Origin of the sequence: Streptomyces sp. NPDC058274, assembly GCF_042881375.1 — a bacterium.
Taxonomy (GTDB): Bacteria; Actinomycetota; Actinomycetes; order Streptomycetales; family Streptomycetaceae; genus Streptomyces.
Genome location: NZ_JBHVXW010000004.1, coordinates 113,435 through 228,777, shown reverse-complemented (window position 1 = coordinate 228,777; position 115,343 = coordinate 113,435). Strand labels below are relative to the sequence as shown.

The window sequence follows — 115,343 nt, the reverse complement described above, 5'->3', positions numbered from 1 at the left end:
GGTGTGGGTCGACGAGTTCACCACGCCGTACGCAACCGATCCGTCCGGCAAGGACTCGCGACCGACCGAACCTTCCGCGACCTCCCACCTCTTTCTCTTCGAGCCGGCCGGAGACAGCTGGCGGCTCGCCAAGGACCTGACCAAGTCCGAAGCACAACAAGGCTGACCTGCAGCCTGCGCAGCAATTGCTGGATCACCTCAGCTTCCCAAGCTGAGGTCCGGCGAAGCTGCTGGTCGGCACGCCCGGATGTCACGGCTTGCCCTGGTCAACGGCACCGGCCGGTACTGGGGACGGCCGGGGCGTACGCGGGTCATCGACCGGAGCCCTCGTGGCTGACTGTCGTCTGCTGAGGTTCGTGACACAACCGTGCCCGAGCCTTACCAGGTGGAGAAACACCAGGTCAGGAGCGTGATGCGGTTGTTACCGTCCGGATTCTGTGCCGACAGCCACACCGAGCGGGTCACACGTAGGCTCATACTGAGCTATGACAAAGCCTGCACCGAAGCGTCATTTGCCCACCAGCCCCTTCAAGGCCCCCGTCGCAGCGGCTTCCAAGCGCTTCGCCTTGGGCGAGCAGGTCACACATGACGTGTACGGCCTCGGCCGGGTGGTGAGCATCGAGGACGGAATCGCGGCGCTCGTGGATTTCGGCTCCGTGCAAATGCGGGTCCTGAGCCCGTACGCCAAGATGACCAAGCTCTAGGACCGCTGTGCCCGGTCACGCCGGGCACAGCCCCATCAGGGACCTGCAGGGACCCGCAGTACCTGGGGCCTGTCCCGCAGTACCTGGGACCTGTAGGGACCTGGGACCTGTAGGGACCTGTAGGGACCTGTAACGAAAGGCAGACCTCTCATCGAATCGACGTCGCTGTTCTCCGCCCCGGAAGGGCTACCTCGCCGTTCCACCGCAGTATCGCCGCCTCCCACGACAAAACCCTTCCAGGCCCCGGACTTCGGAGAAGACGCGGTCTTCGAGTACGAGTACGAGCCCGAGGACGCACAGGAGCCCGCCCCGGGCACGCGTGCGGCGCGGTCCAGGGCTGCCTAGCGGTGGTTTCGGCAGCTACCCGCGGGCCGGCTGCGGTGCTGTGGTGAGGAGTGCGGCCGTCTCGGTCTCCGTCTCGTTCAGCCCCGTTCACGGTCGTTGAGGCGAGACCCGAAGCCGTCCCGGCACCGGCGGCCGGCCGACCGACCGCATATGAACGCGGGTGTTCTGGTCGCGGTGAGCTCGTGGATCCGGTCCTCGTCGGTGCAACTGCGGTTGTGTACGCAGCAGTTGCGAGGTACGAGGTGGACCGGACGTCCGGATCTGCCGGGATCCGGCCGCCTATGACCGACGGGTCCAACAGGTCCAACAGGCCCAACAGGCCCAACAGGCCCAACAGGCCCAACAGGTCCAACAGGTCCAACAGGCCCAACAGGTCCAAGTCAGCGGATACCGGCCTTGGCCTGGACGTGGGCCACGTAGCGCACGGTGAAGATCATCGGGACGGCGAAGCCGGCGATCTGGATGAGCGTGGCGGTGGTCGAGTGGGCGTTTCCGGCGTGCGCCACGAAGGCGAGTACGACAGCTGTCAGGGCGAAGGCCGCGGTCCAGACGGCGGTGATGATGACGTTGGTCTGGATGAACGGCTTGAGCCCCCAGACCTCGCGCGGGGTGGTCCGCTTGGCGATGCCCAGCGTGAACGGCTTGCCGATGGCCAGCGAAACCCCCGCGATGACCGCCAGGGTGCCCGCCGACAGCGCCGCCGAATAGTCGTGCACGCCCGAGTCCGGGTCGGCGAAGGCGATGACGGCCAGCACGGCGAAGAAGGCCGCGGAGCCGAGCTCGATGATCAGCGCGTCGAATCCGGTCCCTGCCCGTATCTGCTGGACGATCACAGCCACTGCGACCACCAGGGCGGCCAGCGCCGCCCACTGCCAGCTCCCCGAGGGCAGCACAGCGAAGACGATCCAGGGGAGGAAGGTGCGCAGGTACGACATTGCAGGTCTCCGCTTCAGCGTTTCCGTTCTGACATGTGAAAACTAGAAGGTCTACTCTCGACATGTCAATAGTGGAATGTAGACTGCGGAGCATGAGTCTTCGACACGCGCTGCTCGGGCTCCTCTCCGAGCGTCCCGCCAGCGGCTACGACCTGCTGAAACTGTTCGAGACGTCACTGGCCACCGCCTGGCCGGCGACCCAGAGCCAGATCTACACCGAGCTGACCAAGCTGGCGGGCACCGGGCTGATCAAGGTGGCGGCCGAGGGACCGCGGGGCCGCAAGGAGTACGCCCTCACCGACGAGGGACTGGCCGAACTGCGGCACTGGCTGACCGAGACCACCCCGCAGCGGAACACCCGCAGCGACATTCTCCTGCGCGTGTTCTTTCTCGGAGTGCTGACGCCTGAGCAGGCACGCGGCTACCTCACCGAGCTCATCGAGCTGTCCGACGAGGGGTACCAGAGTCTGCGCCGGCTGGAGGAGTCCGTCGACTGGGACGACAACGGCCTTTCGGTCTACGGCCGGATCTCCCTGGAGTACGGCCTGCGGTTCAACGCCATGCGCCGCGAGTGGGCCGAGTGGGCGGCGGGCCAGATCTCCTGACGGCCGGCCGGCCGGCCAACCGACCGACGGACCGACGGACCGACGGACCGACGGACCGACCGACCGACCGACCGACGGGAGCGTCGCGGACCGGACTGTGGTTCTGGGCCGTGCCCTTGCCTGTGGGTGCCCCCGCCGCCCTCAGCTCTCGCGCCTGCGGGCGACATAGACAGTGTTGGCCGCGGTCCCGCCCTGGAGCGGATTGTCGAAATCGACCACGTGCGCAGCGGTCTCCGTGAAGACCTCCGCGAGCACCGAGCCGAACTCCTCGTCCGGCGGGTCGTTCGACCACAGCGCGAACACGCCCCCGGGATACAGCAGTTCGGCCAGAGCGGTCAGGCCGGCATGGCGGTAGAGCGCGGCATGGCCGGGGTGCAGCACATGCCGCGGCGAGTGGTCGACGTCCAGCAGGATCGCGTGGAAACGGCGGCCGGGAGTCTCGGGGTCCAGACCGTGCGGGGCGGCAACGGCGCCGGGGGTTGGGTCCCCGGCAGACACCGGATCGCCCGCCACCGCACCATCCGCAGACACAGGATCGCCCGCCGCCGCACCATCCGCCTTCGCACCGTCCGCAGGGACCGGCCCGCCCACCATCGCACCGTCCACAGACACCGGTCCGCCCACCATCGCACCGTCCACAGACACCGGTCCGCCCACCATCGCACCGTCCGCCGGCACCGGTCCGCCCGCCGCCGCGGTCCCCGCTGCCATCGCGAAGAAGTCTCCGCGCACCAGCCGGCACCGGGGGTCCGACGCCAGTCCCGTGCCCAGCGGTACGAGCCCGCGCCGATGCCAGTCGATCACCTCGGCCAGGGCGTCGACGACGATCAGCGAGCGCACCCGCGGATCGTCCAGCGCCGTACGGGCCGTGTAGCCGAGGCCGAGGCCGCCGACGGCGACATCGATGGGGGCGTCGGGCAGTGCCGCCAGGCCGAGTCGGGCCAGCTCGACCTCCCCCGCGGTGAAGAGACTGGACATCAGGTACTCGTCGTCGAGCTTCACCTCGTACACGTCCTCCCCCGACGCGGGATCCCGCCGACGCCGCAGGCTGATCTCGCCCATGGGGGTCGGACGCCAGTCGATCTCCTCGAAACGTGCGCTCATCCGGTGTCCTTCTCCGCGTCCTCGTCCGCTGCCGCGGGCGGGTTGGGGTGCGCCGCAGGAAGGTTCCGTACGGGCCGGGGCGGGGCCCGATGCCCTGCAGGGTCCCACACGGGACACTTCCGCCGGGGCGATGGCACGGCCGCACGCCGCCGCGTCCAGCACCAACACCGTGTCCACGGGTCAGCGACCGTGCTTCAGTCGATCGATCCAGCGGCCGGGGCCCCGTCGTGACCGGCGGGAACGCGGCCGAAGCGGTCGGCGATCCTCGGCTCCCGCAGGACCGGCTTCGCCAGGGCTTCGCCCCCAGTGATCGTCAGGCGACAGGATCGGCGCCGTGCGCTCCGCTTGGGCTCGGATCTCAACGTGAGATTCGTGAGCCGTGATACGGAACGCCTCCTCATATGAGGCCAAGGCGGCACTCATGGCCCCGCCTGCGAGGCCCCGGCGACGAATACGTGATGCCAGCCACGCGAAGAAGCCCAGGACCGCTGCGAGGATCGCAATCAAGACCAGGAACGGTAAGAACGCACCCATGGGCAGGGAGCCTACTTCGCTGATCCTTGACACCCTCCGATGCCAGCCACCGTGACGGCACCGAGGACGTGAGCACCTGACCGGCGTCAGTTCTCACCGACATTTTCCGGCCTGTGAGCATCAACTCCCGTACAGGATCAGGACAGCGGTGCGCCGGCTCAGACTGACGGGCGTTCGTCCTCGTGGGCGACCGGGGCGACCGGGGCGAGCGCGGCGACCGTAATGTGGCGCTCGCGGCCCGGGGTCTCGAGTTCGTCGAGCACGGCGACGGCCAGGTCCTCGGCGCTGATCCACGAGTCGCCGTCGGCGTTGGTGAGCAGGGTGTCGGTGCCGCGCCGGTAGTCGCCGGTTCGTTTGCCGGGCTGGAGCAGGGCCGGGGGGCTCAGGTAGACCCAGGCGGCATCGGGGTGGGCCTGGCAGGCGCGCAGTTGGGCGATCCCGGCGGCGGCGACCGCCTTGAATTCGGCGGGCACGTACGTGCGGTTGTCGGCGACCAGCAGATCCCGGTCGCCCGGGCTGCGCAGCGCACCGGCACCGCCGACCACCAGGACTCGTATCCCCAGCTCCGCGGCGACGTCCAGCACCGTACGGGTGGCACCGGTCAAGAACTCCTGGTCGACCGGGGTGGTCCGCACGGCCAGTACTACGGCGTCCGGGGCGGCGTACGAGGCCGAGCCTGCAAGCGCCTCGCGTACGGCGCGTGAGTCGTTCGCGTCGACCGCGACCAGCCTGACCTTCGGGTCCTCGCTCGCCGGCTTCCGGGACAGGGCGAGCACCTCGTGTCCGCGTGCACTGGCCTCGGTGATCACCCGGCTGCCGACCATCCCGCCTGCGCCCAGCACCGCGATCGTCCTGTCCGCCCTGTCCACCCTGCCCGCACGCGAACCAACCGTCTTCATCGAACTCGCCCTCGTCGTCACTGTTTTCGTCCACCCTGTCCCGGTCGCACCCGTCGCCATTGCGCCTGTCTTCATCGGACCTGTCCCGGTCGCACCCGTCGCCATTGCGCCTGTCCTCGTCCACCCTGTCCCGGTCGCACCCGTCGCCGTTGCGCCTGTCTTCATCGGGCCTGGCCCCCTCATCGGCTCCGCCCTCCCGCAATCCGGCCTTCGCCAATTCGGTCTTCGCGTATCCGGTCTTGGCGTGTCTGGACTTCGCGTGTCTGGTCTTGACGTACCTGAACTTCGCGTATCTGGGCCTCCGATGGCCCGCCGCGCGCCGCCACGCGGCCGAACACCCTCGGCGCGTTGAGCTGTGCGGCGAGCAGCGCAGCCAGGGCGAGGACGAAGCCCGAGGTCTGGAGCAAGCTCAGTGACTCGCCCAGCGCGATGCCGACGACGGTCGCGACCATCGGGGACAGCAGCACCAGCGGTGCGGACGCGCCGACCGACAGCTTTCCGATCCCGCGGAACCACAGCGTGGAGGCGATCAGTCCGCCCACGCTGCCGAGCCACACGTAGCCGGCGACAGCTCCGGCGTCGATGTGCGGTGGCGCCCCCTCGATCGCAACGGTGAGCGGGAGCAACAGCAGCCCGCCGGCGGCCAGTTGCCAACCGGCCAGGGTCAGCGGGCCGACCCCCGCGGGACGGCCCCACCGCTTGGTGAGGACGATTCCGCCGGCCATGCCCGCCGTACCGACGAGACCGGCGAGCACGCCGACGCCGTCCAGCCGGGCCCCCGGTCCGAGCACGACGAGTCCGACGCCGACGACGCCGATCACTCCCCAGGCCAGTCGCCAGACCGTCGGCCGGTCGTGGACCACCGCGACGGCCAACCCGGCGACCATCAGCGGCTGGGTGGCGCTCAGGGTGGCGGCGACGCCGCCGGGGAGTCGTTCGGCGGCCACGAACAACAGGGGGAACAGGGCGCCGATGTTGAGCGCGCCGAGGACGGCGGCCTTCCACCACCAGTTCCCGCGCGGGAGCACGGGGGTGAGCGCCAGCGCGATCAGTCCGGCGGGCAGGGCGCGCATCAGCCCGGCGAACAGCGGATGCCCGGGCGGCAGCAGTTCCGTGGTCACGGCGTACGTGGTGCCCCAGGCCGCGGGAGCGAGTGCGGTCAGCGCGACGGTTGCCGCCTGGCGCGCGTGCGCGGTCCGCGGCGGGCCCGGTGATCGCTCGGTCGAGGTAGGCATGCGAGGAAGTCTCGGCGCACCGCATCATGATTCCAACGCATGCTTGTCATGCCAGCCATGAACCAGAACGATGGCCGGGTGGATCTCCAGCAGATGCGATACGTCGTCGCCGTCGCCGAGACGCGCAACTTCACCCGGGCCGCGGAGCGTTGCTCCGTGGTGCAGTCGTCGCTGAGTCACCGGATCGCCGGGCTGGAACGGGAGCTCGGGGTCAAGCTGTTCGCCCGGTCCAGCCGCCGCGTCGAGTTGACCAGCGCCGGGGTGGCGTTTCTCGGCGGTGCGCGCGAGTGCCTGGCCGCTGCCGACCGCGCGGTCGCCGACGCCGCCGCCGCGACCGGTGTGGTACGTGGTCGGCTCGCCGTCGGCGTGATCGTGACCACGGCTGCCGTCGACGTACCGGAGTTGTTGCAGCGGTACCGGGCTCAGCATCCGGACGTCCGCGTCGCCCTCCGTTCCGGGCGCAGCGACGAACTGGTGGCGGCGATCCGGAACGGCGACCTGGACATCGCCTTCCTCGGCCTGCCGGAGGGCGGAGCGCCCTCCGGGGTGGAGACCGTCGTGCTCGATCACGACGAGCACGTACTCGTGGTGCCGGCCGGGCACCGGCTGGCGGGCGCATCCCGGGTCACGCTGCCGGAGATCGCCGACGAGACCTTCGTGGACTTCGTGGACGGGACGCCTGCCCGGGCCCAGTCCGATCAGGCGTTCGCCGCGGTGGGCCTCGTCCGCGAGGTCGCGTACGAGGCCGGTGTCGTCGAGCTGATCACGCGGCTGATCGCGCGCGGGCTCGGTGTCGCGCTGCTGCCGTCCGCCTTCATCCGGCCACTGGCCGCCGGCGATCCCCAACTGGCGCTGGTCCCCGTGGTCGAGGGGCCGCATCGCGTCGAGTATCTGGCGTGGAGCCGGTTCAACCCCAGCCCGGCGACCCGGGCGATGCTCGATGTCCTCGGCGTCAGGCCCCGGTCCACGGGGGCCTGACCTTCGCCGCGACACAGCCCCAGGCGTACTCGCTGCCGCCCTGGACAGCCGCCCCGCTCCAGATCTGGACGATCGGTACTGGCTACGGCGGCCGGTCCGGCAGAATGCGGGCGTGTCCCATGCCGTCATCGAGGCCGTGAACTGGTCGGCGATACCCAACCCGACCTCGCACGTGTGCGACGATCCTGAACGGGTCGCTCATGCGTTGCGGCTACTGACGGCGTCCACCACCGCCAACCAGACAGGCGACGCGGCGTCCCTCCTCGCCGGTGGCGGCTTCATCTGCCGCCACGCCGCCATGGTGTTCCCAGCGGCCTACGCGGCCACCCCGATCCTGCTGGACCTCGTCGAACACGGACAGCGGCCGCGCATCAAGGACGCGGCGCTCGGGCTCCTGTCGGATGCACTGGGCTGCTTCCCGTCCGCCGGCTTCAACCGCGTTGACACTCGGTACGGCAGCGACGTACCGCTCTGCTGTGCCATGGCGCGGCACATACGCGGCCGTCACGGCACCCTTCTTGCTCACGGCCGCAACGGCAAGAGCCTTTTGGCGGACGCGGCGCTCCATTGGCGACTGACCATCGAAGAGACCGAGCCCCGGGCCGGAGCCGACGGCACCCTGACCGCCATCGCCGTCCTCGAAGGCGCGCCCTTCGAGACACCGGTCGAAGCCGAAGTGCACACCCTTCCGTTCGTCGGTCCCGGTCCCACAGTCCGTATCGATGACTTCACGTCCGATGCCGCCGGTACCGCGTGCATCCAACTCAGGCAACCGCCACCCGGCTCCCTGACCACGGGTTCCACCCTCTATCCAGCTGACTGCGGCCGCAGCGAACACTGAACGTGTAACGCCGACCTCCCGTGGTCACACCACGGGCTCAGCCCACATACCCCGCCAAGTGCTCGCCCGTGAGCGTCGAGCGGGCGGTGACGAGGTCGGCCGGGGTGCCCTCGAAGACGATGCGGCCGCCGTCGTGGCCGGCGCCGGGGCCGAGGTCGATGATCCAGTCGGCGTGGGCCATGACCGCCTGGTGGTGCTCGACGACGATGACGGACTTCCCGGAGTCGACGAGCCGGTCCAGCAGGGCGAGCAGCTGCTCGACGTCGGCGAGGTGCAGGCCGTTGGTCGGCTCGTCGAGGACGTAGACGCCGCCCTTCTCGGACATGTGCGTGGCCAGCTTGAGCCGCTGGCGCTCGCCGCCGGACAGGGTGGTGAGCGGCTGGCCGAGGCTGAGGTAGCCGAGCCCGACGTCGACGAGCCGGCCGAGGATGCGCTGCGCGGCCGGCGTGTGCGCCTCCCCGGAGCCGAAGAACTCCTCGGCCTCGGTCACCGACATCGCGAGCACCTCGCTGATGTCGCGGCCGCCGAGGTGGTAGTCGAGGACCGCTGCCTGGAACCGCTTCCCCTCGCACTCCTCGCAGGGCGTGGCGACGCCGGCCATCATCGCCAGGTCGGTGTAGACGACCCCGGCGCCGTTGCACGTGGGGCAGGCGCCCTCGGAGTTGGCGCTGAACAGGGCCGGCTTCACACCGTTGGTCTTCGCGAACGCCTTGCGGATCGGGTCGAGCAGTCCGGTGTACGTCGCCGGGTTGCTGCGCCGGGAGCCCTTGATCGCTCCCTGGTCGACCGACACCACGCCCGCGCCGGCGGGGATCGAACCGTGCACGAGCGAACTCTTGCCGGAGCCGGCGACGCCGGTGACGACGGCGAGCACACCGAGGGGGATGTCGACGTCGACGCCCCGCAGGTTGTTCGCCGTCGCGCCGCGGATCTCCAGGGTGCCGGTGGGCTTGCGAACCGTCTCCTTGACGGCGGACCGGTCGTCGAAATGGCGGCCGGTGACGGTGCCGGCGGTGCGCAGGCCCTCGACCGTGCCCTCGAAGCAGACCGTGCCGCCTCCCGTACCCGCCCCGGGGCCGAGGTCGACGACGTGGTCGGCGATCGCGATGACCTCCGGCTTGTGCTCCACGACCAGCACGGTGTTGCCCTTGTCCCGCAGCCGCAGCAGCAGGCCGTTCATCCGCTGGATGTCGTGGGGGTGCAGGCCCGCGGTCGGCTCGTCGAAAACGTACGTGACGTCGGTGAGCGAGGAGCCGAGGTGGCGGATCATCTTGACGCGCTGCGCCTCACCGCCGGACAGCGTGCCCGCCGGCCGGTCGAGCGAGAGATAGCCGAGGCCGATCTCCACGAACGAGTCGAGGGTCTGCTGGAGCGCGGAGAGCAGCGGCGCCACCGACGGTTCGTCGAGACCGCGGACCCATTCGGCCAGATCGCGGATCTCCATCGCGCAGGCGTCGGCGATGGAGATCTTCTTGATCTTCGACGACCGGGCCCCCTCGCTGAGCCGGGTGCCCTCGCACTCGGGGCAGACGGTGAAGGTGACCGCCCGCTCCACGAACGCCCGGATGTGCGGCTGCAGCGCCTCCTTGTCCTTGGACAGGAACGACTTCTGGATCTTGGGGATGAGGCCTTCGTAGGTCAGGTTGACGCCGTTGACCTTGACCTTGACCGGCTCCCCGTAGAGGAAGTCCTGCAATTCCTTCTTGGTGTACTCGCGGATCGGCTTGTCCGGGTCGACGAAGCCGGACTGCGCGTAGACCTGCACGGTCCACTGACTGTCCGACTTCCAGCCGGGGATGGTGAACGCGCCCTCGGCGAGCGACTTGGAGTCGTCGTAGAGCTGGGTGAGGTCGATGTCGGAGACCGCGCCGCGGCCCTCGCAGCGCGTACACATGCCGCCGGTGCGGTTGTAGGTCGCCTTCACCGTCTTCTTGTCACCGCGCTCCACGGTGATCGCGCCGCTCGCCCGGACCGAGGCGGTGTTGAAGGAGTACGCGCTGGGCGGTCCGATGTGCGGCTCGCCGAGCCGGCTGAACAGGATCCGCAGCATCGCGTTGGCGTCGGTGGCGGTGCCGACCGTGGAGCGGGGGTCGGCGCCCATCCGCTGCTGGTCCACGGTGATCGCGGTGGTCACGCCTTCGAGTACGTCGACCTCGGGCCGCGCGAGCGTGGGCATGAAGCCCTGGACGAAGGCGCTGTAGGTCTCGTTGATCAGCCGCTGCGACTCCGCGGCGATCGTGTTGAACACCAGCGAGCTCTTGCCCGAGCCGGAGACACCGGTGAACACCGTCAGACGGCGCTTCGGGATCTCGATGCTGACGTCTTTGAGGTTGTTCTCCCGCGCCCCGTGCACACGGATCATGTCGTGCGTGTCGGCGACGTGCGGCTCTGCCGACCGCGCGTCGGCGGCATGCGGCGCAGCCGACTGCGTATCGGCGGCGTGCGGCTCAGCCGGCCCCGTGTCGGCGGCGTGCGGCGCAGGCGACTGCGGGTGCGTGTCCGTCCTCGTGGCCCTGCTCATCGTGTCTCCATCTGTCGGACGGGGCCGCCCTCGCGGTCTCCGTCGGCATCGCCTGGCTCGATCCGCCCAGCCTCGCACAGCACGTACGGTTCGCCCTTCGCTCCACCCGAGGAAGCCCCCGGCCCTGGCCCGCACGTGCTCACGTCCACGGCACTCACGCTAGCCGGGGCCCGGGCTACGGCGCTTCTCGAATACTGACCGGTCCGGGCACGGGGGCCGCCGGGGCCGCCGGGGCCGCCGGGCAGGTGTCTCCGCTCGGATCTCGCGCGGATGTCGCAGCCAACGCCTGCGTTGAAGCCAAAGGCGCACGCAGGGCGCCCCGGCGGCGTCACACATCTCTGGGATCTCGTCCAAGGGTGGCCGGATCTTCGCTGCGCAGTCGGAACGCCGCGTTCACGCCCAGGCTCTTGCGTGCCGCAACGTAGTACTCGTCGCGCTTCTGCTGGAACTGCAGGAACGCGCGCGTCCAGTCCTCCGCCGTACCGGCTCTCATGTCACGGACGAACTGCTCCAGCGCCCACGCATGGCGTTGCAACGCCCTGGCGGCGGAGATGGTGTCGGCGTCTCCCATGAGGAGGACGGCCTCGAACGCGTACCCGCGCTCCAGTTCGGCCTCGGCCAACCGCTCCAGACCGGCTTGCGGTTCCAGGGGCTGGGGAAGGTCGAAGAGGCCTTTGCCGGCTGCCAGACGGCCTGCCAGCGAAGTGAATTTCTTGATGGCGTCGGCGTACCGGAGATACGCCTCCAGGCGGCGCTCGTCCCAACGTGTCGAGAGCTGCCGGCGCCACCGCGATCGCTCCATCGCGGCTCCGCCCACGTAGGAGGCGGCCGCGCCCACGAGCACGCCGATCAAGGTGAACAACTCGCCTGACATGTCCCCCGCCGATCAGGTAGGCACCGCAGGGACACTACGACTGGTCGACGCGCCGCGCCACAAGCCGGAAGCTCCGCACAGTCATTCCGCAGGCGGCGCCCCCACCGTGACCGACGCCGACGCCCCGCAGCCCTCGATCACCGCCCGTGTCACCTCGGGGCGGTGTTGCTGGAGGTAGAAGTGGCCGCCGGGGTAGAGGTGGAGGCCCTGCCAGTGGCGGGTCGTGGGGTGCCAGGCGGTGAGGTGGGCGGGGGGTGTTGTGGGGTCGGCGGTGCCGCCGAAGGCGGTGAGGGGGGTGCGGAGGGGCGGGCGGGGCGGGTTCGGGGCCGGGTTTGCTCGCCAGGTGTCGACCAGGTGGAGGTCGCTGCGGAGGAGGCCGGCGAACATCCGCCATACCGTGGGGTGTTCGAGGATCTCCGGCGGAGTTCCGCCGGCCCGGCGGGCCCAGGTGCGCAGGGCGTCGTCGTCGAGCAGGTGCCGGTCGCCGGGCTGGGCCGCGGTCCGGGTGGGGGCGGCGCAGGCCGAGACGCCGAGCCAGCGGGGTCCGGGCTCGCCGTGTTCGGCGAGGCGGTGGGCCGTCTCGTACGCGGCCAGGGCTCCCATGCTGTGGCCGAAGAACGCGTACGGACGGTCGAGCCACGGCAGCAGCCCCTGCCGGCAGAAGTCGGCGAGTTCGCCGAGGGTCCGCGCGGGCGGGGCGTCGGCCGCCTGCCCCCTGCCCGGTGCGTCCAGCAGGCAGATCTCCCAGTCGTCCGGGAAATCGTCCGACGTCGCCCAGTCCGCGTAGAACCGGGCGGATCCGCCCGCGTGGTGGAACAGGAACAGCCGCATCGCCGGACGCGCCACCGGGCGCGGGCGCGTGATCACGCGCCCGCCCGCAGCCGCCGTACCGGCGACGGCGCCTTCGCGGCGGAGGCGGCCACCCCGCCCTTGCCGGAAGGCGCCGGTCCCCCGCGGGACAGCAGCGCATAGCCGGCCAGCGCCCAGCAGGGTGCGGCGATGAGGAGGGCGGACGGTACGGCGCCGGGGTGGTGGACCAGGGAGGCGAGTTGGCCGTAGAGCGCGCCGGAGGCCATCTGCGTGGCGAAGAACAGGCCCGAGGCGAGTCCCGCGTGCGCGCCGACCGCCTCCAGGGAGCTGGCCTGCGCCGTGGGGAAGACGGCGCCCACGCCCACCATCACCGCGGCCATCCCGGCCGTGAACGCCACCGGGCTGGCCGGCAGCGCGGCCGCCAGCGCGACCAGTCCCGCCGCCGCCACGCCCGCCCAGACGGCGGCGGTCCGCATGGTCCGTACGGTCGTCCAGCGGCCCACCGCCCGCCGGGCCGCGGTGCTGCCGGCCACGTAACCGAGCACCACGCACCCGTACGCCGTCGCGAACCCGACCGGGCCCATGCCCATCCGGCCCTGGAGCAGCAGGGAGGACAGCAGGGTGAAGACGAAGTAGCCGCACCAGGCGAGGCTGATGGTGATCGCGGCGGCCCGGAACGGGCGGTTGCGCAGGATCTCGCGGCAGCCACGCAGGACATGGCCCGGGGAGAGCGGCACGATGGTCTCGCGCCGCAGGGTCTCCGGCACGGCGCGGGCCACGGCGGCGAACATCAGCACCCCGGCCACCAGCATGACCGCGAAGCAGGCGCGCCACGAAAGCGACGCCACGAGCACCCCGCCGAGCAGCGGCGACACGGCCGGCGTGATCGCGAGCCCGGTGGAGAGGTACGTCAGCGCGGTGACCCGGCGGCGCGGCTCCATGACGTCCTTGACGATCAGACGGGCCACGACGGTGCCCGCGCAGCCGCCCAGCGCCTGCAGAAAGCGCAGCACGTCGAGCTGCCAGACCTGGTCGGCGACCAGCGAACCGCAGGTGACGACGGTGAACAGGGTCAGCCCGCCAAGCAGCACCGGTCGCCGCCCGTAGCGGTCGGCGAGCAGTCCCGCGCAGAGCATGCTGAGCGCGTACCCGGCCATGTACGCGACCAGGGTCTGCTGGATCGCCGCCTCCGTGGAACCGAGGTCGGTGGCCATCCGGGGCAGCGCGGGGACGTACATGCCCACGGCGAGCTGGGGCAGACACACCAGCGCGACGAGTACGGCGATCGGCGCGACCGAGGCGGTCCGGGCGCCGGGGCTCACGCCGCCACCTCCAGCGGGGCGCGTGCCGGGCGGGCCGCGGGCAGCAGCAGCCGGGCCATGCGCTCGGCCTGGCGGGCGACCATCTCCATGGAGCTGGTGTAGTAGAAGCTGCCGGCCGTGAGGTTGCCGAGGGCGTGGATGCGCGGGTCGGGGGTGCCGGCGGCGCTGATGAGCTCGTGGTCGTCGGTGACGGCGACGCCGCCGAAGCGGTGCGGGGTGGCCAGACCCTGGTTGATCAGGGCAGCGGTGAGCGGCATGGCCCGCAGTCCGTCCACTCCCGGGTCGGGCCCGATGGCGCTGATGACGACGTCGAACTCCTGTATGTACGGGTCCGGTTCGGCGCGGTTCCCCTCGCTCAGTACGGCGTAGTGGGTGCCGTCCGAGTAGGCGCCGACGTGACGCAGGCCGCCGCTCACCCGCAGCGCGCCGCTGTCCAGGAGGGCGCTCAGCTTGTGCGCGTTGACGCGTGGCATGGGGTTGCGCAGGTTCATCAACGGCCGGTGGTAGCGCTCGTGCAGGAGTCGGCGTGCGGCCGGGTTCAGCAGCCGCCAGGCCGTCTCGACGGCCGGGTTGGTCGCCGCGAGCACCTGCTGCCAGGCGGCGATGTCCGCGTCCGCGCCCGCCAGTTGGCGGCGCAGGGCGCCGGCCGGGTCGTCGCAGCGCCGGGCCCGCTCCAGTACGTCGGCGAGCGGCGGCAGTCCCTCCGCGTCGCGCTGCAACAGCTCGGCCAGGTCGTGCAGTTCGAGTCCGCCGCGGGCCGCGGCGAGCCGGGCCAGGTGCTCCGCGGTGAAGTGGACGGGCCGGACCGCGGGCAGCTCGGCGCGTACCCGGGGCAGCATGCCGGTGCGGGAGAGCAGGTGCAGGGGCCGGCGCAGGCCCGCGTCGGTCAGCGCCACCGCGATGTCGACGGCGGTGAGGCCCGTGCCGAGCACGGCCACCGACGCGTCGGCGGGCACGGACCGGACCAGCCGGTTCAGCGGGAACGGGTCGCGGTGGTAACCGGGGGTGCCCTCCAGGTTGTACAGGTCGGGCTGCGGGGGTGCCCCCATGGCCAGCACCAGGCGGCCGACGGCCCACGTCTGCCGGTCCCGGGTCAGCAGCTGGATCGGCTCGTCGGGGGCCGCGAGCAGGTTGACGACCTCGTCGTGGACGACCTCCACCCGGGTGCCGAGGGCGCGCAGCCGGCGCACGGCCGTGGTGAACTGCGTCCCCAGATACGTGCCGAAGGTGCTGCGCGCCGGGAACGTCCCGGACGCCTCGTCCAGGGCCGCCCCGGGGCCCGGCCCCTCTGCCGCCCGCCACCGGGCGAAGTGCCCCGGGTCGGTGGCCGACACCGACATGGCGGCGGCCTCGCGGTTGATACGCGCCGACGGCAGGTCGTCACGGTAGACGGAGCCGGGGCCCGTCGTCCGCGACCGTTCGAAGACCAGCACGCTGTCCGGCAGTTCGCGCCGTATCGCCGGCGACCCCTCCGCCCGCTCGGCCAGCGACCACAGAAGCGCCGTCGCCGCCCCGCCGCCACCGACGACGCCGAGCGTCCGGGACGGCGACGCGGCCACGGCTGCGGGTTTTTCGAGAACCTGGTGGTCGGGCTGGATCGGCGTCGGGTGCGGCACGGCGGGTCTCCTGTCGGTCCTCGGTCTGTCCGGGCTGGTCGGGGCGGTCGGGGCGGTCGGGGCGGTCTTCGTCGTACGGATGGGGCGTGCTGCGTACGTGGGCGTGCGGGCGGGCACACCACGGGCCCGTGCCGGTCGTACATACGGAGCGGCACGGGCCCAGGTGCGTCGGGCTACGCGTCGGAGCGCTGCTTGCCGACGGCCGCCGCGATGAGCGCGGCCACGGCGAACCCGCCGGCGATCCAGGTGACGCTGGCCAGGCCGATGTGGTCGACGACCAGACCGCCCAGCAGGGAGCCGAGCGCGATCGAGCCGTTGAACGAGGTGATGTAGAGCGAGGAGGCGGAGTCGGTCTGCCCCTTGGCGGACTGCATCACCCAGGTCTGCAGGCAGACCGGCAGGGCAGCGTAGGCCAGACCCCACACGATGAGCACGGGGTAGGCGACGTACGAGACGTCCTTCAGGGCGGCGAAGACGAGCAGGGCCGCTGCCATCGCGCCGACCGCGCCGAGCAGGGACTTGCGCAGCGAGCGGGCGACGGTGGCGCCGGCCACGAAGTTGCCGAGCACGCCGGCGATGCCGAAGACCAGCAGCAGGACGCTGATCAGGCCGGAGTCGAGGCCGGTCTCGTCCTCGAGGTACGGGGCGACGAACGTGAAGGCCAGGTAGTGGCCGATCATGGTCAGCGTGGTGACGAGCAGGGCCGTGACCAGCGGACGGTGGCGCAGCAGGGCGGGCAGGGCGCGGACGTCGGCGCGTCCCTGGGAGGGCAGCATCGGCAGCAGGGTCAGTGCACCCAGCATGACGAGGGCGCCGAGTCCGGCCATGGCGTAGAACGCGACCTGCCAGTGCGTCTGCTGGCCCAGGAAGGTGCCGAGCGGGACGCCGAGCACCGAGGCGATGGAGATGCCGGACAGCACGATCGCCGTGGCCTTCACGGTGTGCCGCTCGGGGACGAGACGGACGGTGGTACCGGGCACCGTCGACCAGAACACGCCGTGGGCGAAGCCCATCAGGATGCGGGCGGCGATGAGCACGGTGTAGTTCGGGGCGATGGCGGTGACGATGTTGCCGGCCACGACGACCGACATCAGGCCGGTGATCAGCCAGCGGCGGTCGATGCGGCCGAACAGCACGGTCAGCGGCACGGCGGTGAGCGCGGCGACGGCTCCGTACAGGGTCACGGTCAGGCCCGCGACACCGTTCGAGACGCCGACGTCCTTGGCGATGGGTGGCAGCAGGCCGACCGGCAGCAGTTCGGAGGTCACGATGGCGAACACACCGAGGCCGAGGGTCAGGACGGACAGCCAGCGGACGAGCGCGCTGCGGGCCGAGGGGTCCTGCCCGGCGGCGGGTGCGACACCGGCGGACGGGCGGGCGGGCGCTTCGTCGAGCGTCGCCCGGATTTCCGTGGGTGAGGTGGTCACTGGGTTCTCCAAGACTTCGAGGAGGCGGAAGGGAGGCACAAGGGAGCGGAAGGAAGAGGGGACGGAGGAGACACGGGAAGAAGGCGGAACGGCTAGGCGGCTTCGGCAGGCGGCAGGACCCGCTTGGCCACGTTCAGCGCGTTCATCACGCGGGGGATGCCGGCGTAGGCGGTGACGTGGGTGAGCAGCGCGACGATCTCGGCCCGGGTGGCACCCGCGCGCAGCGTGGCGCGCAGATGCGTCTCCAGCTGGGGCTCACAGCCGCCGAGCGTGGTGAGGATGGCCAAGGTCGCCAACTGGCGGGTGCGCAGGTCGAGTTCGGGGCGTCCGACGATGTCGCCGAAGATGTACTCGACGACGGTGTGCCCGAAGCGCTCGTCCAGGGGGGCGACACCGGCGATGACGGCGTCGGGGTCGATCCCCAGCGTGCGCATCACCTCCGCGCCGTGCGCTTCTCGCTCGCTGACGACCGGTGCGGCCTCGGTGGACATGGGATTCCCTTCGTGGGGTGACTGGACGGAACAGAACGGAACGGCGCGGGGCCGTACGGGCGGGGGTCTAGGGGGCGGACGCGCCCGGAGCGCCATACGGGCAGGGGGTCTACGAGACGGACGCGCCCGGAGCGCCATACGGGCAGGGGTGTACGGGACCGATGCGCCGGGGCGCCATACGGGCAGGGATGTACGGGACGGACGCGCCGGGGGGCGGATACGGGCAGGGGTGTACGAGGCTGACGGGCCCCGCGGGACGGGAAGTGAGTTACCTGGTGGCCGGCATGATCGCGGCCGGGTACCGCTCGCCCACCACGTGCTCGGCACGGAACGCCTCGTCGAGCGCGGCGAGTTCGTCGGCCTTGAGCTCGACGGCCGCGGCGGCGGTGTTCTGCGCGAGGTAGGTCAGGCGCTTGGTGCCGGGGATCGGCACGATGTCCTCGCCCTGGGCGAGCACCCAGGCCAGGGCGACCTGTCCGGGCGTGGCACCGTGCGCGTCGGCGATCGCGCCGACCTGGTCCAGCAGGGGCAGGTTCCCCTCCAGGCCGCCGTCGGCGAAGCGCGGGTTGCCGCGCCGGAAGTCGTCCGCGGGCAGGGTGTCCAGGGTGCGTACGGCACCGGTGAGGAAGCCGCGGCCGAGCGGCGAGTAGGCGACCAGGCCGACGCCCAGCTCGCGGGCGGCGCCCAGCACCCCGTCGTCGATCACGTTGCGGGTCCACAGCGAGAACTCGCTCTGTACGGCCGCGACGGGGTGCACGGCGTGCGCCCGGCGCAGGTTGGCAGCGCTCACCTCGCTCAGCCCGATGTGGCGGATCTTGCCCTCGGCGACGAACTCGGCGAGGGCGCCGACGGTGTCCTCGATGGGGGTCGTGCCGTCGAGCCGGTGGACGTAGTACAGGTCGATGGTGTCGACGCCGAGGCGGCGCAGCGAGGCCTCGACGGCCTGCCGGGCGTAGGCCGGGCCGCTGTCGTTCCAGCGCTTGCCGTCGGCCAGCCGGATGCCGAACTTCGTCGCGAGGGTCACCTCGTCGCGGCGGCCGCGGATGGCCTTGCCGACGAGCTCCTCGTTGTGGCCGACGCCGTACATGTCGGCGGTGTCGATGAGCGTCGTGCCGGCGTCGAGGGCGGCCTGGATCACCTCGATGGAGCGGGTGTCGTCGGCGGGGCCGTAGTACCCGCCGCTCATCCCCATGCATCCCAGGCCGATCGCTCCGACGAGCGGCCCCTGGGCACCGATCCGGCGCTGCGGTCCGGCGAGCGCGGGAACCTCGGCGACTGTGTCTGTCATGGTCTTCATTCCTCTTTCGTGGGGGGAGCGAGCGGGTGGGCCGGGCGGGTCAGCGCCGCCTGCTGAGTTCCGCGAAGTCCGGGTCGGAGCCGAGTGCGCCGGCCTCGCCCCAGCGGTTCGCGGGTACTTCGGTCAGATAGACGGTGATCTTGTCGAGCGGCAGCCCCAGGACCTTCTGGGTGGTCGCCGTGATCTCCTCGATCAGCTGCTTCGCGGCTTCGTCGCTCTGCTTCCAGACAGTGACGTGAATGACAGGCATGGCAGTACCTCCGAGTGTTCTCGGTTTGATGAGAAAGTTGCTGGAAATTCCGCGCCACCTGTCGGCCATTTCAGGGTAGTTGGGCCGCGGGTGGCGTACAACGCCGAATTCAAGTACCCCGGGCGGGCAGCCCGGAAAGGCTGCCCGAATGGTGCGACTGATTGGTGTGGCCGAATGGCCTGCCCGGGTGGGGTGGCCGGTCGGCTACCCCACCCGGTGCGGCCACCTCACCCGGTCCGGCGACGTCAGCCGGCGGTCGTGACGAACTCGTGGAAACTCGGCGTCTGCAGCTTGAGCTGGGCATGGATGTCCCCGCCGAGCCCGTAGAAGCCGATCGCACCGCCGTAGTTCTGCTGGTAACTCATCCACAGCAGCACCACATTGACAATGCGCTTGGGGCCGGGCGCGCCTTTTGCCGGAAAGGGGTTGGGCAGCGTCGCACGGTAATTCCCCTTGCCGCCGGCGTCCGCCATGAAGACATTCGGTACGCCGAGCGGGCCGGGGCGGGAAGGGCCGACCGGAGCCGGTGCGAGGTCGTTCTCACGCAGCGACATCACGGTGTACATGCTGTCGGGTACGAGACCGGAGAATTCGAAACGGAATTCCGCGGCGCGGCCGTTGTCGGTCAGCGCCACCTCCAGCCAGCCCTGCGCCTGGACCCACTGTCCGAGCGTCACCGGCTCCGTGACCCGCCGGCCGTCCTCAGGACGGAAGTCGGGGATCGGCACCTCGTGGAAGGGGTAGCTGGGCCGGCGTACGGAGTTGGCCTGCGGGGACTGCTCGGGGGCGAACAGCATCGGGTAGTTGTTGATGGGCAGCGGCAGCGGCAGGGTGTGCAGCACCATGTCGCGGTCAGCGGGAGTGAGTTGCTCCGGCAGTTCGCGCACGATGCGGTACGGGGTGTTCTCGCCGTGCGGGGGCATCGGGCTGTCGGGGGACACGATGGCGCGTCCCCACTCGGAGGTGACGGACCCGTCCGGGCCAGGCCGGTTCACGCGCCCGATGACCACGAAGTTGCCGTCGGGGTCCATCACTTCACTGGGCGGGTAGGTCGGTCCCTGGGTGGTCAGGCTGAGTTCATACGTGTTCGAGCGCATCCCGCATCAGTCCTCGACGCGCGCGTACGTCTTGGTGAACAGACCGCCCTGGCCGCCCACGGGCACGATGTACTTCTCGCGGACCTCATCGAGGATCGACTCGTACGCGGGGGTCTTGAACACGCCGTTGTGCTGGGCGGGTTCGCAGCTGAAGCCGGCCACGAAGAGCACGCCGGGCTCGGTGCTGAGCAGCGAGTGGTAGGCGAGGAATATCTCCGACTCGGGGGCCGAGCGCACCGTCTCGAAGATCGTCCGGTCGCGCCACTCGCGGTAGTCGGCGAGCACCGGCGGCTTGACCTCGACGCGGCGCAGCTGGACATAGGGGGTGGCGGGCAGGTCGTCGTCGGTGTCCTTGGGCGCCTCGACGAACTCCTGGACCTGGCGCCGGAAGTCACCAGCCGCGTACGGGGCGACGGCGTCCCACAGCTCGCGCCACTCCTCGCGCAGCGCGATCAGCTCCTCCATGCCGGCGAGCGGGCGCAGTTCGAGGAGGGTGTCGGTGCCCTCGGCGGACCGGTAGAGCCGGGCGCCGGACGGGCGGGCCGTGTGGTGCCCGAGCCAGGCCTTGGCGGCCTGGTCCGTGTCGGCGGGCCGTACGGGCACTTCGGTGACGAGCAGAAGACGTGCGGACATGGTTCGTAAACCCTTCTGTGGACTCTGGGGAAGCCAGGGGAAGTTGGGGGAAGCCAGGGGAAGTTGGGGATGCTCGGAAGCTGGGATAGCCGGGGACTCGGGGGTGTCAGCGGGCCGGATCCATCACCGGCGAAGGCGACGACGAGGACGAGGACGAGGACGACAGTGACGGCTCCTCCGGGATGCGGACGGGTGAACGGTCCGACAGCCGCAGCACATTGATGCGTACGTCCTGCCAGACACCGCCCGACAGGAAGGGATCGGCGTCGACCCACGCCTGGACGGTCGCCCGGTCCGGCGCGTGCAGGACGAACAGGCTGCCGACCTGGCGCTCACCGTCGTCGGCGAGCAGCGGCCCGTACAGCAGCGGCCGCAGGGCGGCGGCGCCGAGCCGCGCGGAGTGTTCGGCGCGCAGGGCCCGGCGACGCTCGGCGGCGCCGGGCCCGTCGGTGCAGTGGACGCTCCACAGCACGGCGGTCACCGCCCCGCGGCGGCGCCGGCCAGGACCGGTTCCGCGGCGACGGCCTCGGCGGCTGCCAGCCCCTGGCGGACCGCCGTACGCGCGGCCATGACCTCCTGCTTCTCGGCGAACCGCTGCGGGATGACGCGGATCTCCACGGTGAACTCCGCGGCGGTCTCGCCGCCCTGGCGGACCGAGACGGTGAACGCGATGGACTGTCCGACCGGGGTGCGTTCCCGTCCGCGCAGCCGGTACTCGAGGGTCGCCGGCAGCGGGAAGACGAACCGGTGGAAGGCCGAGGCGATGGAGCTGATCACGAACCGGGTCGGCGGTCCGTCGTCGAGCAGGAACTGCTCGGTCACCACCGTCCAGGTCTGGCGGGCGGCCTCCAGCAGCGTGACGGCCGGAATGTGCAGTCCGGTGAGATGGTCCGCGAGCACCTCGACCCGCTGGTCGAGCAGGAGAGCGGCGCGGTATCCGCCGTCGCCCGTCTCCTCGACCGGTCCGATCAGGACGTTCTTCGCGTCGTGCTTGTGGGTGAGCCGCTGCTCGACATGAGCCGGCACCTCACCCTGGCGTATGAAGACGCTGCCGCGGTTCATCGCGGCGAGCACGGACAGCTCGCTCAACTGGTCGGCGCTGAGCCCCTGTCCGACCGAGACGGCGAGCTCCCGGGGGATGTCCCCGGTGCGCAGCCGGGCCAGCAGATCGCTCGCGGCGATGGTGCCGCGCAGGGCCAGGAACTCCGTGAAGCGGTCCCCGACCACCACCACGGACGCGCGCTCCACGCCTCGTTCCACGGTCGTGTCCGACATCGCTTGCACTCCTTTCGTCGGTGTGGGGACGGCCGTCAGACCGCGATGGAGGCGCTCAGCGCCCTGGCGTAGGCCTCGACGAGCTCGTCGACGGTACGGATGTCGGAGATCACCAGGTCCTCCTCGGCGAACGGGTCCACGTCGAGGTCGATCTCCAGCTGGATGATGAGGCGGGCGAGCAGCAGCGAGCTGAGACCGATCGCGTTGAGCGCCTCGGCGCCGGTGAATTCACCGTGCTCGACGTCCGCCTCCTTGAGGAGTTCGGAAATGTGCTCCAGCACAATGGCCTTGATGGCGGTGGTGTCTAGCATGTGATGCCTCCGTCGACGACGAGCGTTTGTCCGGTGATGAAAGAGGACTGGGGAGAAGCGAGGAACAGGACGGCGTTGGCGATCTCCTCGACGTCCGCGAGCCGGCCGAGCGGTGTACGGCGCGCGATGCGCTCCCGGTTCTGCTCGGTCACTTCGGTCGTCATGTCGCTGTCGAAGAAGCCCGGCACAAGGGAATTGACCCGGATGTTCAGCGGGCCGAGTTCCCGGGCCAGACTTCTGCTGAATCCGTCGAGTCCCGCCTTGGTCGCGGAATAGACGGCGACTCCGCGGTAACCACGTACGGCGTTGATGGACGACACATTGATGATCTGACCGCCGCCCGAGCCGCTCATGACCCGGGCGCAGGCCTGAGCGAGGGCGATCGGGGCGGCCAGGTTGCTGGCGAGCAGGGTGTCGACCTGACGGGACGAGGTGGTCAGGAACAGTTCCTGCCGGTTCAGCACGGCCGCGTTGTTGACCAGCAGGTCGATCCCGCCGAACCTGCGGGCCACCGAGTTCACGAAGGTGCGCAGCGCCTTGCGGTCGACGAGGTCGACGGACTCCCAGATGAAGTGGTCGGGCCGCTCGGCCACCGTGTCCTTGACGAAGTCGTTCGCGGACCGGCTGAAGGTGGCGACCTGCCAGCCGTCGGCCAGCAGCCGCTCCACGAGCAGCCGGCCGAGGCCGCGGCTGCCGCCACTGATGACGGCGGTGCGGGCGGTCTCCCTCTCGCCGGCGACCGCAGCGGGGGCGCTCTCCCTCTCGTCGGCGACCGCAGCGGGGGCGGTCTCCCTCTCGTCGGCGACCGCAGCGGGGGCGGCCCCCTGCTCGCCGGCAACCGCGGTGGTCTCCTGCTCGCCGGCGACCGCGGTGGGAGCGGTCTCCTCCGTCGGGCCGCTGACGACGGCGGCGTGGGCGGTCTCCTCCTGCGGGCCGCTCATGCCAGCGCCCGGGTCTTCTTGAAGCGGTCCGAGTGGTGTTGCTCGGTGGACACCTCGACCAGCGCGGGGACCTTGAAGCCCTCCAGCTTGGTACGGCAGTGCTCGCGCACCCGCCGGGACACCGAGCGCGCGTCCTCCTCGATCCCGTCGGCGAGCTGCACGGTCGCCTTCACCACCATGCCCGTGACATGGCTCGGACGGCCGCTGACGGTGACCTCGGCGATGCCGGGAACCTCCAGGACGACGCTCTCGACCTCGCTCGGGTAGACCTTCTCGCCGCCCACGTTGATGATCTCCGAGCGGCGGCCGAGGATCCGGATCCAGTCGCCGTCGGTCTCCACCACGTCCTGGGTGTTGAAGAACCCCTCGTCGTCGAAGGGCGCGGGCGCGTTCAGATAGCCGAGCATCGCCATGTCCGAGCGGATCCACAGCACATCGTCGATGATCTTGTGCTCGAAGCCGGAGTTGCCGAGCTTGACCCACAGGGTGGCGTCGCCGCGGGACTTGGTGGGCAGAATGCCGAGTTCGGACAGGCCGTACGTCTGCTTCAGCCGTACGTCCGGCAGTTGCCCGGCGAGCCGGCGCAGGGTCCGCTCGGGCATCGGCTCGGTGCCGTACGTGACGAGCCGCAGCGCCGAGGTGTCGTAGCGCTCCAGGACGCCGGAGATCAGCACCATGTTCAGGAACGTCGGCGTGGTCGGCAGGATCTGCACGCCGTGCCGGGCGATCGCGGCGAACACCGAGTCGGGGGTGCGCTCCCCGACGGTGACCACGGTGCCGCCCTGGGTCAGCGTGTGCAGCAGGGTGTTGATGCCGCCGATGTGGTCCAGGCTGAGGAACGACAGGATGCGACTGGCCTTCTCGCCCTCGCCGTACCGGGCCAGCACCTTGCTGAAGTCCAGCACCGACGCCTTGCTGCGCCCGGTGGTGCCGGAGCTGAACAGGACGAGTCCGGGGCGGCCGGCCGCGCGCAGCTGCTCGTAGAGCGCGTGGTCCGCCGTGCGGCCGGTGCGCCGGACGGCGTCCGCGCCGTCGGGGTCGACCGTGATGGTGACCTCGACCTCGGCGACGTCGAGGAACTCCGCGCGCTTGGCGTCGGGGAGCGTGGTCAGCGGAACGACCACGACACCGCGTTCGATCAGCGCGATCATGCCGGCGCAGGCCTTCGGCGAGTAGGCCCCTTCCAGGGTCACCACCTCGCCGGCCCGCACGTTGTTCGCGTCCAGCAGGTCATGCCATTCGGCGACCATGCCGAGCAATTGCTCATAGGTGTAGGTGCGGTCGTCGAATACAACGGCATCGGCGGTGCCGAAGCCGGACAATCGATTGGTCAGGGAATTTGCCACTCTGATCTCCATATCCCCCGGGCGATCCATGGACCGCCGTATGAGAAAGGGCATGACACCAAACGGGAGAATCGCCATTCCGTTTGAAACGCCATTCCGTTTGAATCGAGATCCAGCCTAGGAGTACGCACCACCGCCCACAACGGGCCTTTGGAGCACCGCGTTCGACATCGCCGGGCGGCTACACCGGACGGTCACCCGGTCACCCCGTGCGGTGACTCCGGGCGATTACTCCGGGAGGCCGCTCCGGACGACTCCCCCATTCCGCGATCCCGTCCCGACTCCCAATCCGGGCAGGCCATTTCGGCACCCCGTTCAGGCACCCCGTTCAGGCACCCCATTCAGGCACTCAATTCAGCTATCCATTGCAGGCACCCAACCTGACACCCCGACCGGGCACCCCATCCCAACCCCCCGACCCGACACCCCCTTTCACCTCCTCAACCGAGCTCCCCCATTCGGGGACCCGACCGGGCACCCCAACCGGGCACCCCGTCCGGGCACCTCAACCAGCCATCCCCTCCCGGCACTTCGCACCGGCACCTCCTCGGACGGCAGGGACAGCCGGGCCCGGCGGGCCCGGACGCACAAAAGCGGAAAGCGGCTGTCCGCACAGGCGGACAGCCGCTTTCCGTTCGAGGCCCGGGTGGGCCGGTTGGCTCAGGCGGCCGAGAGCACCGGCCAGCCCCCGCGCTCGGCGTGCTCGGAGAGCACCGGATCGGCCCCGATCACCCGGGGGTTGCCGACGAGCAGCAGCATCTCGAGATCGCTGGAGTGGTCGCCGTACGCGAAGCAGTCGGCGGGGTCGACGCCCAGCTCTGTCATGACCTCCGCGGTACCGAGGGCCTTGTTGTCCCCGATCATCGGGCGGACCACCTCGCCGGTCAGGACGCCGGACGCGTCCGCGACCGGTTCCGTGCACAGCACCCGGTGGGCGCCGATGTCCTGGGCGAGGGGGCGGAGGACACCGGGGAACGAGCCGGAGACGAGGACCACGGTGTCGCCCGCCGCGCGATGGCCGGCCACGGCCCGCAGCGAGGACTCCACGAACGCGCCGGGGCGTTCCCGGTACTCCTCGTACCAGGCGCGGCCGCCGGCGAGCAGGGCCTCCTCGCGGACTCCGGCGAAGCGCCGGTAGAAGTCGCGGTTGATCTCGGCCCGGTCGACACCGGCCGCGGCCCGGGCCCGGACCTGGGCGTACTCCGCTTCGAACTCGCTCCCGTCGTCACCGTGCCGGGCCATCCAGTGGCGCAGGAAGTCGAACATGCTCTTGACCCGGATCAGGGTCTCGTCGACGTCGAAGAACGCCGCGCGCGGCGCCTGGCCGGCGCCCGAGGTGCTCACCATGGTCTGTCTCGCTCCTTGTCTCGGGTGGTGGTGCGCTGAACGGGTCTTCCGCGGCGGCATGTCAGCCCGCCGGGGCCATGCGGTCGGCGACGACGGCGGTGGCGCGCTCCGCGGTCCCGGGCCCGGCCGTCCTCCGCGCGGCCGCGCCCTGCTCGTAGAGGCCCTCGCGCAGTGCGATGGCGACCGCCATCGTGCGGTTCGGGCAGTCGAGCTTCGCCAGGATGTTGGCCACCAGCCGCTTCGCTCCGTGTTCGGAGATCGCGAGCCGGCGGCCGATCATGCGGTTGCTCATGCCGTCCACCAGCAGGCCGAGGGCCTGGTGTTCCCTGGGGGTCAGCCGGGGCAGCGGCCGGGCGGCGGCTGCCGTGCGGGCGGGCTCCAGCAGCCGGCGGGCGAGCCGCGGCGGGATGGGCACCTCCCCGCGGGCGACGCGGGCGAACGCGTCGTACAGCGTCTCGGCGGTCAGCCCGCCCACGGCCAGGATCCCGGCACTGGGCACGCTGGTGACGCGGGCCAGGTCGACGTCCTCCTCGTCGTCGACGAGGAGGAGCACCTTCGGGCCGTCGGCGCCGAGCGCGCCGAGGCCGGCGACGGCCTCCGCGTCGATCTCGTCGACCGAGAGCAGCAGGATGTCCGCGGCGGCTGCCGCGGTGTCCCGCACGGCTCCGAGCGAGTCGGTGTGGGACCTCAATTTCCGGACGGCCGGGACGGTTTCGAGCATCCGCTCGATGCCGTAGCGCTGCAGATCGTTTCGCAGGCCCAGCATGACGTCGACGGCCGGAGCGGGTTCTGGTCGGCTTGCCTCAATGCTCCACACGAGGCGGACCCCCCTTGATCAATGGCGTGCGGTCAGGTGCCCAGCTCCTGGACAGGCCCCTATCATGACACAGAAGAAAACCTTCGAGAAGGTTTTCTAGTTAATCACCTCCCCTCGCAGGTCAATGTGGGTGCAACCACTGCAGCGAGTCTCAAGATTGGCAAAATCCAAGTCAAATACCTTCACGAACGAATGTATTTCCCGCATCATGATTCCACGCTCACCGCCGACCTTCCAAGGCAGGCCCGCACATGACCGTCATCGAAGAGCGCGCCGCCGCTCAACTGCCGCAGCGCGGCGCCACGTCGTGGCGGCGCTGACCCGGGCGGGCCCGCCCGTACGAACGGGCGGGCCGCAGGGCCGCCGTCATGCCCTCGCACCGGTCCCGGCGAGGGACTTACGCTTCGGCGCCCTCATCCGGTCCGACCGGATCCGGTGGACCGACTACCGCACGGCGGCGGCCGGTTCGGCTGCCCTGGCCCCGGTTTCGGCGAGCGCGGCGGCGGCGTAGGCGGTGGCCACCGGCTCCAGGCGCAGGACGCCGTGGGAGGCGACGGTGTGCACATCCCGCCACAGGCGCTGGAGTTCACCTCCGGCGTCGCGGATGTGCGCGCCGCCGGTGCGGAACAGGCGGTCCACCGCACCGGCGAGCAGCTCGGCGGCGACGGCGGCGTCCCGCTGGTTGCCGGCGACCAGGAGATCGGTGACCGGTTCGGTGTCCGCGCGGTGGGCGGCTCGCGTCAGCAGCAGCCCGGCCGCGTCGATGCGCGCCGAGGCGCAGGCGAGCGCCTCCCGGACCGCCGGGCTGTCGTGCTGGGGGCGTCCGCTGCCGGTCGACTTCGCGGCGGCCCACTCGGACCACACCCCGAGAGCACGGCGCGCGGCCCCCAGGGCGGGGGCGCAGAACAGCAGCCCGCCGGCCAGCTGAGCGGGCGCGGTGTGGCAGCGGGCCCCCGCCGGGTCCTCGCTGCCGCGTATCAGGTCGGCCTGGAGGAAGGAGCGGTGATGCGGGACGAAGACGTCCCCGATCACCACCGTGTGACTGCCGGTGCCGCGCAGCCCGGTGCTGTCCCAGGTGTCCTCGACGGTGACCTCACGGGCCGGGACGGCGAAGACCCGGATGCGTCTGCCGTCCTCGTACGGTTCCGGGGCGGACACCAGGACCCACTCGGCGAAGTCGATCCCGCTGACGCACGCCCACGTGCCGTGCACGCGCCAGCCTCCCTTGACCGGCTGCGCGCCGCCCGCGGGCGGCATGAGCGCGGCAGCGATCCGTACGTGCGGGGACGCGCCCCACACCTCCCGCTGTCCCCGCTCGGGGAGTTGGGCGGCGTACCGGCCGTGCGCGGCCCAGAGCATGCCGCACCAGGCGGCCGAGGTGCAGCCCTCGGCGAGGGCGGAGACGTCGGCGAGCAGGGCGCCGAACGTGCCCTCCGCTCCGCCCCAGCGGCGCGGTACGAAGTGCCCGGCCGCCCCGGACGCGGTGATCGCGGCGACCACCTCATCGGCCAACCTCCTGTTCAGGTCGGCGAGTCGGGCGTTCGCTGCGGCGGTGCGGAGGACGCGGCTGGTCATACGACTGCTCCTGTTTGTCGGAAAACGAAGGGGTCCCATGGACAGAAAAAGTGCGTTCAAGAAGGTATTCTTTTCAGAACCGCCGACCACCCACCGAAGGGATACGCGATGACGAAACAGGCGCGCTCCCGCCGTACCCATGAACTGGTCCTCGACGCGGCCGCGGCCGAGTTCGCCCGGCACGGCTACCCGCGCGCCAACCTCCAGCACGTGGCCGACCGCACCGGGCTGACCAAAGGCGCCCTGTACGGCCACTTCGCCTCGAAGGAAGAGCTCGCCCGGGCGCTGACCGGCCAGCTGGACGAGGTGCTGGAGAAGCTCGTCGCGCAGGACACGGTCGACGAGTTGCCGGCCCGCGAGCGGCTGCGCGCGCTGTCCTGCGCGCTGGCGGAGCGGATCGAGTCGGATGTGCGGATCAACGCGGCACTCCGGCTGGAGATGGACGAGGTGCACTCGGCGCCCGAGCCGCCCCGGCTGCTCGCCGATCTGCGCCGGCTCGCCACGGAGGTGGCGGAGAGCGCGAAGACCGAGGGCACGCTGGGCGAGCGGCCTTCCACCGCGCCGCTCGCCGATCTGGCCACGGTCATTCTGGTGGGGGCCTACTACACCGCCCCCGATCTGGAGCGGCGGGGGCTGGCGGACCGGGTGCGCGATCTGTGGGACGCGCACCCGGCCTGCGGTCAGGCCGTGCTGGGAATCACGACCCGGTGACCGAGCGCGCCCGCGTCCCGGTGGGTCACGGCGTCGGCGGCGGCGTCGGTCCGCTCGCCGGCGAGACCCCAGGTCGCCCGGCAGGTCGTCAGAACCTTGCCGCCCTGTACGGCGTCGGTCGTCAGGTGCACCGTGCCGGGCGCGGCACCCGGGCGCCGTTCCCGCACGACGAGGTCGATCGGTTCGTCGAGTTCACCGAAGGCCACGCAGTCGACCGCCATGCCCAGCAGGACGTGCGCGTCGCCGCGGCCGGCCTCCGAGGGGTGCAGCAGCAGGTGGCCGAGCTGGCGGAAGCCCTCCAGCGTGACCATCAGCGGCACATGGTCGCTGGGGTGGTCGAAGAAGATCGGGTGCTCCACGTCCACCAGCAACTGCCAGGGCCCTTCGGCCCGTTCGCGGACGAGGACGCTGTCCTTGGAGCGCAGCCGGCCCACCGCGGCGGGGTGCACGCGCTCGACGGCGCGCGGAGCCGGTCCGGTCACCGCGGCGCCGGTGGGCCTGGCGCCCCGGCCGCGCAGCATCGTGTACCGCTTGTCGTCCACCGCGACGACGTGCAGGGCCCCCCGGCCGCACGTACGCCCCCCGACGGTGAGCACGACCTCGAGCCGCATGCCGAAGCGGCTCGGCGGGCGGTTGCCCTCCCACCGCCACCGCGCCTCCAGCACCACCGGGAGCGGCTCGCCGCCGATGCGCAGCGCGGCCGGGTCGGTGATCTCGAACTCCGCGCCGGTGCCGATGAAGCGGTGGGTGAGCGGGACGCCGTAGAAGGAGTGCGCCAGATAGACGAGCGACTGGCGGATGGTCTCCATGAACAGCAGCGGGTCACACGTGCCACCACTGCCCGGCGAGTAGAGCGCGTGGTCGCGCGGCCACTGGGCGGCGACCAGGAAGCTGTGCTCGCCGGTGCGGACGGCGTCGGTCAGGAACACCTCGGCTATCGCGGCGCGGTGGACCATATGGCGCGGTACGGGCTGCAGATAAGTGAGCCCCGGGTCGGCCGGTCTGACGGACGGACCCCGTCCGACCAGTCGCTCGGCGGTCTGTTGAACAGGCGAAATGGCAGGCTGATGCATGGTCTGAACCCCCGGTGAATGCATTCACGCAGACAGCAACATCGGCACGACGGCTTGTGCTCATCGAGCCACGACTTACAATACATTCCCGAAGGTATATTTCAAGGAAACTCATCGAGGATGGACACCATGGCCGCGGAAAGCACGACCCGGACGTCCCGGCCCACGCGGGACTCCGCACCCCGTCACAAGGACACGGGGCTCAAGCAGGAGCGGGCCGTGCGCACCCGGGGGCAGGTGCTCGACGCCGCGGCCGAGGCGTTCGCGACCAAGGGTTTTCCCGCCGTCACCGTCATGGACGTGGCCGAGCTCGCGGGGGTGACCAAGGGTGCCGTCTACTTCCACTTCGCCAACAAGGAGGCCCTCGCCAAGGCCGTGGCCGAGGAGTTCTACCACGTGCTCGGGGTGATCGGGCAGGAGGTGCAGGACGAGGAGCTGTCACCGCTGGACGCGGTCGCCGAACTGCTGGACCGTACGGCGGTCGCCTTCCGGGACGACACGATGGTGCAGGCCGGCGCCCGGCTGCAGATCGAGCGCTCCCTGATCGGCGCCGACCTGCCGATGCCGTACCTGGGCTACACCGAGTCGCTGGTCTCCTGGTTCCGGCAGGCGCAGGACGAGGGACAGCTGGCCACCGAGACCTCCCCGGAGGTCACCGCCCGGATCCTGGTCTCGGCCTTCTTCGGCGCCCAGCACATCTCCTGGGTGCTCAACGACCGCGCCGACCTCACCGAGCGCGTCCGGGAGATCCTGGACACGGTGGTCCCGCGACCCGCGAAGCGGAGGCGCACCCGGCGCGGGTGACGAGCCGGCGGCGACCGCGGAGTGCGGGCCCGTCAGGGACGCGACCCCTCCCCCGGGTCGGCGTGCGCCGCCGGCGCGCCCTCCAGGCGTTCGGCCAGCGCGGCCGGGGTGGGCCACTCGTACAGGTCCCGGATGGACAGCTCCACACCGAGCACCGTCCGCACGAGCGCCGACAGACGTGCCGCGGCCAGTGAATGCCCGCCCAGCGCAAGGAAGTTGTCGTGCGGCCCGACCCGGTCCAGGCCGAGGACCCGCGCGAACAGCGCGCACAGCGCCCGCTCCCGGACGGCTCCCGGCTCCTGGTCGCCCTCGCCGGCGGACAGCTCGCCGGACATCGGCACCGGTCGGCCGGCGCGGTCCCGCGGAGCGTTCCTCGCGTCGTCCACGCCGGGCGTCCTTCCAGTGCGGGGTGTTTCGATCGGTGCCGAAATGAAACAAACCTTCATGCGGGTATATTATGCTCCACGGTCTCATCACGTGAAGAGGGCGGGGGGCGGGGGCGGCACACCTGGGGCGTGTCCACACCGTCCCGGCCGCTCGCGACGCCTGGTACCGGAGCCCTGGCCGGACGGAGCCGGGGCCTCGGACGCGGGCAGCGCGGATCAACCCGCACCTGCGATCGCGCCGGCAGCTTCGGTCACTGCGCGGCGGCGCGGTCCGGTCACCACATGACGGGCAGCCGTTCGGGGATGCGCTTCATGAAGCCGGTGCGCCAGACGAGTTGGGCGACGGGAACCGCGAGCTGGAGGTCGGGCATGCGGTCGAGCAGGACCTCCAGGGCGATCTCCGCGTGCTTCTTGCCGAGGGCCGTGGCGGGGCAGTAGTGCCGGCCCCCGCCGAAGGAGAGATGGGCGGTGCTGTTCTCGCGGGTGAGGTCGACCTTGTGCGGGTCGGGAAACTCCTCGGCGTCGAAGTTGGCCCCCTCGACGAGGACCAGCACCAGTTCGCCCTTGCGCACGTCCACGTCACCGAGTCGGACGTCCTCCAGGGCGAGCCGAGGCAGCCCGTCGCCGATGGAGAGGTTGACCCGCAGGAGTTCGTCCACGGCCGCCGGGATCCGGTCCGGATGCGCGAGCAGCTCGTCCTGCAGTTCGGGGTGCTGGACGAGTGAGACCAGCGCCATGGTCAGGAAGCCCGCGGTGGAGATGACGCCGGCGCCGAACATGGTCACGCCGACCGTGGCGAGCATCTCGTCGGTCAGATGGGCGTACTCCGGATCCTTGCGGAGGGCCGCCAGCTCGGCCATCAGACCGGTGGTGGCGGGGTCGTCCAGCCGCTGGGTCATATAGGCGATGTCGCGGTCCCAGTTGAGCTTCGCACCGGAGACCGGGCACGCGGAGTTCATGAACGCGATGTCCAGGCTGCGCATCAGCCGGGGCGCGTCCGTCTGCGGGATGCCGAGGATGTGGCAGTGCATGGCCGCCGAGTACGGGTCGGCGAAACCGCCGCGCAGGTCGGCCGGGGCTCCCTCGGCCACGAGTCCGTCGACCAGTTCGGCGGCGTAGGACCGCATCCAGTCCGTCAGGCCCTCGGCCTTGGGATTGAGCGCCTTGAGGACGGCCTTGCGCAGTCCGGCCCCGGTGATGTTGCCCATGTTGTTGACGACCTCGGGCGGGATCGTCAGCGCGTACTGGCGTGGCACGCCCGGAGCCGAGGTGTCCTTGAGACTGAACCGGTCGTCCTCCAGGACCTGTTTGCACAGCTCGTAGGAGGACACCAGCCAGGCCACGTCGCCCGCGATGGTCCGCACCTTGCGGACCGGGGCGGTCGCGCGCAACTCGGCGACCTCCGAGGGGAGTTGGTCCCCGCGCCAGGAGAACGGGAAGTCGAGCGGCGGACCGGTGACCGGGTCGAGCAGCGCCTCAGCGGGCATCGGAGTCTCCTTGCGCGGGCGTGACGATGGCATGGCCCTGGTTGCGGGAGGCGCGCAGCCCGGAGCCGCGCGCGTAGAGCAGCTCGGCCATCGGCAGCAGCTGGTGGTAGCAGTTGAGGGAGGACGGGACGCCCAGGATGGCCGGGGTGTCCAGGAACAGCGGCGCCTCCGCGCAGACGTATTCCAGACACACCGCGCGCTGCCGCTCGGTGCCGGCCTGCCCGTCCAGGACCTTGGAGGAGAGGAAGGAGTCCACGAGCGCGTTGCAGGTCGTCCTGAACTCCGGGTCCGTGTCGAGGAGTTCCCGGATGTGGTCGTGGATCCTCCGGTACGCCGGGTTGGCGGTGAAGTCCGACATGGCGTACGCGCCGATCCGGTGTCCCCGGGAGCCGAAGTCCTCGGCGGCGGCGGTCACCTTGGCGCGTACTCCCCGCAGGTTCTTGACGGCCTTGCGGCGGGCGTCGTCGGCCGGATAGCCGAACGCCTCGTACATCTCGGCGACATGGAGGTCGGTGTAGACGAAGTCGACCCGGTCGAAGTGCTCGACGCCCCAGTGGGCCAGGTCGTTGATGCGCTGGGCCGAGAAGTAGCTGTTCCCCGGCGATACGCCGATCACGGCATGGTCTCCCGCGGTGTGGATCACCTGGCAGTGCGGGGTGTAGGGCCGGACGTCGAAGAGGCCGGACGTCTGCGGCTGCTGGGTGGTGACGTGCTGGATCTCGGAAACGGTCACAGTCGTCAACTGGAGAGTGTCCTTCGCGTCGCAAGTCCCAATGGAGCCTCGTGCTCCTGGTGTGGCGACGACGCCGTGAAGTTAGCTTCCGAACACGGAGAGTGTCAACGCCCGTCTTACCGGACGCGGTTGTCCAGGGGCGCGGCGGCGCGCGAACGGACCCCCGGCGAAGGTGCCGCCGCAACTGCCGATCGCGGGCGCCGTCCGCTCGTAACGTCAAATCCCGTAGCTGTAGGACCACTTCAGGAGGACACGTATGAACAACAGCCTTCGTACGGCGGCCGCGGCCGCAGCGCTGGTCACCGGGCTGGTGGCGGTGGGCAGCACCACCGCCGCCGCTGCCACGCGGCCCGAGCGGATCACCTCGCAGGAGCAGCTCTCCGCGAACCTGCAGAAGGCGATCAGTGCCGAACAGGACAACGGCGCCGTCACCGACGGCGTCGTCGCGGGTCTGGTCGCCACGTCGGGCGCCTACCGGGCCCTCTGCTGACGGGATGGAGGTGAGCACCGTGGACAGCATCGTGGACAGCTCCGTGGGCAGCACCGCGGATCGCGCCGTGGGCAGCACCGCGGATCGCGCCGGGGAGCGGGCACAGGACCGGGTTCATCAGCACGGGGACCAGGACGGGCGGGAGCCTTCCGTCACCTGGTGCCCGAGCGGTGACGCGCACCGCCCGGAGTCCGTCGTGCTCGGTGTCAGGTCCGGGGAGAACGGCGAGGTCGTCTATCTCGCCGACCCGGTACCGGCCGCCGACGTCCTCGGCGGTATCCCGGAGGGCATCGCACCCAACCGTGTCCTGCGGTTCGCCTCGCACTGCGTCTCCGACTGCGCCAACCGCATCGGCACGTCCTGCGGGCTGATCGAGCGCATCCGGACCGTACCGTCCGAGCCGACCGCGAGCGCCGTGCCACGGTGCCACCTCCGTCCGCACTGCAAGTGGTGGAACCAGGTCGGCGTCGACGCCTGCCACCGCTGCCCCGCCGTCACCACCCTGAACTCCCCCGAGGACGAGCTCACCGCGCTCGTCGCCGACCCCTCCACCACCCGGGAACAGCTGGACAGCTGGATCGCCGCGGCGGAGTGACGCCCGAGCCCCGCGCCCCGGTGGACCCGTGACAGGGTTGCCGGGGCGCTCCCATGGAGTCCGGCCCGGGGCCGGGCCCCGCCGCCAACCCAGCACGAGAGAAGGGCTGTTGTGGACAACTGGATACGCCGCTACCACCCCGCACCCGGCGCCCCGGCGCGACTGCTGTGCTTCCCGCACGCGGGCGGCTCGGCCGGCGCCCACCATGCGCTGTCGGCCTCCGTCAAAGGCACCGTCGAGACCCTGGCCGTGCAGTACCCGGGGCGGCTCGACCGCTTCAGCGAGCCGTTCGCCGAGCGGCTGGACGACATCGTGGACGCCGTGCTCGACGCCGTACGGGATGCCGGGCCGGACGGGTCCGCCGCGGACGGCCGGCCGCTGGCCCTGTTCGGGCACAGTATGGGAGCGGTCCTGGCATTCGAGACCGCGCGGCGGCTGGAGGCCGAAGGGCGGGCGCCGGTCGCGCTGTTCGTCTCCGGGCGGGAGGGCCCTTCGCTGCCGGTCGGCACCCGGTTGCCCGAGCATCCCTCGGACGACGACCTCCTCGCCGAGCTGCGGCTGCTGTCCGGCACCGCCGACGAGCTGCTGAGCAGCCCGGACTTCCTCCAGCTCGCGCTGCCGCCGCTGCGCGCCGACTACGCGATGCTCTCCGCGTACGCCTACCGGCCCGGTCCCCCGCTGCGCTGTCCGGTGGTGGCGCTGACCGGGGACAGCGACCCCCGGGTCACGGTCGACGGGGTGGCGGAGTGGGAACGCGAGACGGAGGGGCCGTTCACGCGCCATGTGCTGCCCGGCGGTCACTTCTACCTCGACGACCATCTGCCGTACGTCGCCGACGTGATCACGTCCTCGCTGCGGACGGGGCGCGTCCCGGCGGTGTGAGCACGGCGCGGTCAGGACCGCGCACGGACAAGGGCCGGTGCCCGGACCCCCGAGCGGGTCCGGGCACCGGCCCTTTTACATGTGCGGTCTCACATGTGCGGTCTCACACGTGCGGTCTCGCACATGCCGTCTCGCATCTGGGCTCTCGCACCTGCCGCCTCGCATCCGCCATCCCGCGTCTGCCCTCTCACTCCGCCTCGAACTCGGCGAGCAGCGCGTCCAGCGAGTCCTCGGAACCCCCGGCCTCCTTGACCGCGATGATCTGGCGGGCCATCTCGTGGAGGGTGAGCTGCTCCAGGAACAGGGTGATCGGGACGTCGATGTCGAAGTCATCGCGGAGGCAGCCGACCAGGTGGACGGCGGTGAGGGAGTCACCGCCCGCGGCGAAGTACGTCAGCTCCGGGTCGTCCACCGAGTCCAGCCCCAACGCCTCGGCCAGCAGGGCGCGGACGCCCGTCTCCAGGTCGTCGGACGGCTGCCCGGCCGGCGCCGGCTGCTCCTCGTGCGGCACGCGGGAGGAGAGGTCGAGCGCGCCGAGGCTCTCCCCTGCGAACGGGTACGCCGGCAGCCCCACCCGCCGGCCAGGGCCCGTCCACGCCACCTGCTCGCCCCTCAGCCATGCCTCACCGAGCGCCCGCAGTTCACCGTCACCTGCTTCCGCGCACGTCGCGTCGCGCCCCCGCGCCAGTTCCCGGAGCCGGGCCACCGCGTCCGCGCGGTCACCGGCCACCGCATAGGCGCGTACGGCCATGGGGGTGCGGCCCAGCCGCAGGGTGTGGGCGGTGTCCGCGAGGGAGGGGGCGCCTTCGCCGGCCAGGGCCGACGCCAGCCGGCCGGCGAGGTCGCCCAGCGTCTCGCGCGTCCGGGCGGACAGGAGCAGGAGTTCGGGGCCCGCCGGCGCCGGGTCGGCGGCGGGCGGGGCGACCGGCGGTGCCTGCTCCAGGACCACGTGGACATTGGTCCCGCCGATGCCGACCGAGCTCACGCCGGCGCGGCGCGGACCGCGTTCGGGACGGGTCCAGGGCGCGGTCCGGTCGACCACGTAGAACGGGGAGTCCTCGAAGCCGAGGTCGGGGTGCGGGCGGGTGGCGCCGACGGTGGGCACGAGGGTCTCGTGCTCCAGCATGAGCACCGACTTGATGAACGCGGCCACGCCCGCCGCGGCGTCCAGATGGCCGAGGTTGGACTTCACGGAGCCGATGCCGATGGACCGGCTGCCCATCGCGCCCTTGAACGCGGCGGTCGCCGCGGCCATTTCGATGCGGTCGCCGAGCTGGGTGGCCGTGCCGTGCGTCTCCAGATACTGGGCGTCCGCCGGGTCGAGGCCCGCCGCCGCCCAGGCCTCCACGATCGCGGCCGTCTGCTGGTCGACGCCGGGCGCGGTGAAACCGACCTTGGTGGCACCGTCATTGGTGACGGCCGTGCCGCGGATGACCGCGCGGACCCGGTCTCCGTCGGCGAGCGCGTCGGACAGCCGGCGCAGCACCACGACACCCGCTCCGTTGCCCGGCACCGTACCGCCCGCCTGCTCGTCGAAGGGCCGGCAGCGGCCGTCCGGCGAGAAGATCCCGCCCTGGTAGTGGACGTAACCGCGCTTGCGTACGGTGTCCACCGCGACGCCCCCGGCCAGGGCGGCGTCGCACTCGCCGAGCAGCAGGGCCTGCACCGCGAGATGCACCGCCGTCAGGGAGGTCGAGCACGCCGTCTGCACGGTGAGGCTCGGGCCGTCGAGACCGAGGCGGTAGGAGACCCAGGGGGCGAGGAACTCGCGGTCGGTCAGGATCCGCACCTGGAGGGCGCCGATCGACGCGGCGAGCCGGGGGTCGGTCTGGGCGGCCAGCATGTGCTCGGTGACCGCGCCGCCGACGTAGACACCCGTGCGCGGCGGCCCGTCGAGCGGGTCGTAGCCGGCGTCCTCCAGGGCGGTCCAGGCCGTCTGCAGCAGCAGCCGGTGCTGGGGGTCGAGGGCGGTGGCCTCGGTGCGGTTGAAGCCGAACAGCTCGGCGTCGAAGCGGTCCGCGTCCGGCAGGAACCCCTTGGTGGGGACGTAGTCGCGGCCGCGTATCTCCTGCGGGTCGGCGCCGTCGGCGAGCAGTTCGTCCTCGGTGAAGTCGGTGAGGGAGCAGACGCCGTCGGCGAGGTTGTTCCAGTACGCGTCCAGATCGGGGGCGCCGGGGAAGCGCCCGCTCATCCCGACGACCGCGATCGCGGAGTCGAGGCCGTCGGTGGTTGCTGGTGTCTCGGTCATCGGGTCAGGCCTTTCCGGGAGGTCAGTCGTCGGGCGGCGGCGGTCCGCCGTGCGTGCCGGTCGCCGCCGCGCACGGCCGCGGCCGACTCGGCGGAGGGAGCACCGGACGGTCCTGCTGTGTCGGAGACGGCTTCGGTGGCGGCGGGCTGCGGGCTGCGGACGCCGTCGAGGTGGGCGGCGAGCGCGGAGACGGTCGGGTGGCGGAACAGGTCGACGAGGGAGAGCCCGCCGTCCAGGCCCGCCTCGCGCAGGGCCGCCAGCACGCTCAGCAGACGGACCGAATTGCCGCCCAGCTCGAAGAAGTTGTCGTGCACGCCGACCCGGTCGCGGGTCAGGACCCGGGCCCAGATCTCGGCGACCTCCCGCTCGGTGCCGGTGTCCGCCGCGGTGTACGAGGCATCCGGCAGCCGGTGGACCGTGGCGGGTTCGGGCAGCCGGGCGCGGTCGATCTTGCCGTTGGCGCTGAGCGGCAGCTCGTCCAGGTGGACGAAGAGCTCCGGCACCATGAAGCCGGGCAGCCGCCGGGAGAGATGGGCGCGCAACGCCTCGTCGGAGGGCGGCGCGGCCCCGTCGCGGCTCACCAGATAGGCCACGAGCCGCTGTTCGGCACCGGTGCCGCGCACGGTCGCCGCCGCGACGGCGACCTCCGGGAAACCGGCCAACAGGGCCTCGATCTCGCCGAGTTCGATGCGTACCCCGCGCAGCTTGACCTGGAGGTCGCTGCGCCCGAGGTAGTGCAGCCGCCCGTGTACGTCGAACCGGCCGAGGTCGCCGCTGCGGTACATGCGGGTGCCGGGTGCGCCGAAGGGGTCGGGGACGAACCGCTCGGCGGTCAGGCCGGGTTGGCCGATGTAGCCGCGGCCGAGGGAGGCGCCGGCGACGTAGATCTCGCCGGTGACGCCGACGGGCACCGGGCGCAGCCGGGTGTCCAGGACATAGAGCTTGGCGCCGGCCACGGCGCGACCGAGGACCACGGGTTCGCCGGGGTTCAGGTCCGCGGTGGTGGCGTAGACGGTCACCTCGCTGGGGCCGTACGCGTTCACGATGCGCCGGTGCGGTTCGCTGAGCCGCTCGACGAGCTCGGCGGGGCATGCCTCGCCGCCCACCGCGAGGGTCCGCAGCTCGGGCAGCTGCCCGCGGACGTCCGGCAGCAGCATGGCCGCGGACGGCGGCAGGAAGACGTAGGTGATGCCCGAGTCCCGCAGCCGGGCGGCCAGCGCCTCACCGAGGCGTTCGTCCTCCTGCGGGATGTGCAGCTCGGCGCCCGCCACCCAGGGGAAGAACAGGTCGGAGACGGCGACGTCGAATCCGAACGACACGAACTGCAGCACCTTGTCGTCCTCCGTGACCGGGAACGAATGCCGCACGGCCCGGGTGAGGTTGACCAGGGCCCGGTGCTCGACGGCCACGCCCTTGGGGCGTCCGGTGGAGCCGGACGTGAACAGGACGTAGGCGAGGTCGAGGGGCGAGGGGGCGCCGCCCTCGTACGGCGGGACCTGCGCACCGGGGCCGGCTCCGTCGAGGGCCGCTCCGTCGAGGGCCGCTCCGTCGGGGGCCGCTCCGTCGGAGGCCGCTCCGTCGGGGTCGGCCGGTGCCGGCTCGTCGGCGCGGACGCAGGGCACCCCCAGTGCCGCGGCCTTCTCCGCGGTCGCCGCCGCTGTCAGCAGCAGTCCGGTACCGGAGCACTCGACCATGTAGCGGAGGCGGTCGTGCGGGTGGGCCCGGTCCAGGGGGACGTACGCGCCGCCCGCCCGGAGCACGGCGAGGGCGGCGATGCCCTGTTCGGCGCCGCGGGGCAGCAGCAGGCCGACCCGGAAGCCGGGGCGGACGCCCGCGGCGCGCAGCCGGACGGCCAACTCATCGGCGCGGTCGAGGAGTTGGCGATAGCTGAGCCGGACGTCACCGCACACCAGGGCCGTGGCGTCCGGCCGCCGCTCGGCGACGTCGGCCACCAGATCGGGGACCAGCCGGCCGGTGTCCGCGGCGTCGGAGAGGCGGTCGGCGGCCGCCAGGGTCCCCCGGCGTTCGTCGTCGGGGACGAGGTCGAGGGCGGACAGCGGCGCGTGCGGGTCGGCGAGGAGGCCGGTCAGCAGGGTCTCGAAGTTGCGGACCCAGCGGCGCACCGTCGCCGCCTCGAACAGGTCGCTGCGGTAGATGAACTGGGCGGCCAGCTCGTCCCCCCAGCGTTCCACATGGAGGTGGAAGTCGAACTTGGCGGTTTCCACAGCGAGTTCGAGCCGCTCGGTCCGGGCGGCGTCGAGCGGCAGGGTCAGGGCGGTGTCGTCGTCGTACGCGAAGACGACCTGGACCACCGGGTCGTGGCTGGTCTCGCGGGCCGGGGCGAGCCGGTCGACGACCGCCTCGAACGGCGCGTCCTGGTGGGGCTGGGCGGCCAGCAGCGCGGTACGGATCCGGCCGGTCAGCTCGGCCAGGGACGGGTCGCCGGACAGGTCGATGCGCAGGGCCAGGGTGTTGGTCAGCATGCCGGCCAGTTCCTGGAGTTCGGGCCGCTCGCGCCCCGACACCGGGAAGCCGACCACCAGGTCGTCGCGGCCCGAGAGCCGGGCGAGGAAAGCGGCGTACACGGCGAACAGGGTCATGAACGGGGTGGCGCCGCCGGCCCCCGCCACCTCGGCGAGGCGCTCACGGACCGGCGCCCCGAGCAGGAACCGCTCGCTGCCGCCGGCGGAGGTGCGGACCGCGGGGCGGGGCCGGTCCAGCGGCAGTTCGAGGGTGGCGGGCGCGCCGCGCAGCCGGGCCGCCCAGTGCTCGACGGAAGCGGTGTACGCGCCGTCGGCCTGGCGTTCGCGCTGCCAGGCGGCGTAGTCCGGGAACTGCAGCGGCAGTTCGGGTGGGCTGTGCGGCCGGCCCGCCCGCTCGTCGCGGTACGCCGCTGACAGCCCGTCGAGGATCACGCCGAGCGACCAGCCGTCGCAGACCAGGTGGTGGGCGACGAGGAGGACGCGGTGGCTGCCGTCGTCGACGGCGTACACGGTGCAGCGCAGCAGCGGTCCGGCGGCTGTGTCGAAGGGGCGGTCCGCCTCGGCCCGCAGCAGGGCGTCCACCTCGTGCGCCGTGGTGTCCCTGACGGTGAGCGCGGCGCGGGCGGTGGCCCGTACGAGCTGGGTCTGGGTCCCGTCGGGTGCGGTGCGGAAGACGGTCCGCAGCGACTCGTGGCGGGTGACGAGCGCGTCCAGGGCGCGGCCGAACGCGGCGGCGTCGAAGGGTCCGTGCACGGCGAAGGCGGCCGGCACGTTGTACTGGGCGGTGCCGGGGTCCATCTGGTCGAGGACCAGCAGCCGGCTCTGGGCGTCGGAGACGGGGAACTCGTACTCCTCGCCCGGCCCGGTGGACAGGTCGGTGAGGTCGAGGTCGGCGGTGTCGGTGAGCATCGGTCAGTCCCCCTGGAGGGCGGTCTGTCGGGCGGGTTGCAGGGCGGATTCGAGGACGGCGGCGATCTCGGCCGCCGGGCCCGCAGTGAGTACGTCGCTGTGGGTGCAGGCCAGTTCGCGTACCTCGACCGTGGCGGCGCCGCGCAGCCAGGCGGCGGCCTTCTCGGCCGTGGGCGCCTCGGAGTCGTGCGTGGCGGAGAAGAGGATCAGCGGGCCGTCGTACGGGGACGGCTGCCAGGTCCGTGCGAGGCGGATGTGGTGCGCGCCGGCGTCGGCCATGGCGTGCAGCCGTGCGTCGTCCAGCCCGTCGAAGGCGTGCTCGCTGCGGCGGACCGCGGCGAACGACTCCGCGCGGACGAGCTCGCCCGGCGGCAGCGGCAGACCGGGCGCGTGGGTGCGCAGCAGAAGGCGCAGCACCTCGTGCTCGACCACGGACGCGGCCAGTGGGGTGCGGGACACCTCCGGTGGTTTGGGCATCGCGTCCAGCACCGCGAGCAGCCCGATCTCCTCGCCGGCGTCGCGCAGCCGCACCGCGATCTCGTAGGCGAGCGGGCCGCCGAAGGAGCGGCCGACCAGCAGGTACGGGCCGTGCGGCTGGAGGGCGCGGATGCGTGCGGCGTAGCTCTCCGCCAGCTCGGCCATCGTGCCGGGCAGGTCGTCCGCGCCCCGCAGCAGCGCGGGGCTCTGCAGGGCGTGCACCGGCCGGGCCGGGTCGAGGTGGCGCAGCAGCGCGGAGAACGACCAGCCCAGACCGAGGCCCGGGTGCAGGCAGAAGAGCGGGGTGCCGCCGTCGCCCGCGCGCAGGGTGAGCACCGGGGCCAGGCTGTCGTCGGCCCGGGAGCCGGCGCGCCGGGCACCGGTGCCGCCGTCGAGCCGGGCGGCGAGCGCGGCCGGGGTCGGCGCGTCGAAGAGCGTGGCCAGCGGGACCCGTACGTCCAGGGCCGCCTCGACCTTCGACGTCAGCCGCATCGCGGTCAGGGAGTGCCCGCCGGACGCGAAGAAGTCGGTGTCGGGGCCCACCTCCGGCAGTCCGAGCACCTCGGCGAAGAGCGCGCACAGTTCCCGCTCCCGGGCGCTGCGCGGCTCCCGCACTCCGGCCACCGCCCCGGCGGGACCGGGCTCCGGCAGGGCGTCCCGGTCGACCTTGCCGTGCCGGGTGAGCGGGACCTGGTCGATACGGGCCCACACGGACGGCACGAGATGCGCGGGCAGGTGCCGGGCGGCGTACCGGCGCACTCGGGCCAGGACCTCGTCCCAGGGCTCGGCCCCGGCCGGGCGGGCCTCGGCGGCATCGGTGCCCTGCGCGGCTCCGGCCGGTCCGACTGCTCCGGTCGCGTCGGTCGCCCCGGTCGGCGGATCCGCCGGCACCAGCCAGGCCGCCAGGCGTTTGCCGCCGGTCGCGTCCCGGCGGGCGGCGACGACCGCGCGGGTCACGCCGGGGCAGCCGGCCAGGGCGGCTTCGACCTCGGCCGGTTCGACACGGAAGCCGCGGACCTTGATCTGGTCGTCGGCGCGGCCGGCGAATTCCAGGACGCCGTCCGGGGTCCAGCGGGCCAGGTCGCCGGTGCGGTACATCCGGGAGCCCGGCGGGCCGAACGGGTCGGCGACGAACCGTTCGGCGGTCTGGCCCGGCTGTCCGAGGTAGCCGCGGGCGAGTCCGCTGCCGGCGACGTACAGCTCGCCGACGCTGCCGGCCGGCAGCGGGCGCAGCCGGTCGTCGAGGACATAGCCGCGGGTGTTGTCCAGCGGGCGGCCCACGGGCACGGTGCCGGTGTCCGCCGACGCGGTGTGGGCGGTGGCGAACACCGTGGTCTCGGTGGGCCCGTAGCCGTTGACGACGGTCGTGCCGGGGCAGTGCTCCCGCATCCGGCGCACGGTCCCGGACGCGAGCACGTCACCGCCGGCCCACACCTCGTGCAGCCCGGCGAGCGACTGGGGCGCGATCTCGGCGACGGTGCGCAGGAGTTCGGGGGTGAGGAACAGCGCGGTGATCCCCTGCTCGGGCACCACGCGCCCGAGCAGCTCGGGCGTGACGGGCCCGGCCGGGGCGACGACCACGGTCCCGCCGTTCAGCAGCGGGATCCACACCTCGTACGTCATCGAGTCGAAGGTGTACGGGCTGTGCAGCAGGACCCGGCGGTGGGCGGCGCCCCGGAAGCGGCTGTCGGCGGCGAGCTCGACGATGGCCCGCTGGGGGACGACGACTCCCTTGGGTTCGCCGGTGGAGCCGGAGGTGTGCAGGACGCAGGCGGCCGCGTCGGGGTGGGTCTCCACCGCGCGGAAGGGCTCGTCGCCGCCCTCTTCGACGACGTCCAGCAGGACGATGTGGGGCGGGAGTTCTGTTCTCGCCTCGCCCAGGGTGAGGGCCACCCGGACCGACGCGGCGGCGGTCAGCCGGGCCAGCCGCTCCGGTGGCTGCTTCGCGTCCAGCGGGAGCCAGCTGCCGCCCGCCTTGAGCACGGCGAGCTGGGCGACGATCTGCGACGGCGAGCGCGGCAGCAGCAGGCCCACCGTGTCGCCGGGGAGCACCCCGGCCGCGGCCAGCCGGGCGGCGATCCGGTCCGACTCGGCGTCGAGTCGGGCGTACGTCAGGATGTCACCGGCGGATTCGACGGCGGGCGCGTGCGGGGTGCGTTCGGCCTGTGCGGCGAACCGGCCCACGATCGTGGGGGGTTCGGCGGGCGGCCGGTCCGGGCCGGCGGCCAGGTCGAGCAGCAGCCGGCTCTCGTCGTCGGGGAGGACGTCGAGCCGGTCCGCGGGCCGCCCGGGATCGCCCGCCAGCTCCTCGAAGACCCGCACCATCCGGCCGGCGACCGCGTCCGCCGGGACACCCCGGCGGCAGCTCACCGACAGCAGCATCCGCTCGGCCACGGCGACCGCGAGCGTCACCGGGTAGTGCGTCGCATCGGTGACCCCGAGCAGGCACACCTCGTCGGGGCCCGCCTGGTCCTCGGCGCGCTGCGGGAAGTTCTCGAACGCCAGGACCGTGTCGAAGAGTTCACCGGCGCCGACCGTGCGCTGCACCTCGGCGAGCCGGGCGTGCTGGTGGATCACCAGCCGGGACTGTTCGTCCTGGACGCGGGCGAGGAGTGCGCCGACGCTCTCCCCTTCGCGCAGCCGGATCCGTACGGGCAGGGTGTTGATGAACAGGCCGGCCATGTTCTCGACGCCCGGGAGATCGTGCGGGCGGCCCGAGACGACCGCGCCGAAGACCACGTCCCGTGCGCCGGTCATCCGGGCGAGCACCAGTGACCAGGCCGTCTGGACCAGGGTGTTGAGGGTGACGCCCGCCTCGGCGGCGCGCCGGGTCAGGGCCGCGGTGAGCGCGGCGGGCAGCCGCACCTGCGTGCGGTCCGCCACTCCGTCCGGCGCGGTGGGCGCCAGCAGGGCGGGCCGGTCGAGTCCTTCGAGCGCCTCGCACCAGGCCGCGTCGGCCTTGCGCTGGTCCTGGCCGCTGAGCCACACCAGGTAGTCCCGGTACGGCGCGGGCGGTGGCAGCGGCCGGCCCCCGACCAGGTCGGCCAGATCCCGTTCCAGCAGGGGCAGGGACCAGCCGTCGATGAGGATGTGGTGGACGGCCAGGATCAGTTCGGCGCCCGTGCCGTGCCGTACGAACAGGGCGCGCACCAGAGGCGGACGCGCCAGATCGAAGCGGCGGCGCGCGTCCGCACGCATCAACTCGTCGGTCCTGTCGCTCACTTCGGCGGGCGCGAGGCCCGTCAGGTCCGCCTCCCGCCAGGGCACCCGGGCGGACTGCGGGACGATCTGCACGGGCCGGTTGAGGCGCTTGTGCCGGAAGCAGGCGCGCAGGTTGGGGTGCCGTGCCAGGAGCCCGTCCACCCCGGCGCGCACGGCGGCCGCGTCGGCGGAGGGGCCGATCCGGAAGCGGGCCTGGACCAGATAGGGGTCGGGTCCCCCGGTGTCCCGCAGGGCGTGGAAGAGCAGGCCCTCCTGGACGGGGGAGAGCGGGAGTACGTCCGCGATGCGCCCGCTCATCGGCCGGCCTCCTGGTCGTCGTACGCCGCGAACTCGTCGGAGTCGAAGGCACCGAAGTCGCCGGGACGGCCGGGGCCGTCGAAGCCGCCCTCGTCGTCGGGGTCATCGAGGTCCATGCCGCCCTCCAGCAGCGCGAGTTGGTCACTGGTCAGGTCGACCAGGGGGAAGTCGGACGGTGCGGGGCCGTCGGTGCCGCCCGGTGCGGTCCCTGCCGCGAGCGCGGTGAGCGCCTCGGTCCACCGTCGGGCGAGGAGGCGTACCTCGTCCTCGGTGAACACGCCGGGCGCGTAGGAGAAGGTCGCTTCCAGGCGCAGTTCGCCGGCCTCCTCGTGGGCGAGGGTGTCCACTTCCAGGGCGTGGCCGAGGGGCATCGCGTCGGGGCCGGGTTCGAGCAGCCGTCCGCCGGCCGCGTCGCCGCCGCCGAGCCGGCCCAGGTAGTTGAAGCGGACGTCGGGTGCGGGCAGCGCGGCGAGCGCGGGTCCCGCGGCGGGGCTGAGATAGCGCAGGACGCCCCAGCCGAGGCCGCCGGACGGGACCGCCCGCAGCTGTTCCTTCACGCGTTCCAGGGACTCCCCCGCCCGCCCTTCGGACCAGGTGCCGATGTCGAGGCGGACCGGGTACTGCGTGGTGAACCAGCCGACGGTCCGGGACACGTCCACGGGCGCCGAGAGCGGTTCGCGTCCGTGGCCCTCCAGATGGACGAGCAGGGCCGAGCCGTCGCCCCGGTACCGCACGGCGGCGGCCGCGAGGGCGGTGAGCAGGACGGCGTCGGCACCGCAGTTGAACGCTCCGGGCAGCGTGACGAGGGCACTGCGGGTGAGCTCCGCGCCCAGTTCGACGGTGACGGTCGCCCGCCGTTCCCCGGCGCCGCGGCCCGCGGCGATCCGGATGTCGGGTCCGGTCAACTGCCGCTTCCACCAGTTGGCTTCACCGGCGAGATGCTCCGTCTCACGGGACAGCTCCCGCGCCCAGCGGGTGAAGGAGGTGCCCTTGGGGGCCTCGGTCGCGATGTCGTCGGCGGCCGGCGCGGTGAGCGCCTCGGCCAACTCGGGTCCCAGGACCCGCCAGGACACGCCGTCGACGGCCAGATGGTGCACGGTGAGCAGCAGCAGTCCCGGGCGCCCGCGTCCGGCGTCGAGCCAGACGGCCCGCAGCATCTCGCCGTCCTCCGGCCGCAGCACCGCGGAGCGCGCCAACTCCTCGGCCAGGGCGCCGGGTTCAGCGCTGTCGGGCACTGCCACGCGCCGGGCCCACCCGCTGTCCGGGTCCGCCGGCGGGGCCCCCGGCACCTCCAGTTCCCAGCCGGTGTCGTGGCGCAGCAGCCGCATGCGCAGGGCCGCGTGGCGTACGGCCAGACCGCGGACGGCCGCGCGGATCCGCTCCAGGTCGAGGCCGGCCGGCACCGGGAAGACCATGGACTGGGTGAACGTCCCGGTGTCGGCACCCTGTTCGCGCCACCAGTGCATCACCGGCGTCAGCGGCAGCCGTCCCTCACCGGTGTCGCGCTCCTCGTCGGAACCGGGCTCGGCGGGCGTGCGCGCGAGCACGGCGAGCCGCGCCGGCGTCCGTACGGTGAACACGTCCCGGGGGGTCAGGACGAGCCCGGCGGCCGAGGCCCGGGAGGCCAGCTGGATGGCCATGATGCTGTCGCCGCCGAGCCGGAAGAAGTCGCCGTCCACGGCGACCTGTTCGGTGCCCAGGACCTCCGCGAACAGCGCGCAGAGCGTCTTCTCGCGTCCGGTCGCCGGGGCCCGGCCGTCGTCCGCGTCCCGTTCGGCGGGCGCGGGCAGGGCGGCCCGGTCGACCTTGCCGCTGGTGGTCAGCGGCAAGGTGTCGAGGGGGACGACATCGGTGGGGACCATGCCGGTGGGCAGCCGGGCCGCGGTGTGCGCGAGCAGGGTGGCCGGGTCGAGCACGTGACCTGCGACCGGTACGGCGTAGGCGACCAGGTGGGGCCGGCCGCCGCGGCCCTCCCGCAGGACGGCCACCGCCCGGTCCACCGAGGGGTGTTCGGTGAGTACGGCCGCGATCTCGCCCGGCTCGATGCGCAGACCGCGCAGCTTCACCTGCTCGTCGCCGCGGCCCAGATAGTGCGTGGTGCCGTCGTCGTCGCGGTAGGCCAGGTCGCCGGTGCGGTACATCCGGCTGCCGGGCGGCCCGTACGGGTCGGCGACGAACCGTTCGGCGGTCAGGTCCGGCCGGCCGAGGTAGCCGTGGGCCAGCGCGGGCCCCGACAGGTACAGCTCGCCGCTCACCCCGGCGGGCACCGGGCGCAGCCGCTCGTCGAGGAGACGGGCGCCGGTACCGGCCACGGGGGTGCCGATGGGCGGGGCGGTGCCGTCGGCGGCCGGCGGCCCGGAGACGGTCGCGACGACGGTCGACTCGGTGGGCCCGTACGCGTTGTGCAGCCGGCGTCCGTCGGCGCTCCAGCGGGAGACCAGGTCCGGCGGGCATGCCTCGGCGCCCACGACGAGGGTGCGCAGGGCCGGATAGGGGCCCTCGGGCACGGTCGCCAGGACGGACGGCGGTACGAAGGCGCAGGAGATGTTCCGGTCGGTCAGCACCCGTCCGAGGTCGCCGCCGACCAGGGGGCCCGCCGGCGGCACGACCAGGGCGCCGCCCGAGCCGAAGGCCAGGCACATCTCACCGACGGAGATGTCGAACGAAGGCGACCCGAGCTGGAGCACCCGGCTGCCGCCGTCCAGCGCGAATTCCGTCACGAACGTGCGCATCAGCGCGGCCAGCCCCGTGTGCGGCACGACCACGCCCTTGGGGGCGCCGGTCGAACCGGAGGTGTGGATGACATAGGCGGGCAGGGCCGGGTCCAGCGGCAGAGCGGGCAGCGACCGGCCCGCGTCCTCCAGCAGCTCCTCGTACGCCCGCTCGTCCAGGACGAGACGGGGCACGTCCGTCGCCACCGGCAGGCCTTCCGCGCCGGTGACGAGGAGGGCGGGCGCGGCGGCGGCGAGCGTGCGGGCGAGGCGCTCCGCGGGGTGCTCGGGGTCGAGCGGGAGGTGGGCTGCGCCGGTCCGCTGGACGGCCAGCGCGGCCACCGGCCAGTCCGTGCCGCGGCCCAGGGCCAGCGCCACGGTCCGGCCGGGACCCGCGCCGTGCCGGACGAGGCGAGCGGCCAACCGGTCGACGCGCTCGACGAGTTGGGCGTACGTCAGGGTCGTGCCGGCCGTCTCCAGGGCCACCGCGTGCGGGGTGCGGGCGGCCTGCGCGGCCACCAGGTCGGGCAGCGAGGCGGGCTCGGGCGCGGCCGGTCCGGCCGAGCCGGCGAGCAGCCGCTGCCGCATCGCTGCGGGCACCGCGTCGAGCTCGCCGACGAGGCGGTCGGGGTCGGCGGTGACCTGGTGGATCAGCTCGACGTAGCACTCGGCCCAACGCGTCACCGCCTCGGGCGAGAAGGTGTCCGTGCGGATCTCGAAGTGGCCCTCCATGCCGTCGCCGCTGTCCTTCACGACGCCCACGAGGTCGTGCTCGCCGCCGGTGTGGATGCGCTCCGGCTCGGCGAACTCCCGTACGGCGGGAATGCTCGGCTGCTGCGTCAGGTGCATGAACACCCACTGGAACAGCGGGGACCGGCCGGCGCTGCGCTCGGGGGCGGTGGCGGAGACGATCCGGCCGACCGGGATGTCCGCGTTGGCCATCAGGTCGGGGAAGTCGACGGCGAACCGGGCCAGGACGTCGGCGAAGGAGCTGTCGGGCCGCACCCGCCAGCGGGTCGGCACGGCGTTCATGACGTACCCGATGACCTGGTCGAGGCCCTTGGCGGAGCGGTTGGCGATGGGGGTGCCGAGGACCAGGTCGTCGGCGCCGCTCACCCGGTGCGCGAGGACGGCGAAGACGGCCATCAGCACGACGTAGACGGAGGCGCCGCGCTCCCTGGCGAGGGCCCGCACGGCTCGTGCGGTGGGGGCGTCGAGGCGGAGCGGGATGTGCTCGATGCCGTCGCCGTGTTCGCCGCCGACCGCGCTCCGGCCGGCGGCGGGGCCGCTGCCCGGCACGGTGAGCGGCCCGGGCAGGTCGACGAGGTAGCGGCGCCAGAAGTCGAGCCGCGCCCCGAAGACGCCGGACTCCTGCAACTCGCCCTGCCAGGCGGAGAAGTCGGCGTACTGGATGGCCGGCCGGGTCAGCCGCGGCTCGGTGCCCTCGCGGACGGCCCGGTACGCCTCGGCGAACTCGGTCTGCAGCACGTCGAAGGACCACCAGTCGGTGATGATGTGGTGCAGGCTCAGCATCAGCGTCGAGCGCCGCTCGTCGACCTGGACGAACCGGGCCCGGATCAGCTTGTCCCGGCCGAGGTCGAAGGGGCGGCGGCGGAAGGAGCGGAAGGCCTCGCCGATGCCGGTTCCGGTGCCGCGCAGGTCCTCGCGCTCCAGCACGAACGGGCCGTCCTCGGGGAAGTCGACGCGCAGTTCGCCGTCGTCCCCCGTGCTGATCCGGGTGCGCAGGATGTCGTGGTGCCGCTGGATCAGCGTCAGCGCCGCCTCCAGATGGGCCACCTCCACGGGCTGGTCGAAGTGGTAGGCGCAGCACAGGTTGAGCGCCGGGGTCCCGGGATACAGCGACTCGTACACCCACAGGTCCTGCTGCGCCGGGCTCAGCCGCGCCGGCCGTCCGGCGTCGCGCGGCGGCACCACGGCGGGCACCTCCCGGGCCCGCCCGGCCTCCACCATCCGCCGCATCAGCCGCACCCGCTGATCACTGCCGAGCGCACCGAACCGGTCCGCGAGGGAGGGAGCCGAAGCGGAGGCGGCGGATGCGGCGGGGGCGGCGGTCGGGACGCGGCTGGTCGTCGGGGCGCTCATCGGACGGTCTCTTTCAGTTCGGCCAGGCGGTTCAGGCCGGCGAGTACGTGGTCCCGGCCGAGGCCGAAGTCGATGAAGCAGGCGATCTCGTCGACGCCCAGGTCCGCCAGATCGGCGAGCATCTTGGCGCAGTGGCCCGGGGAACCGAGGAGACTGCCCCAGCTCAGATAGCGCTCGAAGGCGAACTCGGCGAGCAGCGCGGTCTGTTCGTCGGTGAGCCGGACGGTGCCGGGGTCGGCCGCACGGTTGGCCGCGGTCTGGCGGACGTAGGAGGCGAGGTAGGTCTTCAGCGGCGCGCCCGCGAGGCGGCTTACCTCCGCGTCGTCCGCGCCGACGTAGGTGTGCGCCATCAGCGTCACCCGGCCGTGCGCGTCGGTGCCCCGCTGGTCGGGGGCGGCGGCGCAGGCCGTCCGGTACCGGGCGATCTTCTCGGCGAGTTCGTCGCGGGTCTGTCCGACGGTCGCGCCGAGCACGCCGGCGCGCAGCCCGCCGGCCGCCTCCCAGGTCTCCGGGTTCCCCGAGGTGGTGACCCACAGCGGCAGGGTCTCCTGCACGGGCCGCGGCTGCGGCAGGACGGAGACGGGCGCGCCGGTGCCGTCGGGGTACTCGGCGCTCTCCCCCGCCCACAGCGACCGCAGTACGGGGATGGTGCTCATCGTGCGTTCCCGGCGGTCGGCGTAGTGGCCGGGGGCGAGGGTGAAGTCGGCGGAGTGCCAGCCGGTGGCCACGGACAGACCGACGCGGCCGTGCGAGAGGTTGTCCACGACCGCCCAGTCCTCGGCGACGCGCAGTGGGTGGTGCAGCGGCAGGACGACGCTGCCCGCCCGGATCCGGATGCGCTCGGTGGCGACGGCGAGCGCGGCGCTGAGCACCGGCGGGCTGGGGAAGACCTGCCCGACCTGCTGGAAGTGGCGTTCGGGGGTCCAGACGGCGTGGAAGCCGAGCCGGTCCGCGGTGCGGGCGACGGTGAGGATGTCCTCGTACGTCTGCGCGTGCCGCGTCTGACCGGCGGTGCTGTCCGCACCGAAGAACATCACGCTGAGGTCCACTGCCTCTCCTTCTGGTTCGTGCTGCCGTGGGGCTGCGGATCCGGCCGGCGCGGCACGCGCGGGCGTCGGGGAATGGCGGCCGGGACGGGCGTGGGCCGGGCCGCGGCCCGCTCCAGCTCGGTGGCGAGTGCGGCGAGGGTCGGGGCGGCGAAGAGCTGGGCCGCGGTGACCGGCCGGCCCTCGGTGCTGAGGCGGGCCGCGACCCGCACCGCGCGCAGAGAGTTGCCGCCGAGCGCGAAGAAGTCGTCGTGCAGACCGACGTCCGGCAGCCCGAGCACGTCGCACCAGACGGCGGCGGCCTCCCGCTCGGCGGCGGTCCTGGGACGGTCGCCACAGGCGGGGGCGGCGCCCTTCCGCACCGGGAGCGCGATCCGGTCGCGTTCGTCGGCGCGCCGGGGCGGATCGGCCAGGCCGAGCCGCGAGATACGGGTGCCGGGAGCGGCCGCGGCGCTCTCCAGGGCGTGCACGAGGGCGTCCGCGAGCCAGTCGACGAACGCCCGCTCCAGGGAGTCGGCGCGGTACTCGAACGTCAGCGTCAGACCCTCCGGGATGCCGCCGGGCCCGGTCGCGTCGCACACGTCGACCAGCAGCTCGAAGCGTGCGGCTCCGGTGCGCACGACCTCGACGCCGGTGTCGGCGCCGGGCAGGGCGACCTCGGCGCGGGCGTTGTTCTGCAGCGCGAGCACCACGTCCGTGAACGGTTGCCGGCCCGGGGTGCGGGCCGGGTTGAGCGCGCCGACCACTTCCTCGAACGGCACGTCCTGGTGGGTGAAGGCGGCCAGGTCGGTGTCCCTGACCCGGGCCAGCAGTTCGCCCGCGGTCGGGTCCCCGGAAGCATCGGTGCGCAGCACCAGCATGTTGACGAAGAACCCGACGACGTCCTCGACGCTCCCGTCACCGGCGCGTCCGGCGAACGGGGCGCCGACCGCGGTGTCCTCGTCCGCGCCGGCCCGCACCAGCGCGGTGACCAGAGCGGCGTGCAAGGCCATGAAGAGGGTGGCACCCTGGGCGCGGGCGGAGTCGACGAGCCGGGCATGGGCCGTCGCGTCCAGCCGGCGTACGACGGTTCCGGCCGTGGGACCCGGCACGGCGGGCCGCTCCCGGCGGCGCGGCAGCAGCGGGCCGTCGGCCGCGAGCCCGTCCAGCTCCTTCTGCCAGTACCTGAGCTGCCGTGCCGCCAGGGAGTGCGGGTCGGCCGGCGAGCCGAGCCGGTCGAGCAGCCGGCGCGCGTGTTCCGCGTACGGGACGGCGAGCGGCCGCGGACCGGCGCCGCCGCCCTCCCCCCGGGTGCGGGCCGCGTAGGCGTGCGACAGGTCGCGGAAGAGCGGGCGCAGCGACCAGCCGTCGCCGGCGATGTGATGGACGAGCACCAGCAGCGCGTGCTCGTCCGGACGCTCCCGCGTGGTGAACAGGGTCGCGCGCAGGGGGAGTTCGGTCCGCAGATCGAAGCGGTGAGCCGCCTCGGCAGTAATGCGTCCGGTCAACTCGCCTTCGGGTACGGCGACTTGATGGAACGGGGGTCGCCCCGCCGCACCCGTCAGGACCCGTCGTACGGGCGCGCCGTCCACCTCGTCGAAGACGGTGCGCAGGACGTCGTGGCGTTCGGCGACGAGGTGCAGGGCGTCGCCGAGCGCGGCCGCGTCGACGTCGCCCCGCAGCCGTACGAGCATCGGCAGGTTGTACGCGCTGCCGGCGCCGATCCGGTCGAGGAACCACAGCCGGTGCTGGGCGTGGGAGACCGGGAGCGTGCGCGCGGGTTCGTGGACGGCGGCCGGACTCGCGTCCGGGGCGGGCCGCGGGGCCGACCCGCGGGCCGCCTCCACATGGGGTGCCAGCCGCGCCGGCGTGCGCGCCTCGAAGAAGGTGCGGATGTCCGTCTCGGCTCCGAGCACCGCGTGGATCCGGCCGAGCAGCCGGGCCGCCAGCAGGGAGTGGCCGCCCAGCGCGAAGAAGTCGTCGTCGGGACCGACCTCTTCGGCCCGCAGGACCTGGGCGAAGAGCCCGCACAGCGCCCGTACGGTGGCGTCCGCCGCGACCGGCGGACCGGCGAGCGGGGCGGGTCCAGCCGTGGGCCCGGTAGCCGGATCGGGCCGGGCCGCGCGGCCCGTGGGCCCGGCGGCCGGGTCCGGCAGGGACGCGCGGTCCAGCTTTCCGCTGGGGGTCAGGGGCAGGGCGTCCAGGGGGACGAAGGCGGCGGGGACCAGGTAGTCGGCGAGGACTGCACGGGCGTACGCCCGCAGGTCGCTGTCCGGCGGGGCCTGTTCCCGGCCGCCGCGCGGTATGACGTACGCGGTCAACTGGCGGTCCCCGTCCGGGTGTTCGTGGGCGACGACGGCGGCCCGCTCGATGTCCGGGTGGCGGACCAGCACGCTCTCTATCTCGCCGGGCTCGACCCGGAAGCCGCGTATCTTCACCTGGCTGTCGGCCCGGCCCAGATACTCGAGGATCCCGTCCGGGCGGCGCCGCACGAGGTCGCCGGTGCGGTACACGCGCTCGCCGGAGGGGGCGGCGACGAAGCGTTCGGCGGTGAGGCCGGGCTGCCCGCGGTAGTCACGGGCGACGGCCGCACCGGCGGCGTACAACTCGCCCGTGGTGCCGTCCGGGACCGGGGCGAGCCGTTCGTCGAGGACGTACAGCCGCTTGCCGGCGAGCGGACGGCCGATCGGTACGGGGCCGCCGGCCGCCACGTCGTGCGGGGTGACGGGGTGGACGGTGAGGAAGACCATGCACTCGACGGGCCCGTAGCCGTTGCTCAGCCGCAGCTCCGGCAGGCGTTGCAGGGTGCGGGCCACGTGCGGGGCGGACAGGGCCTCGCCGCCGACGACGAGTTCCCTCAGGCCCTCGATCGCCCGCGGGTACTCGTCGACGATCACGTTGAACAGCGACGCCGACAGGTACATGGACGTGATGCCGTGCTCGGCCACGAGCCGGGCGATCACGAAGGGTTCGGGCCGGCGCCCCGGGTGCAGGACGCACCGGCCCCCGTTCATCAGCGGGCCCCACAGCTCCAGGGCGAACGCGTCCCAGGACAGCGGCGCGCACTGGAGCCATACGGCGCCGGGTCCGAAGGACGCGAAGTCCTGCCCGGTCAGCGTGGACGTCACCGCGCGATGCGGCGCGGCGATGCCCTTCGGGCGCCCCGTCGAGCCGGAGGTGAACATCACGCACGCGATGTCGTCCGCGTCCACGGCCACCGTGCCGCGCCCCAACGGCCGCGCGGTCAGGGCGTCTTCGACGTACACCGGCCGGCCGCCGAGACCGGCGGGCGGAACCAGCTCGGCACCCACCGGCGGGACGGAGGCGGACCCGGAGGGCGCAGGGGCCGCGCTCCCCGGCACCTCGACCGCGACCGGCCCGGCGACCGCGGAGGTCACGGCGGCCCGGGACGACACCACGACCGCGACCCCGGCGTCCGCCGCCATCGCGCGCAGCCGCTGGTCCGGGAAGTCCGGGTCGAGCATCACGTATCCGGCGCCGGCCTTGAGGATGCCGAGGACCGCCACGACCAGTTCGGCGGAGCGCTCGAGATACACGCCGACCGTGTCGCCGCGCCGCACTCCGCGCGCACTGAGCAGGCCCGCCATCCGGTCGGCCCGCGCGTCGAGTTCGGCGTAGCTCAGCCGCTCGTCGCCGTGCACCAGCGCGGTCGCCCCCGGGGCCCGGACCACCTGCTCCTCGAACAGCTCATGCACGCACTTCATCGCGCTCACCTCGCCTGTCGCGGCTGTCGTCGGTGTCTTCGGCCGCGGTGGCCGCGGTGGCCGCAGTGGCCGCAGCGGCCAGGGCGGTGGGGACGGTGGGGGCGGTGGGGGCGGTGGGGGCGACCACTTCGGTCGGGGTGGCCTCGTCGGTCGGGGCGGCCGGGCCGGAATCGCCGCTCGCGTCGACATCGGGGAGCAGGACGTCGATGTCCCTGATCGAGCGGCTGGCCAGGCCCCACAGCGCCACCACGGTTCCGGCGACGCCGGCGAGGAGGAGCATGGCCGCCATGCCGGTGCCGGGGGCGTCGCCGAGCAGTGGGCCCAGGACTGTGAAGAGGCCGGAACCGTCGGCCGCCTGCGGCTCGAAGAAGTGGTCGGCGAGGGGGCCGGAGACCGCCGTGGCCAGCGGGACGGAGATCTGGGACAGGAACATCACCGCGCCGAAGACCCGGCCCTGCCACTCCTGGGGGACCTTGGTCTGCACGATGGCCTGCATCGAGGAGTTGACCGTCGTCATCAGCAGCGCGCCGACCAGGATGGCCAGGCTCCAGCCGATCACACCGTCCACGAGCGCCATCGCGATCAGCGCGGACAGACACATGCCGACGACGCCGAGCATCATGCCCCGGCCCCGGTTCCTGGGTCCGCCCCAGGCGGCCATGAGCAGCGCGCCGGCGACTCCGCCGACGCCGATCGCGCTGTTCACGACGGCGAGTTCGGCGTTGCCGGCCCGCAGCAGCACCATCGGCTGGATGACCGCGAAGCCGAAGACCATCACCAGGTTGACGACACAGAAGTTGACGATCAGATCGCGCAGGCTGGGTATCCGGAACAGGTAGCGCAGTCCCGCGACCGCCTCGGCGGTGATCCTGCGCAGTGGCCCGCCGTGGCCGTCCGCGGTCCGGGGAGCGGCCTTGTCGCCGGTCAGCCGGACCAGTCGGACACCGACCAGGGCGAAGGCGTAACTCGCCAGGTCGACCAGGAGGGTGGGACCGATGCCGAAGAGGGCGACCATCAGACCGCCCAGCGCCGGGCCGCCGATACCGGCGGCGCTCTTGGCGCCCGCCAGCAGCCCGTTGGCGCGGCCCAGCTGGTCCTTGCGGACGAGCAGCGGGACGGCGGAGGACAGGGCCGGGAACTGGAAGGCCGCGCAGATCCCGAGCAGCAGGGTGGCCGGATAGATCTGCCAGGACTGGAGTGCGCCGAGATAGTGAAGGAGGGCGAGTGCGCCGACGACCAGGAATCCACCCGCGTCCGCTATTTGCAGTGCGGCCCGTTTGGTGATGCGGTCGACAATTGCGCCCGCAATGGGGCTGAACACCGCCTGTGGCAGCAAAGCGCACAGCGAGAGTGCGGTGACCGCGGTGGCCTGTTCGCCGGTGGACCACACCTCGATGATGAAAGCGAACCTGACCGCCGCGCTTCCCACGAGGGACACCGCCTGGCCGGACCAGACAAGCATGAGCGGCCCCATCCCCGTGAAACGTCCGGGAATGTCCGCTGTTCGCCGGGCGCCCATGTCAGGCCCCGGTTCCGTTGCGCTCGGGCGACGGGTGCGACGGCGGGTACACCGTGCACTCCGTGCCGCTTTCGAAAGGACTGCTTGCCACGCCTCAATCCCCCAGGAATTCCGATTCCCTTGCGGATCACGATGGATCTCGCCTGAATTGAACGAGCCTCATCATGGGGCCGGCTATTACCGACGCGTTCCCACTGCGAACACCGGAACGGGAAGCGGACGGGAACAGTTCGGGAGGGATTCGGGATCCGGCCGGGCAAGGGTCGCCGTGTAGTTGTCTGCAGAAGGAGTACTCCTGTGAAGGACCCCCGGGACCGTTCGCCAGACGGGGCGGAACTGCGCCACGCCCTCCATGACCTGTCCACCGTCGAGCGGTGGGCCGAGCGCGTGTCGGCCGGCGCCCGGCCGGAGCCGTACACCTCCCAGGAGTCCTGGGAGGGACCCGAGTTCAGCGTGGACACCGAAACGGTGAACGGCATGCACAGCGTCGCCGGCATCTCCGTCTGGCCTCCGGGCGCGCACGCGGAGCCCGCCCGGCTCGACGAGGCCTCGCACGCCGCCCTGCGCTCCCTGGTCAGATCCCTGCTCGACCTGGCGGGCCACGAGACGGGCCCGGCGCGCACCCATGTGGTGCTCGCCCCCGGCGGACCGCGCGTCGTGGCCTGCCGGCTGGGCGGAGAAGGCCTGGTCATGGACCGTTCCCGGGATGGTTCCCCGGGGCGGTAACGCACCGGGAACGGTCAGGGAACGCCCGCCAGCAGCATCAGTGGTGTCGGGAAGCGGAAAACACCGCAAAGCCCGCAAACACCACAAAGGGGCGGGACCATGGGACGCAAGCTTGCTGGACTTATCGGGATCTTCGTGGCGGCGCTGGCCTTCGGTTTCGGAGCCTCCGCCGAGACGGGCAACTCCCAGGCTCAGCACAGCTCGCAGCACATCCTCGCGGACGTCCAGAACCCGACGGTCCTGCCGCTCGACGTGCAGAACCCCACCAAGGTCGACGACGTACAGAACCCGACCACGGTCCAGGACGTCCAGAACCCCACCAAGGTCGATGACGTCCAGAACCCCACCACGGTCCAGGACGTGCAGAACCCGACGACCGTCCAGGACGTCCAGAACCCGACCAAGGTCGACGACGTGCAGAACCCGACCACCGTCCAGGACGTCCAGAACCCGACCACCGTCACCGTGTAGCCGCCCCGCTCGACGCCTCTCCCGCACCACGCGCAGTGCCCCGCACCGGAGTCACGGTGCGGGGCACTGCGCTGTTCCGTACGGTTCCGCGGTGCCGCCGGCGGACGCGGGCGGGCCGGTCAGTCGCGCCGGTGATCCGCGGGCACGCCCATCTCCGCGAAGAGCGCCTCCGCGGCGGCCCGGTGCGCCGCGGCGTCCTCCGCGTCACCGAGGGCCTGGGCCATGCCCGCCAGCGCGTAGGCCTCCTCGATGCGGTAGTTGATGGCCGTGGCGAGCCGGTACGCGTGGGTGTGCAACGCGAGCGCCGTCTCCCGGTCCCCCTGCCGGCACCGGAGCCGGCCCACGGTGTTCTCCACCTTGGCCCGGCGCAGCGGCGACGCGTTGGTGCGGACGAGTTCGAGGGCGCGCGCCGCCGGATCCGGGGTCCGCACGGGCCGGCCGAGCCGGTCGTCGACGTCGGCCGACAGGGCCAGCGTCAGCGCGACGTCCCCGGGGTCACCGCCCGCGTCGAAGAGTTCGCGTGCCCGTTCCAGGCAGCGGTCCGCCTCCTCGTACGCGCCCAGGCTCACATGGGCGAAGGCCAGGTCGGTGAGCGTGGCCGTCTGGTGCTCGTGCTGGCCGAGACGGGCCCGCAGTTCGACCGCGCGCTCGGCCGCGGTCCTCGCCTCCTCGGGCCGGCCCCACTGCTCGTAGAGCGTGCTGAGGATGGTGAGGTTGTCGGCCTCCGAGCGGGCGACGCCCAGTTCGCGTTCGAGGGTGGTCGCCTTCTCCAGATGGACGAGAGCTTCGGAGAAGCGGCCGAGCAGGCTGTTGAACTGGCCGAGCGTGCTCTCGCTGTGCGCCACGGTGTGCCGGTCGCCGAGGCGGGCGGCGACGTCCCGGCCCTCCTTCGCGACCTCGATCCCCTCCGTGAACCGGCCCAGCTTCCAGCAGGCGACGCCCAGGTTGGACAGGCTCACCCCGAGCAGCCCGAGATCACCGACCCGGCGGGCGGCGGCGACCGCGACCCGTCCCAGGTCGCCGAACTCCTCCATCTGTCCACGCGCGTTGAGCTGGAAGACGAGATTGCGGGCCAGGCAGACCACGTACCGGTCGTGCCCCCGGCGTTCCGCCAGCGTGACGGCCGAGATCAGCGCGGTCTGCTCACGGGTGAACCAGGCCTGCGCCAGGTCGGGGTCACCGAGGTCCGGCAGCTCGGCGGTGGCCGGCGGGATCCCGGTGTGACGTTTCTGCCTGCCGGGGTAGAGCACCTCGCACGCCTTCTCGGTGGCCGTCAGGTAGTAGCCGAGCAGCCGTTCCACCGCGATGGCGTCCTCCCCCTCGGTCGACTCGCCGAGCAGGCTCTGCGCGAAGCTGCGCACCAGGTCGTGGAAGGTGTAGAGACCGATCTCCGGCTGCTGGACGAGGTGCACGTCGAGCAGCAGTTCCAGGATGTCCTCCGCCTCCCAGGTCCCCGAGCCGAGCAGCGCGCCCGCCGCGTGGACGTTGATGTCCCCGCCGGGGTGCAGGGCCAGGATCCGGAACGCGGTGCGGCACTCCTCGTCCAGTGCCTGGTACGACAGACGGAGGGTGGCGGAGACGCTGCGGGCGCCCGCGCTGAGCTCGTCGAGCCGGCGTGTCTCGTCGCTCAGCCGTTCCGCCAGGTACTGGAGGGTCCAGCGCGGCCGGTTGCGCAGCCGGGCGGTGGCGATGCGCAGGGCGAGCGGGAGGTGGCCGCACAACTGGGCCAGTTCCGCGGCGGCTTCGGGCTCGGCGGCGACGCGCCGGGCGCCGAGTGTCTCGGCCATCAGGGTGGTGCTCTCCTCGGCCGACATCACCCCGATGGAGATCCACTGCGCGCCGTCGAGGTCCACCAGCCGCGCCCTGCTGGTGACCAGGACCAGGCAGCCGGAGGAGGCGGGCAGCAGCGGCCCGATACCGGCCGCGTCAGCCGCGTTGTCCAGGAGGATGAGCAGGCGCTTTCCGACGAGCGTGGCGCGCCACAGAGCGGTACGGCCCAGCACGTCGTCGGGTATTCGGTCCCCCGGTATGCCCAGCGCGCGCAGCAGGCTGTCGAGTGCGGTGCCCGCGGTCACCGGCTGGTCCCCGGGGGTGTAGCCGCGCAGGTCGAGATGGAGCTGGCCGTCCGGGTAGGCCGCCGAGAGCCGGTGCGCGGCCCTCACCGCCAGTGACGTCTTGCCGCAGCCGCCCATGCCGTCGAGGGCCACGATCCGCGGTCCCTGTTCGCCGCTCTCCTCGGCGCAGCGCAGCAGTTCGCTCAGTTCCCGGTCACGCCCGGTGAAGTCCGCCAGGTCGTTCGGGAGGGTGCAGGGCGGCTCCGCGGGCAGCTCGACGGGCGGGGCGGGCGGGGCCGGTGGCGGCGGGCCGGCCAGTTCGGGGCTCTCGCGCAGGATCCCCTCGTACAGCTTGGTCAGTTGTGGTCCCGGATCGATACCGAGCTCCTCGACGAGGAGTAACCGGACCCTGCCGTATTCCTCCAGCGCCTCCGCCTGGCGTCCCGAGCGGTACAGCGCGAGCATCAACTGGCCGCGCAGGGTCTCCCGCAGCGGATGCTGGTTGACCAGTTCCCGCAGGTCACCGACGAGTTCGGCGGCCTCACCGAGCGCGAGACGCAGGTCGAAGAGCTGTTCCGCCGCGGTCAGCCGGCGCTCCTCGATGGTGGTCGCCGCCGCCTCGATCACCGGGCCCCCGCTGCCGGAGAGGACCGGACCGCGCCACAGCGCGAGTGCTCCGCGCAGTATCTCGGCGGCTTCGGCGGAGCGGCCCTCGGCCGCCGCGGTCTTCGCCTCCCGCGCCAGCAGACTGAATTCGGCCAAATCGATTTGTGAATCCCCTATGGCCACGCGATAGCCGGGGCCGTCGGTGAGGAGGACTTCCGCACCGCCCGGGATCCGTCGGCGCAGATCCGCAATGGCCTTCCGTACTTGGTGGGATGCCGTTGTCGGCGGATCGTCGTCCCATGCGGCCTCGACGAGACGGGATACCGGAAGAACCCTTCCGGCCTCCAGCAACAGGGTGGCCAGAACTCGTTCTTGAATCACTCCACCCAGCCGTAGCCGTGTCCCGTTCGCCCACCCCTCGATGGGACCGAGAATGTTGAACCGCAGCTGTTCCCCTGCCGCTGCCGTCACGGAGCGTTCCTCCCCCTCAGGTCTACGACCCCCCTGTAGCGCCTGGTCGCAGGTGATCGTAGCCCTCGGCGGAAAAGTGCGGTACCGCTCCGGGAAGAGTTCGGGAATGGCGCACCGGAAGCTGTTCACCATCGGCGGACCGACACCGCCCTCGAGGAGAACAGAGCGTGAGCAGACCGGAGATACCCCAGTCCGGAAGGACTCGTTCCGGACAATCCTGGGAGATCGGGGAACCGGGCCACACCATTGCCACCGCATGTGGGGACCAAGGAGACAATGATGAATTCCCAGGCGCCGACGCCCGGGCTGGACGTCTTGCTGCAGAATGCGCGCAGGCGGGCCGGACTCACTCAGGAACAACTCGCCGGACTTTCCACCGTCAGTGTGCGCGCCATCCGCGACCTGGAGCAGGGCCGCGTGCAACACCCCCGTAAAGAAACGCTGCGTCTGCTGGCCGGTGCCATGCGGCTGAGCGACGCCCGGCGCATCGAGCTCGAACTCGCCGTCGACGCGCACTCGGTGGGGCGAGTCTTCCAGGACAGTTACGGCGCCGAGCTCGCCGCGCCGCCCACCCCGCTGCGTCCGCTGGTCGGCCGCCGGGCCGAACTGGAGGCGCTGACCGCCCGGTTGAGCTCCGGTCACGAGCGGCTGCTGACCCTGGTGGGACTGCCCGGCGTGGGCAAGTCCCGGCTCGCCCAGGAGGCCACGCTGCGGATCCACGCCCAGGACCGGGTCCCGGTGCTGTGGGTGGCCATGGACCGGCCCGCCGGGGCCGACCCGGGCGCGGCGACGCACAGCCCCGGGGCCACCATGACCGGCTGGGTACGGGCGCTGGTGCGGGACGGCGAGAAGTACGACGAGCTCTCCGGGGTCATCGGGTCCAAGCCGACCCTGATCGTCCTGGACGGCCACGACGCGTCACCCGCCGTCGGCCCGGCCGTACTCAACCTGCTGCGTTCCTGCGAGCGCCTGAAGATCCTCGTCACCAGCCGGCGGCCGGTGCAGCCACCCGGCGGACGGCTGCTGCCGCTGGCCCCGCTGCCCGTCCCTCTCCCCGCCGCCCCCACCGGCACCACGCCGGGCGACTCGCTCGTCACGGACCGGCCCGCGGTCGAACTCATGCTGTCGTACGTCGGCCACATGCGCCCCGACGTGCTGCCCACGGACTCCGTCACCACCACGGTGGCCCACATCTGCCATGCCCTGGACGGCATACCGCAGGCGCTGGAGGCGGCCGCGTCCTGGCTGCTGTTGTACTCGCCCGAGCAGCTTCTCGACGTCGCCCGGACCACCCCGCTGGTCCTCGTCGACGGGGTCACGCCCGCCGACTCGGCGACCGGCCCCACCCTCGGCGACCAGCTGGGCGCCGTCGTCACCGCGCTCAACCCGCATGCGGCCGAGCTCCTCGCCACGCTCGCCGCGCTTCCCGAGCCCTGGACGGTGGACCGGGCCGCCCGCGCAGCGGGCACCGCGCTGGCGGAGACCGCCCGGGACGTGCACGCGCTGCTGCTGCGCGGGCTGATCCGCCAGCACCCGTCCGAGCCGGGCGGGCCCGTCGGATTCACCGTGCTCAACCTGGTGCGCGAGCTGCTCGCCGCGCCGGACCGCCGGGAGCCGGCGGTGGAGGCGCTGGCCTTCTAGCCACCGCGCCACGGGTCACCGCACCCCAGTCACCGGCCGCCGCACCCCGGTCACCGACTCCACACGTCACTCGCCACCCGTCGCACTTCACCCCTCACTCGCCACAAGAAGGGCACCCCAGCCATGCGCAACCTGATCTCCCTCGCCGACCTCACCCCGGCCGAGCTGCACCACATCGTCGGGCGGGCCGTCACGTTCGGCCGGGACGGTGTCGACCGCAGGACGCTCGCCGGCCGTCAGGTCGGCCTCTACTTCCGCAAGTCCTCGACCCGTACCCGTACGTCGTTCTGGAGCGGGGCCACCCGGCTGGGCGCCGACGTCATCACCTTCGGCCCGAACGAACTCCAGCTCAGCACCGGAGAGACGGTCGAGGACACCGCCCGGGTGCTGGGCCAGTACCTCGACGCGCTCGTCGTACGCACCAACGGGGACGTGGACGAGATACGACGCCTCGGCAGCAGTCCGGATCTGGCGGTGGTCAACGCGCTGACCCTGGACGAGCATCCGACCCAGGCCATCGCCGATCTGGCCACTCTCACCGAGCAGTTCGGGTCGCTGGAGGGACTTCATCTGCTCGCCGTCGGCGAGGGCAACAGCTCCGGCGCCGCGCTGGCGCTGGCCGCGGCGCTGACGCCCGGACTGCGGCTCACCCTGCTCTGCCCGCGCGGGTACGAGGTGCCCAAGGAGACGCTGGACCTGGCGGCCGAACTCAGCGGCGGCACGGCCCAGGTGCAGCAGGTCGTCAGCCCGGACGAGGTGCGCGGGACGGCGGACGCGGTGTACACCAGCCGGTGGCAGACGATGGGGGTGCCGAAGGCGAACCCGGACTGGCTCGACGACTTCGACGGGTTCCGGATCGACAGCGCGTTCCTCGACCGCTTCGGCGGCCCGCGCACCGTCTTCCTGCACGATCTGCCCGCGGTGCGCGGCCAGGAGGTCACGGACGAGGTGCTCGACGGGGAGCGCAGCGTCGCCTGGCGGCAGGCGCACCACAAGATGACGGCGGCGATGGCCGTCCTGGAGTGGTCCGTCGTGGGCTCCGCCGATTCCTGACCGGCGTTCCGCGCACGCATTGCGCACGTATTGCGCACGTATGCCGATGCGTTGCCCGGCGCCAGCCCGCACATTCCGCACGCACCAGAACCCGGGTCCGCGGGAGTTTCCCTCCTGGCGGCCCGGGTTTTCGGGTGGGAAAGGAACTGACCGGAGTCAGCCCCCCATCGCGGCCACGACGGAACGCGGGCGCATATCCGTCCAGTTGGCCTCTATGAAGGCGACACATTCCTGCTTGGTGGCCTCGCTCTTCAGCAGTTCCCAGCCCGCCGGCTGCTGAATGCGGGCCGGCCACAGCGAGTGCTGGCCCTCGTCGTTGGCCAGCACGACATAACGGCCCTCGGAATCCTCGAACGGGTTGGTTGCCATGATCTCCACCTCGGTTGGACGAGAAGGTAAGCGGTGAACTCGTACGGTCGACGCTAGAAGTCCCCGGCCGCCTCGCGGGGCAGAACATCAGGCAGATCGGCGGCATCAGGCCCCGGCCCGTGGGGCGGCCCGTCAGTCGGGCCGGCGCACGGTCTGGTGGGCGTAGGTGAGGGCGACGCCGGTGGCGACGGTGGCCGCGCGTACCGCCCCGAGCGCCTCGCGCAGCAGCTCCGTACGCTCCAGCGGCAGTTCGGCGAACTGCGGCTGACCTGCGCGGACAATGTTCACCGCGGCCTCCAGGACCGCGACTTGGGCCTCGCCGAGTGCCTCGCGCCGGTCGACGCGCTGCAGCGCCGTGGCCAGGACGCCCTCGAGCGCGTCCGCCTCCAGGACGCTGGGGCCGGTCTGTGTCATGTCGTGACTCCTCGGTGATCCTCGGGCCGGGCGGGAGTTCCCGCGGGTGCGGCCCGATCAGTGTGGGCCGCGGACCGCCCTGCCGGACACGGCAGTTCGGCAACTGCTCCTCTCCTGCCGCCCGGTTGCCGCCGGGGACGCCGCACACGGCTTCGGCGCGAATCTACGGTTGTGGCCGAAAGGAAGTTCCGAGTACGCCAGGACCTCCTTTCGACCGTGCCAGCCAATGTCATCCAATGATGTGGACGAAGCGAACAATGAAGCCTGCGGAATGGGCGGCTCGTCATCGATCCGGGCCGCTGGATGTCGTCGTCACCGGACTTCCCTCCGATGCGCACACCTGGAATCTCGTATTCATCCAACTGCTGCTCGAAGACCTCGGCCACAAGGTCGTGAACCTGGGTCCGTGTATTCCCGAGGACGAGATCGTCGAGTCCTGCTGCAAGTTCCAGCCCGATCTGCTGGTCGTCAGCAGCGTCAACGGGCACGGCTTCCATGACGCCCGGCCGCTGATCACGGCGGTCCGCTCGCGCTGGGAACTGGCCGGGCTGCCGGCCGTCATCGGCGGCAAGCTCGGCGTCAGCGGCGGCGGGCAGGAGGAGCAGGCGGCCGAGCTGATGGCGGCCGGCTTCGACGCGGTGTTCCAGGAGGGCGTCGACTTCGCGGCCTTCGAGTCCTTCGTCGGCTCGCTGACCCGGCCCGCGTCCCTGGCCGCCGCCGCGGCCGGCCCGGCGTCTTTCGCGGGCTCCGCGTCCCGGCCGCCGTCCGGGCGCACGCCGCTGGCCGGCTCCCTGTCCAGGGAGGTGGAACGGTGACCGCCCTGCATCAACGCCCGCTGTCCTTCGGCCGGTTCGTCGCCGAGGCGCAGGCCCGCGGTGCCCTCGTGGTCCAGCCGCGGATGGGCTTCTGCGACCCCGCGCGGATGCGGGCGGGCCTGCTGGCCACCAAGACCGCCGCGGACCCGGTCGTCGGGACCGTCACCATCGACAGCTACACCCGGGTCGGCGACGAGCCGTCCGCCGTGCGGGCCCTGAACAGCGGGGTGCCGCTCAACGGGTTCCCGATCACCTCCTACAGTCCGCACACCTCGCACTGGATCCTGGACGGCGTCCGCGACGCCGGGTTCCCGGTCCAGATCCGGCACGGTTCGGCGCGGCCCCAGGGCATCGTCGCCGCCCTGGCGCTGCTCGGCCTGGACGCGACGGAGGGCGGCCCGGTGTCGTACTGCCTGCCGTACGGGCGCACTCCGCTGCTCGACTCGGTGCGCAACTGGCAGGAGAGCTGCGACTTCCTGGCCGGGCTGCGCGCCACCGGCGCGGAACCGCACCTGGAGACCTTCGGCGGCTGCATGCTCGGCCAACTGTGCCCGCCCGGGCTGCTGGTGGCGATCAGCGCGCTGGAGGCCCTGTTCTTCCACCGGGCGGGGCTGCGCAGCATCTCGCTCAGTTACGCCCAGCAGACCAGCGCCGAACAGGACCGCGAGGCGGTGCACGCGCTGCGGCGGCTGGCCGGCGAACTGCTCCCCGACACCGACTGGCACATCGTCCTCTACACGTACATGGGCCTGTATCCGAAGACCCGGCGCGGCTCGCTGGACCTGCTGGAGCGGTCGGCGGAGCTGGCGGTGGAGACGGGCGCGGCCCGGCTGATCGTGAAGACGACGGCCGAGTCGCACCGCATCCCCACCATCGAGGAGAACGTGCAGGCGCTGCGGGTCGCCTCCCGTGCCGCCGCCCGTCACCGGCCGCACGCCCTGTCCCCCGCCGACGACCTCGTACTCGCCGACAATCCCGTCTACGCCGAGGCCCGCGCCCTGGTCGACGCCGTGCTCGACCTCGACGACGACCTGGGCCAGGCGCTGCTGAAGGCCTTCGCCCGCGGACATCTCGACGTCCCCTACTGCCTGCACCCCGACAACGCGGGCCGCACCCGCAGTCACATCGACCGCTCGGGCCGGCTCGGCTGGTCCGAGATCGGGTCGATGCCCCTCGGCCACGTCTCCGGGCGGGGCCGGCGGCTGACGGCGGCGGGGCTGTACGACGCCCTGTCGTTCGTGCAGCGCCGGCACGACCAGACCGACCTGCCGGCCGCCCGGACCCCCTCACTCCCATCGGCGGCCCGTCGCCCGTCGGTCCATCGGCAGCACACCCAGGAGGTAGCACCATGACCAGTACGACCGCCGGGCTCGACGCCCGCGTCGCCCCCCGGTTCCCGTCCTCACCCGACCAGCACCTGGTCGCCGAGAGCACCCGGGCCACGCTCAGGGTGCAGAGCCGGATGCTCGCCGCGACCCGCGCGTTCCTGACCGGGCAGGGCTTCCAGGAGTTGCTGCCGCCGGTCATCGGGCCGGTCACCGACCCCGGCATCCGCGGCTCCAAGCAGGTCGACGTCGACTTCTACGGCCACAAGTACAAGCTGATGACCAGCGCGATCCTCTACAAGCAGGCGTCGCTGCTGGCCTTCGACAAGATCTTCTACATCGCGCCCAACGTGCGTCTCGAGCCGCTGGAGACGGCGGTCACGCACCGCCATCTCGCCGAGTTCCACCAGATCGACGTGGAGATCCGCGACGCCCGCCGCGAGGACGCGATGGAGTTGGCCGAGCGGCTGGTGGCGTACGTCGTCGACGAGGTGGTCCGTGAGCTGCCCGCCGACCTGGAGCTGCTCGGCCGGGACCGGGACGCGTTCCGGGAGGTGGTGACGGGCGCGTTCGCCCGCACCACCCACCAGGAGGCGACCGCGGACCTGGTCGCGCTCGGGCATCCGCAGGACCCGGGCGCCGAGATCGACTGGCAGGGCGAGGAGATCCTCTCCGCCAAGACCAGCCGCCCGTTCTTCGTCACCGACTACCCCAAGGGCTCGCGCGGCTTCTACGACCGCGAGGACCTGGAGCGGCCCGGTGTCCTGCGCAACTTCGACCTGATCGCCCCGGAGGGCTACGGGGAGCTGGCCAGCGGCAGCGAGCGCGAGCACGACTACGCGGCCCTGGTCACCCGGATGCGGGAGACCGGTGAGAACCCGGCCAAGTACGGCTGGTACCTCGACCTGGCCCGCCGGGGCATCCCCGCCAGCTCCGGCTTCGGCATCGGCCTGGAGCGCTTCACCCGGTACGTCACCGGCCGCACCGCCGTCTGGGAGGCCAGCGCCTACCCGAAGCTCCCGGGCGTGGTGTCGGCATGAGCGCCGTACTGACCGCCGCCGGTTTTCCCGAGGAACAGGTGCGCCACCGGGCCCGGCACGGCGCCGCGAGTGTCTTCCCGGCCCTGGACGCGTACGGCAGCAGCCTGCTGGGCGCGGCGCCGGCCGCCCACGATCCCGGGGACCTGCTGGAGCGGACCAGGATCGTGCCGCCGGTGTTCATGCCGGAGCGGCTGAAGAAGCTCATCGACCTGGCGCGCGAGCCGCTGTACTCCGATGTCGAACTGGAGACGGTGATCGGCGGGTTCACCTCCCGGCTGCCGCTGTACGTGTCGGCGTTCGGCTCCACGCAGGTCGCCAGTCACGACCTCGGTGCGGCGGCCGGCCGGCAGGCCGCCCGGCTCGGCATCCCGATGGTCATCGGCGAGAACGTGGTGCCGGTCAACGGCTACCGCGCCGCCTCCGACACCGACGCCTCCCCGCTGCTCGGCCGGATCGCCGCGTACGCGGACGCCGCGGACGACGAGCACGGCGGCGTGGTCGTGCAGCAGTCCACCGAGGACGCCGACGCCGAGGTGTGGAACCTCGTCTACAGCGACCCGGTGTCCGAGCCGCTGCTGGCCGGCGGCCGGCTCGCCTTCGAGCTGAAGGTCGGCCAGGGCGCCAAGCCGGGCCTCGGCGGCCTGACGGTCCTGGGCCGCGAGGCCGCCGGACGGATCGCGGAACAGTACGCCACCGACCCGGTGTTCGGCGCCGGCAGCGACTCCGTGCTGCGGGTCAGCAGTCCCGGCACGTTCACCGAGGAGATCCTGCGCCAGCAGATCCGGCTGATGCGCAACAACTTCCCCCGCGTGAAGGTGTGGGTGAAGCTCCACCCCGGCCGTGACGTGGCGCTCGCGGCGGCCACCGCCTGGGCGGCCGGCGCGGACTCCGTGACGGTGGACGGGGCCGAGGGCGGCACCGCCTGGGCGCCGAACGCCTTCCTCGGCCAGGTGGGTCTGCCGCTCGGCGACTGCCTGGCCCGCATCGGCCGCACCGACCACTGTCTGCTCGCCAGCGGACGCATCTGGGAGGGCGGCCGGGCCGTCAAGGCCCTCGCGCTCGGCGCACGCGCCGCCGGGCTCGGCCGGGCCGCGCTGCTCGCCGTCGACGAGGACACCGACCACGGTCTGGTGCGCCTCGTGGAGAGCATCGCCCTGGAACTGCGGCTGCTGATCAGCTCCGTCGGCAAGTACCACGTGAACGCCCTCGACACCGAGGACGTGTTGCTGCCCGCCGGCACGTAACCCCCTACGACTTCGCACCACCCGCGCGTTTCCCCGTCGTGGCTCCGTCGGTCTCCCGGCCCGCCGCGAGACCACCAGAACCGAGCTTCCAAGAAGGTGTCGAGATGTCCCAGCAGCAAGCCGATCCCGTACTTCCCCTCGGCGGCGGCGTACCCGAGAGCGTTGCCGCGTACAACGACACGACGGTGGAACTGCCCGAGGGCGCGCTGCACGAGCTCTTCGCCGCGCAGGCCGCCCGCACCCCGGACGCCGTCGCCCTGGTCCGCGAGGACCGACGGCTCACCTACCGGGAACTGGACGAGGCGGCCAACGCCCTGGCGCACCGGCTGATCGCGGCCGGCGTGCACCCGGGCGAGGCGGTCGGGCTCCTCTTCGACCGGTCGCTCGCCTATGTGATCACCGTGCTCGCCGTCCTCAAGAGCGGCGGGGTGTACGTCCCCCTGGACCCGCGCCAGCCCGCCGACCGGCTCGGCTGGATCCTCGGCAACACCGGCGCCGTCCTGCTGGTCACGGACCGCGCGACCGGGGAGGAGACGGCCTTCGCCGGTGAACTGTCCGTCCTGCGGCTGACCGAGGAGACCGCCACCGCGTACGAGCCGGTGGCCGCGCCCGGGATCGCGGTCCACCCGGACCAGGCGCTGTACGTGATGTTCACCTCCGGCTCCAGCGGCACCCCCAAGGGCGTCGTCAACACCCACCGCAACGTCGTGGAACTGGCGCTGGACCCCGGCTTCGGCGCCGACGCCCACCAGCGGGTCCTCGCCTACTCGCCGCTGCCCTTCGACTCCTCGACGTACGAGCTGTGGGTGCCGCTGCTGCGCGGCGGACTGGCCGTCGTCCTGCCCGCGCCGAAGATCGACATCGGTGAGCTGGCCGAGGCCGTCGCCCGCTACAACGCGACCGCCGCGTACTTCACGACCGCGCTGTTCGACGCGATGGCCAGCGAGGCGATCGAGGGCCTGGCCCGGCTGCGGGAGATCTGGACCGGCGGTGACGTGCTCTCCGCCACCGCCCTCCAGCGGGTCCTGGACCACTGCCCGGACACCACGGTCGTGCACGTGTACGGCCCCACCGAGGCCACCGTCTTCTGCAGCTACCAGGCCTTCCCGCCGGACGTCCGCACCCTGGACCGGCTGCACCTCGGCATCCCGATGGTGAACACCGCCATGTACGTCCTCGACGCCGAGCTGCGCCACACCGCCCCGGGCGAGCCCGGCGAACTCTATGTGGCGGGGCCCCACTTGGCGCAGGGATACGCCCGGCTCCCCGGCCTGTCCGCCGAGCGCTTCACCGCCGACCCGTACGGCCCCGCGGGCACCCGCATGTACCGCACCGGCGACCTCGCCGCCTGGAACGAGCACGGCGAGATCGTCTTCCTGGGCCGCGCCGACCAGCAGGTCAAGCTGCGCGGCAACCGCATCGAGCTCGGCGAGATCGAGACGGTCCTGGTCCGTCACGCGTCGGTGGCGCAGGCCGCGGTGATCGTCCGCGAGGACCGGCCGGGCGACAAGCGCCTGGTGGCGTACGTCGTCCCGGCGGTGGAGGGCGTCGTCGACGCCGCCGAGCTGCTCCGGTACGTGGGCGGGGAACTGGTCGAGTACATGGTCCCGTCGGCGGTCGTGCCGCTCGGCGCCCTGCCGCTGACCGCCAACGGCAAGCTGGACCGCCGCGCGCTGCCCGCCCCCAGGCTCGGCGGCACCGCGAACGGACGCGCCCCGCGCAACCCCGTCGAGGAGGTCCTGGTGGGCCTGTTCGCCCACGCGCTGGGCATCGCCTCGGTCGGGATCGACGACGACTTCTTCGCGATCGGCGGCCACTCGCTGCTCGCGACCCGGCTGGTCAGCCGGATCCGTACCAGCCTGGACGTCCAGCTGACCCTGCGGGAGTTCTTCCGCTGCCCGACGGTCGCGCTGCTCGCCGAGTACATCGCCTCGGACGCCGGCGATTCGGGGCGCCCGGCGCTGACGGCGGCCGAGGAGCGACCCGAGCTGCTCCCGCTCTCGTCGGCCCAGCAACGACTGTGGTTCCTCGATCAGATGGAGGGCCCGTCGGCGACGTACAACATTCCGCTCGCCGTCCGGGTGAGCGGTGAACTCGACGTCACGGCACTGGAGTTCGCGTTCACCGACGTGCTGGGCCGGCACGAGAGCCTGCGCACGGTCTTCGGTTCGGCGGAGGGACAGACCTATCAGCGGGTGCTGCCCGCGGACGACGTCCGGATCGACCTGGCCCGCACGCCTGCCGACGAGTCCACGCTCGCCGCCCTGCTGGCCGCCGAGTCCGAGCGGACCTTCGACCTCGCGGCCGATCTCCCCCTGCGGGCCCGGCTGTTCCAGCTCGGCGAGCGGGACCACGTCCTGCTGGTGGTGATGCACCACATCGTGTCCGACGGCTGGTCGTACCAGCCCCTCATGCGCGACCTGAGCACCGCCTACACGACCCGTTCGCGCGGGCAGCGCCCGGCCTGGGAGCCGCTGCCCGTCCAGTACGCCGACTACGCCCTCTGGCACCGCGCCCTGCTCGGCGACCCGGCGGACGAGGAGAGCGTCGAGGCCCGCCAACTCGCCCACTGGAAGGACGCGTTGGCCGGCCTCCCCGAGGAGGTCACGCTCCCCGCCGACCGGCAGCGCCCCGCGGTCTCCTCCTACCGCGGCGCCACCCACACCGTGCACTGCCCGCCGGACGTCCACGCGGCCCTCGCCACGCTGGCGCGCGAGTCGGGGGCGTCGGTGTTCATGGTGGCCCAGGCCGCGGTGTCCACCCTGCTCGCCCGGTCCGGCGCGGGTCACGACGTGCCGCTCGGCTCCCCGATCGCCGGCCGCACGGACCAGGCGCTGGACGACCTGGTCGGCTTCTTCGTCAACACCCTCGTGCTGCGCACGGACCTGACGGGCAACCCGAGCTTCCGGGAGCTGCTGACCCGGGTGCGGGAGACCGACCTGGCGGCCTGGGGTCACCAGGATCTGCCCTTCGACCGGCTCGTCGAAGCCGTCAACCCGGACCGCTCGGCCGCCCGGCACCCCCTCTTCCAGGTGATGCTGACGCTGACCGACGCGGCCACCCCGACACTCGTCGCCGAGGGCCTGGACACGGAGTCGGAGTTCACCTGGCTGCGCGCCGCCAAGTTCGACCTCACCTTCTCCTTCGCCGAGCACCGGACGGCGGACGGGGATCCCGGCGGCCTCGACATCACCATCGAGTACGCCACCGACCTGTACGACGCCCGCACGGTCGAGGGTGCCGCCGGGCGCCTGGTCCGGCTGCTGACCGCGGCCGCGGCCGACCCGGAACTCCCTGTCACCGAGCTGGAGTTGCTCTCCGGCAGCGAGCGGGGACTGCTCCTCGACGAGTGGAGCGGTGCCGTCACCGGCTCGTCCGCGGCCGGGCTCGGCGAGCTCTTCGCCGCGCAGGTGGCCCGCACCCCGGACGCGGTGGCCGTCGTCCACGGCACCCAGGAACTGACCTACCGCGAGCTGGACGAGCGCGCCAACCGCCTCGCCCACCGCCTGATCGCGGAAGGCGTGGCCCCCGGCAGCCGGGTGGCCCTCTTCCAGGAGCGTTCCCTCGACGCCGTCATCGCCACCCTCGCGGTCGTCAAGGCGGGCGCCGTCTACGTCCCGCTCGACACCCGCTACCCGATGGAGCGCGTCCAGCTCATCGTCGAACAGTCCGGCGCCACCCTCTTCCTCACCGACGCCGGCCTGGACGACCTCGAACTCCCCGCGGGCGCCAAGGCACTCGCCACGTCGGTCCCGGTGACGGGAGACACGAGCGACCCGCAGGTCCCGGTCCACCCGGACCAGGCCGTGTACGCCATGTTCACCTCGGGTTCGACCGGCGTCCCGAAGGGCGTCGCGGTCACCCACCGCAATGTCGCCGACCTGGCATCCCAGACCATGTATGCCAACGGCCACCACACCCGCGTTCTCTTCCACTCCCCGATGGCCTTCGACGCCTCCACCTACGAGATGTGGGTCCCCTGGCTCAACGGAGGCACCCTCGTCGTCGCCCCCGCCGGCCACCTCGACACCGCCGCGTACGAGCACCTGCTCGCCGAGCACCGGATCACCAGCCTGTGGCTCACGGCAGGACTCTTCCGCCTCATCGCCGAGGAAGCCCCGGCCGCCTTCACCGGCGTACGGGAGGTATGGGCCGGCGGAGACGTCGTACCCCCCGAGGCCGTACGACGGGTCATGGACCACTGCCCGGACACCACCGTCGTCAACGGCTACGGACCCACCGAGACCACCACCTTCGCCGCCACCCACCACATCCGCCGCCCCTACGACTACCCCGGCACCATCCCGATCGGCGAACCCCTCGACAACCACCGCCTGTACGTCCTCGACGACCACCTCGGCCTGGTCGCCCCCGGCACCCCCGGCGAGCTCTACATCGCCGGAACCGGCCTCGCCCAGGGCTACCTGGACCGCCCCGGCATGACCGCCGACCGCTTCGTCGCCGACCCGTACGGCACACCCGGCACCCGCATGTACCGCACCGGCGACCTCGTCCGCTGGAACCACGAAGGCTCCCTCGAATACCTCGGCCGCGCCGACCAGCAGGTGAAGGTCCGGGGCTTCCGCATCGAACTCGGCGAGATCGAGACCGCGTTGGCGGCCCACGAGTCCGTCGCCCAAGCGACCGTCATCGTCCGCGAGGACCGGCCGGGCGACAAGCGGCTCGTCGCCTACCTCGTCGCCGCCGACGGACAGCGGCTCGACACCAAGGGACTGCAGCGCGAACTCTCCGGTTCGCTGCCCGAGTACATGGTCCCGTCCGCCTTCGTCGTGCTGGACGCGATCCCGCTGACCGTGAACGGCAAGGTGGACCGCCGTGCCCTGCCCGCACCCCAGGCCGGCCACGACACCGGCGGGCGTGCCCCGCGCACTCCGGTCGAGGAGGTGCTCTGCGGGCTCTTCGCGGAGATCCTCGGACTGCCCTCCGTCACGATCGACGACCACTTCTTCCACCGGGGCGGGCACTCCCTGCTCGCCACCCGGCTGATCAGCCGCGTCCGGCAGGCGTTCGGCGTCCAGATCACCGTCAAGGACCTGTTCCAGGGGCCGACGGTGGCGTCACTGGCCGAGTTCGTGAACGCCGGTGGTGACGGCGTGCGACGGCCCGCCCTGCGCGAGATGGCCCGTCCGGAGCGGGTTCCGCTGTCGTCGGCGCAGCAACGGCTGTGGTTCCTCGACCAGTTGGAGGGCCCGTCCTCCACGTACAACATCCCGCTCGCGCTGCGGCTGAAGGGCGAGCTGAACCCGGAGGCGCTGCGTCTCGCGCTGACCGACGTGGTGGCGCGCCACGAGAGTCTGCGGACGGTGTTCGTGACGGACGACGGCGACGCCCATCAGCGGGTGCTCCCCGCCAACGGGGTGCGCGTCGAGCTGCCGGTGACGCCGACCGAGGAGAGCGAGCTAGACGCTCTGCTCGGCGCCGAGGCCGCCCGGACCTTCGACCTCGCGGCCGAACTCCCGCTCCGTGCCGCCCTGTTCACACTCGGCGAGCAGGACCGGGTGCTGCTGGTGGTCATCCACCACATCGCCTCCGACGGCTGGTCCACCACCCCCTTCCTGCGGGATCTCGCCGTCGCCTGCACCGCCCGCTCCGAGGGACGGCCCCCGGCATGGGAACCGCTGCCGGTGCAGTACGCCGACTACGCCCTCTGGCAGCAGGAGCTGCTCGCGGCGGACGGTGAACGCCAGGCGGACTTCTGGCGCCACACGCTCTCCGGCCTGCCGGACGAGGCCACCCTGCCGGCCGACCGGCCGCGCCCGTCCGCCGCCACCTACCGGGGCCGTACCCACAGCGTCCACTGCCCGCCCGAGCTGCACGGAGCACTGACCCGGCTGGCCCGGGAGACCGGCACCACGATGTTCATGGTGGCGCAGGCCGCGGTGGCGACCGCCCTGTCCCGCTCGGGGGCGGGCACGGACATCCCGATCGGCGCACCGATAGCGGGCCGGACGGACGAGGCGCTCGACGGGCTGGTCGGCTTCTTCGTCAACACCCTGGTGCTCCGTACGGACCTGGACGGCGACCCGGACTTCCGGGAGCTGCTCGGCCGGGTCCGGGACACCGATCTGGCCGCCTGGTCCCACCAGGACCTGCCCTTCGACCGGCTGGTGGAACTGCTCAACCCGGCCCGCTCAGCCTCCCGCCACCCCCTGTTCCAGGTGGCCCTCACCCTTCAGGAGGCGGTCACCCCGGCCCTCGAACTCCCGGGCGTCGAGACCGAGTCGGGCTTCACCCCGCTGGAGATCGCCAAGTTCGACCTGACCTTCTCCTTCCACGAGCACCGCACGGCGGACGGCGGGCCGGGCGGCCTGGACATCGGCGTCGAGTACGCCACCGACCTGTACGACGCCCGGACCGTCGAGGGGCTCGCGGATCGTCTCGTACGACTGCTGGAAGCGGCCGCCGCCGCTCCGGAACTGCCCGTCGGCCAGCTGGAGTTCACCGGTCCGGAGGAGCGGGAGCGGCTGCTGGCGCTGGGCGCGGGTCCGGTCACCGAGGGCGGCTTGCCGGACGCGGGCCTCGCGGAGCTGTTCGCCGCACAGGTGGCCCGTACGCCGGACGCGGTCGCGGTGGCGTCCGAGGAGCGCTCCCTCACCTACGCCGAGATCGACGCCGAGGCCGACCGGTTCGCGGCGCGGCTGGGCGGCCTCGGGGTCGGCCCCGAGTCGGTCGTCGCCCTGATGATGGAGCGCTCGGCCGACCTCCTGGTGGCCATGCTCGCGGTCGTGAAGGCGGGCGGCGCCTACGCGCCCCTCAACCCGGCCGACCCGGACACCCGCCACGCCCAGATCCTCGCCGAGCTCGACGCCCCGGTCCTGATCGCCGACCGGGCGCTGGCCGAACACCCGCTGGTCACCACGGCGCACGCACGAGGCCTCGTCGTCGACCGCAAGGAGCTCGACGGCCGCCCCGCGACGCCGTCCACCGCCCGCACCCACCCCGACCAGTGGCTGTACGTCATGTTCACCTCGGGCTCGACCGGCGTCCCGAAGGGCGTCGCCGTCACCCACCGCAACGTGGCCGACCTGGCCCGCCAGCGGATGTACGCGGGCGGCAACCACCAGCGGGTCCTCTTCCACTCCCCGCACACCTTCGACGCCTCCACCTACGAGATCTGGGTGCCGTGGCTGACCGGTGGCACGGTCGTCGTGGCACCCCGGGGCCACCTGGAGACCGGCACGCTGAGCGAGCTGATCGCCCGGTACTCGGTCACGAGTCTGTGGCTGACGGCGGGACTCTTCCGGGTGATGGCCGAGGAGGCGCCGGAGGCCTTCGCGGGGCTCCGTGAGGTGTGGGCCGGCGGTGACGTCGTACCGCCCGAGGCGGTCCGTCGTATCCACGAGCACTGCCCGGACACGACCGTCGTCAACGGCTACGGGCCGACCGAGACCACCACCTTCGCCACCACCCACCGCATCCGCCGCCCCATCGACCACCCCGGCACGGTCCCGATCGGCGAGGCCCTCGACAACCACCGCCTCTACGTGCTCGACTCCGCGCTCCGGCTCGTCCCGGCCGGTGCGCCCGGCGAGCTGTACATCGCCGGGGCCGGTCTGGCGCGCGGCTATGTGGGCCGCCCGTCGCTCACCGCCGAGCGGTTCGTCGCCGACCCGTACGGCGTCGAGCCGGGCGCCCGGATGTACCGCACCGGGGACCTGGTGCGGTGGAACCACGAGGGCTCGCTGGAGTACCTGGGCCGCGCCGACCAGCAGGTCAAGCTGCGCGGCTTCCGGATCGAACTCGGCGAGATCGAGACGGTGTTGACGGCCCACGAGTCCGTCGCCCAGGCGACCGTCATCGTCCGCGAGGACCGGCCCGGCGACAAGCGGCTCGTCGCCTACCTCGTGACCGCCGAGGGCGGCGTCGACCTGAACGACCTGCGCCGGCACGTCACTTCGGCACTCCCCGAGTACATGGTCCCGTCGGCCTTCATGCTCCTCGACGCGATCCCGCTGACCGCCAACGGCAAGATCGACCGGCGCGCGCTGCCCACCCCGCAGGTCACCCACGATGTCACCGGCCGCGCCCCGCGCACCCCTCAGGAAGAGGTCCTGTGCGGCCTGTTCGCGGCGGTCCTCGGGCTCCCGTCGGCCACCATCGACGACCACTTCTTCCACCGGGGCGGGCACTCGCTGCTGGGTACCCGGCTGATCAGCCGGATCCGGGAGGCCTTCGGGGTCCAGCTCGGGGTCAAGGACCTCTTCCAGCACCCGACGGTGGCCGCCCTCTCGGAGCGCGTCACCGCGGGCGGCGGAGAGCCGGTCCGCCCCGCACTGACTCCTGAGGAGCGTCCGGAGCGGGTTCCGCTGTCGTCGGCCCAGCAGCGGCTGTGGTTCCTCGACCAGATGGAGGGCCCCTCGGCGACGTACAACATCCCGCTCGCCCTGCGGCTGAAGGGCGCCCTCGACACCGATGCCCTCCAGTTCGCCCTCACCGACCTGGTCAGCCGCCACGAGAGCCTGCGCACCGTCTTCCCGACCCACGACGGCAAGGCCTACCAGTCGGTCCTGCCGGCAGCGACCGTCGCCCTGCCCGTCACCCCCGCGACCGAGGAGACGCTCGCCGCCACCCTGGCCGGCCTCTCCTCCGCCACCTTCGACCTCTCCACCCAGCCGCCCCTCCGTTCCCACCTGCTGGCCCTGGGCGAGCAGGAGCACGTCCTGCTGGTGGTCGTCCACCACATCGCCTCGGACGGCTGGTCCAACGGACCCCTCTTCCGCGACCTGTCCGCCGCCTACCAGGCCCGTGTCCAGGGCGGGCCCCCCGAGTGGGAGCCGTTGGCGGTGCAGTACGCGGACTACGCCCTGTGGCAGCAGAGGCTGCTCCAAGGGGACGAGGACCGCCAACTCGACTACTGGCGCGAGACCCTGGCCGACCTCCCCGAGGAAGCGACCCTCCCCACCGACCACGCCCGCCCCGCCACCGCCTCCAACCGCGGCACCACCCACACCGTCCACTGCCCACCCGCACTGCACAGCTCCCTGACCTCACTCGCCCAGGACACCGGCACCACCTTCTTCATGGTCGCCCAAGCCGCCGTCTCCACCCTCCTCACCCGCTCCGGCGCCGGAACGGACATCCCCCTCGGCTCTCCGGTCGCCGGCCGCACCGACCAAAAACTCGACGACCTCATCGGCTTCTTCGTCAACACCCTCGTCCTGCGCACCGACCTGACCGGCAACCCCACCTTCCGCGAACTCCTCACCCGCGTCCGGGAAACCGACCTCACCGCCTGGGCCCACCAAGACCTCCCCTTCGACCGACTCGTCGAAGCCCTCAACCCCGAACGCACCACCGCCCGACACCCCCTCTTCCAGGTCATGCTCACCGTCGGCGACACGACGGCCGAGGCCCCTGGACTCCCGGGCCTGGAAGTGGCGTACGAGTTCTCGAAGGTGGAGGTCGCCAAGTTCGACCTCACCTTCGGCTTCGCGGAGCACCGGACGGCGGACGGGGAGCCCGGTGGCCTCGACATCACCATCGAGTACGCCACCGACCTCTACGACCCCCGCACCATCCAAGCCACCGCCGACCGTCTCGTCCGCCTCCTCACCACCGCGGTCACCCGGCCCGAACTGCCCATTGCAGAGATCGATTTGCTGTCCGACGGTGATCGGGGTCTGCTCCTCGACGAGTGGAGCGGTGCCGTCACCGGCTCGTCCGCGGCCGGGCTCGGCGAGCTCTTCGCCGCGCAGGTGGCCCGCACCCCGGACGCGGTGGCCGTCGTCCACGGCACCCAGGAACTGACGTACGGGGAACTGGACGAGCACGCCAACCGCCTCGCCCACCGCCTGATCGCCGAGGGCGTGGCACCCGGCAGCCGGGTGGCCCTCTTCCAGGAGCGTTCTCTGAACGCGGTCATCGCCACGCTGGCCGTGGTCAAGGCGGGCGCCGTCTACGTCCCGCTCGACACCCGCTACCCGATGGAGCGCGTTCAGCTCATCGTCGAACAGTCCGCCGTCGAGGTCATCCTCACCGACCGGGCACCCGACGACCTCCAACTCCCGCCCGGAGCAAGGGCACTCACGACCTCCGTCCCGGCCGACGGCGAGTCGAGCGATCCGCGGGTCCCGGTCCACCCGGACCAGGCCGTGTACGCCATGTTCACCTCGGGCTCGACCGGCGTCCCGAAGGGCGTCGCGGTCACCCACCGCAACGTGGCCGATCTCGCATCCCAGACCATGTACGCGGGCGACCACCACACCCGCGTCCTCTTCCACTCCCCGATGGCCTTCGACGCCTCCACCTACGAGATGTGGGTCCCCTGGCTCAACGGCGGGACGCTGGTCGTCGCCCCCGCCGGCCACCTCGACACGGCGGCCTACGAGCACCTGCTCGCCGAGCACCGGATCACCAGCCTGTGGCTCACGGCGGGTCTCTTCCGCCTCATCGCCGAGGAAGCACCGGCCGCCTTCACCGGCGTACGGGAGGTCTGGGCCGGCGGAGACGTCGTACCCCCCGAGGCCGTACGACGGGTCATGGACCACTGCCCGGACACCACCGTCGTCAACGGCTACGGGCCCACGGAGACCACCACCTTCGCCGCCACCCACCACATCCGCCGCCCCTACGACTACCCCGGCACCATCCCGATCGGCGAACCCCTCGACAACCACCGCCTCTACGTCCTCGACAACCACCTCGGCCTGGTCGCTCCCGGGATTCCCGGCGAGCTCTACATCGCGGGTACGGGCCTCGCCCAGGGCTACCTGGACCGCCCCGGCATGACCGCCGACCGCTTCGTCGCCGACCCGTACGGCACACCCGGCACCCGCATGTACCGCACCGGCGACCTCGTCCGCTGGAACCACGAAGGTTCTCTGGAGTACCTGGGCCGGGCGGACGAGCAGGTCAAGCTGCGCGGGTTCCGTATCGAACCGGGCGAGATCGAGACCGTGTTGGCCGGGGACGCGGCGGTGGGCCAGGCGACCGTGATCGTGCGTGAGGACCGGCCCGGTGACAAGCGGCTCGTGGCGTATCTGACGGCGCAGGACGGCGGCCGGGTCGTCGTGGAGGACGTGCGGCGGCGGATGACGGGGCTGCTGCCCGAGTACATGGTCCCGTCCGCCTTCATGGTGCTGGACGCGATCCCGCTGACCGTGAACGGCAAGGTGGACCGCCGCGCCCTGCCCGCACCGACGGCCGCCCAGGACACCACCGGCCGCGCACCCCGTACCCCCAAGGAAGAAGTCCTCTGCGGGCTCTTCGCGGAGATCCTCGGACTGCCGTCGGTCACCATCGACGACCACTTCTTCCACCTCGGCGGGCACTCCCTGCTCGCCACCCGGCTCGTCGGCCGGATCCGCACCGTGCTCGGGGCCGAGCTGTCCGTGTCGGCCCTCTTCGAAAACCCGATCGTGGCAACGCTCGTCGAGAAGCTCGACGGCGCCGAGGCCGCAAGGCCCAAACTGCGGCCGATGCGCCGGATGGGAGCGACCAAGTGATCCCCTTGTCCTACGCCCAGCAGCGGCTGTGGTTCATCGCCCAGATGGAAGGGCCCTCGACCACCTACAACATCCCGCTGGCCGTCCGTCTCACCGGTGAACTCGACCGGGCCGCCCTGCACGCCGCGCTCGCGGACGTCGTCGGCCGGCACGAGAGTCTGCGGACGCTCTTCCCCGACCAGGACGGCACCCCCTGCCAGCACATCCTCGACGAGGACGAGGTGGAGATCGCGCTGCCGGTCGTACCCGCCACGGCCGGGACGCTGGAGGCGGTCCTCGCCGAGGAGTCCGCGCAGGTCTTCCACCTGGCGGTGGACCTGCCGGTCCGGGCGCGGCTGATCGCGCTCGCCGAGCGGGAGCACGTCCTGCTGGTGGTGATGCACCACATCGTCTCGGACGGCGGCTCGACCGCCCCGCTGCTCCAGGACCTGGCCACCGCCTACGGCGCCCGGGTCCAGGGCCGGGCCCCCGAGTGGGAGCCGCTGCCGGTGCAGTACGCCGACTACACGCTGTGGCAGCAGGAGCTGCTCGGCGAGGCCGACGACCCGACGAGCACCGCGTCCCGCCAACTCGACTTCTGGCGCGAGGCGTTGACGGACCTCCCGGAGGAGGCCACGCTGCCCACCGACCGGCCGCGGCCGGCGAGCGCCTCGTACCAGGGCGCCACCTGTGACACGCATCTGCCGGCGGACGTCCACGCCGGTCTCACCCACCTCGCCCGGGAGGCGGGCGCGACCCTGTTCATGGCGGTGCAGGCCGCGGTCGCGACCGTGCTGTCCCGCTCCGGTGCGGGCCCCGACATCCCGGTCGGCTCACCGGTCTCCGGGCGGATCGACGAGGCCCTCGACGGCCTGGTCGGCTTCTTCGTCAACACCCTGGTGCTGCGTACGGACCTGACGGGCGACCCGAGCTTCCGGGAGCTGCTGAACCGGGTGCGCGGGACGGACCTGGCGGCGTGGGGCAATCAGGACCTGCCCTTCGACCGGCTGGTGGAGGTGCTCAACCCGGAGCGCTCGGCCTCGCGGCATCCGCTGTTCCAGGTGATGCTCACCATGGGCGAGGCCGGTTCGGACGCGGTCGGCTTCCCGGGGCTCGACGCCCGTACCGAGTACAGCGCGCTGCAGATCGCCAAGTTCGACCTGACCTTCGGCTTCGCCGAGCACCGCACCCGTGACGGACGGCCGGACGGCCTGGACATCACCATCGAGTACGCCACCGATCTGTACGACGCCCGTACGGTGGACGCGCTGATGGCCCGGCTGCGGCGGCTCCTGGAGGCGGTGCTCACCTCGCCCGACACCCCGCTCTCCGTGCTGGACCTGCTGGGTGAGCACGAGCGCCGGCTGCTCCTGGACGAGTGGAGCGGCGCGGTCACCGGGGCGCCCGAGGCGAGCCTCGCCGAGCTGTTCGCGGCGCAGGCCGCCCGGACCCCGGACGCGGTCGCCCTCGTCGACGAGTTCCAGGAACTGACGTACGCCGAGCTCGACGCGGCCACCAACCGTGCCGCCCACCACCTGATCGACCTCGGTGTACAGCAGCACGACGTGGTCGCCGTCCTGATGGAGCGCTCCGCCGGTCTGCTCACCGCGCTGCTCACGGTGGCCAAGGCCGGCGCCGTGTACGCGCCGCTGAACCCGACCGACCCCGACTCCCGGCTCGTGCGGATCCTGGCCGACACGGGGGCGCCGGTCCTGCTGGCCGACACCGCGCTGGCCGACCATCCGGTGGTCGCGGAGACCTCCGCCCGGGTCGTCGTCCTCGACGGCAGCACCGGGCTCGACCACCTGCCCGCCACCGCGCCGGACCTGGTGATCCACCCCGACCAGGCGCTGTACGCGATGTTCACCTCGGGCTCGACCGGCGTCCCGAAGGGCGTCGCGGTCACCCACCGCAACGTCGCCGACCTGGCCGCGCAGTCCCGGTACGCGGGCGGCAACCACGCTCGGGTCCTGTTCCACTCCCCGGCCGCGTTCGACGCGTCGACGTACGAGATCTGGGTGCCGTGGCTGAACGGCGGGACGGTCGTCGTCGCGCCTCCGGGCCAGCTCGACCCGACCGCCTACGAGCGGCTGCTGGCCGAGCACTCCATCACCAGTCTGTGGCTGACGGCGGGACTCTTCCGGGTGATGGCCGAGGAGGCGCCGGGCGCCTTCGCGGGGGTCCGGGAGGTCTGGGCCGGCGGTGACGTCGTACCCCCCGAGGCGGTCCGCCGTATCCACGAGCACTGCCCGGACACGACCGTCGTCAACGGTTACGGACCCACCGAGACGACCACCTTCGCCGCCACCCACCGCATCCACCGCCCGCTCGACTACCCGGGCACCGTGCCGATCGGCGAACCCCTCGACAACCACCGCCTCTACGTCCTCGACACGGGTCTCCGGCTCGTGCCGCCCGGCACCCCCGGCGAGCTCTACATCGCGGGCGCCGGTCTCGCCCAGGGCTACCTCAACCGGCCCACGCTGACGGCCGAGCGGTTCGTCGCCGACCCGTACGGCGCACCCGGTACGCGGATGTACCGCACCGGCGACCTGGCCCGCTGGAACCACGAGGGCTCACTGGAGTACCTGGGCCGCGCCGACCAGCAGGTCAAGCTCCGCGGGTTCCGGATCGAACTCGGCGAGATCGAGACCGCGTTGGCGGCTCATGACACGGTGGCCCAGGCGACCGTCGTCGTCCGCGAGGACCGGCCCGGCGACAAGCGGCTCGTCGCCTATCTCGTCGCCGCCGACGGAGAGCGGCTCGACACCAAGGCCGTTCAGCGCGAGGTCTCCGCGGCGCTGCCCGAGTACATGGTCCCGTCGGCCTTCGTGGTGCTGGACGCGATTCCGCTCACCGCCAACGGCAAGATCGACCGCCGGGCCCTGCCCGCACCGCAGCAGACCGGCGACAGCGGCGGCCGCGCGCCCCGCACCCCCGCCGAGGAGGTGCTGTGCGGTCTGTTCGCCGCCGTGCTCGGACTGCCGTCGGTCACCATCGACGACCACTTCTTCCACCGCGGCGGGCACTCCCTGCTCGCCACCCGGCTGATCAGCCGGATCCGCGCGGTCTGGGACACCGGGATCACCATCCGGGACCTGTTCCAGTACGCGACCGTCGCCCAGCTCGCGGAGCGGCTCACGGCCGAGACCACCGGGGAGCAGCGTCCGGCACTGGCGCGTGAGGAGCGTCCGGAGCGGGTTCCGCTGTCGTCGGCACAGCAGCGGCTGTGGTTCCTCGACCAGCTGGACGGCCCGTCCCCGACGTACAACATCCCGCTCGCCCTGCGGCTCAGGGGCGCCCTCGACGCCGATGCCCTCCAGCTCGCACTGACCGACCTGGCGACCCGCCACGAGACCCTGCGCACGGTCTACCCGACCCACGACGGCAAGCCCTACCAGTCGGTGCTGCCGGCGGCCACCGTCGCCCTGCCCGTCACCGCCGCGACCGAGGAAACCCTCACGGACCTGCTGGCGGCCGAGGCCGGTCACCCCTTCGACCTCGCGGGTGAACTCCCCTTCCGGACAAGCCTGTTGCGGCTCGGGGACGAGGAGCACGTCCTGCTGGTGGTCGTCCACCACATCGCGTCCGACGGCTGGTCCAACGGACCCCTCTTCCGCGACCTGTCCGCCGCCTACCAGGCCCGCACCCAGGGCGAGGCCCCCCAGTGGGAGCCGCTGCCCGTCCAGTACGCCGACTACGCCCTGTGGCAGCAGAGGCTGCTCCAGGAGGACGAGGACCGCCAACTCGACTACTGGCGCGAGACCCTGGCCGACCTCCCCGAGGAAGCCACCCTCCCCACCGACCACGCCCGCCCCGCCACCGCCTCCAACCGCGGCACCACCCACACCGTCCACTGCCCACCCGCACTGCACAGCTCCCTGACCTCACTCGCCCAGGACACCGGCACCACCTTCTTCATGGTCGCCCAAGCCGCCGTCTCCACCCTCCTCACCCGCTCCGGCGCCGGAACGGACATCCCCCTCGGCTCCCCGGTCGCCGGCCGCACCGACCAAAAACTCGACGACCTCATCGGCTTCTTCGTCAACACCCTCGCCCTGCGCACCGACCTGACCGGCAACCCCACCTTCCGCGACCTCCTCACCCGCGTCCGGGAAACCGACCTCACCGCCTGGGCCCACCAAGACCTCCCCTTCGACCGACTCGTCGAAGCCCTCAACCCCGAACGCACCACCGCCCGGCACCCCCTCTTCCAGGTCATGCTCACCGTCGGCGACACGACGGCCGAGGCCCCTGGACTCCCGGGCCTGGAGGGCGAGTTCGCCTTCCCGCCGGTCTCCATAGCCAAGTTCGACCTGACCTTCGCGTTCGCGGAGCACCGGACGGCGGACGGGGAGCCCGGTGGCCTCGACATCACCATCGAGTACGCCACCGACCTGTATGACACCCGCACCATCGAAGCCACCGCGAACCGCCTCGTCCGCCTTCTCACCACCGCCGTCAACCGGCCCGAACTCCCCGTCAGTGAGATCGAGTTGCTGTCCGACGACGAGCTCATGCGGATACGGGAGTGGAGCGGTCCCGCGGCGCCCGCGCCCGGGCTCGGCCTGGACGGGCTGTTCAGCGGGCAGGCGGCGCGGACCCCGGACTCGGTGGCGCTGGTCCACGAGGACCAGCGGGTGACGTACGCGGAGCTGGACATCTGGTCCAACCGCCTGGCCCGCCATCTGACCGCGCGCGGTGTCACACCGGGCAGCATCGTGGCCATCCACCTGGAGCGCTCGCCGCATCTGATCGCGGCGCTGCTCGCGGCGCTCAAGGCCGGCGCCGGATACACGCTCCTCGACCCGCAGTTCCCCGCCGACCGGCTGAACACCGTGCTCGCGCAGACCGGCCCCTCGGTGCTCGTCACCCAGAGCCACCTCGCGGCCCTGACGACGCCGGCCCCGCTGGTCGACCTGACCGTCGACACCCCCGCGGTCAGCGCGCTGCCGGGCACACCCGTGGAGACGGGCGGGCACCCGGAGGCGACGGCGTGCGTGATGTTCACCTCCGGTTCGACCGGCGTGCCCAAGGGCGTCGCGGCCTCGCACCGGGCGCTGGCGGCCACCTTCATCGGCCCGGACTATCTGCACTTCGGTCCCGAGCAGACGTATCTGCAGAGCTCGCCCGTGTCCTGGGACGCCTTCGCCCTGGAGGTTTTCGGGCCGTTGCTGCACGGCGGGGTCTGTGTCCTGCAGCCGGGCCAGCACACCGACCCGCACCAGATCGCGGAGCTGGTGGAGCGGCACGGGATCACCACCCTGCAGATGTCGGCGAGCCTGTTCAACCACATGCTCGACGAGCACCCCGTGGTGTTCTCCCGGATCCGGGAGGCCATGACGGCCGGGGAGGCGGCCTCGCCCGCGCACACCGCGAAGGCGCTGGCCGACCACCCCCATCTGCACCTCATCAACGGCTACGGCCCCGCGGAGAGCATGGGGTTCACCACCACCCACGCCATCACCGCGCCCGCCCCCGCCATCCCCATCGGACGGCCGGTCACCGGCAAGCAGGCGTACGTCCTCGACGAGCGGCTGCGGCTGCTGCCGCCCGGTGTCCCCGGTGAGCTGTACGTCGCCGGACACGGGCTCGCCCACGGCTACATCGGGCAGCCGGGGCTCAGCGCGGACCGGTTCGTCGCCAACCCGCACGGCGCGCCCGGCTCCCGGATGTACCGGACCGGGGACCTGGCCCGCTGGAGCCAGGACGGCGCGCTGGAGTACTTCGGCCGCGCCGACCAGCAGATCAAGCTCCGGGGTTTTCGCATAGAGCCCGGTGAGATCGAGTCGGCCCTGCTGCGGCACGACTCCCTCGCCCAGGCCGCGGTGCTGATCCGTGAGGACCGGCCGGGCGACAAGCGGCTGGTGGCGTACGTGGTCGCCGCGGACGGTGTGACACCGGACCTCCCGGAGCTGCGGCGGCACGCGGCGGCGGCGCTGCCCGAGTACATGGTGCCGGCCTCCCTCGTCCCGCTGGACGCGCTGCCGCTGACCGTGAACGGCAAGCTCGACCGCCGCGCACTGCCCGAGCCGCCGCAGGCCGACCGGACCGGTGGACGGGCGCCGCGCACCCCCGCCGAGGAGGTCCTGTGCGGCCTGTTCGCCGCCACGCTCGGCGTCCCGGCGGTCACCATCGACGACCACTTCTTCCAGCTGGGCGGCCACTCCCTGCTCGCCACCCGGCTGATCGGCCGCATCCGTGCCGTCTGGGACACCCCGGTCACCATCCGGGACCTGTTCCAGTACCCGACCCCCGCGCTGCTCGGCGAACACATCGCCGCCGGCTCGGGCGGCAACCCGCTGGAGACCCTGCTGCCGATCCGCTCCGGCGGCGAGGGCGACGAGGCCCCGCTGTTCTGCGTGCACCCCATCTCCGGAATGAGCTGGTGCTACGCCGGACTGCTGCGGCACATCGGCGACCGGCGGCCGCTGATCGGCCTCCAGGCACGGGAGTTGACGGACCCGGCTGGCCGGCCCGCCGGCATGGCGGAGATGGCCGACACCTATGCGGCCGAGATCCGCGCCGTCCAGCCGCACGGCCCGTACCACCTGCTGGGCTGGTCGTTCGGCGGTCTGGTCGCCCACGCGATCGCCGCGCGTCTGGAGGAGCTGGGCGAGGAGGTGGCCCTGCTCGGGCTGCTCGACGCCTATCCGCTCCCCGACGGATTCGAGGCGCCCGCCGTCACCGGGCGCGAGGTGCTCACCGCGCTGCTCGGCACCCGCGGCGCCGCCCTCGACGTACGGTGCGCGGACGGTGCGCCGGACGCCGGTGAGCTGGCGGAGGTGCTGCGCGCCGAGGACCCGGTCCTCGGCGCCCTGGAGCCGGCGCAGGCCGCCGCGGTCGTCGAGGCCACCGCGGGGAACCTGGAGATGCGCTACCGGTACGTGCCCGAGCGGCGGTTCGGCGGGAACGCGGTGTTCTTCGACGCGACCCGCACACCGGCCGCGCGGAGCGGCGCCGCGTCCTGGGCGCCGTACGTTCTCGGCCAGGTCGAGGAGTACGACGTCGACTGTGAGCACTGGGACATGACCGGCGCCGAGCCGCTGCGGGAGATCGGCAAGGTGCTCGCCGAGCAGTTGCGGGCGGTGCGCCGCTGAAGCCTTCCGGCAGCCGCTCAGCAGGGCGCCCGGGTCCACCCGTCGAGGGTGGGCCCGGGCGCTCTCGCGTGCACCCGCCTGCCCAATTGCCCGCAGGCTGCCGCTCTTGCCGCCGGGCGGCGGGTTCCGGCCTGCATAGCGTGAAGTGGTCCGCAGGTCACGGCTTCACCGGCAACAGAAGGTCAAGGACATGGTGGATCATTCCGACTGGCGTGTCGGGGTTGCTTCGGCCCCCGTCCATCACGGCGAGATTCTGCAAGGTGTCTTCACCCGTGACGGAGAGCTCACCCGGGGCCTCGTCACGCTTCCCTGCACCATCCACACGACCCGAGCCGCCTTCACTCCCGCCCCCGGTCCGCACGTCACCGTCTCACCCGCCTGGAAGGGCAAGGCGAGACGCGCGGCCGAGCTCGCCGTCCGGGCCGTGACCCCGCCGGACGCCGGGCCGGTGGGCGGTCATCTCGAACTGTCCGGGGACGTACCGCTGTGCCGGGGTTTCGGCTCGTCGACCAGTGACGTGCTGGCCGCGATCTGGGCCGTGAAGGACGCGTTCGCCAGTCCGCTGCCGCCGCAGGAGGTGGCCCGGCTCGCGGTGCGCGCGGAGACCGCCTCCGACTCCCTGATGTTCGAGGAGTCCACCGTGCTGTTCGCGCAGCGCGAGGGCACGGTGATCGAGGACTTCGGTTATCCGATGCCCTCGCTCAGGGTGCTGGGCTTCGGCTCCCGGCCGGAGGGCGGCGGACGGGGCGTGGACACCCTCGCGTTCACGCCGGCCAGTTACGGCCAGGAGGAGATCGGCCTCTTCACCCGGCTGCGGGCCATGCTCCGGGAGGCCATCCAGATGAAGGACGTCGCCCTGCTGGCCTCGGTCGCCACGGCGAGCACGGACATCAACCAGCGTCATCTGCCGATACCCGGGCTCGACCGGATCCGGGCCATCGCCCGGGACTCCGGCGCGCTGGGTGTGCAGGCAGCGCACAGCGGAGACATCGCCGGCCTTCTCTTCGACCGGGACGACCCGGACGTCGAGGCCCGCACCGGGCTGGCCCAGCGCCTCCTGCACGACATCGGTATCGACGAGCAGTGGAACTACACAACGGGTGACTGACATGACGACGACTCTGCCGAAGGCTCACTCCTCGATCGTGGAGGCCACCGAGCTGCCACGGATCATCAAGGTGAGCGACAACCTCTACGCGGCGGCCTTCAGCCTGATGAAGCTGCTGCCCGCCCGCCACATCATCGACCGTGCCGAGGCCGCCGGGCTGCTCTCCCCCGGCACCCCGGTCATCGAGACCTCCTCCGGAACGTTCGCGCTGGGACTGGCCATGGTGTGCCGGCTGCGCGGCTATCCGCTGACCATCGTCGGCGACTCCGCCATCGACCAGGATCTGCGTACCCGCCTCGAAATGCTTGGTACGACGGTGGAGATCGTCGAGCACACCGGCCAGCCCGGCGGTATCCAGGGCGCCCGGCTGGCCCGGGTGGAGGAGCTGCGCCGCCTCCAGCCGGACAGCTTCGTCCCCGGCCAGTACGACAACCCCGACAACCCGGGTGCGTACGGCATCGTCGCCGACCTGGTCGGTGACACCGTCGGTGCCGTCGACTGCCTGGTGGGCCCGGTGGGTTCGGGCGGTTCCACCGGCGGGCTCGCCGCGTCGCTCAGGCCCGGCAACCCGGCCCTGCACCTGGTCGGCGTGGACACCCACGGCAGCATCATCTTCGGCACCCCGGACGGGCCGCGCACCCTGCGCGGACTCGGCAGCAGCATCCACCCGGGCAACGTCAGGCACGCGGCGTACGACGAGGTGCACTGGGTGACGGCCGCCGAGGCGTTCCACGCGACGCACGAGCTCTACCGCGCGCACGGCCTGTTCATGGGCCCGACGAGCGGGGCCTCGTTCCAGGTGGCGTCCTGGTGGGCGCAGCAGAATCCGCAGAGCACCGTGCTGATGGTGCTGCCGGACGAGGGCTACCGCTACCAGTCCACGGTCTACAACGACTCCTGGCTGACCGCCCAGGGCATCGTCCCGGCACCCGCCCCGAACGGCCCGGTCACCGTCGAGCACCCGCTGGACGCGACCGCCGCCTGGTCACGGCTGCTGTGGGCCCGCCGCGGTTTCGACGACGTGGTGATGCCGGAGGTCGATTCATGAGCGGGCGGCGCGGGATCCCGGCGGAACGGCACACCGGGCTGCCGGAGGCGGGCTCATGAGCGGGCGACTACTGCTGCTGATCGAGAGCAACACCACCGGTACGGGACGGCTGTTCGCGCGGCGCGCGGCCCAGCGCGGAGTGGAGCCGGTCCTGCTGTGCGCGGACCCGGGCCGCTACCCGTACGCCGCCGAGGACGGACTGCGGACCGTCACCGTCGACACGGCCGACGAGGCCGCGCTGTGGGCGGAGGTCTCCGCACTGGCCCGGCAGGAGAGGGTCGCGGGCGTGCTGACCAGCTCCGAGTACTACGTGCCCATCGCCGCCGCGCTGGCCGCCCGGCTGGGTCTGCCGGGGCCGGACGCCGACGCCGTACGAGCCTGTCGTGACAAGGCGGAGCAGCGGCGGCGGCTGGCCGGGGCGGGTGTCGGCGTGCCGGGCTTCGCGGTCGTCGACGAGGTCACCGGCGCCGTGATCGCCGCGGAGGGCTTCGGGCTGCCGGTGGTGGTGAAGCCGGTGCAGGGCTCCGGAAGCCTCGGCGTGCGGCTGTGCGCGGACCCCGACGAGGTGGCCGAGCACGCCCGGACGCTGCTGGCAGCGACGGTCAACGAGCGGGGCGTCGCCGCGCCGCGCCGGATCCTGGTCGAGGAGTATCTGCGCGGACCGGAGTTCTCCGTCGAGGTGTTCGGCACGGAGGCGGTGGTGACGGTCGCCAAGCACGTCGGCCCGCTCCCCGTGTTCGTGGAGGTCGGCCACGACCTGCCGGCCGCGCTGCCCGCCGAGCGGGAGCGCGCGCTGCGCGAGACCGCCGTGGACGCCGTCCGGGCGCTCGGGCTCGGCTGGGGCGCCGCCCATGTGGAGCTGCGCCTGGAGGAGTCGGGCGCCAAGGTCATCGAGGTCAATCCGCGGCTGGCCGGCGGCATGATCCCCGAACTGGTGCGCAGGGCCTGCGGTATCGACCTGGTCCTCGCCCAGGTGCGGTCCGCGCTCGGCGAGACGCCCGAGCTGGAGCGCGGGGTCTACGCCCGTGCCTCGATCCGCTTCCTGACCGCCGGCCACGACGGCATCGTCGCCCCCGCCGGCACCCTGGACCGGGTCGTGACCCGGGCCCGCGCGGTGCCGGGTGTGGTGGACGCCGTCCTCTACCGCGTGCCGGGCGAACCCGTGGGTCCCGCCGAGGACTTCCGGGGCCGTATCGGTCACGCCATCGCCGTCGCGGACCATCCGGCCGCGGCCGCCGAGGCCGCCGACCGGGGCGCCGCCCTGCTCGCCGGGGCGGTCACCGCAACCCAGCTGACCGCGACGGAGGTCCTCGCATGACCACCGCACCCGTACGGGGCGTCGACACCGGACGGCTCAAGGCCGCCCTGGACGCCGAGGCGCATCGCATCGTCTACGACCAGTACCTGCCGGACGGTGCGGCGGACGGGCTCGGCGGCGAGCTGCGCTGCATCAGCGAGGTGGACCGCGCGCATCTGGTGATGCTGGTGGAGCGCGGGATCGTGGACGCCGGCCGGGCCGGACAACTGCTCGCGGCCATCGACGAGTTGCGCGGACAGGACTTCGCTCCGGTGCGCGTCAGGCCGATGCCGCGCGGGGTGTATCTGGCGTACGAGGGCCATCTCATCGAGCGGCTGGGCGACGAGACCGGCGGCATCCTGCACACCGGACGTTCCCGCAACGACCTCAACGCCACGACGACCCGGCTGAAGGTCCGCACCCCTTACCTGGCGCTGCTCGACGCGGTGGACGCCCTCGCGGGCGTACTGCTGGCGAAGGCCGGGGAGTACGCGGACGCCACGATGCCCGCGTACACCCACGGCCAGCCCGCCGTGCCGATCACCTACGGCCACTACCTGGCGGGCGCCGCCGGCGCGGTGCTGCGCGCTTACGGCCAACTCCTGGACGCGGGGCGGCAGATCGACGTCAACCCGCTCGGCGCGGGAGCGATCGGCGGCACCTCCGTGCCCATCGACCCGGCCCGCACCGCGGAACTCCTCGGCTTCACCGCGGCGGCCCCCAACTCGGTGGACGCCGTGGCCTCCCGGGACTTCGTGCTGCACCTGCTGTCCGCGTCCGCCGTCCTCGGCGTCGCCCTGGCCCGGGTCGCCCGCGACCTGAGCACCTGGACGTCGGAGGAGTTCGGTCTGCTGCGCGTCGGCGACACCCTCGTGGGCTCCAGCTCGATGATGCCGCAGAAGCGCAACCCGTTCCTGCTGGAGCACATCCAGGGCAGGTCCACCGCGAGTCTGGGCGCCTTCATGAGCGCGGCGTCCGCGATGACCACCGGCGGCTACACCAACGCGATCGCGGTGGGCACCGAGGCCGTACGCCATCTGTGGCCGGGACTGAGCGGCACGACGGACGCGGTCACGCTGCTGCGCCTGGTGGTGGCGGGCACCGAACCGGAGCGGGAGCGGATGACCGAGCGGGCCGTGGACGGCTTCACCTCGGCGACGTATCTGGCGGAGCGCCTGGTCCTGGACGGCATGCCGTTCCGGGCCGCGCACCACCGGGTCGGCGAGACCGTGCTGGCCGCCCTGGACACCGGCCGCCCCCTCGCGGAGACGGCCGGCTTCGCGGGCGACCTCGCCCCGGACCGGGTCGCCGCGTCCTGCGCCCACGGCGGCGGCCCCGGCACCGACGGACTGCCGCCCCTACAGACTCAACTCGACGCGTTACGTGCCGAGTTGACCGCCCGCCGCAACCGCTGGTCGGGCGCCGAGTCGCTTCTCACCGAAGCCGTCGACAAGGCGGTACGCGCATGACGGCCCCCACCCTCCACAAACCCCCCGACGCCCGGGAGAAACCCAGACGCGGCGGCCTGCTGCACCAGCGCGACTTCCGGCTGCTGTGGCTGGGCGAGACCACCAACCGCGTCGGCATCAACATCACCACGGTCGCCATGCCCCTGGTCGCGGTGGTCACCCTGGACGCGGGCACGTTCGCCGTGAGTGTGCTGGCCGCCGCGCCCTGGATCCCCTGGCTGCTGATCGGCCTGCCGGCCGGCGCCTGGGTGGACCGCATGCGGCGCCGGCCGCTCATGCTGGCCTGCAACATCGGCTCGCTGCTGCTGCTCGCCAGCGTCCCGGCCGCCGCCTGGCTCGGGGTCCTCACCATGGCCCAGATGCTGACCGTGGCGCTGCTCAACGGCCTGGCGGCGGTGTTCTTCGGCATCTCCTACAAGGTCTACGTGCCGTCCATCGTCGAACGCGCCGACCTCCAGGAGGCCAACGCCAAGCTGCAGGGCAGCGAGTCGGTGGCACAGGTCGCGGGCCTGGGCGGCGGGGGTCTCCTCGCCGGCGCGTTCGGTGCCGCCTCCGGACTGCTGGTCAACGCGCTGACGTTCCTCTTCTCGGCACTGTGCCTGTCCGGCATCCGCGCCGAGGAACCCCGCCCCGAGCAGCCGAAGGAGCGCACCCCGCTCCGCCAGGACATCAGGGAGGGCCTCCAGTACACGCTGAAGGACCCCTATCTGCGGGTGCTGACGGGATACGGAACCGTCACCAACCTGCTCCTGACGGCCTATCAGGCCATCCTGCCGGTCTTCATGATCCGGCAGCTGATGGTGACGGAGGGCGCGATCGGCTGGCTGCTGGCCTCCAGCAGCGTCGGCGGCCTGCTCGGCGCCACCTGCGCGAAACGGCTGGCCGACCGGTACGGAACCGCGCACGGACTGCTGCTCGCGACGATGGCCACCGCCCCCTTCGGCCTGCTCATCCCGCTGGCCGGGCAGGGCTGGATGCTGGCGTCACTGGCGGCCGGCAGCGCGCTCCTCGCGCTGGGAGTGGTCCTCGCCAACGTGATCCAGGGCGCGTTCCGTCAGCGGTACTGCCCGCCGCAGTTGCTCGGCCGCGTCACGGCCAGTGTCTCGGTCGCCAACTTCGGTGCCATTCCCTTCGGTTCGCTGCTCGGCGGCGCGCTCGGCACGGTACTCGGCCTGCGGCCGACGCTGTGGCTGCTCACCGCCGGACTCGCGGTCACCCCCCTGATTCTCCTGATCGGGCCGATGCGCGGCAGCCGCGACCTGCCTGCCGCACCCGACCCGTCGGGCGGACGCGATCTGCCCGTCGAGCCTCGCGCCTCATGAGGCCCGGCGTGCCGGTCACCTGAGTACGAACAGGAGAGACCCCGTGGAAGAAACCCTGCCGTGGGTCGTTCGTGAGCTGCCACCCCCTGGCTCACTGGACCTCTGGCTCCTGAGGGTCTCGGATGTCCCCGCCGGCATCCTGGACGAGGCGGTGCTCGACGCGACCGAGCGTCAGCGCGCCGCCGCCCTCATGCACGCGGCCGACCGAACCCGGTTCACGGCCGCGCATGTCGCACTGCGACGTCTGCTCGGGACGTACTTGAGTCTGCGCCCCGAGGAGATCACCTTCGGCCGGGACACCTGTCCCTGCTGCGGCGGACCGCACGGCCGCCCGACCGTCCTCGGCGCGGGCCGCGAGCTGTTCTTCTCGCTGTCCCACCGGGGCGACCTGGCGCTCGTCGGTACGGCGATGGCTCCCATCGGAGTCGACGTCGACCTGGTGTCGGACCAGCCGGCCACCGCCGAACTGGCCGCGATGCTGCACGTGGACGAACAGGCTGAACTGGCCGCGCTGGAACCGGAGTTGCGCCCGCGCGCGCTGGCCAGACTGTGGACCCGCAAGGAGGCCTACCTCAAGGGCCTCGGCACGGGTCTTGGCCGCGACCCCTCGCTCGACTACGTCGGCTCGGGGCGCCCGCAGGGACCGTATCCGCCGTCCGGCTGGACCCTGCTGGACGTTCCGGTGGACCGGGGTTACGCGGCGGCGGTGGCGGTGCGCGGCGAGCTGAACGTCGCCGTCCCCACCGTCAGCCGGCTCTCCGGACTGGACGTCGTGGGACACACCCCCCGGCTCGCACGCCGGGACGCCGTCCCGCACACGTCCTGGCTCACCGACCGGGACGCCGTACGCCACACCTTCGACGCCCTGCAGACCGAGAGGACACCACCCTGATCCCGGCCCGGGCCGGCCGGGTGCGCCTCCTCGGTGGTCGCCCGGCCGTGCGCACGCACCAACCGGCTGCCGCTACGCGGCCACTGATCACGAGGACGTCTCCACCACCACCCCTACGGACCTTTGGAACTGACGATGTCAAACGCTGTGCAGCAGGCCCCCGCGGCCCGCCTCCCGCAGGTGCGGGCCCGCACCACCGAGCGTCCCGCCGCCCCCGCCGAGCCCGTCACCGGCGCCCAGTCCCTCGTCCGCTCCCTCGAAGAGGTCGGCGCGGACACCGTGTTCGGCATTCCCGGCGGGTGCATCCTGCCGGCGTACGACCCGCTGATGGACTCCGAGCGGGTACGTCACGTGCTCGTCCGGCACGAGCAGGGCGCGGGCCACGCGGCCACCGGCTACGCGCAGGCCACCGGGAAGGTCGGCGTCTGCATCGCGACGTCAGGCCCCGGTGCCACCAACCTGGTCACGCCGATCGCCGACGCGCACATGGACTCCGTGCCGCTGGTGGCGATCACCGGCCAGGTGCCCTCCAAGTCGATCGGCACGGACGCCTTCCAGGAGGCCGACATCGTCGGCATCACCATGCCGATCACCAAGCACAACTTCCTGGTCACGAGGGCGGAGGACATCCCGAAGACGATCGCGGAGGCCTTCCACATCGCCTCCACCGGCCGCCCCGGACCGGTCCTGGTCGACATCACCAAGGACGCCCTCCAGTCCCGTACCACCTTCAGCTGGCCACCCCGCGCGGACCTGCCCGGCTACCGCCCGGTGACCCGGCCGCACCCCCGCCAGACCCGCGAGGCGGCCCGGCTCCTGAACGAGGCCGAACGCCCCGTCCTGTACGTCGGTGGCGGCGTCCTCAAGGCCAGGGCCACCGCCGAACTGCGGACCCTCGCCGAGCTGACCGGCGCGCCCGTCGTCACCACCCTGATGGCACTCGGCGCGTTTCCCGGCAGTCACCCGCAGCACGTGGGGATGCCGGGCATGCACGGTGACGTCTCCGCGGTCGCCGCGCTACAGAAGGCCGACCTGATCGTCGCCCTCGGGGCCCGCTTCGACGACCGCGTCACCGGCAAGCTGGACAGCTTCGCGCCGTACGCCAGGATCGTCCACGCGGACATCGACCCGGCCGAGATCGGCAAGAACCGGGCCGTCGACGTGCCGATCGTCGGCGATGCCCGCGAGGTCATCACCGCGCTGGCCGCCGCGGTGCGCGCCGAGCACGAGGAGGGCAACCGGGGCGACTACCGCGCCTGGTGGCGCGACCTCGACCGCTGGCGCACCACCTACCCCCGCGGATACGACCTGCCGGCCGACGGCTCCCTCTCCCCGCAGCTGGTCATCGAGCGCATCGGTCAACTCGCCCCGGAAGGAACGCTGTTCGCCTCCGGCGTCGGCCAGCACCAGATGTGGGCGGCGCAGTTCCTGCCGCACGAGGAGCCCGGCACCTGGTTCAACTCCGGCGGCGCCGGGACGATGGGCTACGCGGTCCCGGCCGCGATGGGCGCCAGGGCCGGCCGCCCCGACCGCACCGTGTGGGCGATCGACGGCGACGGCTGCTTCCAGATGACCAACCAGGAACTCACCACCTGCGCCCTGAACAACATCCCGATCAAGGTCGCGGTCATCAACAACGGCGCCCTGGGCATGGTCCGCCAGTGGCAGAACCTGTTCTACGGCGCCCGCTTCTCCAACACCGTGCTGCACGACGGCGCGACCAACGCCGAGACCGGTTCGACGCGGGGCCTCGGCTCCGCCACCCACCGCGGCACCCGTGTCCCGGACTTCGTCCTGCTCTCCGAGGCGATGGGCTGCGTGGGCCTGCGCTGCGAGAGCCCGGGCGAGCTGGACGCGGTCATCGACAAGGCCAACTCGGTCAACGACCGCCCGGTCGTAGTGGACTTCATCGTCCACGAGGACGCGATGGTGTGGCCGATGGTCCCAGCCGGCACCTCCAACGACGACATCATGGCCGCCCGCGACGTCCGCCCCGACTTCGGCGACGCCGCGGACGACTGAGAGGACCTCCTGACATGTCCCAGCACACACTCTCCGTCCTGGCCGAGAACACCCCCGGCATCCTCGCCCGGATCGCCGCCCTGTTCTCGCGACGCGGCTTCAACATCGACTCGCTGGCGGTCGGCACCACCGAGCACCCCGACCTGTCCCGCGTCACCATCGTGGTCCGGGTCGACGACGAACTGACCCTGGAGCAGGTGACCAAGCAGCTCAACAAGCTCGTCAACGTCCTGAAGGTCGTCGAGCTGGAGCCGGACTCCGCGGTCCAGCGCGAGCTGGTCCTGGTAAAGGTCCGGGCCGGCAACGAGACGCGCTCCCAGATCGTCGGGATCGCCGAACTGTTCCGCGCGAAGACGGTCGACGTCTCCCCGGAGGCCGTCACCCTGGAGGCCACCGGCGCCGCCGACAAGCTCGACGCGATGCTCCGGATGCTGGCGCCCTTCGGCATCAAGGAACTCGTCCAGTCCGGCGCGATCGCCATCGGCCGCGGCTCCCGCTCCCTCGCCGAACGCGGCGTACGGGACACCCGCCCGTTCCGCCTGACACCCGCCGCCACCACGACGTCCGCTTCGGCTTCCGCCGCCGCGCAGAGCGCCTAGCGTGCCGGCTCACTTCCTTACCCAACCCTCAAGAAACACAAGGAGAAACCCCCATGCCCGCCGAGCTGTTCTACGACGCTGACGCCGACCTGTCCATCATCCAGGGCCGCAAGGTCGCGGTCATCGGCTACGGCAGCCAGGGCCACGCCCACGCGCTGTCGCTGCGCGACTCCGGCGTCGACGTCCGCGTCGGTCTGCACGAGGGCTCCAAGTCCAAGGCGAAGGCCGAGGAGCAGGGCCTGCGCGTGGTGAGCCCGTCCGAGGCCGCCGCCGAGGCGGACGTCATCATGATCCTGGTGCCGGACCCGATCCAGGCGCAGGTCTACGAGGAGCACATCGCCCCGAATCTGAACGACGGTGACGCGCTGTTCTTCGGCCACGGCCTGAACATCCGCTTCGACTTCATCAAGCCGCCGGCCGGTATCGACGTCTGCATGGTCGCCCCCAAGGGCCCCGGTCACCTGGTCCGCCGCCAGTACGAGGAGGGCCGTGGTGTGCCGTGCATCGCGGCGGTCGAGCAGGACGCGACCGGCAGCGCGTTCCCGCTGGCCCTGTCGTACGCGAAGGGCATCGGCGGCACGCGGGCCGGTGTCATCAAGACGACCTTCACCGAGGAGACCGAGACCGACCTGTTCGGTGAGCAGGCCGTTCTCTGCGGTGGTACCGCGGCGTTGGTCAAGGCGGGTTTCGAGACGCTGACCGAGGCGGGCTACCAGCCGGAGATCGCGTACTTCGAGTGCCTCCACGAGCTGAAGCTGATCGTCGACCTCATGTACGAGGGCGGCCTGGAGAAGATGCGCTGGTCCGTCTCCGAGACCGCGGAGTGGGGCGACTACGTCACCGGCCCGCGGATCATCACCGACGCCACGAAGGCGGAGATGAAGAAGGTCCTCGCGGAGATCCAGGACGGGACGTTCGCCCGTGAGTGGATGGCCGAGTACCACGGCGGTCTGAAGAAGTACAACGAGTACAAGACCCAGGACGAGCAGTCCCTCCTGGAGACCACCGGCAAGGAGCTCCGCAAGCTCATGTCGTGGGTCGACAACGAGGCGTGACTCCCTCGGCCCGGTCGTGCCGGCGGGACCCCCCGTCCCCACGACCGGGCCGGAGCCGCGACCTCCGCACTCCGAGCGCCACCGTCACCGCGAGCGACGCGACGGCCATCACGGTCATCGCCGTACCGGGAGACGTCAGTTGGGCCACCGAGCCGGCCAGTGCCGCGCTCACGCCCTGCATCGTGAGCATGCCCGAGGAGTGCAACCCGAGTGCGTGGCCGCTGAGTTCGTCGGGTGTCAGGGCCATCAGCCGCTCCTGCTGGATCAGACTCGCGCCGAAGCCGACGGAGGCGAGCGCGACGACGGCCGCCGCCACGGCCACCCCCGGCCGCAGCACGAAGACCAGGTACGGGCCGGCCAGGAGCAGCAGGAACGGGATGCCGAGGCGCGGTCGGACCTGCGGCGGCAGGAAGCGGCCGGTCGTCACGTCCCCGGCGAACATGCCGAACGCGGCGGCGGCGAACAGCCAGCCCGCGCGGTCCGGCGCGTAGGAGACGAAGAGGGACTCGCAGCCGACGACGAGGCCGTTCGGGATCCACAGGAGCAGATACGTGGTGCGCCGGGGCGCGGACGACCACAGCAGGGCGTTCGTGCGCCAGGTCCGCGCGATCGAAGGGCGGCCCACGGCCCGTGGCGCGCGGGGTGCGAGCCCGAGCCGGATACCGGCCGCCGCCGCCAGATACAGCGCCGCCGCCACGAGCAGGGTGACCCGCGGGGAGAGCAGGGCCACCAGCACCCCGCCCGTCGCGTACCCGAGGATCTGCATCAGCCCGGACATCATGTTGAACACCGAACGCCCCAGCAGATAGCCGTCCTTGGAGAGGATCTCCGTCAGCAGGCCCCAGCGGACCCCGCTGCCCAGCGAGGCGGTCAGACCGAGGACCAGGATGACGGCGAACATCGCCGGGACCGGCAGTCCGGGGCTCGCCAGGACCGCCGTACCGACCGCGAACACGGACGCGATCCCCGCCATCGTCGCCCGCGGCGGGAGCCGGTCGGCGGCGGACAACAGCGTCGCCGCGCCCACGACCTGGACCAGCGAGGAGCCGAACATGCTCAGCGCGGACAGCAGGGGCGAGTCGGTCGCCCGGTAGACGAGCGTGCCCAGGGCCAGACCGCTCACCGTCGAGGCGGCGATCTGGAGCGAGGAGGACAGGAAGAGGGGCGTGAATTCCCGGGTGCGGAAGAGCTGCGAGTAGCTGCGCATGGCCGGAGTCTCGGGCCGTCCGAGCGCCGGCCGTTATTGTTTCGCGCCAGGGCGAAACGATCCGGCGGAAGGAGGAGTACGGATGGGCTGGTGGCAGATCAACGCCGACACCCTCGCGGGCAGCCGGTTCGTGCTGTCGCCGCTGGCGGAGACCTTCGCCTGTCTGAAGCTGCTGCACGCGGGCGTGGCCGCCCACCCCGGTGAGCGCGCCTGGCTCGACGCCCAGCTGCCCGCGTACCGCAGCCGGCTGGCCGACGACCCCGTCACCGCGCTGCTCGTCCGGGCGGGCCTCGGCCGGGAGTGGATCGCCGACTTCCTGACCCCCGCCCCCAGGGGCGAGAGCTTCGAGGAGGAGGTCGCCCGGGTACGGGAGGCCTCGCCCGTCGAGGCGCGCGCCCACCTCACCGTCTCGCTGCGCGGCCCGCTGCCCGCCGCCCTGGACCGCGACGACCTGCCGCGACGCGCCGCCGACCTGCTCACCCACGTCTGGACCGAGGCCGTACGCCCGGACTGGGAACGGCGCCGGCGCATCCTCGAAGCCGACGTCGTCTCCCGTACGGCGCAGCTCAGCCAGGGCGGCTGGGCCGCCGCGCTGGACACCCTGCGGCCCGGGACGCGCTGGCTCGGGGACAACCGGCTGCAGGTGAACCTCCACGAGTACCCGCCGCGGGAGATCTCCGGCGCCGAGCTCTACTTCGTGCCCATCACCCCCCAGCGGCACGGCTGGGTGTCGTGGGAGTCGTGGCAGGAGCCGCACCGGTACGCCCTCGTGTACCCGTGCTCGGGCGCCCTCGCGGGGAGCGGACCGCGGGGTCCGGAGTCCGTGCCGGAGAGCCTGGGCGCCCTGCTCGGCCCCGCCCGCGCCGGCGTCCTCGTCCTGCTCGACTCCCCCATGAGCACGACCCAGCTGGTCGCCGTGACCCGCCAGGGCCTCGGCTCGGTCGGCCGCCACCTCAAGGTGCTGCTGGACGCGGGGCTGGTACGGCGCCGCCGGGCGGGGCGGTCGGTGCTCTACTACCGCACGCCGGCGGGAGAGGTGCTCGTCCACGCCCCCGCGGGGCGCGGCTAGCATCCCCGTATGACCACACATGACACGTCCGCCGGGTCCGCCCGGTCCGCCGATTCCGTTTTCGATGTCGGGATAGCAGCGCTCCAGGGCGGTTCCGCCGACCTCGGGCAGTACCGGGGCAAGGCCGTCCTCATCGTGAACGTGGCCTCCAAGTGCGGGCTGACCCCGCAGTACGCGGGCCTGGAGCGGCTGCACGAGCGCTATGCCGCACAGGGCTTCACCGTGCTCGGGGTGCCCTGCAACCAGTTCATGGGCCAGGAGCCGGGCAGCTCCGAGGAGATCGCCGAGTTCTGCTCGGCGACGTACGGCGTGACCTTCCCGCTGACCGAGAAGGCCGAGGTGAACGGGGACGGCCGGCACCCGCTCTACGAGCTGCTGGTCGACACGGCGGACGCCGAGGGCCACACCGGCGACATCCGCTGGAACTTCGAGAAGTTCCTGATCGGCCCCGACGGTGCCGTGGTGGCGCGCTTCTCGCCGCAGACGGAGCCGGAGTCGGCGGAGCTGGTGGCCGCGGTGGAGAAGGCGCTGCCGTAGCCCCTCCCCCGCCTCGGCGTTGACCTTGCCCCTGGGGCAGGGACCACCGTCCTGGTCACCGGGCGGCAGCCGCCCGGTGACGGAGGATGGGCCCGTGTCCCAGGAACTGCTCACGATCGGTGCCTTCGCCGCCCGCGCGCGGCTCTCGGCCAAGGCCCTGCGCCTGTACGACCGGCTCGGGCTGCTGGCCCCGGCCTACGTCGACGAGGTCAGCGGCTACCGCTACTACCGCGCCGACCAGGCCGAACGGGCCCGTCTGGTCGCGCTGCTGCGCCGCCTCGACATGCCGCTCGCGCGCATCGCGGAGCTGGTGGAGACCGACGACACCTCGGCCGCGGCCCTGCTCGGCGCGTACTGGGCGGATGCCGAGGCCCGGTTCGCCTCGCAGCGGACGCTCGCCGAGTACCTCCGTGGACGTCTGTCGGGAAGAAACTCCGAGATGTACGGGAAGTTCGTCGTCGAGACGGCCGAGGTACCGGAGCGGGTGGTGCTGACGCAGACGCGGCACACCCTCGCCGACGAGTTGCCGGCGTGGATCGGTGCCTCGCTGGAGCGGCTCGAAAAGGGGGCGAAGGTCTGCGGCGGGGTGACCGCGGCGCCCTTCGTCGTCTACCACGCCGAGGTCTCCCAGGAGAGTGACGGGCCCGCCGAGTCGTGCGTGCCCGTCGCCGACGAGGGTGCGGCGCGGGTCTGGGCCGCGGAGCAGGGACGGGGCTGGGAAACGCGGGTGCGCGTCGAGCCCGCGCGGCGGCTGGCGTTCACCCGGATCACCAAGGCGCAGGTGGCTCATCCGCAGATCGTCGCCGCGTTCGAGGCCGTCGAGGCGTGGGTCGCCGAGCGGGGGCTCGGGTACGACGGTCCCTGCCGGGAGGTCTACTTCGCCGACTGGGACTCGGCGGGGCCGAACGATCCCGTCTGTGACGTGGCGTTTCCGGTGCGGTGAGGGAGTGAGCGGGCGGGGCCGTACGGTGTTCTCGCCCCCTCCGCCCCGGCCCGTCCCGTATCCGGGGGCTCCGCCCCCGGGCCTCCGTATCGCGCTTGCGCGCTCGTCCTCAAACGCCGGACGGGCCAGAACTCTCTCCCCCGGCCCGGGCTGACAGGCACTTACCGGAGTTCCTCCGGGCACGCCGTGCCCCGTGGGAGCTGGTACGGGGCCGCCAGGCGGTACGTCCCCGGTTCCGGGGCCAGCAGCTCGGTCCACTTGTCGCCCGACGTGTCCTCCGCCGCCTCCATGAGGCAGCCGTGGAGGTTGTCGAAGGTCTTCGGCGTGCCGGACTTCCGGTGCTTGGACTCGTCCGTCTCCTGGGGAGCCTTGACGCTCTTGCCGTCGGCGTCGACGAGTCCGAGCCAGGGCGAGTACGGGATGCGGATGAGGACGCGTCCCGCCTTCTTCACCTCGATCGTCAGCTCACCCTGCTCGGCCCGGTCGACGACGGCGGGCGGATCGGCCAGCGGCGTCGGGTCGGTGACCGCGAACAGCTGCCAGTTCGCGTCCCCCCAGATCTGCTTCAGATACGGCATCCCGCGCTGGACGAGCTGCCGTTCGCGCTCGCCGCCGTCCCCGTCCGGCTCGTCCTTCGGCACCACCACGTAGTGGACGGCCCAGCGCTGGAGCCACTCGTGGTAGTTCGCCGAGTTGAGGGTGTCGTCGTAGAAGAGGGGGTTGCGCTCCATGTCCGCCTGCCGGTTCCAGCCGCGGGCGAGGTTCACGTACGGCGCGAGCGCGGACGCCTCACGGTGCGAGCGTGCCGGGACCACCTCGACCCGGCCCCGCTCGGCGCCGACCTGCTGGAGCTGGTTGACCAGGGGCGCCAGCTCGCGGGCCCAGGACGCGGCGGGCGTCGTGTGCACGATGTCGTCGACCGACTTGAACCCGATCCAGCCGCAGAATCCGACGAACGCCAGCAGGATCGCGTACCACTTGCGCGAGCGCGGCACCTCGAACGGCAGCGCGGCCAGCAGGGCGACGCCCGCGAAGAGCATGGCCAGCCGGGTGATGTTGGAGCCGATCTGGGAGCTGATCAGCCAGACGAGGAGGACGGAGAGCCCGTAGACCGCCGAGGTGATCCGTACGGTCTTCCACTGCCGGGGGACCAGCACGAAGACCAGGGCCGCGAAGAGCAGCGGCAGCACGGCCGAACCGAAGGCCATCGGCTGGGTCCCGGAGAACGGGAACAGCCAGGCCGAGACCGCGACGACGACGGTCGGGGCGATGCCCAGTGCCCATGCGCCGGGCCGGCGCTTCTGCAGGAACAGGGCGACCGCGACGAGTCCGACGAAGAGCCCGGCGACGGGCGAGGCGGCGGTCGCGAGTGCGGCGAGAGGGGCGGCGCACAGGGCCTTCGCCCAGCGTTTGTAGCGCCAGCGGTAGGGCCAGCAGAAGACCACGGCGGTGGCACCGAGCGCGAAGGCCATGCCGAGACCGAAGGTCACCCGGCCCGACGCGGCGTTGCACAGCAGCGCGAACACGCCCGCGAGCGCGGGCCACAGCGGCTGCCGCACGGCACGGCTGCGGATCAGGATCATCGTCAGCAGCCCGGCCGAGATCGTCCCCGCGATCATCATCGTCGTCCGCACCCCGAGCACGGACATCAGATACGGCGACACCACGCTGTACGACACCGGGTGCATCCCGCCGTACCAGGCGAGGTTGTACGCCGAATCGGGGTGCCGGCCCACGAACTCGGCCCAGGCGTCCTGCGCCGCGAGGTCCCCGCCACTGTTGGCGAATGTGAAGAACCAGACGATGTGCAGCACCCCGGCGAGCACGGTGACGAGCGCGACGGGGTGCCGGAGCAGCAGGGCCACGAGGGCGCCGGAGGAGCCGTCGGAGTCATCGGAGTCAGGGGCGCCGGAAGGGGCCGGACGGTCGGCGGGCAGCGGTATTCGCGGGCCGGGTCCTGGATCCGGCTGGGCGTCGTCGGCGTGTGTCGGCTCCGCTGTGGCCACTTGAAGGCACTCCCCGTGTCCCGATTTTCCGTTCTCGGCCGGGACCCTCGGCCCTCGACCCGCCCCGTTCGCGACGCTAGCACGCACCCCGCCGACGGGCGCCCGGGCGGGCCTCCGTCGGCGAGGTGCGGTGCGTTCGCCGTACCGCGGTACAGCGCTCGTACGTATGTCCGGTACTGCTCGACCCATGTCGGCCGGTGCGGCCGGACAGGTCACGCGGGTGAACACCCGGGCCGGTCCGCCCGGGTGACCATCCCTCGGCCTCCCGGCTCAGCCCACCCGGGTCAGCTTGGCGCCGAAGCCCGGCTCGGCCAGGTCCGACTGGAGCGCGACCGGGATCTTCACGGCGTGGTGCGAACCGTCGCCCACGGTCAGTTCGCCGACGACCTTGCCGGTCTCGCCCGAGTGCGGAACGGCCGTCTTGCCCTGCTGCCCGATCGACAGCTTCGTCGTCAGTCCGGGCCAGCCGACCGCCGTCATGTTCTTGGTGGCGACGACCGGCGTCCGCCCGCCGAGCTGGTCGTCCACGTACCCGACGACGTCGCCCTTCTTCACCACCGTGGCGGAGGTCAGGCTCTGCTGGACCTTGTCGATGAGCTTCTGGCTGTTGGTCAGGGCCAGGTGGAGGCTGTCCCAGACCTTGCCCGTGCCGGCGTTCTGGCTCATGACCGCGCCGTAGATCGTCTGCGTCTTGCCGTTGACGGTCTTGGTGGCGGCCCACACCAGGTTGCCGCCCGCGGGCGTCGACGAACCGGTCTTGAGGCCGATCACGCCGACCTGCTGCACCAGCAGGTCGTTGTTGTTGTAGATGGGCTTGTCGAGACCGGGGATCTTGGCGCTGGCCATCCCGACGATGCTGCGGAACACCTCGTCCTGCATGACGTTCTTGGCCAGCTTGATCTGGTCGCTCGCCGTGCTCACCGTCGTCTTCTGCAGCCCGCTCGGATCCGTGTACGTCGACTTCGTCATGCCGAGCTTCTTCGCCGCGGCGTTCATCTTGCCGACGAAGGTCTTGTTGTCGGAGTCCCAGCGGGCCAGCAGCCGCGCCGCGTTGTTGCCGGACGGGATCATCAGCATCTGGAGCATCTGACGCTCCGTGAACTTCTGGCCCTTGGTCATCGCGGCCGTCGACTCGTCCGGCAGCTTCGACTCGTCCTCGGCCTGCTGGTCGACGGTGATCTGCGGGCCGCCCTCGTTCCCCTTCAGCGGGTGCTCCTGGAGGATCACGTACGCCGTCATGATCTTGGCGACGCTCGCGATGGGGGCCGCCGTCTGCTTGCCGTCGGTACCGAGGCTGCCGGCGCCCTCGACCTCGATCGCCGACTGGCCCTGCCCCGGCCACGGCAGGTCGAGCTTGCCGCCCTTGAAGGTGTACGTCTCGTCGGCGGTGAGCCCGAGACTCGGGGTCGGCAGCGGTCGTACGGCCTGTACGACTGCAAAGACCACGGCAAGAAGCAGGACCAGCGGGGTCCAGATCTTGACCCGCCGCACGATCGTGCGCACCGGGGTCTCCGGGGGCGGCGGCGTGTTCGTCAGCTCGGCCAGCAGATCCAGCGGCGGCCTCGGCGGCAGGGGTTGCTGCGTGGTCCGCTCCGGCCCGACCTGCGGGATGGAGGAGGTCGACTCGGCGGGTGCGACCGCCGGCTTCGCCGGGGCCGGCGCGGAGGCGGAAGCGGAAGCGGGCGCCTGGGCCGCCGCCGGCTTGGCCGCCCCGCGCTCGTCCAGCGGCTTCAGCGCGACGAACTTGCTGGTGCGTTCGGCCGGGGACTCGGGGGCGGGGCGCGGGGGCGACTTCGGCTTGTCGTCCGAGTTCGGCCGGGCGTCCGACTTCGGCTGGGCGTCCTGCGACTGGGCGTCCGGCTTCGGCTGGGTGCCCGGGTGCGCCGGGGCGTCTGACTTCGACCGGGCGTCCGGCGACTGGGCGTCCGACTTCGGCTGGGCGTCCGGCTTCGGGCCGGGCTTGGCGTCGGCCGGGGCGGGTGTGCCCGCCGCCTTGGTGGCGCCGCCCAGCTTGAGCATCGTCGTGGGCTGGTCCACGGCGGGCGTCCGCACCGCCTTGAAGACCGCGGTCGGCTGGTCGACGGGGGGCTTGGCAGCGCCCTCGTCGGGCCCCTTGGCAGCTTCCCCGGACTCCGGGCCCGGGGCATCGCCTCCGGAACCCCTGGCGGGGGCGTCGGCGTTGGCAGGCGTATCGCCGGCGGAACCCTTGGCAGGCGCATCGGCCTCGGCCGCCGTATCGCCGGCCGATCCCTTGGCGGTCGCACCCTTGGCGGGAGCGTCGGCCTCCGGCCCGGGCGCGTCCCCGGTGGAGTCCTTGGCAGGCGCGACACGCTTGGCCGCCGTACCGACGGCAGAACCCTTGGCAGGCGCATCGGCCTCGGCCGCCGTACCGACGGCAGAACCCTTGGCAGGCGCATCGGCCTCGGGCCCGGCCACGTCCTCAGCGGAACCCTCGGTCGAGTCACCGGCCTTGGGCGCGGCCTCGTCGCCGGTCACAGCACCCTGGGTGGCGTCCTTGGCCGAGCTGTCCGACCCCACGGGGTCGCCGGAGCCGTCGGTGGCGTCCGAGCCCGAGCCCGAGCCCGAGCCCGAGCCACCAGCGCTACCGGAGCCGTCGGTGCCATCGGTGCCGTCGGCGGAACCTTCCGCCTCGGCGGGACCGTCGGCCTCAGCGGCGTCCTCGGCGGGACCGTCGGCCTCAGCCGAGCCCTCGGCCGAACCTTCGGAGCCCTCCGCCGAGCCCGTGCCCTCGGGGGCGTCCGGGTCGTCCGCGGTCGCCACCCACGCGGCCACCGCGGCCCGCAGGCGCGCGTCACCCGAGGAGCCGCCCTCACCGGGCGGGGACGAGGCGCCAGCCGCGGCCGGTGTCTCCTCGGCCGCCGCGGGAGCGACGGACTCCGCCGGCTCCTGAGGCGCGTCCCCGGTTCCGGCCGGCTCCTGGGGCGCGTCCCCGGTCCGCTCGGCCTCCTTCAGGGCCCGGGTGGAGAACACCGCGGTCGCCTGATCCACCCGTACCGTGGCGGCCCGCTCCCGGGCCACCGCCATCCGCGGATCGGCCGCGCCCACGGCCGGACCCGACGCCGAGGCCGGCCCGGCCCCCCGCGTCGGACCCGGAACCGCGGCCGGGGTCCCCGACGTCGCTTCTGCCGACGACGCCGACGACTCGTGCTGCTTCGACCTGTCGGGGGACTCGCCCGCCACCGATGCCTCCTCCATGCGCCACCCAGCGGCGCCCAACCGAACCGTGAACCCTCGAACCGCCGCCCGGACATCGCTGTCCGAACCATGTACCAGTGTCCTGTGTGCGGGCATGACCCCTGCGGTAGACGAGAACGACATATCTACCGGTTCCACTACAAAGTGGTCACGCACCCTCGACAGACCAATGTGAGAGGGGTCACCCTGTCATTCATCCACGCGGGGAGGCATGGATGGGCAGGAGCCGCAGAACTCTTCCGGAAGAGCTTCTACTGCTGGCGTTGGACCCGACCACGGGTACCACCGCACAGCCGCAGTCGCTCGACCTCGGTCTGGCCGGAGCACAGCTAGTGGAGCTGGCGCTGGCCGGACGGATAGCCCCAGACGGGGATCGTATCGCCGTGGTGGCACCACGGCCGACTGGAGATCCAACACTGGACTGCGCGTTGGAACTGCTTCGCCGACGCGGAGCACCCGTACGCGCAGTGAACTGGATCGGCGGACCCCGACTCGGGCTACGTCAGATCTATCTCGCGCATCTGGAGAGGTGCGGCATGGTGCATGCCGTGGCCGGCCAGATGTGCGGGGTGCTGCCGACAACTCGCTATCAGGCGACGGACACGGCAATCAGCCGGGAGATCAGGTCCCGGCTGGACAACGCGATCCGCACCGGCGTCCCGCCGGACCCGCGGACCGCGGCGCTCGCCGCACTGGCCCACGCGGTCGGTCTCGGCAAGCACCTCTACCCGGGGAATGAGGGACGCTCGTCCCGCTCCAGGCTCCGGGACCTGATCAGGCACGACCCCATGGGCGGCCTCGTGGCGCACGCGGTCATGGACGTCCAGAACGGCGTGGCCGCACAGCCGCGCCGCAGCCCGGCACCACAGGTCGGCCGCCAGGCCACCGTCGGAGCCAGGACCGCACCGGAACCGGCCAGGGGTGTTCCGATGCAACCGCACCACGGTTCCATGGCACGTGCCGTGGCTCACTGAGCCGCAGTACCACGGCACCCCGTACGACCCGCACCGCCAACGCCGCACCGCAGTCCCCATGATCCGGTCCGGGAGCCGCTGGTCCGCGCGGGGCGATGAGGCCGGGCGTCAGTCCTCCGGGACCGGCGTCCTGACCCCATCGCCCCGCGCGGCCGCATGTGTCCCCCTGCCGTCCCCCTGCCGTCCCCCTGCCACGGCCCGTCACGGCGCCGCTTGCGGGCACCCTCCGCCGCCACTGCCGGCAAAGCCGCCGAACTGGCGTGTACGCAGCGCATATCCGCTGTTTCCCAGCGGTAGAAAGCACCTTGGTGGCAGTCTGCTCAACAGCAGATACGCAAAGTAGAGGCCCGCAGCCGGAGGTGCACGTCCCGTGGCGTCCAATGTCAATCCCACCGTCCGACGGCGCCGACTGGGCCAGGAACTGCGCCGGCTCCGCGAACTCAAGGGCATGACGGCCGAAGAGGTCGCCGAACGGCTGCTGGTCTCGCAGTCGAAGATCAGCCGCCTGGAGAACGGGCGGCGCAGCATCAGCCAGCGCGACGTCCGCGACCTCTGCGGGGTCTACGAGGTCGAGGACCACCGGATCGTCGACTCGCTGATGCAGATGGCCAAGGACTCCCGCCAGCAGGGCTGGTGGCATTCCTTCGGCGACATCCCGTACAGCGTCTACATCGGACTGGAGACGGACGCCGCGTCCCTGCGGGTCTACGACCCCCAGGTCGTCCCCGGCCTGCTCCAGACCCGGCCGTACGCCGAGGCGCTGATCGCGGGCGCCCTGCCGGAGACCGCGTCCGGCGACATCGACAAGCGCGTCCAGGTGCGCCTGCGCAGGCAGGAACGAATCTCCGCCCCCGAGAACCCGCTCCGGCTGTGGACCGTCCTCGACGAGTCCGCGCTGCGCCGGGTCGTCGGCAACCGCTCGCTGATGCGCGACCAGTTGGAGCACCTCGTCGAACAGTCCCAGCTGCCGCACGTCACCGTGCAGGTGATCCCCTTCGACATGGGCGCACATCCGGGACTCAACGGGCAGTACGCGATCCTGGAGTTCCCGGACGCGGCGGACTCGAGCGTCGTCTACATCGAGGGCGTCACCAGCGACCTCTACCTGGAGAAGGCGAACGACGTCCAGAAGTACAGCGTGATGTACGAGCACCTGCGGGCCCAGGCCCTCAACGTCGACCAGTCGCGTCAGTTCATCGCCGACATCGCGAAGGAATACGCGCGCTGAGCCGCGCGCCGAGCGGTCCGGACACGCCCTGAGGTGGCGCCCCCGGCGAGAAGGTGCGGACACTACACCTTCGCCGGGCCGCGGCGGAAGACCCCACTGGAATATGCCATCCAGTCGAGTGAATAGTCGCTTCGTCCGCCGATGTTGGCGAGTAGCGTCGATCACGCCACCGAGCAACAACGTTGGCGCAATCCGAACAGCGGGTTCCGGAAGGACCCCGTAGTGCGGTGACAGCAACTCAACGACTGGCTACCGGAGTAAAAATGGCTATCCATCAAGGCGCCACGGACACCTGGACCAAATCCTCGTATTCCACTGGCAACGGCGCATGTGTCGAGGTCAAGTCCCCGGTTCTCGCGGCGATGGCCGTGCGGGACTCCAAAGTCCCCGAAGGACCCACGCTGGCGTTCCCCGCGAACTCGTGGAACGCCTTCGTGGCCGAAGTGAGCCGGGGGTCCTTCGACCTCGCCTGATGCCTCCACGCCCAACAACCGCACCAACCAACTGCATACGCACCACCGACAGAGCCCTCTCGTCTGGCCCGCCGTCCTAGCCGAGGGGGCTGTGTTTTTTGAGCTCGGTTCGCCTCCGGGGCTGTGTTTTTTGAGCTCGGTTCGCCTCCGGGGCGACAAAGCCGGTGTCGAGGGACCGACCGTGCTCAGCCCCTCCTTCGTCGGGGCCTCCGCGCGCTCGGTCCCTCGACACCGGCGCGCCCCTTCGGCTCACTCGCGTAGGTCACCGTTGGTCAGCTCTCCCGTCGTCAGCGCAGGCGGTCCACATAGCGGTCCGTGCCCGGGATCGTGGGGATGAAGGGGGCCACCAGCTCGACCTTGCCCAGGCCCGTTTCCCGTATCGCCTCGTCGAGGCCGGTGAAGTACTCCTCCCAGCACTCCCGCGGATCCGCCTCCAGGAACCACAGCAGGGTCAGCCGGGTGTCCACTCCCTCGACCTGCTTCACATAGGTCATGCGGTCCCCGGGCAGGGGGGTCGGGCGGAAGATCGTGACGAGGGCCGCGGGTGAACCGGCCAGCCGTTTCGGGAGGTGCCGGGAGCGCAGCCATTCCAGCAACTCGGCGCGCTGCTCGGCGGATCCGGCGTCGATGACCTCCAGCACCAGGCCCGCGTACGGATGGTCGAGGGCATGGAAGTCGCGGGGCCCGGCGGCCCCGTCCCGGTACACGGTCGCCTCGTGGTCCTGGAACGCGGTGAAGACGTGGGTGCGGTCCTGGTAGACCCGGCCGTCGCGGTTCAGCCGCTTGTTGATGCCGACGGTCCACTTCATGTGGTCGTCGTAGCGGCCCTCGGTGACCCAGTACGTGGAGAGGTAGCACCCGGCCGTGACGGGCTGGGCGACCGCCGACTTCTCCGGGTGGCGCAGGAGCTGGAGGTCGCGGGTGGCGACCCAGCGGCGGCCCGCGTACATCCACGGCATCGCCATCGCGCCCGCGAAGTAGTGATCATCTTCGTACCAGCGGTTGTACGCGTACTCGTGGCCGGGGTGCGGCTCGACCATGGTGATCAGGGCGTGGCCCGGGCGGACGCCGTACGGGCCGACGGCGGCCAGTTCCGCGTACACCTCGCTGCGTGTCTCCTCGGACATGACGATCCCCTTCCCTCTTCCGCCGGACGCCCATACTCTGACGCTCCGTCAGATATTGCGCCAGACCCAGGAAGGCCTGTCATGTCGCTGCTCGCAGGGAAGACCGTCGTCGTCTCGGGAGTCGGCGCCGGGCTCGGCCATCAGGTCGCGGCGGCCGTCGTGCGCGACGGCGGCAACGCGGTGCTCGGGGCGCGCACGGAGGCGAACCTCGCGAAGTCCGCCGCCGAACTCGATCCGGACGGCGCCCGCACGGCGTACCGGCCGACGGACATCACCGACGAGGGGCAGTGCGAGGCGCTCGCGGCGCTGGCGCGGGAGCGGTTCGGGCGGATCGACGCGGTGGTGCACGTCGCCGCCTGGGACAGCTACTTCGGCGGCCTGGAGGACGCCGATTTCGCCACCTGGCAGTCGGTCATCGACGTGAACCTGCTCGGCACCCTGCGGATGACCCGGGCCTGCCTGCCGGCCCTGAAGGCGGACGGCGGCTCGGTCGTCATCATCGGGACGCAGTCGTCGGTGGCCGCCCCCTCGCAGGTCCGGCAGGCGGCGTACGCGGCCTCGAAGGGGGCGCTGACGAGTGCGATGTACTCGATGGCCCGCGAGCTCGGCCCGCACCGGATACGAGTGAACACGGTGCTGCCGGGCTGGATGTGGGGCCCGCCCGTCGAGGCGTATGTGCAGTTCACCGCGCACACCGAGGGCGTACCGGAGGAAGAGGTGCTGGGGCGGCTCACCGAGCGGATGGCGCTGCCGGAGCTGGCCACGGACGGGGATGTGGCGGACGCCGCGGTGTTCCTGGCGTCCGACCGGGCCCGGGCGATCACCGGGCAGTCCCTGCTCGTGAACGCCGGCGAACTCATGCGGTAGGCAAGGCAGCGGCCGCCCCCTTCTCTCAGTCGTACGGGACCCGCATCCCGTACGCCCGTCGTCCTGTCGGTGTCTGTCTGACGAAGTGCCCGCTCATCGTGTGTTCCGCGTCACGAGCACGACAACCGCCGTACGGGTCAAGAGCAAGTAAAATCGTTCGGCTTTCTGATCCCGGTTCACATCCGTGACCGCTTGGGGCCTTGACCGGTTGGCCGAAACAGCGGTTCAATCCCCGAAGTCCCCGCTCCCGCACGGGGGCGCCGCCCATGCGTGTACTGACGAAGTGCCGTCCGGTATCTGCAGGTTCACAAGGCGGACCCCTGGAGGGGGCACATGAACGGTCTCGACTGGGCCGTCCTGGTCGCGTACTTCGGTGTGATGACCGCGATCGGCATCTGGTCCCACAAGCGTGTGGACGATGTCAGCGACTTCTTCACCGCGGGCGGCAAGATGCCCTGGTGGCTGTCCGGCATCTCGCACCACATGTCGGGCTACAGCGCGGTGATGTTCACCGGCTACGCCGGTATCGCGTACACCTACGGCATCACCTCGTACGTCACCTGGGCACTTCCCATCGCCATCGGCATCGCGATCGGCGCCAAGGCCTTCGCGCCACGGCTCAACCGGCTGCGCTCGCGGCTGCACGTCGCCTCGCCGCTGGAATATCTGAAGGACCGCTACAACCTCCCCACCCAGCAGGCGCTCGCCTGGTCCGGCATCCTGCTGAAGATCGTCGACGTCGGCGCCAAGTGGGCCGCCATCGCCACACTGCTCAGTGTCTTCACGGGCGTCACGCTCACCCAGGGCATCCTCATCACCGGCGGCATCACGGCCGTGTACTGCACGATCGGCGGTCTGTGGGCCGACGCGCTGACCGAACTCGGCCAGTTCGTCATCCAGCTGCTGGCCGGCGTCTCGATGCTGATCATCGCGCTGAACAAGATCTCCGACCAGGGCGGTCTGTCCAAGGCCCTGGACTCGCCGAAGCTGCACGGTCACGCGGACGGCTTCGCCGGCCCGTACATGACGGTGTTCTTCATCGCGTATCTGTTCATCAAGCTCTTCGAGTACAACGGCGGCATGTGGAACCAGGCCCAGCGCTACATGGCGACGGGCAGTGCCAAGCAGGCCCAGCGGTCGGCGATGCTGTCGGCCTCGCTGTGGTTCGTGTGGCCGGTCATCCTCTTCATCCCGATGTGGCTGGCGCCGCTGCTGGTGACGGCCAAGAAGCCGGACGGGTCCGACGCGTACGGGCTGATGACCGAGCAGCTGCTGCCGCACGGTCTGCTGGGCCTGGTGGTCGTCGGCTTCTTCTCGCACACGATGGCCATGTGCTCCTCGGACGCCAACGCCATCTCGGCCGTCTTCACGCGGGACATCATGCCGGTGCTCTCGAAGGCCGCGCGGGCCTGGGACAACCGGGCCGGGCTGATCGCCGGCCGGATCACGACCGTCGGCTTCCTCGCCCTGTCCATGGGCGTGGCCACCCAGGTCAACTCACCGACGTTCAAGGACATCATCACGGTCGTCATCAAGTGGGTGGCCGGTCTGATGGGCCCGATCGCGATCCCGTTCATCCTGGGTCTGCTGCGGCCGTTCCGTAAATCCGGACCGACCGCCGCCCTCACCAGCTGGGCCCTGGGTCTCCTGGCCTTCTTCTTCATCAACTACAACCTGGACTTCTCGCAGCGCACCGACGTGAAGCTGGAGTACCAGGTCGCACTGCCCATGGCGGTCTCCCTCGTCCTCTACATCCTCATCGGCTTCCTGAAGCCCGAGGCCACCCCGGAGCGCGACGCCATCATCGAGAAGATCAACACCGACGACGACGGTCCGGGTGCGGCGTCCGTCGCGATCCCGGCCCCGGCAGAGCCGGCGGACGGGGTGGTGGGGACCCCCGTCAAGGACTGACCCCGCCCGGGTGTGCGCGGAGCCGGCCCAGGTCAGGCCCGCGGATACCGGGCGAGCCATCCCGGTGACGACCCGGCGGGCCCGTGCAGTGCGGGCCCCTGGGTCATCTCCATCGCGAAGTCGTCCGCGAGGACCAGCATCGAAGGACGGCCCTCCAGTTCGGCCAGCCAGGCCGGCGGGAGGGCCGTCTCGCCGTGCAGGGCGCCGAGCAGACCCCCGGTGAGAGCCCCCGCGGCTCCCGAGGGCCCTCCGTGGTTCACCGCGAGGCCGAGTCCCTGGCGGATGTCCTCCCCGACCAGCGCGCAGTACACGGCGACCGCCAGCACCCCCTCCGCCGTACCCTCGCCGGCCAGTTCCTCGACCCGGTACGGGGTCGGCATCCCCTGCCGTACGGCCCCCAGGGCGTGCTGGAGGGCGTCCGTGACGGGCTGCTGCCCCGGGCGCGCGGCCAGCAGCGCCAGGGCCCGCTGCACGGCCGCGTCGAGGCTCTCGCCGCGCGCCAGCGCGTGCACGACGACGGCGTACGCCCCCGCCGACAGGTAGGCGAGCGGGTGCCCGTGCGTCTGCGCGGCGCACTCCACGGCGAGCTGCATCACGAGTTGCGGCTCCCAGCCGACCAGCAGCCCGAAGGGTGCCGAGCGCGCGGCGGCCTCGGCGCCCAGCTCACCGGGGTTCTTGGGCGCGTCCAGGGTGCCCATGGTCTCGTCGCCGAGGCCGGTCAGACAGGCGCGCGCCGGATCGCGCCGGGCGTACAGCCACTCCTCGCGGGCCAGCCAGCCGTCGTCCTTGCGGCGTTCGTCGGGCCCCCAGTCGCTCTGCGTGGCGGCCCAGCGGCGATAGGCGCGGTGCAGATCGGTGGGCGGGTGCCAGGCGCCGGTGTCGCGGCGCACCTGGGCGCGTATCAGTCCGTCGAGCGTGAACAGCGTCAGCTGGGTGAGGTGGGTGACGGCGCCGCGTCTGCCGTGCCCGAAGGTGAGGTCGGTGAGGCCGCTCGCGCCGTGCGTCTCCCGGATCTCCTCCAGGGTGAGCCCGTCGAGCGGTGCGCCCAGGGCGTCACCGACGGCCGCTCCCAGCAGGGTGCCGCGCACTCTGCTGCGGAAGTCCTGCTGCTCGCTGCGGCCCCAGACGGCACCGGCTGTCGCACCCACCACGCCCTCCTCCGGTCCGCATCGCTCAGCACTGTAATCGAACGGGAACGGTCGGTTCAGGGCCCGTCTCGGAATGCGAAATGTGGCCCGACTGGTCGCTTTTGGACACCGATCCCCGGCTTCTCCGGCCTTGACCCCCTGTTCTCGCCGCCCCGGACGCCACAACCGTTTCCCCCGCCCGCGGGTCAACGTGAACGACCGACCTACCCGCACCCAACTTCTGGAGCCCTCGTGCCTCACCCCAAGAGCCGTCGCACCGTCGCGCGGTGCGTGGCGCTCGCCGCCCTGCTGTCCGCCCCGGTGACCCTCTCCGCGGGCCCCGCGGCGGCCGCCCCGAAGACCCCGGTGGTCGACTTCAACGGCGACGGCTACGCCGACCTCGCCATCAGCGCGCCGCGCGGCACCGTGTCGGACGTCCTGTCGGCGGGATACATCTCGGTGGTGTACGGCTCCGCCGCGGGCGTCGACACCGCGCACCCGCAGCTGATCTCCCGCGCCACCGAGGGGGTGCCCGGTGACGTGCACGAGTGGGGTCTGTTCGGGACCAGGACGGCGGCCGGCGACCTCGACGGCGACGGCCGTACCGACCTCGTCGTCGGCGACTGGAACGACCCGGTGGTGCTGTGGGGCTCCGCGGACGGCCTCGGCGACCCCACCAAGCTCCCGGGCGCCTACCAGGTGGGCGTCGGCGACATCAACGGCGACGGGCACGCCGACCTCCTCGCCAACCACGACGGGGGCCTTCAGGTCCGCTTCGGCCCCCTCACCCGCGCCGGGGTCCCCGTCTCCACCGACACCCTCACCTACGAGGACGAGGACGACGCCTCGGACTTCGCCGTGGGCGACATGAACGGGGACGGCAAGGACGACGTCGTCATCACCCACGGCTTCGAGGAGATGCAGTACCAGTCCGCCTACTACAAGGGCACGTCGACGGGCCTCGCCAAGACCCCCAAGAGCACCGGCTACTACACGGTCGGCGGAGTCGTCGCCGACGTGAACAAGGACGGCTACGGCGACTTCATAGCCCGTCAGGTCAGCC

Annotated in this window: 79 protein-coding genes and 2 pseudogenes (2 of these 81 running past the window's edge); 39 read left to right on the top strand and 42 right to left on the bottom strand. The window is 72.1% G+C overall.

What is annotated here, in order from left to right:
* Positions 1-166, top strand: partial view of a hypothetical protein gene (locus tag ACFVYF_RS10880; protein WP_389454107.1) — the end only. It extends 260 nt beyond the left edge of the window; only the last 166 of its 426 coding nucleotides appear in the window; its start codon lies beyond the left edge, outside the window; the stop codon is at positions 164-166.
* A gap of 319 nt (positions 167-485) precedes the next feature.
* Positions 486-704, top strand: a complete 219-nt coding sequence (locus tag ACFVYF_RS10875; RefSeq protein ID WP_389454104.1) for a hypothetical protein — start codon at positions 486-488, stop codon at positions 702-704.
* A 725-nt stretch (positions 705-1,429) separates the two neighbouring features.
* Here ACFVYF_RS10875 and ACFVYF_RS10870 read toward each other — a convergent pair.
* Positions 1,430-1,984: a hypothetical protein gene (locus ACFVYF_RS10870; RefSeq protein WP_389454101.1), complete on the bottom strand. Its 555-nt coding sequence runs from the start codon at positions 1,982-1,984 to the stop codon at positions 1,430-1,432.
* 92 nt (positions 1,985-2,076) lie between these two features.
* Here ACFVYF_RS10870 and ACFVYF_RS10865 point away from each other — a divergent pair, with 92 nt between their 5' ends.
* The gene (locus ACFVYF_RS10865) at positions 2,077-2,589 is read left to right on the top strand and encodes a PadR family transcriptional regulator (protein ID WP_389454098.1); all 513 of its coding nucleotides are present in this window, start codon (positions 2,077-2,079) and stop codon (positions 2,587-2,589) included.
* Between the two features lie 10 nt (positions 2,590-2,599).
* A pseudogene (locus ACFVYF_RS10860) lies at positions 2,600-2,758 on the top strand (PT domain-containing protein); the annotation flags it as partial.
* Here the strand turns inward: ACFVYF_RS10860 and ACFVYF_RS10855 are convergent.
* The 3 genes from ACFVYF_RS10855 to ACFVYF_RS10845 form a co-directional block, all read right to left on the bottom strand.
* Positions 2,731-3,693, bottom strand: coding sequence for a spermidine synthase (locus ACFVYF_RS10855; RefSeq protein ID WP_389454095.1), 963 nt, complete (start codon positions 3,691-3,693; stop codon positions 2,731-2,733). The pseudogene ACFVYF_RS10860 and the gene ACFVYF_RS10855 sit on opposite strands and share 28 nt — an antisense overlap.
* 692 nt (positions 3,694-4,385) lie before the next feature.
* Positions 4,386-5,126 (bottom strand): NAD(P)-dependent oxidoreductase, encoded by a 741-nt coding sequence (locus tag ACFVYF_RS10850; RefSeq protein ID WP_389454092.1) that lies wholly within the window; start codon positions 5,124-5,126, stop codon positions 4,386-4,388.
* Between the two features lie 179 nt (positions 5,127-5,305).
* Positions 5,306-6,361 (bottom strand): EamA family transporter, encoded by a 1,056-nt coding sequence (locus ACFVYF_RS10845; protein ID WP_389454089.1) that lies wholly within the window; start codon positions 6,359-6,361, stop codon positions 5,306-5,308.
* A gap of 78 nt (positions 6,362-6,439) precedes the next feature.
* Here ACFVYF_RS10845 and ACFVYF_RS10840 point away from each other — a divergent pair, with 78 nt between their 5' ends.
* Positions 6,440-7,339: a LysR family transcriptional regulator gene (locus tag ACFVYF_RS10840; RefSeq protein WP_389454705.1), complete on the top strand. Its 900-nt coding sequence runs from the start codon at positions 6,440-6,442 to the stop codon at positions 7,337-7,339.
* A 112-nt stretch (positions 7,340-7,451) separates the two neighbouring features.
* Entirely contained in the window at positions 7,452-8,180 is a 729-nt protein-coding gene (locus tag ACFVYF_RS10835; RefSeq protein ID WP_389454086.1) for a hypothetical protein, read from the top strand.
* A gap of 37 nt (positions 8,181-8,217) precedes the next feature.
* On the opposite strand, the gene ACFVYF_RS10830 is transcribed toward ACFVYF_RS10835, so the two are convergent.
* From ACFVYF_RS10830 to ACFVYF_RS10740, 19 genes are all read right to left on the bottom strand, one after another.
* On the bottom strand, positions 8,218-10,542 hold the full coding sequence (locus ACFVYF_RS10830; protein ID WP_389454703.1) for an ATP-binding cassette domain-containing protein: 2,325 nt from the start codon (positions 10,540-10,542) through the stop codon (positions 8,218-8,220).
* 487 nt (positions 10,543-11,029) lie between these two features.
* Entirely contained in the window at positions 11,030-11,563 is a 534-nt protein-coding gene (locus ACFVYF_RS10825) for a hypothetical protein (RefSeq protein WP_389454083.1), read from the bottom strand.
* A gap of 93 nt (positions 11,564-11,656) precedes the next feature.
* Positions 11,657-12,442 carry a thioesterase II family protein gene (locus ACFVYF_RS10820; RefSeq protein WP_389454080.1) on the bottom strand — a complete coding sequence of 262 codons (786 nt, stop codon included), beginning with the start codon at positions 12,440-12,442 and terminating at the stop codon, positions 11,657-11,659.
* Positions 12,439-13,707, bottom strand: coding sequence for a multidrug effflux MFS transporter (locus ACFVYF_RS10815; protein WP_389454077.1), 1,269 nt, complete (start codon positions 13,705-13,707; stop codon positions 12,439-12,441). Before ACFVYF_RS10815 ends, ACFVYF_RS10820 begins: the two co-directional genes overlap by 4 nt.
* Positions 13,704-15,323, bottom strand: coding sequence for an FAD/NAD(P)-binding protein (locus ACFVYF_RS10810; RefSeq protein ID WP_389454074.1), 1,620 nt, complete (start codon positions 15,321-15,323; stop codon positions 13,704-13,706). The genes ACFVYF_RS10815 and ACFVYF_RS10810 overlap by 4 nt, the downstream gene beginning before the upstream one ends.
* Before the next feature lie 173 nt (positions 15,324-15,496).
* On the bottom strand, positions 15,497-16,750 hold the full coding sequence (locus ACFVYF_RS10805) for an MFS transporter (protein WP_389454071.1): 1,254 nt from the start codon (positions 16,748-16,750) through the stop codon (positions 15,497-15,499).
* A 92-nt stretch (positions 16,751-16,842) separates the two neighbouring features.
* A complete protein-coding gene (locus tag ACFVYF_RS10800) occupies positions 16,843-17,241 on the bottom strand; it encodes a carboxymuconolactone decarboxylase family protein (RefSeq protein WP_389454068.1) in 399 nt (132 codons plus the stop codon).
* Between the two features lie 268 nt (positions 17,242-17,509).
* Positions 17,510-18,529, bottom strand: coding sequence for an aldo/keto reductase (locus ACFVYF_RS10795; protein WP_389454065.1), 1,020 nt, complete (start codon positions 18,527-18,529; stop codon positions 17,510-17,512).
* Between the two features lie 49 nt (positions 18,530-18,578).
* Positions 18,579-18,788, bottom strand: a complete 210-nt coding sequence (locus ACFVYF_RS10790) for a 4-oxalocrotonate tautomerase family protein (RefSeq protein ID WP_383277548.1) — start codon at positions 18,786-18,788, stop codon at positions 18,579-18,581.
* A 245-nt stretch (positions 18,789-19,033) separates the two neighbouring features.
* Positions 19,034-19,885: a hypothetical protein gene (locus ACFVYF_RS10785; RefSeq protein WP_389454062.1), complete on the bottom strand. Its 852-nt coding sequence runs from the start codon at positions 19,883-19,885 to the stop codon at positions 19,034-19,036.
* A gap of 6 nt (positions 19,886-19,891) precedes the next feature.
* Positions 19,892-20,518, bottom strand: coding sequence for a hypothetical protein (locus ACFVYF_RS10780; RefSeq protein WP_389454059.1), 627 nt, complete (start codon positions 20,516-20,518; stop codon positions 19,892-19,894).
* Between the two features lie 106 nt (positions 20,519-20,624).
* Entirely contained in the window at positions 20,625-20,999 is a 375-nt protein-coding gene (locus ACFVYF_RS10775) for a YciI family protein (RefSeq protein WP_389454056.1), read from the bottom strand.
* Positions 20,996-21,793, bottom strand: a complete 798-nt coding sequence (locus ACFVYF_RS10770) for an AfsA-related hotdog domain-containing protein (RefSeq protein ID WP_389454052.1) — start codon at positions 21,791-21,793, stop codon at positions 20,996-20,998. The genes ACFVYF_RS10775 and ACFVYF_RS10770 overlap by 4 nt, the downstream gene beginning before the upstream one ends.
* 35 nt (positions 21,794-21,828) lie before the next feature.
* Positions 21,829-22,104 (bottom strand): acyl carrier protein, encoded by a 276-nt coding sequence (locus ACFVYF_RS10765; RefSeq protein WP_383277533.1) that lies wholly within the window; start codon positions 22,102-22,104, stop codon positions 21,829-21,831.
* Entirely contained in the window at positions 22,098-23,045 is a 948-nt protein-coding gene (locus tag ACFVYF_RS10760; protein WP_389454049.1) for an SDR family NAD(P)-dependent oxidoreductase, read from the bottom strand. The genes ACFVYF_RS10765 and ACFVYF_RS10760 overlap by 7 nt, the downstream gene beginning before the upstream one ends.
* The gene (locus tag ACFVYF_RS10755; RefSeq protein WP_389454047.1) at positions 23,042-24,391 is read right to left on the bottom strand and encodes a class I adenylate-forming enzyme family protein; all 1,350 of its coding nucleotides are present in this window, start codon (positions 24,389-24,391) and stop codon (positions 23,042-23,044) included. Before ACFVYF_RS10755 ends, ACFVYF_RS10760 begins: the two co-directional genes overlap by 4 nt.
* 660 nt (positions 24,392-25,051) lie before the next feature.
* Positions 25,052-25,738: an HAD family hydrolase gene (locus tag ACFVYF_RS10750; RefSeq protein WP_389454044.1), complete on the bottom strand. Its 687-nt coding sequence runs from the start codon at positions 25,736-25,738 to the stop codon at positions 25,052-25,054.
* A gap of 61 nt (positions 25,739-25,799) precedes the next feature.
* Entirely contained in the window at positions 25,800-26,504 is a 705-nt protein-coding gene (locus ACFVYF_RS10745) for a response regulator transcription factor (RefSeq protein ID WP_389454042.1), read from the bottom strand.
* Positions 26,505-26,999: 495 nt separating this feature from the next.
* The gene (locus ACFVYF_RS10740) at positions 27,000-28,130 is read right to left on the bottom strand and encodes an acyl-CoA dehydrogenase family protein (RefSeq protein WP_389454039.1); all 1,131 of its coding nucleotides are present in this window, start codon (positions 28,128-28,130) and stop codon (positions 27,000-27,002) included.
* 108 nt (positions 28,131-28,238) lie between these two features.
* On the opposite strand from ACFVYF_RS10740, the gene ACFVYF_RS10735 reads away from it, so the two are divergent.
* Positions 28,239-28,841, top strand: coding sequence for a TetR family transcriptional regulator (locus ACFVYF_RS10735; protein WP_389454036.1), 603 nt, complete (start codon positions 28,239-28,241; stop codon positions 28,839-28,841).
* Here the strand turns inward: ACFVYF_RS10735 and ACFVYF_RS10730 are convergent.
* Positions 28,811-29,797 (bottom strand): ScbA/BarX family gamma-butyrolactone biosynthesis protein, encoded by a 987-nt coding sequence (locus ACFVYF_RS10730; RefSeq protein ID WP_389454033.1) that lies wholly within the window; start codon positions 29,795-29,797, stop codon positions 28,811-28,813. The genes ACFVYF_RS10735 and ACFVYF_RS10730 overlap by 31 nt on opposite strands.
* 246 nt (positions 29,798-30,043) lie before the next feature.
* Here ACFVYF_RS10730 and ACFVYF_RS10725 point away from each other — a divergent pair, with 246 nt between their 5' ends.
* The gene (locus ACFVYF_RS10725) at positions 30,044-30,718 is read left to right on the top strand and encodes a ScbR family autoregulator-binding transcription factor (protein WP_383277503.1); all 675 of its coding nucleotides are present in this window, start codon (positions 30,044-30,046) and stop codon (positions 30,716-30,718) included.
* 32 nt (positions 30,719-30,750) lie between these two features.
* Here ACFVYF_RS10725 and ACFVYF_RS10720 read toward each other — a convergent pair whose 3' ends face one another.
* The 3 genes from ACFVYF_RS10720 to ACFVYF_RS10710 all read right to left on the bottom strand — a co-directional run bounded on the left by ACFVYF_RS10720 (position 30,751) and on the right by ACFVYF_RS10710 (position 33,324).
* On the bottom strand, positions 30,751-31,104 hold the full coding sequence (locus tag ACFVYF_RS10720) for a phosphopantetheine-binding protein (protein WP_389454030.1): 354 nt from the start codon (positions 31,102-31,104) through the stop codon (positions 30,751-30,753).
* Between the two features lie 275 nt (positions 31,105-31,379).
* The gene (locus ACFVYF_RS10715) at positions 31,380-32,591 is read right to left on the bottom strand and encodes a cytochrome P450 (protein WP_389454027.1); all 1,212 of its coding nucleotides are present in this window, start codon (positions 32,589-32,591) and stop codon (positions 31,380-31,382) included.
* Entirely contained in the window at positions 32,581-33,324 is a 744-nt protein-coding gene (locus ACFVYF_RS10710) for a tRNA-dependent cyclodipeptide synthase (protein WP_389454701.1), read from the bottom strand. Before ACFVYF_RS10710 ends, ACFVYF_RS10715 begins: the two co-directional genes overlap by 11 nt.
* 256 nt (positions 33,325-33,580) lie before the next feature.
* Between ACFVYF_RS10710 and ACFVYF_RS10705 the strand changes: the two genes are divergently transcribed.
* From ACFVYF_RS10705 to ACFVYF_RS10695, 3 genes are all read left to right on the top strand, one after another.
* Entirely contained in the window at positions 33,581-33,814 is a 234-nt protein-coding gene (locus ACFVYF_RS10705) for a hypothetical protein (RefSeq protein WP_389454025.1), read from the top strand.
* A 19-nt stretch (positions 33,815-33,833) separates the two neighbouring features.
* On the top strand, positions 33,834-34,409 hold the full coding sequence (locus tag ACFVYF_RS10700; RefSeq protein WP_389454023.1) for a hypothetical protein: 576 nt from the start codon (positions 33,834-33,836) through the stop codon (positions 34,407-34,409).
* A 111-nt stretch (positions 34,410-34,520) separates the two neighbouring features.
* Positions 34,521-35,291, top strand: a complete 771-nt coding sequence (locus tag ACFVYF_RS10695; protein WP_389454021.1) for a thioesterase II family protein — start codon at positions 34,521-34,523, stop codon at positions 35,289-35,291.
* Between the two features lie 187 nt (positions 35,292-35,478).
* Here the strand turns inward: ACFVYF_RS10695 and ACFVYF_RS10690 are convergent, their stop codons facing one another.
* The 7 genes from ACFVYF_RS10690 to ACFVYF_RS10660 are packed head-to-tail and all read right to left on the bottom strand — an operon-like array spanning position 35,479 to position 55,953.
* Positions 35,479-37,539, bottom strand: a complete 2,061-nt coding sequence (locus ACFVYF_RS10690; protein WP_389454018.1) for a beta-ketoacyl synthase N-terminal-like domain-containing protein — start codon at positions 37,537-37,539, stop codon at positions 35,479-35,481.
* Positions 37,536-40,931 (bottom strand): amino acid adenylation domain-containing protein, encoded by a 3,396-nt coding sequence (locus ACFVYF_RS10685; protein WP_389454015.1) that lies wholly within the window; start codon positions 40,929-40,931, stop codon positions 37,536-37,538. Before ACFVYF_RS10685 ends, ACFVYF_RS10690 begins: the two co-directional genes overlap by 4 nt.
* A gap of 3 nt (positions 40,932-40,934) precedes the next feature.
* Positions 40,935-44,927 (bottom strand): amino acid adenylation domain-containing protein, encoded by a 3,993-nt coding sequence (locus tag ACFVYF_RS10680; protein ID WP_389454012.1) that lies wholly within the window; start codon positions 44,925-44,927, stop codon positions 40,935-40,937.
* Positions 44,924-49,741 (bottom strand): amino acid adenylation domain-containing protein, encoded by a 4,818-nt coding sequence (locus ACFVYF_RS10675; protein ID WP_389454009.1) that lies wholly within the window; start codon positions 49,739-49,741, stop codon positions 44,924-44,926. Before ACFVYF_RS10675 ends, ACFVYF_RS10680 begins: the two co-directional genes overlap by 4 nt.
* Positions 49,738-50,790 carry a MupA/Atu3671 family FMN-dependent luciferase-like monooxygenase gene (locus tag ACFVYF_RS10670; RefSeq protein ID WP_389454006.1) on the bottom strand — a complete coding sequence of 351 codons (1,053 nt, stop codon included), beginning with the start codon at positions 50,788-50,790 and terminating at the stop codon, positions 49,738-49,740. The genes ACFVYF_RS10675 and ACFVYF_RS10670 overlap by 4 nt, the downstream gene beginning before the upstream one ends.
* Positions 50,775-54,491: an amino acid adenylation domain-containing protein gene (locus ACFVYF_RS10665; protein ID WP_389454003.1), complete on the bottom strand. Its 3,717-nt coding sequence runs from the start codon at positions 54,489-54,491 to the stop codon at positions 50,775-50,777. Before ACFVYF_RS10665 ends, ACFVYF_RS10670 begins: the two co-directional genes overlap by 16 nt.
* Positions 54,475-55,953 carry an MFS transporter gene (locus ACFVYF_RS10660; RefSeq protein WP_389454000.1) on the bottom strand — a complete coding sequence of 493 codons (1,479 nt, stop codon included), beginning with the start codon at positions 55,951-55,953 and terminating at the stop codon, positions 54,475-54,477. Before ACFVYF_RS10660 ends, ACFVYF_RS10665 begins: the two co-directional genes overlap by 17 nt.
* Positions 55,954-56,307: 354 nt before the next feature.
* Here ACFVYF_RS10660 and ACFVYF_RS10655 point away from each other — a divergent pair, with 354 nt between their 5' ends.
* Positions 56,308-56,736 (top strand): hypothetical protein, encoded by a 429-nt coding sequence (locus tag ACFVYF_RS10655; RefSeq protein WP_389453997.1) that lies wholly within the window; start codon positions 56,308-56,310, stop codon positions 56,734-56,736.
* Positions 56,737-56,835: 99 nt separating this feature from the next.
* Positions 56,836-57,207 carry a hypothetical protein gene (locus ACFVYF_RS10650; protein WP_389453995.1) on the top strand — a complete coding sequence of 124 codons (372 nt, stop codon included), beginning with the start codon at positions 56,836-56,838 and terminating at the stop codon, positions 57,205-57,207.
* 119 nt (positions 57,208-57,326) lie between these two features.
* Here ACFVYF_RS10650 and ACFVYF_RS10645 read toward each other — a convergent pair whose 3' ends face one another.
* A complete protein-coding gene (locus ACFVYF_RS10645) occupies positions 57,327-60,023 on the bottom strand; it encodes a BTAD domain-containing putative transcriptional regulator (protein WP_389453993.1) in 2,697 nt (898 codons plus the stop codon).
* A gap of 591 nt (positions 60,024-60,614) precedes the next feature.
* Between ACFVYF_RS10645 and ACFVYF_RS10640 the strand changes: the two genes are divergently transcribed.
* Positions 60,615-61,979, top strand: coding sequence for a helix-turn-helix domain-containing protein (locus ACFVYF_RS10640; protein ID WP_389453991.1), 1,365 nt, complete (start codon positions 60,615-60,617; stop codon positions 61,977-61,979).
* Positions 61,980-62,102: 123 nt separating this feature from the next.
* Positions 62,103-63,032, top strand: a complete 930-nt coding sequence (locus ACFVYF_RS10635) for an ornithine carbamoyltransferase (protein ID WP_389453989.1) — start codon at positions 62,103-62,105, stop codon at positions 63,030-63,032.
* 156 nt (positions 63,033-63,188) lie between these two features.
* Here ACFVYF_RS10635 and ACFVYF_RS10630 read toward each other — a convergent pair whose 3' ends face one another.
* Complete coding sequence (locus ACFVYF_RS10630; protein ID WP_389453986.1) at positions 63,189-63,401, bottom strand: MbtH family protein; 213 nt, start codon at positions 63,399-63,401, stop codon at positions 63,189-63,191.
* Between the two features lie 132 nt (positions 63,402-63,533).
* Positions 63,534-63,815, bottom strand: a complete 282-nt coding sequence (locus ACFVYF_RS10625) for a hypothetical protein (RefSeq protein WP_389453983.1) — start codon at positions 63,813-63,815, stop codon at positions 63,534-63,536.
* A 257-nt stretch (positions 63,816-64,072) separates the two neighbouring features.
* Here ACFVYF_RS10625 and ACFVYF_RS10620 point away from each other — a divergent pair, with 257 nt between their 5' ends.
* From ACFVYF_RS10620 to ilvC, 15 genes and pseudogenes are all read left to right on the top strand, one after another.
* Complete coding sequence (locus tag ACFVYF_RS10620) at positions 64,073-64,630, top strand: cobalamin B12-binding domain-containing protein (RefSeq protein WP_389453980.1); 558 nt, start codon at positions 64,073-64,075, stop codon at positions 64,628-64,630.
* On the top strand, positions 64,627-65,982 hold the full coding sequence (locus ACFVYF_RS10615) for a methylaspartate mutase (RefSeq protein ID WP_389453977.1): 1,356 nt from the start codon (positions 64,627-64,629) through the stop codon (positions 65,980-65,982). Before ACFVYF_RS10620 ends, ACFVYF_RS10615 begins: the two co-directional genes overlap by 4 nt.
* Positions 65,979-66,995 (top strand): asparagine synthetase A, encoded by a 1,017-nt coding sequence (locus ACFVYF_RS10610; protein WP_389453975.1) that lies wholly within the window; start codon positions 65,979-65,981, stop codon positions 66,993-66,995. The genes ACFVYF_RS10615 and ACFVYF_RS10610 overlap by 4 nt, the downstream gene beginning before the upstream one ends.
* Positions 66,992-68,239, top strand: a complete 1,248-nt coding sequence (locus ACFVYF_RS10605; protein ID WP_389453972.1) for a glutamate synthase-related protein — start codon at positions 66,992-66,994, stop codon at positions 68,237-68,239. The genes ACFVYF_RS10610 and ACFVYF_RS10605 overlap by 4 nt, the downstream gene beginning before the upstream one ends.
* A gap of 104 nt (positions 68,240-68,343) precedes the next feature.
* The gene (locus tag ACFVYF_RS10600) at positions 68,344-79,704 is read left to right on the top strand and encodes an amino acid adenylation domain-containing protein (RefSeq protein WP_389453969.1); all 11,361 of its coding nucleotides are present in this window, start codon (positions 68,344-68,346) and stop codon (positions 79,702-79,704) included.
* Positions 79,701-86,783, top strand: a complete 7,083-nt coding sequence (locus tag ACFVYF_RS10595; protein ID WP_389453966.1) for an amino acid adenylation domain-containing protein — start codon at positions 79,701-79,703, stop codon at positions 86,781-86,783. The genes ACFVYF_RS10600 and ACFVYF_RS10595 overlap by 4 nt, the downstream gene beginning before the upstream one ends.
* Before the next feature lie 190 nt (positions 86,784-86,973).
* Positions 86,974-87,891 (top strand): kinase, encoded by a 918-nt coding sequence (locus ACFVYF_RS10590; RefSeq protein ID WP_389453963.1) that lies wholly within the window; start codon positions 86,974-86,976, stop codon positions 87,889-87,891.
* A gap of 1 nt (position 87,892) precedes the next feature.
* Complete coding sequence (locus tag ACFVYF_RS10585; RefSeq protein ID WP_389453961.1) at positions 87,893-88,939, top strand: PLP-dependent cysteine synthase family protein; 1,047 nt, start codon at positions 87,893-87,895, stop codon at positions 88,937-88,939.
* Between the two features lie 55 nt (positions 88,940-88,994).
* A complete protein-coding gene (locus tag ACFVYF_RS10580) occupies positions 88,995-90,257 on the top strand; it encodes an ATP-grasp domain-containing protein (protein WP_389453958.1) in 1,263 nt (420 codons plus the stop codon).
* Positions 90,254-91,705: an argininosuccinate lyase gene (gene argH, locus ACFVYF_RS10575; protein ID WP_389453956.1), complete on the top strand. Its 1,452-nt coding sequence runs from the start codon at positions 90,254-90,256 to the stop codon at positions 91,703-91,705. The genes ACFVYF_RS10580 and argH overlap by 4 nt, the downstream gene beginning before the upstream one ends.
* Positions 91,702-93,027, top strand: a complete 1,326-nt coding sequence (locus ACFVYF_RS10570) for an MFS transporter (RefSeq protein WP_389453953.1) — start codon at positions 91,702-91,704, stop codon at positions 93,025-93,027. The genes argH and ACFVYF_RS10570 overlap by 4 nt, the downstream gene beginning before the upstream one ends.
* Before the next feature lie 43 nt (positions 93,028-93,070).
* Positions 93,071-93,919 (top strand): 4'-phosphopantetheinyl transferase family protein, encoded by an 849-nt coding sequence (locus tag ACFVYF_RS10565; protein WP_389453951.1) that lies wholly within the window; start codon positions 93,071-93,073, stop codon positions 93,917-93,919.
* Positions 93,920-94,054: 135 nt separating this feature from the next.
* The gene (locus tag ACFVYF_RS10560) at positions 94,055-95,941 is read left to right on the top strand and encodes an acetolactate synthase large subunit (RefSeq protein ID WP_389453948.1); all 1,887 of its coding nucleotides are present in this window, start codon (positions 94,055-94,057) and stop codon (positions 95,939-95,941) included.
* A gap of 14 nt (positions 95,942-95,955) precedes the next feature.
* Positions 95,956-96,462: pseudogene (gene ilvN / locus ACFVYF_RS10555) on the top strand (acetolactate synthase small subunit); the annotation flags it as partial.
* A gap of 131 nt (positions 96,463-96,593) precedes the next feature.
* A complete protein-coding gene (gene ilvC, locus ACFVYF_RS10550; RefSeq protein WP_389453946.1) occupies positions 96,594-97,595 on the top strand; it encodes a ketol-acid reductoisomerase in 1,002 nt (333 codons plus the stop codon).
* On the opposite strand, the gene ACFVYF_RS10545 is transcribed toward ilvC, so the two are convergent.
* Positions 97,567-98,802: an MFS transporter gene (locus ACFVYF_RS10545; RefSeq protein ID WP_389453944.1), complete on the bottom strand. Its 1,236-nt coding sequence runs from the start codon at positions 98,800-98,802 to the stop codon at positions 97,567-97,569. The two genes, ilvC and ACFVYF_RS10545, sit on opposite strands and share 29 nt — an antisense overlap.
* Positions 98,803-98,884: 82 nt before the next feature.
* Between ACFVYF_RS10545 and ACFVYF_RS10540 the strand changes: the two genes are divergently transcribed.
* The 3 genes from ACFVYF_RS10540 (at position 98,885) to ACFVYF_RS10530 (ending at position 101,351) form a co-directional block, all read left to right on the top strand.
* Positions 98,885-99,871 (top strand): ArsR family transcriptional regulator, encoded by a 987-nt coding sequence (locus ACFVYF_RS10540; protein WP_389453941.1) that lies wholly within the window; start codon positions 98,885-98,887, stop codon positions 99,869-99,871.
* Between the two features lie 9 nt (positions 99,872-99,880).
* Positions 99,881-100,408: a glutathione peroxidase gene (locus ACFVYF_RS10535; protein ID WP_389453939.1), complete on the top strand. Its 528-nt coding sequence runs from the start codon at positions 99,881-99,883 to the stop codon at positions 100,406-100,408.
* A 94-nt stretch (positions 100,409-100,502) separates the two neighbouring features.
* A complete protein-coding gene (locus tag ACFVYF_RS10530; RefSeq protein WP_389453936.1) occupies positions 100,503-101,351 on the top strand; it encodes a MerR family transcriptional regulator in 849 nt (282 codons plus the stop codon).
* A 161-nt stretch (positions 101,352-101,512) separates the two neighbouring features.
* Here ACFVYF_RS10530 and ACFVYF_RS10525 read toward each other — a convergent pair whose 3' ends face one another.
* Positions 101,513-103,357: an MFS transporter gene (locus ACFVYF_RS10525; protein ID WP_389453933.1), complete on the bottom strand. Its 1,845-nt coding sequence runs from the start codon at positions 103,355-103,357 to the stop codon at positions 101,513-101,515.
* 270 nt (positions 103,358-103,627) lie between these two features.
* Positions 103,628-106,423, bottom strand: coding sequence for a serine hydrolase (locus ACFVYF_RS10520; RefSeq protein WP_389453930.1), 2,796 nt, complete (start codon positions 106,421-106,423; stop codon positions 103,628-103,630).
* A 365-nt stretch (positions 106,424-106,788) separates the two neighbouring features.
* On the opposite strand from ACFVYF_RS10520, the gene ACFVYF_RS10515 reads away from it, so the two are divergent.
* The 3 genes from ACFVYF_RS10515 (at position 106,789) to ACFVYF_RS10505 (ending at position 109,248) form a co-directional block, all read left to right on the top strand.
* On the top strand, positions 106,789-107,547 hold the full coding sequence (locus tag ACFVYF_RS10515; protein ID WP_389453927.1) for a GPP34 family phosphoprotein: 759 nt from the start codon (positions 106,789-106,791) through the stop codon (positions 107,545-107,547).
* A 370-nt stretch (positions 107,548-107,917) separates the two neighbouring features.
* On the top strand, positions 107,918-108,775 hold the full coding sequence (locus ACFVYF_RS10510; RefSeq protein ID WP_389453924.1) for a helix-turn-helix domain-containing protein: 858 nt from the start codon (positions 107,918-107,920) through the stop codon (positions 108,773-108,775).
* A gap of 263 nt (positions 108,776-109,038) precedes the next feature.
* A complete protein-coding gene (locus ACFVYF_RS10505) occupies positions 109,039-109,248 on the top strand; it encodes a DUF397 domain-containing protein (RefSeq protein WP_389453921.1) in 210 nt (69 codons plus the stop codon).
* A 287-nt stretch (positions 109,249-109,535) separates the two neighbouring features.
* On the opposite strand, the gene ACFVYF_RS10500 is transcribed toward ACFVYF_RS10505, so the two are convergent.
* On the bottom strand, positions 109,536-110,375 hold the full coding sequence (locus ACFVYF_RS10500) for a hypothetical protein (protein ID WP_389453918.1): 840 nt from the start codon (positions 110,373-110,375) through the stop codon (positions 109,536-109,538).
* 81 nt (positions 110,376-110,456) lie between these two features.
* On the opposite strand from ACFVYF_RS10500, the gene ACFVYF_RS10495 reads away from it, so the two are divergent.
* Positions 110,457-111,242 carry an SDR family oxidoreductase gene (locus ACFVYF_RS10495; protein ID WP_389453915.1) on the top strand — a complete coding sequence of 262 codons (786 nt, stop codon included), beginning with the start codon at positions 110,457-110,459 and terminating at the stop codon, positions 111,240-111,242.
* Positions 111,243-111,575: 333 nt separating this feature from the next.
* Positions 111,576-113,153, top strand: a complete 1,578-nt coding sequence (locus tag ACFVYF_RS10490) for a sodium:solute symporter family protein (protein WP_389453912.1) — start codon at positions 111,576-111,578, stop codon at positions 113,151-113,153.
* 32 nt (positions 113,154-113,185) lie between these two features.
* Here the strand turns inward: ACFVYF_RS10490 and ACFVYF_RS10485 are convergent, their stop codons facing one another.
* On the bottom strand, positions 113,186-114,301 hold the full coding sequence (locus ACFVYF_RS10485; RefSeq protein WP_389453909.1) for an ADP-ribosylglycohydrolase family protein: 1,116 nt from the start codon (positions 114,299-114,301) through the stop codon (positions 113,186-113,188).
* Positions 114,302-114,532: 231 nt separating this feature from the next.
* Here ACFVYF_RS10485 and ACFVYF_RS10480 point away from each other — a divergent pair, with 231 nt between their 5' ends.
* Positions 114,533-115,343: the 5' portion of an FG-GAP-like repeat-containing protein gene (locus ACFVYF_RS10480; protein ID WP_389453906.1), read on the top strand. 590 nt of this gene lie beyond the right edge of the window; the window shows 811 of its 1,401 coding nt (coding positions 1-811); it begins with the start codon at positions 114,533-114,535; its stop codon lies beyond the right edge, outside the window.

Bases quoted from the DNA above. Each gene is read 5' to 3' on its own strand.
- ACFVYF_RS10875 (WP_389454104.1), top strand. From the start codon at position 486: ATGACAAAGCCTGCACCGAAGCGTCATTTGCCCACCAGCCCCTTCAAG.
- ACFVYF_RS10870 (WP_389454101.1), bottom strand. From the start codon at position 1,984: ATGTCGTACCTGCGCACCTTCCTCCCCTGGATCGTCTTCGCTGTGCTG.
- ACFVYF_RS10865 (WP_389454098.1), top strand. From the start codon at position 2,077: ATGAGTCTTCGACACGCGCTGCTCGGGCTCCTCTCCGAGCGTCCCGCC.
- ACFVYF_RS10855 (WP_389454095.1), bottom strand. From the start codon at position 3,693: ATGAGCGCACGTTTCGAGGAGATCGACTGGCGTCCGACCCCCATGGGC.
- ACFVYF_RS10850 (WP_389454092.1), bottom strand. From the start codon at position 5,126: ATGAAGACGGTTGGTTCGCGTGCGGGCAGGGTGGACAGGGCGGACAGG.
- ACFVYF_RS10845 (WP_389454089.1), bottom strand. From the start codon at position 6,361: ATGCCTACCTCGACCGAGCGATCACCGGGCCCGCCGCGGACCGCGCAC.
- ACFVYF_RS10830 (WP_389454703.1), bottom strand. From the start codon at position 10,542: ATGATCCGTGTGCACGGGGCGCGGGAGAACAACCTCAAAGACGTCAGC.
- ACFVYF_RS10800 (WP_389454068.1), bottom strand. From the start codon at position 17,241: ATGTCCACCGAGGCCGCACCGGTCGTCAGCGAGCGAGAAGCGCACGGC.
- ACFVYF_RS10795 (WP_389454065.1), bottom strand. From the start codon at position 18,529: ATGACAGACACAGTCGCCGAGGTTCCCGCGCTCGCCGGACCGCAGCGC.
- ACFVYF_RS10790 (WP_383277548.1), bottom strand. From the start codon at position 18,788: ATGCCTGTCATTCACGTCACTGTCTGGAAGCAGAGCGACGAAGCCGCG.
- ACFVYF_RS10785 (WP_389454062.1), bottom strand. From the start codon at position 19,885: ATGCGCTCGAACACGTATGAACTCAGCCTGACCACCCAGGGACCGACC.
- ACFVYF_RS10780 (WP_389454059.1), bottom strand. From the start codon at position 20,518: ATGTCCGCACGTCTTCTGCTCGTCACCGAAGTGCCCGTACGGCCCGCC.
- ACFVYF_RS10770 (WP_389454052.1), bottom strand. From the start codon at position 21,793: ATGTCGGACACGACCGTGGAACGAGGCGTGGAGCGCGCGTCCGTGGTG.
- ACFVYF_RS10765 (WP_383277533.1), bottom strand. From the start codon at position 22,104: ATGCTAGACACCACCGCCATCAAGGCCATTGTGCTGGAGCACATTTCC.
- ACFVYF_RS10760 (WP_389454049.1), bottom strand. From the start codon at position 23,045: ATGAGCGGCCCGCAGGAGGAGACCGCCCACGCCGCCGTCGTCAGCGGC.
- ACFVYF_RS10750 (WP_389454044.1), bottom strand. From the start codon at position 25,738: ATGGTGAGCACCTCGGGCGCCGGCCAGGCGCCGCGCGCGGCGTTCTTC.
- ACFVYF_RS10745 (WP_389454042.1), bottom strand. From the start codon at position 26,504: ATGCTGGGCCTGCGAAACGATCTGCAGCGCTACGGCATCGAGCGGATG.
- ACFVYF_RS10740 (WP_389454039.1), bottom strand. From the start codon at position 28,130: ATGACCAGCCGCGTCCTCCGCACCGCCGCAGCGAACGCCCGACTCGCC.
- ACFVYF_RS10735 (WP_389454036.1), top strand. From the start codon at position 28,239: ATGACGAAACAGGCGCGCTCCCGCCGTACCCATGAACTGGTCCTCGAC.
- ACFVYF_RS10730 (WP_389454033.1), bottom strand. From the start codon at position 29,797: ATGGTCCACCGCGCCGCGATAGCCGAGGTGTTCCTGACCGACGCCGTC.
- ACFVYF_RS10725 (WP_383277503.1), top strand. From the start codon at position 30,044: ATGGCCGCGGAAAGCACGACCCGGACGTCCCGGCCCACGCGGGACTCC.
- ACFVYF_RS10715 (WP_389454027.1), bottom strand. From the start codon at position 32,591: ATGCCCGCTGAGGCGCTGCTCGACCCGGTCACCGGTCCGCCGCTCGAC.
- ACFVYF_RS10705 (WP_389454025.1), top strand. From the start codon at position 33,581: ATGAACAACAGCCTTCGTACGGCGGCCGCGGCCGCAGCGCTGGTCACC.
- ACFVYF_RS10690 (WP_389454018.1), bottom strand. From the start codon at position 37,539: ATGACCGAGACACCAGCAACCACCGACGGCCTCGACTCCGCGATCGCG.
- ACFVYF_RS10685 (WP_389454015.1), bottom strand. From the start codon at position 40,931: ATGCTCACCGACACCGCCGACCTCGACCTCACCGACCTGTCCACCGGG.
- ACFVYF_RS10680 (WP_389454012.1), bottom strand. From the start codon at position 44,927: ATGAGCGGGCGCATCGCGGACGTACTCCCGCTCTCCCCCGTCCAGGAG.
- ACFVYF_RS10675 (WP_389454009.1), bottom strand. From the start codon at position 49,741: ATGAGCGCCCCGACGACCAGCCGCGTCCCGACCGCCGCCCCCGCCGCA.
- ACFVYF_RS10665 (WP_389454003.1), bottom strand. From the start codon at position 54,491: ATGAAGTGCGTGCATGAGCTGTTCGAGGAGCAGGTGGTCCGGGCCCCG.
- ACFVYF_RS10660 (WP_389454000.1), bottom strand. From the start codon at position 55,953: ATGCTTGTCTGGTCCGGCCAGGCGGTGTCCCTCGTGGGAAGCGCGGCG.
- ACFVYF_RS10650 (WP_389453995.1), top strand. From the start codon at position 56,836: ATGGGACGCAAGCTTGCTGGACTTATCGGGATCTTCGTGGCGGCGCTG.
- ACFVYF_RS10640 (WP_389453991.1), top strand. From the start codon at position 60,615: ATGATGAATTCCCAGGCGCCGACGCCCGGGCTGGACGTCTTGCTGCAG.
- ACFVYF_RS10635 (WP_389453989.1), top strand. From the start codon at position 62,103: ATGCGCAACCTGATCTCCCTCGCCGACCTCACCCCGGCCGAGCTGCAC.
- ACFVYF_RS10630 (WP_389453986.1), bottom strand. From the start codon at position 63,401: ATGGCAACCAACCCGTTCGAGGATTCCGAGGGCCGTTATGTCGTGCTG.
- ACFVYF_RS10625 (WP_389453983.1), bottom strand. From the start codon at position 63,815: ATGACACAGACCGGCCCCAGCGTCCTGGAGGCGGACGCGCTCGAGGGC.
- ACFVYF_RS10620 (WP_389453980.1), top strand. From the start codon at position 64,073: ATGAAGCCTGCGGAATGGGCGGCTCGTCATCGATCCGGGCCGCTGGAT.
- ACFVYF_RS10610 (WP_389453975.1), top strand. From the start codon at position 65,979: ATGACCAGTACGACCGCCGGGCTCGACGCCCGCGTCGCCCCCCGGTTC.
- ACFVYF_RS10605 (WP_389453972.1), top strand. From the start codon at position 66,992: ATGAGCGCCGTACTGACCGCCGCCGGTTTTCCCGAGGAACAGGTGCGC.
- ACFVYF_RS10600 (WP_389453969.1), top strand. From the start codon at position 68,344: ATGTCCCAGCAGCAAGCCGATCCCGTACTTCCCCTCGGCGGCGGCGTA.
- ACFVYF_RS10590 (WP_389453963.1), top strand. From the start codon at position 86,974: ATGGTGGATCATTCCGACTGGCGTGTCGGGGTTGCTTCGGCCCCCGTC.
- ACFVYF_RS10585 (WP_389453961.1), top strand. From the start codon at position 87,893: ATGACGACGACTCTGCCGAAGGCTCACTCCTCGATCGTGGAGGCCACC.
- ACFVYF_RS10580 (WP_389453958.1), top strand. From the start codon at position 88,995: ATGAGCGGGCGACTACTGCTGCTGATCGAGAGCAACACCACCGGTACG.
- argH (WP_389453956.1), top strand. From the start codon at position 90,254: ATGACCACCGCACCCGTACGGGGCGTCGACACCGGACGGCTCAAGGCC.
- ACFVYF_RS10570 (WP_389453953.1), top strand. From the start codon at position 91,702: ATGACGGCCCCCACCCTCCACAAACCCCCCGACGCCCGGGAGAAACCC.
- ACFVYF_RS10560 (WP_389453948.1), top strand. From the start codon at position 94,055: ATGTCAAACGCTGTGCAGCAGGCCCCCGCGGCCCGCCTCCCGCAGGTG.
- ilvC (WP_389453946.1), top strand. From the start codon at position 96,594: ATGCCCGCCGAGCTGTTCTACGACGCTGACGCCGACCTGTCCATCATC.
- ACFVYF_RS10545 (WP_389453944.1), bottom strand. From the start codon at position 98,802: ATGCGCAGCTACTCGCAGCTCTTCCGCACCCGGGAATTCACGCCCCTC.
- ACFVYF_RS10540 (WP_389453941.1), top strand. From the start codon at position 98,885: ATGGGCTGGTGGCAGATCAACGCCGACACCCTCGCGGGCAGCCGGTTC.
- ACFVYF_RS10535 (WP_389453939.1), top strand. From the start codon at position 99,881: ATGACCACACATGACACGTCCGCCGGGTCCGCCCGGTCCGCCGATTCC.
- ACFVYF_RS10515 (WP_389453927.1), top strand. From the start codon at position 106,789: ATGGGCAGGAGCCGCAGAACTCTTCCGGAAGAGCTTCTACTGCTGGCG.
- ACFVYF_RS10505 (WP_389453921.1), top strand. From the start codon at position 109,039: ATGGCTATCCATCAAGGCGCCACGGACACCTGGACCAAATCCTCGTAT.
- ACFVYF_RS10500 (WP_389453918.1), bottom strand. From the start codon at position 110,375: ATGTCCGAGGAGACACGCAGCGAGGTGTACGCGGAACTGGCCGCCGTC.
- ACFVYF_RS10495 (WP_389453915.1), top strand. From the start codon at position 110,457: ATGTCGCTGCTCGCAGGGAAGACCGTCGTCGTCTCGGGAGTCGGCGCC.
- ACFVYF_RS10490 (WP_389453912.1), top strand. From the start codon at position 111,576: ATGAACGGTCTCGACTGGGCCGTCCTGGTCGCGTACTTCGGTGTGATG.